The organism is Azospirillum rugosum, from assembly GCF_017876155.1.
GTDB classification, from domain to species: domain Bacteria; phylum Pseudomonadota; class Alphaproteobacteria; order Azospirillales; family Azospirillaceae; genus Azospirillum; species Azospirillum rugosum.
Window position 1 is genome coordinate 1 of sequence record NZ_JAGINP010000024.1, and the last position, 115,343, is coordinate 115,343.

General features: G+C 69.7%; 89 protein-coding genes and 1 pseudogene (1 of these 90 running past the window's edge). 49 read left to right on the forward strand and 41 right to left on the reverse strand.

Going from position 1 to position 115,343, the window contains the following annotated elements; all coding sequences use genetic code 11:
* The first annotated feature begins 172 nt into the window (after window positions 1-172).
* The 7 genes from J2851_RS27380 (at window position 173) to J2851_RS35470 (ending at window position 6,704) form a co-directional block, all read left to right on the forward strand.
* A complete protein-coding gene (locus tag J2851_RS27380) occupies window positions 173-610 on the forward strand; it encodes an RbsD/FucU family protein (protein ID WP_246500970.1) in 438 nt (145 codons plus the stop codon).
* A 140-nt stretch (window positions 611-750) separates the two neighbouring features.
* Window positions 751-1,380, forward strand: a complete 630-nt coding sequence (locus J2851_RS27385; protein ID WP_209770324.1) for an MEDS domain-containing protein — start codon at window positions 751-753, stop codon at window positions 1,378-1,380.
* 55 nt (window positions 1,381-1,435) lie between these two features.
* Window positions 1,436-3,205 (forward strand): PAS domain-containing sensor histidine kinase, encoded by a 1,770-nt coding sequence (locus J2851_RS27390; protein ID WP_209770325.1) that lies wholly within the window; start codon window positions 1,436-1,438, stop codon window positions 3,203-3,205.
* Window positions 3,205-3,615, forward strand: a complete 411-nt coding sequence (locus J2851_RS27395) for a response regulator transcription factor (RefSeq protein ID WP_209770326.1) — start codon at window positions 3,205-3,207, stop codon at window positions 3,613-3,615. The genes J2851_RS27390 and J2851_RS27395 overlap by 1 nt, the downstream gene beginning before the upstream one ends.
* Window positions 3,616-3,617: 2 nt before the next feature.
* Window positions 3,618-4,310 carry a response regulator transcription factor gene (locus tag J2851_RS27400; protein WP_246500971.1) on the forward strand — a complete coding sequence of 231 codons (693 nt, stop codon included), beginning with the start codon at window positions 3,618-3,620 and terminating at the stop codon, window positions 4,308-4,310.
* 133 nt (window positions 4,311-4,443) lie between these two features.
* Window positions 4,444-5,283 carry an enoyl-CoA hydratase/isomerase family protein gene (locus J2851_RS27405; protein ID WP_209770327.1) on the forward strand — a complete coding sequence of 280 codons (840 nt, stop codon included), beginning with the start codon at window positions 4,444-4,446 and terminating at the stop codon, window positions 5,281-5,283.
* A gap of 35 nt (window positions 5,284-5,318) precedes the next feature.
* Complete coding sequence (locus J2851_RS35470) at window positions 5,319-6,704, forward strand: alpha/beta fold hydrolase (protein WP_211114459.1); 1,386 nt, start codon at window positions 5,319-5,321, stop codon at window positions 6,702-6,704.
* Window positions 6,705-6,800: 96 nt separating this feature from the next.
* Here J2851_RS35470 and J2851_RS36415 read toward each other — a convergent pair whose 3' ends face one another.
* From J2851_RS36415 to J2851_RS27430, 3 genes are all read right to left on the reverse strand, one after another.
* Entirely contained in the window at window positions 6,801-9,293 is a 2,493-nt protein-coding gene (locus J2851_RS36415; RefSeq protein ID WP_281416091.1) for a hypothetical protein, read from the reverse strand.
* 455 nt (window positions 9,294-9,748) lie between these two features.
* The gene (locus tag J2851_RS27425; protein WP_209770328.1) at window positions 9,749-17,641 is read right to left on the reverse strand and encodes a beta strand repeat-containing protein; all 7,893 of its coding nucleotides are present in this window, start codon (window positions 17,639-17,641) and stop codon (window positions 9,749-9,751) included.
* Window positions 17,638-18,705 (reverse strand): TIGR03032 family protein, encoded by a 1,068-nt coding sequence (locus J2851_RS27430; RefSeq protein ID WP_209770329.1) that lies wholly within the window; start codon window positions 18,703-18,705, stop codon window positions 17,638-17,640. The genes J2851_RS27425 and J2851_RS27430 overlap by 4 nt, the downstream gene beginning before the upstream one ends.
* Before the next feature lie 409 nt (window positions 18,706-19,114).
* On the opposite strand from J2851_RS27430, the gene J2851_RS27435 reads away from it, so the two are divergent.
* Window positions 19,115-20,998 carry a tetratricopeptide repeat protein gene (locus J2851_RS27435; protein WP_209770331.1) on the forward strand — a complete coding sequence of 628 codons (1,884 nt, stop codon included), beginning with the start codon at window positions 19,115-19,117 and terminating at the stop codon, window positions 20,996-20,998.
* Window positions 20,999-21,212: 214 nt separating this feature from the next.
* Here J2851_RS27435 and J2851_RS27440 read toward each other — a convergent pair whose 3' ends face one another.
* The 3 genes from J2851_RS27440 to J2851_RS27450 all read right to left on the reverse strand — a co-directional run bounded on the left by J2851_RS27440 (window position 21,213) and on the right by J2851_RS27450 (window position 23,098).
* Window positions 21,213-21,395 carry a hypothetical protein gene (locus J2851_RS27440; RefSeq protein ID WP_209770333.1) on the reverse strand — a complete coding sequence of 61 codons (183 nt, stop codon included), beginning with the start codon at window positions 21,393-21,395 and terminating at the stop codon, window positions 21,213-21,215.
* Window positions 21,396-21,491: 96 nt separating this feature from the next.
* Window positions 21,492-21,914, reverse strand: a complete 423-nt coding sequence (locus tag J2851_RS27445) for a hypothetical protein (protein WP_209770335.1) — start codon at window positions 21,912-21,914, stop codon at window positions 21,492-21,494.
* Window positions 21,915-21,964: 50 nt separating this feature from the next.
* On the reverse strand, window positions 21,965-23,098 hold the full coding sequence (locus tag J2851_RS27450; protein WP_246500972.1) for a CaiB/BaiF CoA transferase family protein: 1,134 nt from the start codon (window positions 23,096-23,098) through the stop codon (window positions 21,965-21,967).
* Window positions 23,099-23,486: 388 nt separating this feature from the next.
* Between J2851_RS27450 and J2851_RS27455 the strand changes: the two genes are divergently transcribed.
* The 3 genes from J2851_RS27455 to J2851_RS27465 all read left to right on the forward strand — a co-directional run bounded on the left by J2851_RS27455 (window position 23,487) and on the right by J2851_RS27465 (window position 29,292).
* On the forward strand, window positions 23,487-26,837 hold the full coding sequence (locus J2851_RS27455) for an adenylate/guanylate cyclase domain-containing protein (protein WP_209770337.1): 3,351 nt from the start codon (window positions 23,487-23,489) through the stop codon (window positions 26,835-26,837).
* A 101-nt stretch (window positions 26,838-26,938) separates the two neighbouring features.
* On the forward strand, window positions 26,939-28,798 hold the full coding sequence (locus J2851_RS27460) for an extracellular solute-binding protein (RefSeq protein WP_209770338.1): 1,860 nt from the start codon (window positions 26,939-26,941) through the stop codon (window positions 28,796-28,798).
* Window positions 28,799-28,875: 77 nt separating this feature from the next.
* Entirely contained in the window at window positions 28,876-29,292 is a 417-nt protein-coding gene (locus tag J2851_RS27465) for a response regulator (RefSeq protein ID WP_209770339.1), read from the forward strand.
* A gap of 9 nt (window positions 29,293-29,301) precedes the next feature.
* Here J2851_RS27465 and J2851_RS27470 read toward each other — a convergent pair whose 3' ends face one another.
* Window positions 29,302-29,721: a hypothetical protein gene (locus J2851_RS27470; RefSeq protein WP_209770346.1), complete on the reverse strand. Its 420-nt coding sequence runs from the start codon at window positions 29,719-29,721 to the stop codon at window positions 29,302-29,304.
* Window positions 29,722-29,876: 155 nt separating this feature from the next.
* Here J2851_RS27470 and J2851_RS27475 point away from each other — a divergent pair, with 155 nt between their 5' ends.
* The 9 genes from J2851_RS27475 (at window position 29,877) to J2851_RS27515 (ending at window position 38,785) form a co-directional block, all read left to right on the forward strand.
* Window positions 29,877-30,791, forward strand: a complete 915-nt coding sequence (locus J2851_RS27475; RefSeq protein ID WP_209770347.1) for a LysR family transcriptional regulator — start codon at window positions 29,877-29,879, stop codon at window positions 30,789-30,791.
* A gap of 96 nt (window positions 30,792-30,887) precedes the next feature.
* Window positions 30,888-32,252: an amidase gene (locus tag J2851_RS27480; RefSeq protein ID WP_246500973.1), complete on the forward strand. Its 1,365-nt coding sequence runs from the start codon at window positions 30,888-30,890 to the stop codon at window positions 32,250-32,252.
* Window positions 32,249-33,442, forward strand: a complete 1,194-nt coding sequence (locus tag J2851_RS27485) for a CaiB/BaiF CoA transferase family protein (RefSeq protein ID WP_209770352.1) — start codon at window positions 32,249-32,251, stop codon at window positions 33,440-33,442. Before J2851_RS27480 ends, J2851_RS27485 begins: the two co-directional genes overlap by 4 nt.
* Window positions 33,442-34,239 carry an enoyl-CoA hydratase gene (locus tag J2851_RS27490; protein WP_209770354.1) on the forward strand — a complete coding sequence of 266 codons (798 nt, stop codon included), beginning with the start codon at window positions 33,442-33,444 and terminating at the stop codon, window positions 34,237-34,239. Before J2851_RS27485 ends, J2851_RS27490 begins: the two co-directional genes overlap by 1 nt.
* A 51-nt stretch (window positions 34,240-34,290) precedes the next feature.
* Window positions 34,291-35,283, forward strand: coding sequence for an ABC transporter substrate-binding protein (locus tag J2851_RS27495; RefSeq protein WP_209770356.1), 993 nt, complete (start codon window positions 34,291-34,293; stop codon window positions 35,281-35,283).
* Between the two features lie 73 nt (window positions 35,284-35,356).
* The gene (locus J2851_RS27500) at window positions 35,357-36,241 is read left to right on the forward strand and encodes an ABC transporter permease (RefSeq protein WP_246500974.1); all 885 of its coding nucleotides are present in this window, start codon (window positions 35,357-35,359) and stop codon (window positions 36,239-36,241) included.
* A 127-nt stretch (window positions 36,242-36,368) separates the two neighbouring features.
* Entirely contained in the window at window positions 36,369-37,136 is a 768-nt protein-coding gene (locus J2851_RS27505; protein ID WP_209770357.1) for an ABC transporter ATP-binding protein, read from the forward strand.
* The gene (locus tag J2851_RS27510) at window positions 37,133-38,011 is read left to right on the forward strand and encodes a polysaccharide deacetylase family protein (RefSeq protein ID WP_209770359.1); all 879 of its coding nucleotides are present in this window, start codon (window positions 37,133-37,135) and stop codon (window positions 38,009-38,011) included. The genes J2851_RS27505 and J2851_RS27510 overlap by 4 nt, the downstream gene beginning before the upstream one ends.
* 3 nt (window positions 38,012-38,014) lie before the next feature.
* Complete coding sequence (locus J2851_RS27515) at window positions 38,015-38,785, forward strand: short-chain dehydrogenase/reductase (RefSeq protein ID WP_209770362.1); 771 nt, start codon at window positions 38,015-38,017, stop codon at window positions 38,783-38,785.
* A gap of 23 nt (window positions 38,786-38,808) precedes the next feature.
* On the opposite strand, the gene J2851_RS27520 is transcribed toward J2851_RS27515, so the two are convergent.
* From J2851_RS27520 to J2851_RS27535, 4 genes are all read right to left on the reverse strand, one after another.
* On the reverse strand, window positions 38,809-39,570 hold the full coding sequence (locus tag J2851_RS27520; RefSeq protein ID WP_209770364.1) for a DeoR/GlpR family DNA-binding transcription regulator: 762 nt from the start codon (window positions 39,568-39,570) through the stop codon (window positions 38,809-38,811).
* Window positions 39,571-39,573: 3 nt separating this feature from the next.
* On the reverse strand, window positions 39,574-41,274 hold the full coding sequence (locus J2851_RS27525) for an ABC transporter permease subunit (RefSeq protein WP_209770366.1): 1,701 nt from the start codon (window positions 41,272-41,274) through the stop codon (window positions 39,574-39,576).
* Entirely contained in the window at window positions 41,271-42,278 is a 1,008-nt protein-coding gene (locus tag J2851_RS27530) for an ABC transporter ATP-binding protein (RefSeq protein WP_209770368.1), read from the reverse strand. Before J2851_RS27530 ends, J2851_RS27525 begins: the two co-directional genes overlap by 4 nt.
* 185 nt (window positions 42,279-42,463) lie before the next feature.
* Complete coding sequence (locus J2851_RS27535; RefSeq protein WP_209770370.1) at window positions 42,464-43,483, reverse strand: ABC transporter substrate-binding protein; 1,020 nt, start codon at window positions 43,481-43,483, stop codon at window positions 42,464-42,466.
* Window positions 43,484-43,646: 163 nt separating this feature from the next.
* On the opposite strand from J2851_RS27535, the gene hisN reads away from it, so the two are divergent.
* The 4 genes from hisN (at window position 43,647) to J2851_RS27555 (ending at window position 47,792) form a co-directional block, all read left to right on the forward strand.
* On the forward strand, window positions 43,647-44,468 hold the full coding sequence (gene hisN, locus J2851_RS27540) for a histidinol-phosphatase (RefSeq protein ID WP_246500975.1): 822 nt from the start codon (window positions 43,647-43,649) through the stop codon (window positions 44,466-44,468).
* Window positions 44,469-44,498: 30 nt separating this feature from the next.
* Window positions 44,499-45,893 (forward strand): ethanolamine ammonia-lyase subunit EutB, encoded by a 1,395-nt coding sequence (locus J2851_RS27545; RefSeq protein ID WP_209770372.1) that lies wholly within the window; start codon window positions 44,499-44,501, stop codon window positions 45,891-45,893.
* Window positions 45,890-46,669, forward strand: a complete 780-nt coding sequence (eutC, locus tag J2851_RS27550) for an ethanolamine ammonia-lyase subunit EutC (RefSeq protein WP_209770374.1) — start codon at window positions 45,890-45,892, stop codon at window positions 46,667-46,669. Before J2851_RS27545 ends, eutC begins: the two co-directional genes overlap by 4 nt.
* A gap of 82 nt (window positions 46,670-46,751) precedes the next feature.
* Window positions 46,752-47,792 carry a 2,5-dihydroxypyridine 5,6-dioxygenase NicX family protein gene (locus J2851_RS27555; protein WP_209770376.1) on the forward strand — a complete coding sequence of 347 codons (1,041 nt, stop codon included), beginning with the start codon at window positions 46,752-46,754 and terminating at the stop codon, window positions 47,790-47,792.
* A gap of 7 nt (window positions 47,793-47,799) precedes the next feature.
* On the opposite strand, the gene J2851_RS27560 is transcribed toward J2851_RS27555, so the two are convergent.
* The gene (locus tag J2851_RS27560) at window positions 47,800-48,435 is read right to left on the reverse strand and encodes a TetR/AcrR family transcriptional regulator (protein WP_209770378.1); all 636 of its coding nucleotides are present in this window, start codon (window positions 48,433-48,435) and stop codon (window positions 47,800-47,802) included.
* A 130-nt stretch (window positions 48,436-48,565) separates the two neighbouring features.
* Between J2851_RS27560 and J2851_RS27565 the strand changes: the two genes are divergently transcribed.
* The 3 genes from J2851_RS27565 to J2851_RS27575 are packed head-to-tail and all read left to right on the forward strand — an operon-like array spanning window position 48,566 to window position 51,900.
* Entirely contained in the window at window positions 48,566-49,798 is a 1,233-nt protein-coding gene (locus J2851_RS27565; protein ID WP_209770380.1) for an NAD(P)/FAD-dependent oxidoreductase, read from the forward strand.
* Window positions 49,799-49,831: 33 nt separating this feature from the next.
* Complete coding sequence (locus J2851_RS27570; RefSeq protein ID WP_209770382.1) at window positions 49,832-50,446, forward strand: flavin reductase family protein; 615 nt, start codon at window positions 49,832-49,834, stop codon at window positions 50,444-50,446.
* 23 nt (window positions 50,447-50,469) lie between these two features.
* A complete protein-coding gene (locus tag J2851_RS27575) occupies window positions 50,470-51,900 on the forward strand; it encodes an aldehyde dehydrogenase family protein (RefSeq protein ID WP_209770384.1) in 1,431 nt (476 codons plus the stop codon).
* Between the two features lie 149 nt (window positions 51,901-52,049).
* Here the strand turns inward: J2851_RS27575 and J2851_RS27580 are convergent, their stop codons facing one another.
* From J2851_RS27580 to J2851_RS27610, 7 genes are all read right to left on the reverse strand, one after another.
* Complete coding sequence (locus J2851_RS27580) at window positions 52,050-53,771, reverse strand: ABC transporter ATP-binding protein (protein WP_246500976.1); 1,722 nt, start codon at window positions 53,769-53,771, stop codon at window positions 52,050-52,052.
* Between the two features lie 5 nt (window positions 53,772-53,776).
* Complete coding sequence (locus tag J2851_RS27585; RefSeq protein WP_209770388.1) at window positions 53,777-54,610, reverse strand: ABC transporter permease; 834 nt, start codon at window positions 54,608-54,610, stop codon at window positions 53,777-53,779.
* Window positions 54,607-55,560: an ABC transporter permease gene (locus J2851_RS27590; protein WP_209770390.1), complete on the reverse strand. Its 954-nt coding sequence runs from the start codon at window positions 55,558-55,560 to the stop codon at window positions 54,607-54,609. The genes J2851_RS27585 and J2851_RS27590 overlap by 4 nt, the downstream gene beginning before the upstream one ends.
* A 78-nt stretch (window positions 55,561-55,638) precedes the next feature.
* Window positions 55,639-57,231 (reverse strand): ABC transporter substrate-binding protein, encoded by a 1,593-nt coding sequence (locus tag J2851_RS27595; protein WP_209770391.1) that lies wholly within the window; start codon window positions 57,229-57,231, stop codon window positions 55,639-55,641.
* 110 nt (window positions 57,232-57,341) lie between these two features.
* Window positions 57,342-58,229 carry an alpha/beta fold hydrolase gene (locus J2851_RS27600; protein ID WP_209770392.1) on the reverse strand — a complete coding sequence of 296 codons (888 nt, stop codon included), beginning with the start codon at window positions 58,227-58,229 and terminating at the stop codon, window positions 57,342-57,344.
* Entirely contained in the window at window positions 58,226-59,401 is a 1,176-nt protein-coding gene (locus J2851_RS27605) for an aromatic ring-hydroxylating oxygenase subunit alpha (protein WP_209770393.1), read from the reverse strand. The genes J2851_RS27600 and J2851_RS27605 overlap by 4 nt, the downstream gene beginning before the upstream one ends.
* Window positions 59,402-59,436: 35 nt before the next feature.
* Window positions 59,437-60,477, reverse strand: a complete 1,041-nt coding sequence (locus tag J2851_RS27610) for a histone deacetylase family protein (protein WP_209770394.1) — start codon at window positions 60,475-60,477, stop codon at window positions 59,437-59,439.
* A gap of 129 nt (window positions 60,478-60,606) precedes the next feature.
* Here J2851_RS27610 and J2851_RS27615 point away from each other — a divergent pair, with 129 nt between their 5' ends.
* From J2851_RS27615 to J2851_RS27625, 3 genes are all read left to right on the forward strand, one after another.
* Window positions 60,607-61,569, forward strand: a complete 963-nt coding sequence (locus J2851_RS27615) for a LysR family transcriptional regulator (RefSeq protein ID WP_209770395.1) — start codon at window positions 60,607-60,609, stop codon at window positions 61,567-61,569.
* A gap of 55 nt (window positions 61,570-61,624) precedes the next feature.
* Window positions 61,625-61,936 (forward strand): Rieske (2Fe-2S) protein, encoded by a 312-nt coding sequence (locus tag J2851_RS27620; protein ID WP_209770396.1) that lies wholly within the window; start codon window positions 61,625-61,627, stop codon window positions 61,934-61,936.
* Between the two features lie 192 nt (window positions 61,937-62,128).
* Entirely contained in the window at window positions 62,129-63,532 is a 1,404-nt protein-coding gene (locus tag J2851_RS27625; RefSeq protein ID WP_209770397.1) for an FAD-binding oxidoreductase, read from the forward strand.
* A 332-nt stretch (window positions 63,533-63,864) separates the two neighbouring features.
* Here J2851_RS27625 and J2851_RS27630 read toward each other — a convergent pair whose 3' ends face one another.
* From J2851_RS27630 to aepX, 10 genes are all read right to left on the reverse strand, one after another.
* Window positions 63,865-65,349: an aldehyde dehydrogenase family protein gene (locus tag J2851_RS27630; RefSeq protein WP_307420418.1), complete on the reverse strand. Its 1,485-nt coding sequence runs from the start codon at window positions 65,347-65,349 to the stop codon at window positions 63,865-63,867.
* Window positions 65,349-66,422, reverse strand: a complete 1,074-nt coding sequence (locus J2851_RS27635; protein WP_209770398.1) for an ABC transporter substrate-binding protein — start codon at window positions 66,420-66,422, stop codon at window positions 65,349-65,351. Before J2851_RS27635 ends, J2851_RS27630 begins: the two co-directional genes overlap by 1 nt.
* Before the next feature lie 52 nt (window positions 66,423-66,474).
* Window positions 66,475-68,151 carry a GMC family oxidoreductase gene (locus J2851_RS27640; protein WP_211114460.1) on the reverse strand — a complete coding sequence of 559 codons (1,677 nt, stop codon included), beginning with the start codon at window positions 68,149-68,151 and terminating at the stop codon, window positions 66,475-66,477.
* Between the two features lie 387 nt (window positions 68,152-68,538).
* Window positions 68,539-71,007: a methyl-accepting chemotaxis protein gene (locus tag J2851_RS27645; RefSeq protein ID WP_209770399.1), complete on the reverse strand. Its 2,469-nt coding sequence runs from the start codon at window positions 71,005-71,007 to the stop codon at window positions 68,539-68,541.
* A gap of 235 nt (window positions 71,008-71,242) precedes the next feature.
* Complete coding sequence (locus tag J2851_RS27650) at window positions 71,243-72,514, reverse strand: CDP-glycerol glycerophosphotransferase family protein (protein ID WP_209770400.1); 1,272 nt, start codon at window positions 72,512-72,514, stop codon at window positions 71,243-71,245.
* Window positions 72,515-72,554: 40 nt separating this feature from the next.
* Window positions 72,555-74,411: a hypothetical protein gene (locus J2851_RS27655; protein ID WP_209770401.1), complete on the reverse strand. Its 1,857-nt coding sequence runs from the start codon at window positions 74,409-74,411 to the stop codon at window positions 72,555-72,557.
* The gene (locus J2851_RS27660) at window positions 74,408-75,094 is read right to left on the reverse strand and encodes a YidC/Oxa1 family membrane protein insertase (protein ID WP_209770402.1); all 687 of its coding nucleotides are present in this window, start codon (window positions 75,092-75,094) and stop codon (window positions 74,408-74,410) included. The genes J2851_RS27655 and J2851_RS27660 overlap by 4 nt, the downstream gene beginning before the upstream one ends.
* 12 nt (window positions 75,095-75,106) lie before the next feature.
* Complete coding sequence (locus J2851_RS27665; RefSeq protein WP_209770403.1) at window positions 75,107-75,916, reverse strand: phosphocholine cytidylyltransferase family protein; 810 nt, start codon at window positions 75,914-75,916, stop codon at window positions 75,107-75,109.
* A gap of 29 nt (window positions 75,917-75,945) precedes the next feature.
* Window positions 75,946-77,190 (reverse strand): pyridoxal phosphate-dependent aminotransferase, encoded by a 1,245-nt coding sequence (locus J2851_RS27670; RefSeq protein WP_209770404.1) that lies wholly within the window; start codon window positions 77,188-77,190, stop codon window positions 75,946-75,948.
* The gene (aepX, locus tag J2851_RS27675) at window positions 77,190-78,107 is read right to left on the reverse strand and encodes a phosphoenolpyruvate mutase (RefSeq protein WP_209770405.1); all 918 of its coding nucleotides are present in this window, start codon (window positions 78,105-78,107) and stop codon (window positions 77,190-77,192) included. The genes J2851_RS27670 and aepX overlap by 1 nt, the downstream gene beginning before the upstream one ends.
* A gap of 436 nt (window positions 78,108-78,543) precedes the next feature.
* Between aepX and J2851_RS27680 the strand changes: the two genes are divergently transcribed.
* The 4 genes from J2851_RS27680 (at window position 78,544) to J2851_RS27695 (ending at window position 85,090) form a co-directional block, all read left to right on the forward strand.
* On the forward strand, window positions 78,544-79,197 hold the full coding sequence (locus J2851_RS27680; protein ID WP_209770406.1) for a YcbK family protein: 654 nt from the start codon (window positions 78,544-78,546) through the stop codon (window positions 79,195-79,197).
* A 211-nt stretch (window positions 79,198-79,408) separates the two neighbouring features.
* Complete coding sequence (locus J2851_RS27685) at window positions 79,409-81,721, forward strand: hybrid sensor histidine kinase/response regulator (RefSeq protein ID WP_246500977.1); 2,313 nt, start codon at window positions 79,409-79,411, stop codon at window positions 81,719-81,721.
* A gap of 197 nt (window positions 81,722-81,918) precedes the next feature.
* Window positions 81,919-83,412 carry an ATPase domain-containing protein gene (locus J2851_RS27690; RefSeq protein WP_209770407.1) on the forward strand — a complete coding sequence of 498 codons (1,494 nt, stop codon included), beginning with the start codon at window positions 81,919-81,921 and terminating at the stop codon, window positions 83,410-83,412.
* Between the two features lie 10 nt (window positions 83,413-83,422).
* Window positions 83,423-85,090: a response regulator gene (locus J2851_RS27695; RefSeq protein WP_209770408.1), complete on the forward strand. Its 1,668-nt coding sequence runs from the start codon at window positions 83,423-83,425 to the stop codon at window positions 85,088-85,090.
* 25 nt (window positions 85,091-85,115) lie between these two features.
* Here the strand turns inward: J2851_RS27695 and J2851_RS27700 are convergent, their stop codons facing one another.
* The gene (locus J2851_RS27700; RefSeq protein WP_246500978.1) at window positions 85,116-85,640 is read right to left on the reverse strand and encodes a hypothetical protein; all 525 of its coding nucleotides are present in this window, start codon (window positions 85,638-85,640) and stop codon (window positions 85,116-85,118) included.
* Window positions 85,641-85,899: 259 nt separating this feature from the next.
* On the opposite strand from J2851_RS27700, the gene J2851_RS27705 reads away from it, so the two are divergent.
* Both J2851_RS27705 and J2851_RS27710 read left to right on the forward strand, forming a co-directional pair.
* Complete coding sequence (locus tag J2851_RS27705; RefSeq protein ID WP_209770409.1) at window positions 85,900-86,094, forward strand: hypothetical protein; 195 nt, start codon at window positions 85,900-85,902, stop codon at window positions 86,092-86,094.
* A gap of 338 nt (window positions 86,095-86,432) precedes the next feature.
* A complete protein-coding gene (locus tag J2851_RS27710; protein WP_209770410.1) occupies window positions 86,433-86,855 on the forward strand; it encodes a cupin domain-containing protein in 423 nt (140 codons plus the stop codon).
* 48 nt (window positions 86,856-86,903) lie between these two features.
* Here the strand turns inward: J2851_RS27710 and J2851_RS27715 are convergent, their stop codons facing one another.
* Window positions 86,904-88,214 (reverse strand): App1 family protein phosphatidate phosphatase, encoded by a 1,311-nt coding sequence (locus J2851_RS27715; RefSeq protein WP_246500979.1) that lies wholly within the window; start codon window positions 88,212-88,214, stop codon window positions 86,904-86,906.
* A gap of 177 nt (window positions 88,215-88,391) precedes the next feature.
* On the opposite strand from J2851_RS27715, the gene J2851_RS27720 reads away from it, so the two are divergent.
* The gene (locus tag J2851_RS27720) at window positions 88,392-88,889 is read left to right on the forward strand and encodes a YciE/YciF ferroxidase family protein (protein WP_209770411.1); all 498 of its coding nucleotides are present in this window, start codon (window positions 88,392-88,394) and stop codon (window positions 88,887-88,889) included.
* Window positions 88,890-88,941: 52 nt separating this feature from the next.
* Here the strand turns inward: J2851_RS27720 and J2851_RS27725 are convergent, their stop codons facing one another.
* Complete coding sequence (locus J2851_RS27725; RefSeq protein WP_246500980.1) at window positions 88,942-89,643, reverse strand: HAD family hydrolase; 702 nt, start codon at window positions 89,641-89,643, stop codon at window positions 88,942-88,944.
* Between the two features lie 17 nt (window positions 89,644-89,660).
* Window positions 89,661-91,223, reverse strand: coding sequence for a mannitol dehydrogenase family protein (locus J2851_RS27730; RefSeq protein WP_343206624.1), 1,563 nt, complete (start codon window positions 91,221-91,223; stop codon window positions 89,661-89,663).
* A gap of 325 nt (window positions 91,224-91,548) precedes the next feature.
* Here J2851_RS27730 and J2851_RS27735 point away from each other — a divergent pair, with 325 nt between their 5' ends.
* Together J2851_RS27735 and J2851_RS27740 are read left to right on the forward strand one after the other, a co-directional pair.
* Window positions 91,549-92,406 (forward strand): hypothetical protein, encoded by an 858-nt coding sequence (locus tag J2851_RS27735; protein WP_209770413.1) that lies wholly within the window; start codon window positions 91,549-91,551, stop codon window positions 92,404-92,406.
* Window positions 92,407-92,622: 216 nt separating this feature from the next.
* Entirely contained in the window at window positions 92,623-93,798 is a 1,176-nt protein-coding gene (locus tag J2851_RS27740) for an MFS transporter (protein WP_209770414.1), read from the forward strand.
* Here the strand turns inward: J2851_RS27740 and J2851_RS27745 are convergent, their stop codons facing one another.
* A complete protein-coding gene (locus J2851_RS27745) occupies window positions 93,799-94,362 on the reverse strand; it encodes a tautomerase family protein (protein WP_209770415.1) in 564 nt (187 codons plus the stop codon).
* Window positions 94,362-94,553 (reverse strand): hypothetical protein, encoded by a 192-nt coding sequence (locus J2851_RS27750; protein ID WP_209770416.1) that lies wholly within the window; start codon window positions 94,551-94,553, stop codon window positions 94,362-94,364. Before J2851_RS27750 ends, J2851_RS27745 begins: the two co-directional genes overlap by 1 nt.
* Window positions 94,554-94,911: 358 nt before the next feature.
* On the opposite strand from J2851_RS27750, the gene J2851_RS27755 reads away from it, so the two are divergent.
* From J2851_RS27755 to J2851_RS27770, 4 genes are all read left to right on the forward strand, one after another.
* Window positions 94,912-96,498, forward strand: coding sequence for an ABC transporter substrate-binding protein (locus J2851_RS27755; RefSeq protein WP_209770417.1), 1,587 nt, complete (start codon window positions 94,912-94,914; stop codon window positions 96,496-96,498).
* A gap of 11 nt (window positions 96,499-96,509) precedes the next feature.
* Complete coding sequence (locus tag J2851_RS27760; RefSeq protein WP_209770418.1) at window positions 96,510-97,457, forward strand: ABC transporter permease; 948 nt, start codon at window positions 96,510-96,512, stop codon at window positions 97,455-97,457.
* A complete protein-coding gene (locus J2851_RS27765) occupies window positions 97,454-99,991 on the forward strand; it encodes an ABC transporter ATP-binding protein/permease (RefSeq protein ID WP_209770419.1) in 2,538 nt (845 codons plus the stop codon). The genes J2851_RS27760 and J2851_RS27765 overlap by 4 nt, the downstream gene beginning before the upstream one ends.
* An 83-nt stretch (window positions 99,992-100,074) precedes the next feature.
* Window positions 100,075-100,668 carry a histidine phosphatase family protein gene (locus tag J2851_RS27770; protein WP_209770420.1) on the forward strand — a complete coding sequence of 198 codons (594 nt, stop codon included), beginning with the start codon at window positions 100,075-100,077 and terminating at the stop codon, window positions 100,666-100,668.
* Between the two features lie 33 nt (window positions 100,669-100,701).
* On the opposite strand, the gene J2851_RS27775 is transcribed toward J2851_RS27770, so the two are convergent.
* The 3 genes from J2851_RS27775 to J2851_RS27785 form a co-directional block, all read right to left on the reverse strand.
* A complete protein-coding gene (locus J2851_RS27775; protein WP_209770421.1) occupies window positions 100,702-101,424 on the reverse strand; it encodes a 2OG-Fe dioxygenase family protein in 723 nt (240 codons plus the stop codon).
* 112 nt (window positions 101,425-101,536) lie between these two features.
* A complete protein-coding gene (locus J2851_RS27780; RefSeq protein ID WP_209770422.1) occupies window positions 101,537-102,589 on the reverse strand; it encodes an NAD-dependent epimerase/dehydratase family protein in 1,053 nt (350 codons plus the stop codon).
* 99 nt (window positions 102,590-102,688) lie between these two features.
* Window positions 102,689-103,384 carry an ABC transporter substrate-binding protein gene (locus J2851_RS27785; protein WP_246500982.1) on the reverse strand — a complete coding sequence of 232 codons (696 nt, stop codon included), beginning with the start codon at window positions 103,382-103,384 and terminating at the stop codon, window positions 102,689-102,691.
* 131 nt (window positions 103,385-103,515) lie between these two features.
* On the opposite strand from J2851_RS27785, the gene J2851_RS27790 reads away from it, so the two are divergent.
* Window positions 103,516-104,628, forward strand: coding sequence for a sulfotransferase family protein (locus J2851_RS27790; protein WP_209770423.1), 1,113 nt, complete (start codon window positions 103,516-103,518; stop codon window positions 104,626-104,628).
* Window positions 104,625-105,737, forward strand: a complete 1,113-nt coding sequence (locus J2851_RS27795; RefSeq protein WP_246500983.1) for an SMP-30/gluconolactonase/LRE family protein — start codon at window positions 104,625-104,627, stop codon at window positions 105,735-105,737. The genes J2851_RS27790 and J2851_RS27795 overlap by 4 nt, the downstream gene beginning before the upstream one ends.
* Here the strand turns inward: J2851_RS27795 and J2851_RS27800 are convergent.
* Genes J2851_RS27800 through J2851_RS27810 form a run of 3 tightly spaced genes read right to left on the reverse strand, consistent with a single transcriptional unit; the run spans window position 105,628 to window position 110,015 of the window.
* Window positions 105,628-108,330, reverse strand: a complete 2,703-nt coding sequence (locus J2851_RS27800; RefSeq protein ID WP_209770424.1) for an MMPL family transporter — start codon at window positions 108,328-108,330, stop codon at window positions 105,628-105,630. The two genes, J2851_RS27795 and J2851_RS27800, sit on opposite strands and share 110 nt — an antisense overlap.
* 12 nt (window positions 108,331-108,342) lie before the next feature.
* Entirely contained in the window at window positions 108,343-109,155 is an 813-nt protein-coding gene (locus tag J2851_RS27805; protein WP_209770425.1) for a hypothetical protein, read from the reverse strand.
* The gene (locus J2851_RS27810) at window positions 109,152-110,015 is read right to left on the reverse strand and encodes a DUF2092 domain-containing protein (protein WP_246500984.1); all 864 of its coding nucleotides are present in this window, start codon (window positions 110,013-110,015) and stop codon (window positions 109,152-109,154) included. The genes J2851_RS27805 and J2851_RS27810 overlap by 4 nt, the downstream gene beginning before the upstream one ends.
* Before the next feature lie 631 nt (window positions 110,016-110,646).
* Here J2851_RS27810 and J2851_RS27815 point away from each other — a divergent pair.
* The 4 genes and pseudogenes from J2851_RS27815 to J2851_RS27830 all read left to right on the forward strand — a co-directional run.
* Entirely contained in the window at window positions 110,647-113,100 is a 2,454-nt protein-coding gene (locus J2851_RS27815; protein ID WP_246500985.1) for a DUF3141 domain-containing protein, read from the forward strand.
* Window positions 113,101-113,143: 43 nt separating this feature from the next.
* Window positions 113,144-113,605 carry a hypothetical protein gene (locus tag J2851_RS27820; protein WP_209770427.1) on the forward strand — a complete coding sequence of 154 codons (462 nt, stop codon included), beginning with the start codon at window positions 113,144-113,146 and terminating at the stop codon, window positions 113,603-113,605.
* A gap of 68 nt (window positions 113,606-113,673) precedes the next feature.
* Window positions 113,674-114,606 (forward strand): annotated as a pseudogene (locus J2851_RS27825) (bifunctional enoyl-CoA hydratase/phosphate acetyltransferase); the annotation flags it as partial.
* 5 nt (window positions 114,607-114,611) lie between these two features.
* A protein-coding gene (locus J2851_RS27830) for an acetate/propionate family kinase (protein ID WP_209770429.1) crosses the window boundary here: on the forward strand, window positions 114,612-115,343 show its 5' portion. It continues 468 nt past the right edge of the window; the window shows 732 of its 1,200 coding nt (coding positions 1-732); its start codon is at window positions 114,612-114,614; its stop codon lies off the right edge, out of view.

Below are 115,343 nucleotides of genomic sequence, written 5' to 3' on the forward strand. Positions count from 1 at the left end.
CCTCACCCCAAACCCCTCTCCCCTCAAGGGAGAGGGGCTTTTCCTCCACTGTATCAGCCACTTACCGCAATGGCGAAATGTGTGCATACCGTAGCGTCGCCCCAGGGGTGCCCAAGGGGACACCCGCGGGCCGGCGGGGAGCAATCCGTCCCCCCTTTCCACGAGTCCTCCGATGCTCAAGACCAAGCTCCTCCACCCGGAGATCCTGCGCGCGCTCGCCAGTTCGGGTCACTTCTCGCAGGTGCTGATCGCCGATGGGAATTACCCCGTCGCGACGCACGCCGGGCCGAACGCCGCGAAGGTGTACCTCAACCTGGCGCCGGGCCTTCTAAAGACCACCGACGTGCTGCGCATCCTCGTCGACACCATTCCGATCCAGGCGGCCGCGCTCATGCAGGTCCCGACCGGCGAGACGCCGGCCATCCACGGCGAGTACGCCGGGATGCTGCCGGACGGCGCCGAGGTGACCCGCCTGGAGCGCGCCGCCTTCTACGAGGCCGTCCGCTCCCCGCTGACGTCGCTCGTCATCGCGACGGGCGAGACCCGCCGCTTCGCGAACCTGCTGCTCACCGTCGGGGTGGTGAAGCTGGAGCAGAGCGAAGACTATTGAGCGCCACACCGCGGCGAACCGACACCAAGGTATAATGGGTCAGGGGTGCCGCGGGGCGTATCCTCCCTCCGCCACACAGCAATCGGCCCGCGGATCGGCCGGCAGTGCCGCGGGCGCGCTCCGCACAGGAGGTGTCCTGGATGAGGAAGCCCCCGGCGCCCATTCCCTTCGCGGGATCGACGCTCGACCGGACGCGGCACGTCTGCGCGTTCTTCAACAGCGAGGACGAGGAGTACCGCGTGCTGCTGCCGTTCATCAAGGACGGCTTCGCGTGCGGCGACAAGGCGGTGCACATCGTCAATCCCGGCCGGCACCACGGCCACCTCCGGCGCCTGGCCTCCGTCGGGATCGACGTGGCCGACGCGCAGCGGCGCGACCAGCTGGAGCTGCGCACGACCGACGAGACCTACCTCCGCGACGGCCGCTTCGACCAGGACCGCATGCTCGCCGCCTTCGAACGGATGGCCAGCGGCAACGCCGGGGGCACCTACGGTCCCAGCCGCATCATCTGCCAGATGGAGTGGGCGTGCGAGGACCGATCCCACCTCGATGACCTGGTCGAGTTCGAAGCCCGCGTGAACGACGTGTGGAGCCGGCACGACGACGCGGTGATCTGCGTCTATGATCTGGCGAAGTTCGGCGGTGCGACGGTGATCGACATCATGCGGACCCATCCGATGATCATCATCGGAGGCATACTCCAGGAAAATCCCTTCTTCGTGCCCCCGCAGGATTTCCTGCGCGAGATCAGGGAGCGGCGCGCCAGGTAGGCACCACCACCCGGGACCGCCGCAAGGGCTCGCCGCCCGGGACCGCCGTGTGACCATGGAAGCAGAACAGCCTGGGGCGGAGATCCAGCGGCTCCAGCTCTGCATCAACGATCTGGTCGGCATCCTCGCCCTGCCGGCGACCTGGGTCCGCGGCGAACCGCCGGCGATCGTCGAGAGCCTGCTGGACTCGCTGATGCGCATGGTGCACCTCGACCTCGTCTATCTGCGGCTGAGGGATCCCGTCGGCGACGCGCCGCGCGAGCTGGTCCGGTTCGACCGATGGCGACAGGACGCGCCCCGGCCGCAGGAGGTCGGGCAGCTGCTCTCCCCCTGGCTGGACGCCGACCCGCAGGCGTGGCCGGCGCGGCTTGCCATCGGGGGTACCGTCGGGGGCGCGGACCTCGCGATCCTGCCGCAGCGCCTTGGGCTGCACGGCGAGATCGGCCTGCTGGTCGCCGGCGCGGCGCGCGCAGGATTCCCGCGGGAGACGGAACGGCTGCTGATCAGCGTCATGGCGAACCAGGCGACGGTCGGCTTGCAAGGCGCCCGGCATCTGAGCGAGCAGAAGCGGGTCGCCGAGGAACTCGACCGGCGCGTCGCGCGGCGCACCGCCGAGCTTGCGGCGGCCAACGCCGAACTCCGGCGGCAGATGGCCGAGCGCCGGCAGGCCGAGGAGGCGCTGGCGGCGAACGAACGGAACCTGGACCAGATCATCAATTCGATCCCCGGGCTGGTGTGGTCGACGCGCACGGACGGAACCGCGGAATTCTTCAACCAGCGCTACCTCGACTATGTGGGCCGGCTGTCGGGCGCCATGCAGGGCTGGGGCTGGGCCGCCGCCGTCCATCCGAACGACCTGCCCGGCCTGATCGACGCCTGGCGATCGATCAGGGCGCAGGGGCGCAGCGGGGAGGCCGAGGCCCGGCTGCGCCGTTTCGACGGGGCGTATCGCCGGTTCTTGCTTCGCGTCAACCCGCTCCACGACGAAGAGGGGGCCGTCGTCCGGTGGTTCGGCATCAACACCGACATCGAGGACTGGAAGGAAGCGCAGGACGAGCTGCGCGACACGCAGGCGGAACTGGCACGCGTCACGCGCGTGATGACCATGGGGCAGCTCACCGCCTCCATCGCGCACGAGATCAACCAGCCCCTGTCCGGCATCATGACCAACGCCAGCACCTGCCTGCGCATGCTCGGCGCCGACCCGCCGAACGTGGCGGGCGCGCTGGAGACCGCGCGACGGACGATCCGCGACGGCAAGCGCGCGTCGGACGTGATCGCGCGGCTGCGGGATCTCTTCGGCAAGCGGGGCACGGCGGCCGAGGCCGTGGACCTGAACCGGGCGACGGAGGAGGTGATCGCCCTGACGTCGACCGAACTGCAGCGGTGCGGCGTCAGCCTGCGGATGGAGCTGGCGGACGATCTCCCGCCGGTGACCGGCGACCGCGTCCAGCTTCAGCAGGTCATTCTGAACCTGGTGCTCAACGCCGCGGAGGCGATGCGCGACGTGGACGAGCGGCAGCGGGAGCTTCGGATCGCGACGGGCCGACTGGAGGCGGGCGGCGTCTGCCTGGCGGTGACGGACAGCGGGGTGGGGTTCGACCCGGCCGCCGTGGAGACGCTCTTCAACCCGTTCTACACGACCAAGAGCGACGGCATGGGGATCGGGCTTTCGGTCAGCCGGTCGATCGTGCAGAACCACCAGGGACGCCTCTGGGCGGAGCCCAACGAGGGCGCGGGGGCGACCTTCCGGCTGTCGCTGCCGTGCCGGGACGGGAGTCCCGGGGGCATGGCCGCCGCGGCCGGACAAGCGGGGCATCCGTGATGCAGGATCGCGCGTTCGTAGCCGTCGTCGACGACGACGAGTCCGTCCGGGAGGCGCTGCCCGACCTGGTGCGCGAGTTCGGCTACGAGGCCGGCGCCTTCGCGTCGGCGGAGGAGTTCCTGGCGTCGGGCTGCCTTGCGCAGACCCGCTGCCTGCTGCTCGACATCGCAATGCTCGGCATGTCGGGGCTGGACCTGCAACGCGAGCTGGCCCGCCGCGGGCAGGCGGTCCCGATCGTGTTCATCACCGCCCATGGGGATGAGAGCGTGCGCGTGCGACTGCGCGAGGGCGGCGCCGTCGAATGCCTGTTGAAGCCGTTCAGCGACACGGCCCTGCTGGAAGCGCTGGACGCGGCGGTCGGATCGGGCGCCCGGGCGTCGGCCCTGCGCCCCAAAATGGGAGGGACCTGACAATGAACACCCTGGGACAGGAAGAGGCGGGAATGGATCAGCCGGGCTTGGCGGACGGCGGCCCGCGGTCGTCGGCCGTGCCGGAGGCCAGCGCGATCGTCTACGTCGTCGACGACGACGTCTCGGTGCGGGAGTCGCTGGAAGCGCTGATCCGGCACGCGGGCTGGCATCCGGAGGTGTTCGCGTCGGCGCAGGATTTCCTGTCGCAATCTCCGGCACCGTGCCCCAGCTGCCTGGTGCTCGACGTTACCCTGCCGGACCTCAACGGGCTCGACCTTCAGGAGCGCGTCGCCGCCGAGCGGGCCGACATGCCCATCATCTTCATCACGGGCTACGGCGACGTGCCGATGACGGTGCGGGCGATGAAGGCCGGCGCCATGGAGTTCCTGACCAAGCCGTTCGGCGACGACGTGCTGCTGGAGGCCATCCGCAGCGCGCTCATGCACAGCGAGGCCGCCTTCGGGCAGGCGAGCGAGCTGCGCCGGCTGCAGAACCGCTACGCCACGCTCAGCGCGCGCGAGCGCGAGGTGATGGCGCTGGTCGTCTCGGGCCTGATGAACAAGCAGGTCGGCGGCGAGCTGGGCATCAGCGAGATCACCGTGAAGGCCCACCGCGGCCGCGTCATGCGCAAGATGCAGGCCGCCTCCTTCGCCGACCTCGTCAACATCGCCGCGAAGCTGCGCATTCCGAATTAGGGAATTGGGGAGCCATCGCAGCGGGCGACACCATGGTATCGGCGATACCTTCGTCCGATTTATGCGCGGCCGCGCCGCGCGCCAAGCTGTGCCGGCCAAACCGTTGGAAAAGGTCCACAGTCCGGAGGCAAAGATGCACGACCCGCAAGCCGCACGGCAAATCCGCCTCGACCGCCGCTCGCCGCAATATTGGCGCGTTACCTTCGATCATCCGCCCCTGAACATCTTCGGGCCGGAGACCATTCCGCAGCTGGACGAGATCGTCAGCGCGCTGGAGACGGATACCGAAGTGAAGGTGGTGGTCTTCGACAGCGCCGTCGAAGGATTCTTCCTGACGCACTACGACTTCCTCGCCGATCCGGAGGACACGACCAGCCTGCCGCCGGGGACGACGGGCCTGCCGCCGGTGCCCGACATGCTGGTGCGCCTCAGCCGCGCGCCGGTGGTGTCGATCGCCTCCATCCGCGGGCGGGCCACGGGCGTGGGAAGCGAGCTGGCGCTCGCCAGCGACATGCGCTTCGCCAGCCGCGAGAAGGCGATCCTGTCGCAGTGGGAGGTCGGCGCGGGCCTGGTCCCGGGCGGCGGGCCGATGGCCCGGCTGCCCCGCCTGATGGGCCGCGGCCGTGCGCTGGAGGTGCTGCTCAGCGCCGACGACATCGGCGGCGAACTGGCCGAGCGTTACGGCTACGTCAACCGCGCGCTTCCGGACGCCGAGCTGGACGGGTTCGTCGACGCGCTGGCGCGGCGGATCGCGTCCTTCGACAAGCAGGCCATCGCGGACACCAAGCGTCTGGTCGACGTGGCGAGCCTGCCGTCCGATTCCGAAATCGCGCCGGAGTGGGACGCCTTCATCACGTCCGTCGGCCGGCCCGCGGCGAAGGCGCGGATCAAGGCGCTGATGGACCGCGGCTTCCACAGGGCGGGCGACGTCGAGCGGCGGCTCGGCCATTACGTGGGCCAAATCGGTCACTGACGGTATGGCGCAACCCGAAGATTGAGGAACTCGCCATGAGCATCACGGAATCCGCAAGGCCGCCGGCATCTCCCCTGAAGCTTGAGGTCGTCGTGATCCCGGTGTCCGACGTCGATCGCGCCAAGCAATTCTACGTCGGCCTGGGCTGGAGGCTCGACGCGGATTTCCCGACGGGCGACGGGTTCCGGGTCATCCAGGTCACGCCGCCCGGTTCGCCCTGCTCGGTGATCTTCGGCCGGGGAGTCTCCTCGGCCGAGCCGGGCTCGGTCCAGGGGCTTCACCTCGTCGTGTCCGACATCGAGGCGGCGTGCGCCGATCTTGTCCGCCGCGGGGCCGAGGTGAGCGCGCCGTTCCACGACGCCGGCGGGGTGTTCCACCGCGCCGGGACGGAGGGCCGCGTCGACGGCCCGGACCCGGAACGGCGCAGCTACGCCTCCTTCGCCTCCTTCAGCGACCCGGACGGCAACGGCTGGGTGTTGCAGGAGGTGACCGAACGGCTGCCCGGACGGGTGGACACGGATGACGCGCCGGGAACACCCTCCACGCGCCGCACGACGGCCTACCGCAGCGCCGTGGTCGAGGGCGTCCGCGTCTTCTACCGCGAGGCCGGACCGCCGGACGCGCCGACCATCCTGATGCTGCACGGCTTTCCGTCCTCGTCGCGCATGTTCGAGCCGCTGATCCCGCTGCTGGCCGACCGCTACCGGATCATCGCGCCGGACTATCCCGGCTTCGGCCACAGCGACGCGCCGCCGCCGGGGGCGTTCGCCTACAGCTTCGACCACATCGCGCGGGTGATGGAAGGGCTCGTCGATGCGCTGGGCCTGACCAGCTACACGCTGCTGGTGCAGGACTACGGAGGGCCCGTGGGCTTCCGGCTGGCGCTGCGCCGTCCGGAGCGGGTCGACGCCATCATCGTCCAGAACGCCGTGGCGCACGAGGAGGGCCTCGGCCCGCTGTGGGAGACGCGCAAGGCCTATTGGGCGGACCGCGCCGCCAACGAGGAGCGGCTGCGCGCCAACCTGATGTCCTTCGAGGCGACCCGGCTGCGCCACGTCGGCACCAGTCCCCACCCGGAGCGGTACGACCCGGACAGCTGGACGGACGAGCACGCCTTTCTCTCGCGCCCCGGGCAGATCGACATCCAAAGCGAGCTGTTCTACGACTACCGGACCAACCTGGCGGCCTACCCGGACTGGCAGGCCTGGATGCGGGAACGGCAGCCGCCGCTGCTCGTCCTGTGGGGGCGTTACGACCCGTCCTTCACGGTCGCCGGAGCCGAGGCCTACCGGCGCGACGTCCCCGATGCGGAGGTCCACATCCTCGACGCGGGGCATTTCGCGCTGGACGAGGCGTGCGACGAGGTCGCCGCGCGCATCCGCACCTTCCTCGCCAAGCGGGAGGCGACCAGGACGGACTGACAGTGCGGCGGGCAACTCCCCCAACGTGAGTTGAGCGATCGTCCGGCAACGCGCCGCCCTCCCTCTCCCACCGGAGGCGGGCGAGGGGGATTCACGTCAGCGCCGGTGGAAGCCGCCTCCCATGCCGCCGCCGAAGCGCTCGCCGAAGCCACCGCCGCCCAAGCCGCCCCCGGCAAAGGCGCGCTGGCGCATCTCGCCCAGTTGGCGGGCTTGGTGGTCCTGTTCAAGCTGGCCGAGGCCCTGGCCGCCGAACCGCTGGCCGAATCCTTCCCCGGCGCCGCCCTGGCCGAAGCGCTCGCCGAAGCCGCCCCCACCGCCGCCAGCGCCGGACGAGGGCTGGGCGCCGCCACGGGCCGCCGGCTGCGGCGCGCTGGCGCCCGTGCCGGCACTGGTCCCCGCGGTCGAGCCCGCGCTGCCGCGGGTTTCATGCGTCGGAGTCTGCACCGGCTGCCAGGAATTGTCGTTCCACTTCGACCAGCCGTCGTCGGTGCGCCGGTACACGTTGCCGTCGGCGCCGGCGTAGACGTTGCCGCTCTGCGTCTTCACGGCACCACCCTGGTTGCCGGCGGCCCCGCGCGCCACCGCCCCCTCCGCGCCCGTCGAGGAGCTGAAGGCGCCGGCCGAGCCCCGCGCGTTGCTGCCGCTTTCCGTGTTCACGGTCTGGTTCGGGCCGCTGACCGTGCTCGATCCCCAGCGGCTGTACGGGTTCCAGTTCTGGTTGGTGCTGCCGGAGCGGCCGGTGGTCGGGTTGGCGAAGCTGGCGTTCGCCCAGCCGTCGCCGGAGTTCCAGGCGCCGCTGCCGTGCGCGTAGGCGCCCGTCTGCGGGTTGTAGGCCGACCAGGCCCCGGCGCCGCCGTAGGGGCCGTAGATGGCGCCGCCCTGCGCCCAGGCCCCCGTCGCGGGGTTGTAGGCGGTGCCCCCCTGCGCAATGCCTCCATAGGGGCCTCCATAGGGGCCTCCATAGGGGCCTCCATAGGGGCCGTACACCGCGCCCCCGCGCGCCCAGGCGCCGGTCGCGGCGTTGTAGGTGACGTTGCCGGCGTAGGTGTAGGGGTAGGGCAGGTAGACCGGCACCGGCCCGGGCAGCACGACCGGCGGGTACCAGTAGCCGGTGCCGTAGACCAGCACGCCGGAGCTGACCTGCGCGCTGAGATAGCCGGCGGTGAAGCCGAAGGTCACCGCCTCCGGCGTCGCGGCGTAGACGTTCACGTAGGTGACGTTGTGCAGCGGGTGGCTCGGCGGGATGCGGTGGATCTCCGATGGCACGCTGTCGGCCAGCGCCCAGGGGCCGGTCGGCGCTGGCGCCACGAACCAAGTGCCCTGGTGGCAGCAGTAGTATGTGCCGCCGACGTCCAGCACCTCGAAGCTGGTGTTGACCGCGTAGGTGATGCTGGTCCCCGGGATCGGCTTGAACTCCGGCTTGCCGACGTAGGTGACCTGAAGCGTCGCCGCGTCGCGGCGCAGCGTCGCCTGCTGCGGAATCTGCGCTTGCAGCACCGCCTCCTGCGCCTGCGCGGTGCCGGGTACGGAAGACAGCACATGCCCGGCCGGGCCGTCGGGCGGAATACGGGCGAAATCGGGCGGCAGGTCCGGCGTGGCGAAGCTCCACGGGCCGTCGAGCGACGCGGCGCTGAACCAGCGGCCCGAGACGAGGTAGTAGAAGCGCCCGCTGTCCGCGTGGCGGAACAGGGAGCTGTTGCTGTTGGTGACGACCTGGATGCGCGTTCCGGGAATGGCGGTGTAGGCAGGCAGGCCGTCGGTGACGATGATCTCCGCGGGCCTCAAACTGACGACGATGGTCGGGGCGGCGTCCGGGGGGAGGGGCCGGCCGGGGATGGCTTTGCGCGCCTCCGCCAGGTTCGGCTCGTCCGGCAGGGAGCGCAGCGCCTGCGGCAGGGACTCCGTCGGATGCCAGGGGCCGGTGGCTTTGGGGGCGGTGAACCAGCTGCCGTTGTTCAGCAGGTGCCAGGCGCCCGCGCCGGCGGGGTCGAAGAACACATCCCAGTTGGTGTTGACCGCGAGCGAGAGGGGGGAGTTGGGAATGGGTGCCAGCACCGGCTCCCCGTCGAACACGACCAGGCTGGCCGGGCGGGCGCTGTAGAAAATAGCCGGCGGGTCGTTGTTCACCGCCGGGGCGTCGTCGGGCGCCTTGGACTGGTCCCTCAGGCTCAGCAGGATGGTGTCGAGCGGCACGCTGTGGCGCGCGACCTCCGGCAGCACCGCGCGGATGTGGGCGTCCAGCTGCGCGGCCTGCGCGGTGTCGAGCGAGGGGAAGTGGGACGCGACCAGGCGCGGCTCCGTCAGGGTCACCGTCCGCGTCGCGAGGTCCGTGCTGGTCTGCGCGGTGAATTCAAGGGTGCCGAGCACCGGGTTCCCGCCGCCCGGCCGCGTGATGGCCACCGCGGCGCGGGCGTTCAGCGTGGTCTGGCCGGGCCAGGAGATGACCTGCGGCTGGTAGACCGTGGCGCTGCCGCCGTCCGCGGTCACCGGATGCGGCCACCCGTCGGAGGCCTCGTTCGGTGCGGAGGCGGGCGGCGCCTGTCCGAGGACCGGAAGCGGGAGGCACAGCAGCGCCAGACTGCCGCCCATCTGAAGCATCCTCCGGCGCGGGACCGGACCGTGTGTCGCATCCATGGTCACCCACTTTCGAAGGAGGAGCTTTTCGTAGCGCCGTCGGTCGAACGAACATGTCCGCGTAAGGCTGTCCTGGGAAACTATGTTACGGTCCCGCTTGCCCGTAAAGGCGCCGGAAGGACGGGGCCGGGTGCGAAAAGATCGCTCCTCCCACACCGAATTGCGCCATCGGTGCGCGGTTTCCAACCGCCGTCGCGGCAAGGCCGCAGGACCGTCGCTTCACATGGCCTGCGGCGGACACGGCTTTCACGCAGGCTGTCAGTGGCTGATGCCGCAGAAAAAAGCCCCCCAAAACTTTGAGAGGCATTTCTTCACCCTATCGGCGGCTTGCCGTCCGTGCGACATGTGCGCATGCGACAGTGAGCGGGAGGGGAGCCGGTTGGGCTCCCCCGAAACGCCCCTGGCCGGCATCAGCCGAACCAGCCGGCCACCACCCCGGTCTGGCCGACGATGGTGATGCGGCCGCCGTTCCCGATGTCGAGGGTCGTGTTGCCGCCCTCCACCCGGGCGGAGCGGATCACCGCGCCGAGGTCGATGCCCGGGTCGGTGAAGGCCAGACGGTCCTCGCCCGCCCGGAAGTCGGCCACCACCGTTCCGCCCGACGACCGGCCAAGCGCGAAGACGTCGCGGCCCGCGCCGCCCCACAGCGTGTCGGCCCCGCCGTCGGCGAACAGCAGGTCGTCGCCCGCCCCGCCGCTCAGCAGGTCGTCGCCCAACCCGCCGAACAGCGTGTCGTTGCCGGCCTCGCCCAGCACCGTGTCGTTGCCCGCCTCGCCGGACGCCAGATCGTACCCGTCGCCCAGCCCGATCAGGTCGCTGCCGTCGCCGCCCAGCGCGGTGTCGTTCCCCGCCCCGGCGTTCAGCGTGTCGTTGCCGGCCTCCCCGACCAGGAAGTCGGCCCCCTCCTCGCCGAACAGCAGGTCGTTGCCGGCCCCGCCGACCACCGTGTCGTTGCCGGCTTCGCCGGTCAGCGTGTCGTCGCCGGCCTCGCCGAACAGGATGTCGTTGCCCGTCCCGCCGAAGCCGCGGTCGTTGCCGGTGCCGCCGCCGATCAGGTCGTCGCCGGCGCCGCCCAGCGCCCAGTCGTCGCCCTCACCGCCCATGACCACGTCGTTGCCGTCGTCGCCGAACAGCGTGTCGTTGCCCCCGGCGCTCGCCACGGTGTCGTCGCCAGCCCCGCCGTGCAGCGCGTCGTCGCCGGCCCCCAGGTACAGCCACTGCCGGCCGGCGTCGCCATAGACCACCTGCTCGCCCTCGCCGCCGACCAGCGTGGCGTCGCCGATCACCGCCGCGAACTGGACGTCGTCCAGCTGGATGGTCATTGGCGCGGCCACGCCGCTGGTGTTCAGCACCACCGCGGTCGGCGTCGCGCTGGCCTGTCCGGTGCCGCCGAGCCCCGCGCCGGTGACCCGCGTCTGCACGGCCGGACCGGCCGCGCCGTTGGGCGTGCTGAAGTCGATGGCGCGGACCAGCAGCTGGGCTTGGCCCGACAGCGCCGCCAGGAAGCCGGTGCCGCCGCTGGTCAGCCCCGTGCGGGAGGCGGAGCCAGCGCCGGTGCGCGCCTCGATGGCGCCGATCAGGCCGGCCGCGGAATCGGCGGCGGTGTGCCGCTCCGCGCTGCCCGCGGCGGTGGCCGCGACGCCGGTGGAGACGCTGACCGTCAGCGTGGTGACGGTGGAGACCGTCCCGGTCTGCGCGTCGACCACCTGCTCGCGCACCACCGGCACGTCGGCAAGGTCGGCGTTGGGCGTACTGGCGTCCTCCTGCCGGCCGGCGGCGGGGGCGGCGATGCTGACCGTGGTGGTGCGCCCGCCGTCCGCGCCGACGGTGACCGCGCCGTTGACCGTGGCGCCGTCGACGGTCTGTGCGGCCAGCGGCGCGATCGGCGCCGGCTTGTCGACCGTCGCGGTCAGCTTGCGCGTCGTCGCGCTGAGCGGTGCCGCGCTGTTGCCCGCGGGGTCGGTCAGGCTGAGCGTGACGGTGAGGGTGCCGTCGCCCAGCCCGGACAGGTCCAGGCCGCCGACGCGGGTGGTGCCGGCGCCGAGCTGGCCGCTCCCGGTCACCTGGCCGCCGCCGGAGGACGTAAGGGTCCAGGCGTAGGTGACCCCGGCCTCCCCGTCGGTGATGACGAAGGAGCCGTTGCGCTGCTCCAGCGCGTCGATGCTGTCGTCCTCGAAGCGCACCGTGGCCGTGGGCGCGGTGGTGTCGAGGACCAGCGTCTGCGTGGCCGGCGCGGAGCTGTTGCCGGCCGCGTCGCGCGCCGTGACCGAGACGGCGTTGGCGCCGTTGCGGTTCAGGCCCAAGGATCCCGCCGTCGGCGTCGCCGTGGCGAGATCGACCGACCAGCCGCCGTTGCCGTCGGCGCCGGTGGCGTAGGTGGCGCCGGCGACGATCACGGTCACCGCGCTGTTCGCCTTCGCCGTGCCGGCCAGGACGGGGGCCGCGCGGTTGCTCAGCGCCGCCGAGGTGATCGCCACCTCCGGCGTGACCTTGTCGACGGTCAGCGTGCGCGTCGCCTGGGTCGCGGCGTTGCCCGCCGCGTCGGCCAGGTCGGCCGTGACGGTGTAGGGCTGGTTGCCGAGACCGCCCAGCGCCGCGGCGTCCACCGTCACCGACCAGCCGCCGCCGGTCACGACGGTGCCGGTGTAGGTCTGGCCGTTCAGCCCGACGGTGACCGTCTGCCCGACCTCCGCGGTCGAGGTTCCGGTGATCAGCAGCGCGCTCCCCGCCTCCGTCCCGTTCAGCCGGTCGTCGCCGGAGAGGGTGGTGATGGACAGCGTCGGCCGGTCGCGGTCGAAGGTGATGGTCACCGGCGCGGAGTCCGCGCTTTCGATCCCCGCCGCCACTTGGCGCACGGTGAAGCTGGTCGCCCCGGTCAGCCCCGACACGTCGGCGTCGGTGAACTGGTAGGTGCCGGTGCCGTCGGCCGCGGCGGTGGCCACCAGCGTGGTGCCGGTGTAGAGCCGCACCGTGCTGTTGGCCGCGACACCGCTGCCAGTCAGCGTGATGGCGGTGGCGTTGGTCAGCCGGTCGGACGCGGAGACTCCGCTGTCCGACGCGGCGGCGAGGGTGGGCACGCCCACCGGGGCGCCCGGCGTGATGCTGATGCTGGCCGTGTCGGTGGCCGCGGAGAAGGCGGTGGTGCCGCCGTTGGTGGCGGTGTTCACCTTGTTGCCGGCGGTGCCGCTGGTCTGGTCCCAGGCGCGGAAGGTGAGCGCCGACGCGATGGTGCCGGTGAAGGTGCTGTCGGGCAACTGGAGGTAGAGCCGCGTGTTGGCGTCGGCCTTCAGCAGCAGGGCGCTGCCGTCGCTGACGGCGCCCACGGCGGCCCAGTTGGCGCCGCCGTCGGTGCTGTACCACCAGGTGCCGTGCGCGGTGTCGGTGGCGGTGATGGCGATGCCGGTCACGGCGCCGCCGTCGATGTCCGTGACGTTGCCGATGCCGCCCCCCAGGCCCACGAGGTCGGACACCAGCGTGCCCACGGCGCCGCCGGGGACGCCGGTGCTGGTCGACAGCCCCGGCGCGAGCGTCGGCGACTTGCCGGCGTCCAGCACCGGTGCTGTGTTGGCGATGGTCAGGTTGGAGGTGTCGGCGGTGGTCCGGCTGTTGCCGGCGTCGTCGGTGGCGGTCACCGAGACGTTCCTGTTGCTGCCGAGCGCGGTGCCGGCGGCGATGGTGTAGGTGGCGGTCCAGACTCCGCCGGCGTTGGTCGCCGCCACCGCCGTGCCGCCGCCGAACTGGCTGAAGTCGACGGTGACGGCGCTGATGGCGTCGCTGTTGTTGTCGCCGCCCACACCGCTGTTCCAGGTAACCGTGACCGTGTCGCCCGCCTTGACCGCGCCTCCGGCACCACCGCTGGCGGCGATGCTGGCGTCGGTGAGGGTGGGGGCGACGTTGTCCACCGCGGCGTTGCCGGTTCCGGCGGTGGTGGTGGCGTTGCCGGCGTTGTCGGTCGCCTTGACCGACACGTTGCGGTTGGCCGCGTCGATGCCGCCGGCCGCCACGACGTATTTGGCCGTCCAGACGCCGCTGCCGTTGCTGGTGGCCGCGACCGCGGTGCCGCCGCCGAACTGGCTGAAGTCGACCGTCACGCCGCCGATGCTGTCGGTGTTGTTGTCGCCGCCCACGCTGTTGTCCCAGGTGGCGGTGACCGTGTCGCCGGTCTTGTAGACCCCGCCCGGGCCCGTGCCGCCGCTGATGCCGATCGCCCCGGCCGTGACGGTGGGCGCGACGTTGTCCACCTTGTGGTTGGCGGTGTCGGTGATGGTGGCGCTGTTGCCGGCGTCGTCGGTGACGGTGATCGCGACGTTGCGGTTGGCCGCGTCGATGCTGCCCGCCGTGATGACGTAGGTCTGGCGCCACACGCCGCCGGAGTTGGTCATCGCCACCGCGGTGCCGCCGCCGAACTGGCTGAAGTCGGCGGTCACGCCGCTGATCGTGTCGGGGTTGTTGTCGCCGCTGGCTGAGTTGTCCCACACCGCGGTCACCGTGTCACCGATGCGCAGCGTGTTGCCGGTCCCGGTCGCCGTGCCCTGGCCCGCCACGTTGCCCAGCGTCAGCAGGGGCGCCACGTTGTCCACCGTGGCGTTGGTGCTGTCGGCGGTGGTCGTGCTGTTGCCCGCGTTGTCGGTCGCCTTGATCGAGACGTTGCGGTTGGTCGCGTCGATGCTGCCCGCCGTGATGACGTAGGTGGCGGTCCAGGTGCCGGAGTTGTTGGTCGCCGTCACCGCGGTGCCGCCACCGAACTGGCTGAAGTTCACCGTCACCGAGGCGATGCTGTCGGCGTTGTTGTCGCCGGACCCGGTGTTGTTCCAGGTCGCGGTGACGGTATCGCCGATCTTGTAGGCCCCACCCGTGCCGGTGGCGCCGCTGATCGACACGTTCGCGTCGGTCACCGTCGGCGCGACATTGTCCACCTTGTGGTTGGCGGTGTCGGTGAGGGTGGCGCTGTTGCCGGCGTTGTCGGTGACGGTGATCGCGACGTTGCGGTTGGCCGCATCGATGCTGCCCGCCGTGATGACGTAGGTCTGGCGCCACACGCCGCCGGCGTTGGTCATCGCCACCGCGGTGCCGCCGCCGAACTGGCTGAAGTCGGCGGTCACGCCGCTGATCGTGTCGCTGTTGTTGTCGCCGCTGAGGCTGTTGTCCCACACCGCGGTCACCGTGTCGCCGATGCGCAGCGTGCTGCCCGTCCCGGTCGCGGTGCCCTGGCCCGCCATGTTGCCCAGCGTCAGCCGGGGCGCGATGGTGTCCACCGTGGCGTTGCTGCTGTCGGCCGTCGTGGTCGTGCTGCCGCTGGTGGCGCTGACCGAGACGTTGCGGTTGGTCGCGTCGATGCCGCCGGCGGCGACCACGTGTTTGGCCGTCCAGACGCCGTTGGCGTCGCTGCTCGCCGTCACGGCGGTGCCGCCGCCGAACTGGCTGAAGTCGATGGTGACGCCGCTGATCGGGTCGGTGTTGTTGTCGCCGTCGTAGCTGTTGTCCCAGGTCGCGGTGACCGTGTCGCCGATCTTGTAGGCGCCGCCGATGCCGGTGCCGCCGCTGATGCTGATCCGCGCGTCGGTGACCCTCGGGCCGACCGGGGTGACGGTGATGCTGGCCGTGTCGGTGGCCGCGGAGAAGGCGGTGGTGCCGCCGTTGGTGGTGTTCACCTTGCTGCCGGCGGTGCCGCTGGTCTGGTCCCAGGCGCGGAAGGTGAAGGCCGACGCGATGGTGCCGGCGAAGGCGCTGTCCGTCACCTGGAAGTAGAGGCGGGTGTTGGCGTCCGCCTTCAGCAGCAGCGACGTCATGCCGGTCACGGTCGTGCCGCCGTTCACGGTGCCCCAGGTGGTGCCGCCGTTGGTGGTGTACCACAGGATGCCGTGGCTGCTGTCGGTGCCGGTGATGGCGATGCCGGTCACAGCGCCCCCGTCGGGGTCGGTCACGTTGGCGATGCCGCTGCCCAGGCCCACCAGATCGGAGACCAGCGTGCCCACGGCGCCGATGGGGTTGTTCGTGTTCGTCGCCGGCTCCGACGCCAGCGCCGGCGCCTTGCCGGCGTCCAGCACCGGCGCCGTGTTCGGCGGGGCATTGCGGTACAGGACCGTGTTGCCGGCCTGGAAGCCGGCCAGCAGGTCGAGGTCGCCGTCCCCGTCGATGTCCACCAGGGAGGGGGCCACGAACGTCGGCGCCCCGGTCAAGCCGAAGGGGTTGGTGCCGACCAGCGTGAAGCTCGGCGCCGCGGTCGTTCCCACGTTCCGGTAGACGGCGAAGCTGTTGAATTTCCCGCCGATCACCACGTCGAGGTCGCCGTCACCGTCGATGTCGACGAAGGTCGGCGCCGCGTAGGTCATGGGAAGGGTAAGGCCGAAGACGTTGGTGCCGCCCGCCGTGAAGCTGGGCGCCGTCGCCGTGCCGACGTTGCGGTAGAACACCGTGTTGCCGACGAGGTTGCCGATCAGCGCGTCGAGATCGCCGTCGCCATCAAGGTCGGCGAAGGCCGGCGACACGAAGCTCCCAGCGTTGCCGAGGCCGAAGGGGTTGGTGCCGGCCAGCGTGAAGCTGGGCTGCGTCGCCGTGCCGACGTTGCGGTAGAAGACCGTGTTGCCGGCGCTGTTGCCGATCAGCGCGTCGAGATCGCCGTCGCCGTCGATGTCCTCGAAGGTCGGCTTGGTGTAGCCGCCGGCGTTTCCGAGGCCGAAGGGGTTGGTGCCGGCCAACGTGAAGCTGGGCGCCGTCGCCGTGCCGACGTTGCGGTAGAAGACCGAGCTGCCGCCGCTGTTGCCGGCGATCATGTCGAGGTCGCCGTCGCCGTCGATGTCGACGAAGGTCGGCGCCTCGAACCCCCCGGCGTTGCCCAGCCCAAAGGGGTTGGTCGCCTCCAGGACGAAGTTCGGATCGCCCGCCACCTTGGCCCGCTGACCATTCAGCGCCCCCGCGGCGTTGCCCGCCACGTCGGCCGTCCGCGCGCCCGATCCCGGCGGCGTGTAGCCGACCAGTACGGTGTTGTAGATGCTGGATGCCCCGCCATCGAGAGCCAGCGTCACGGTCTTGCCGCCGACGGCGACCGTGCCGACGGTCCGTGCCGCGCCGTCCACCGTCACCGCGAAGGCCGAGGCCGCCGGCGCCGCCCCGTCCAGCGTTTCGGAATAGGTGAGGGTCAGCAGCGTGCCGTTCAGCACCGCCGACACCAGCGTCGGCGCGGCCTTGTCGATGGAAACCATCAGCGCCGTCGACGCGGTCGAGGTGCCGTTGGCGTCGCTCGCCTTGGCGGTCAGCGCGTGCGAGCCGTCGCTGAGCGACGCCGCGGTGATCGTCCACTTGCCCGAGCCGTCGGCCGTGGCCGTGCCGACCGCCGTCGCGCCGTCGTACAGCACCACCGTCGCCAGGGCCGCCGCCGTACCGGTGATCGTCGGCGTCGCCACGTTGGTCAGCGTGTCAGCCGTCGAACCGCTGTTGGAACCGTCCGTCAGCGCCAGCCCCGTGGGCACCGTCGGCGTTGGCAGCGCGTTGCTGTAAACGAGCGTCCTGCCGTCCTTGCCGCCGATCAGCGCCTCGAGCTTGCCATCACCGTCGATGTCCGCAAAACGCGGCACCGCGAAAGCCGAGGCGGAGCCCAGCCCGAAGGGGTTGGTGCCGGCCAGCGTGAAGCTGGGCGAGGTTGCGCTCCCCACGTTGCGGTAGAAGAGCGTGTTGCCATCCCTGTTCCCGATCAGCGCATCGCGGTCACCATCGCCGTCGATGTCCACGAAGGTCGGATTCGAGTTGCTGCCGACGTTGCCGAGGCCGTAGGGGTTGGTGCCGACCAGCGTGAAGCTCGGCGCCGTCGTCGTGCCGACGTTGCGGTAGATGAGGATGTCGCCGGCCGAGTTGCCGGATGCCACGTCGAAGTCGCCGTCGCCGTCGATGTCCACGAAGGTCGGCGCGACATAGGTCCCGGCATTGGCGAAGCCGAATGGGTAGCTGCTGACCTCCGTGAAGCTCGGCGAGGTCGCGGTCCCGTCGTTGCGGTAGAAGCGCGGGCTGCCGTGGCTGTTGCCGATCACCAGATCGAGATCGCCGTCGCCGTCGATGTCCACGACCGCCGGCGATGCGTTCCATCCGACGTCGCCGAGGCCGAAGGAATTGGTGCCGATCATCGAGAAGCTGGGCGACGTCGTGGTCCCCACGTTCCGGTACAGGATCGTGTTGCCGACACCGATGCCGATCAGGGCGTCGAGGTCGCCGTCGCCGTCGATGTCCACGAGAACCGGGGCCGCGTAGTTCGGAACGCCGCCCAAGCCGAAGGGGTTGGTTCCCGCAAGGGTGTAGTTCGGATCGGTCATGATTGGTCGGCTCCCGCTCGATCGGCGTTCTTGAGGGCGTCGTCGTTGGTGGTCGGTTCGGGCTTGGCGGCCCCGGCAATCGGCTTCAGCGCTTCAGGCCGGCGGACGCCGGGAAGCACGGCCACGTCGTAGAGTTCGTCGATGGTGTGATGGATGGTCAGCGCGTGGGCCAGCGTGCCGGTGGTGGTGTCCACCACGACGAAGCCGCAGCGCGGGCCGACGCCCTTGGCCGCCAGACGGTCGTCGAGCGGCAGGCCGGCGAAGGTGCTGTTGCCCCGGCGTGGCCGCGACAACCCGATCACCGCCCATTTGCCGAGGAAGGCCAAGCCGCGCGCGTAGCCCGGACAGAAGCAGACCGGCTCGAACCGGCCGCTGCCGCGGTCGACCGTCCCCAGCTCGCCCGTTCCGGAATTCAGCAGCCACAGCCGCCCGTCGTGCAGGCGCGGCGAATGGGGCATCGACAGCCCGGCGCAGACCGTCTCGCCGGACGCCACGTCGATCACCAGCCCGCCGGACAGCCGGTGTTCGCGCCAGCCTTCCATCACGTCGGCGCGGCCGAAGGCCGTGACGTAGGCCGGGCGCCCGTCGGTTCCCATGGCGAGGCCGTTCAGGTGGCAGCGGTCCTCCGCCTTCAGCTCCGAGATGAAGGGAGGGCGCCAGACCGGGTCGAAGCCGCCGTCGGGGCGGGGCAGGGCGAGGCAGCTGTGGGCCGTGTTGACGAACAGCGGCCGGCCGTCGCCGTCGACGGCGATGTCGTGGATGTCCACGTCGCCGGTGGCGAAGCATTGGCGCGGTTCATAGACGCGGTCGGATCCGTTGGGCGCGCAGGTTCCCGCGGGCAGGGCGTTGTCGAAGCGCCACAGATGCGCCTCTCCGCCGACCCACAGCGTCTGGCCGTCGCTCCACAACCCTTGGCAGCGGGGGATTTGCCGCACCTGGGCGCGCAGGCGGTTGCCGGCCCCCAGCCCCAGAAGGAACAGGCGCCCGGACTGGTAGGTCGTGAAGGCGACCGCGCCGCCTTCGCCGGCAAACCAGTCCAGCAGCCGCGGGCTGCCATCGATCATGGGCTGTATTTGTAGATGCGAGTTCGCCGAATGGTCCGCAAAACCGCGCCCTTGCCGCTCAGCACGTCGAAAACTGTCCGAATCATTCTCGTCCATAACCAAATTCGACACACCAGCCGACCCATTTCGTCATATAATCTGTGGTAGTCCGAATGGGGAAAATTGGACAGCGATCATTTTCGACAATTTGCAACAGCGGATTTTGTCTTGTGTTGATTGACAGTATTGCGTGCTGGTGGTGGCCAAGTCGGGCTGTAATGATGATTAATTGGTAGTATTACTGAGGTGATTTATCTCGTTTCTGGAAATTTCCGTGGGTGAGGTTGGCGTGGTGCGACCTAACGTTGCCGGCGGATCGGCGCGGGCATATCTTGGAACCACTTCCACGGAAGAGGATGACGCTTTGCGGATGGCACAGCACGGCGGGACAGGTCTCGGTCCCGATGGCCGCGACGGTCGGGCATCGGAGGCGGAACGGCTGCTCCGCGCCGTTCTGGCCGCCGACGCCGGCAACGAGGACGCCTGGCTGCGCCTCGGCGGCCTCGCGCTGAGCGACGGGCGCTGCCGCATGGCGGCGCGCTGCTTCGCCCGCGTCATGCTGTTGGCTCCCCATCGGGCGCAGGCGATGCACAATCTGGCCGAGGCGTTGCGCGTGGCCGGGCGGAAGCGGCAGGCGGCTATCGCCTACACGCGCGCGTTGCGGTTGCGCCCGGACTATCCCAAGGCCCTGGCCGCCTTCGGCCTGATGCTGAAGGAGGGCGGCTCGGGCCGCGACGCGCGGCGCCTCGTCGCGCGGTCCCTGGTGGCCGACCCCGCCTATTCCGCCGGCTGGCGCAATCTCGGGGCGTTGGTGCAGGAGCGCAACCAGCCGGATGTGGTGGCGCGGCTGCTGCGCCGCGCCGCGCTGTCCGCCCCCGATGATGCCGCCACGCTGGCCGCCTACGGCGTCGCCCTGTGCGAGGTCAAGGACACCGGCCTCGCCCTGGCCGCGCTGCGCCGGGCCGCGGCCTTGGCACCCGACGCGACCAGCGTCCAGGGGAACCTCGCGTTCGGCCTGATGCACGCCGGGGACACCGAGGGATCGCTGAGGGCGACGCGGCGGCTCCGTCGCCTTGACCCGATGGCGCCGGAGGCCGACGCCCAGGAGTCCCTGACCTGGATGATGAAGGGCGATTTCGAGCGCGCCGCCGGCTTCGTCAAGCGCGCGCTCGCCCTCGCGCCCGGCCATGCCGGCACCCTGGTCAACGCGGCGCTGGCCTTCCACAGCCTCGGCGGTGCCCAGGGCAGCGTCCGATGGAACAAGCGGGCCCTGCGCCTGGACGCCGCGAGTCCCGTTGCCCGCTTCAACCTGTCGCTGGCGCTGCTGCAGAAGGGGGACTTCGCCCGCGGCTGGGCGCTGTACGAGGCCCGCTGGGCGATGTGGGGCTCAGCCTTTCCCCGGCACGCCCCGGCCTGGGACGGCAGCCCCCTGAACGGGCGCAGCATCCTGCTGGTGGCGGAGCAGGGGCACGGCGACACGCTGCATTTCGTGCGCTACGCCGAGCTGCTCGCCGCGCAGGGTGGGCGCGTCGTGCTGCTCGTCCAGCCGCTGCTGAAGCGCCTGCTTCGCAACACGCCCGGGGTGACCGCCGTCTACGGCTTCGGCGAGGAGCCGCCGGCCTGCGACGTCTGCGCGCCGATGCTGAGCGTCCCCCGTCTGGTCGGCACCCGCTTGGAGACCATTCCGGCCAACATTCCTTACCTGCGCGCGGAGGAGGGGGACGGCCGCGCGTGGCGGGACCGGCTGGCCGGCGAACGGCGGCTGAAGGTCGGGCTGGTGTGGGCGGGGGAACCGCGCAAGGACGACGTCAAGGCCAACTCCGTCGACCGGCGGCGCAGCCTGACCCTGTCGGCCCTGGCCCCCTTGGCCGCCATTCCCGGCGTCGCCTTCTACAGCCTCCAGATCGGGGAGGCGGGCGCGCAGGCCGGGGCACCGCCGCCCGGCATGGCGCTGACCGACTGGACCGGCGACATCCGCGATTTCGCCGACACCGCGGCGTTCATCGAACAGCTCGACCTCGTCGTCACCGTGGACACCTCGGTCTGCCATCTGGCGGGGGGCCTGGGGAAGCCGGTCTGGGTGCTGTCGCGGTTCGACGCCTGCTGGCGCTGGCTGGGCCACCGGGAGGACAGCCCCTGGTACCCGACCATGCGCCTGTTCCACCAGGACGAACCCGGCGCCTGGGACGCGCCGATCGCCCGCCTGACGTCGCAGCTGAAGGAGTACGCCGCCGTCCGCGACAGCCAACCGTGAGCGGGGCGTTGACGATGGCGCGGTGACAGGGCAGGGCAAGGCGCGGTCCCGACCCCCGAAGCCGGTAAGCCATTGCACGTTTGCAACGCTTGTACGTTGGGGGCGGGTCTACCTCGGAATCGGCTATAATTCCCATAAGGTTTGTTATGGAAAATATGCCAGAAGAAAAAACCGCGGAAGGTTGTTGCCCTTCCGCGGGTCGCATGGGTCCCGATCAGTGGTCGAGCGCGGTGCCGACCGCCGCACCGCCGAGGCCGCCAATCACGGCGCCCCGTTTCCCACCGAGCGCATAACCGCCGGCCGCTCCGCCGGCACCGCCGAGGACCGTACCAGTGTTGCAAGCGGCCAACGTCGTAACGACGATAAGCGCGGTCGCGATCAGACGCAGACGCTTCATGATCTGATCTCTCTCCGTGGTTGACTGTTGGCCTATCAACAGGCTGGTTGGGCGAGGGTTCCTCGCCCTTCTCTTTCCAGCTCCGGCGGATGGACTTCAGACACCGGGATGCCGCGACGACGCCCCTTCGGTTTCCCGGCTGCACAACAACCGGATCTCGGCCTCGATCCGCTGAACGTCGAGCGGCGTGAGCGGCCCGACCGTCGTGGCGAAGGTGCCATGCGGCGCGGTCGGCTGGCGCCAGCGGCCGAACCAGCGTCCGTCCTCCGTGCGCCACGCCGTGTCGAGCCCTTGGCAGAAGCCATCGCCATCCGCGGTGAAGCGGACGAACCGGCCGCCGCCGTCCCGCCCGACGGTGAAGTGATAGGGGGTGACGTGATCGGCCGGAAGCGGGTCAGCCACGATCGGGTCCGCCACGATCGGAACGAGGTACTGGTCGTACGACAGCGGCTCGATGGAACTCTGGAACACCTCCGTGATGGCGCTGAGCGCCGTGTCGTTGGCCAAGGTCGTCGTCACAATCGTTCCCGTCCGTTGACACAGCGATGGCCATCACGGCCGCCCCGTGGTCATCCTCTCGCCTCCGGGTTTGTCTGGTCAAGAAGGCCGTTTGCTTCGCCCAACGCCGGGTACCCGACATCGGCCTTGTCCCCCCGCAGGCCGGCCGCTATGGGCGTGGGAACCGCCGGCACGGTTCGCCCGTCCACGACGAGGCCGCGCGCGAAGAGGTCGCGCGCCGCGACGTGGTCGTCCGCCATGGCTTCCTGCATGGTGCTGACGATGGAACAGCACACGTCCTTCCCGGCGAAGGCGGCGCGCCAATGGTCGGCGTCGCGGCTTGCCATGGCCGCGGCCACCGCCTGGATCGTGGCGGCCGGGTCTCTCGCATCGTCCCGAAGATCGTCCGGCAGGCCGATGATGGTGCAGAAGTTTTCCCAGAACTTGTCTTCCAGCGGGGCCGCGGCGACGAAGCGCCCATCGGCCGTCCGGTAGAGCTGGTAACGCGGCGACCCGCCCGTCAGCAGTTCGCCGCCGGGGCGAGGCCCCTGCCCGCCGGCGACCGCGATGCCCAAGGCCCAATACTGGAAGGCGAACAGGTTCTCGGCCATCGCGATGTCGAGGTGGCAGCCCCTTCCGGTGCGGTTGCGCTGGAGAAGGGCGAGGAGAATGTTGACCACCGCCGGATAGGCACCGCCGCCGATGTCCCCGACCTGCACGGCCGGCAGCACCGGCGCCCCATCGGCGCCGGCGGCGAGCGACAGCATACCGGAATCAGCGACGAAATTGAGGTCGTGCCCCGCGGCGGCCGCCTTGGGTCCCGTTTGCCCGTAGCCGGTGATCGAGCAGTAGATCAGGCCCGGGTTGATGGCGGACAGCGCCTGGTAACCCAGCCCGAACCGGTCCATGACCCCCGGCCGATACTGCTCGACCAGCACGTCGGCGGTGCGCAGCAGGGGCATGAGGCGGTCCACGGCGTCGGGCGCCTTCAGATCCAGGGTGATGCTGCGCTTGCCGCGGTTGAGGAGAGCGAAGCCGATGCCGTCCGGGCCGGCCTTCGGCTCGTAGCCGCGCATCTCGTCACCACGGCCGGGGCGCTCGACCTTGATCACGTCAGCGCCGGCGTCGACCAGCAGCAAAGTCGCCAGCGGACCCGGCACCAATGTGCTGAAATCAAGCACGCGCACTCCTTCAAGCGGGCGCATCCTTCACCTCCCCCATGTGGCATGGCCCCGGACCGGAACCGGCGGAGCCCTTGGTCATGACAACATGGCGCGCGTGCATCGGTTCGGAACGCTGGCCCCGGGGGCCGCCTTCCAGCCCTTTCCCTGCCTTCCGTAGACATCCGATGGTGGAAGGGCGCCGCCCATTCCGTTGTGCCGTGCAACATCCCCTCCGGAAGGCTGTTTGAAAGAGCGGCGGCCGCGCCGCAAACGCACGCACTCGGCTGCCGAAGGAGGCGTCATGACTGCCCGCACGTTCGCAATCAGACCCTAACCCGATCCGCCGCCGACAAGCCTAAAGGTCGATGGGGCCGCCGGGCGCGACCCGGATGGTCCTTTCACCATGCGACGAATGGCCTGAGGTGGGGCGATGGACATCGCGGCGTGGCTGCGGAGCCTCGGGCTCGACCAGTATGAGCCCGCGTTCCGCGAGAACGAGATCGACGGGGATGTGCTGCCGAAACTCACGAGCGAGGATCTGAAGGACCTCGGCGTCCTTGCCGTCGGCCATCGCCGGAAGATTCTGGCGGCCATCGCCGCGTTAGGCGTTCCCGAACCCGCGGCTTCGGGACGCGGCGGCTCCCCCGTGGCAAACGCCATCGGTGCGGAGCGGCGCCAGCTCACCGTCATGTTCTGCGACCTGGTCGGATCCACGGCCCTGGCCGCGGCCATCGATCCCGAGGAGATGGGCGACGTGATCCGCGCCTACCAGGTCGCGGCGACCGGCGCGATCACGCGCTTCGGCGGGCACGTCGCGAAATTCATGGGAGACGGCATCCTCTGCTACTTCGGCTGGCCCGTGGCGCACGAGGACGAGGCCGAGCGGGCGGTTCGCGCCGGGCTGGCGGTCGTCGCGGCGGTGGGTGCGTTGCGATCCCCGCAGGGCACGACGCTGGCCGCCCGCATCGGCATCGCCACCGGGCTGGTGGTGGTCGGCGATCTCGTCGGCAGCGGCGAGGCGCAGGAACGCGCGGTGGTCGGCGAAACGCCCAATCTGGCGGCTCGCCTGCAGGCGGCCGCCGAACCGGGAAGCGTGCTGGTGAGCGAGGCCACGCGCCGTCTGCTCGGCACCGACGTCGACCTGGCGCCCGCCGGCCTCCTGAGCCTGAAGGGGATCGCCGCGCCGGTGGCGGTCCATCGGGTGCGCGGCCTGCGCGAATCCGTCAGCCGCTTCGACGCCCACCAGTCCAAAACGTCGCTGCCGATGATCGGGCGCGACCGCGAACTGGCGGCGCTGCGGAAGCAGTGGGAGAAGGCCCGCGGCGGAGAGGGGCAATGCCTCGTGCTGATCGGCGAGCCCGGCATCGGCAAATCGCGCCTGACCCGCGCGCTGCGCGACATCGCCGAACAGGACGGCTGCGTCACCATCCGCTACCAGTGCTCCCCCTACCATCAGGACAGCCCGCTCTGGCCGGCCATACAGCAGCTTTCCTTCGCGGCGGGGTTCACCGCGGGCGAAGCGGAGGACAGCAAGCGCGCGAAGCTCCGCACGCTGCTTCGGCGCGCGTTTCCGGATGAGGGGGAGGCGCTGTCCCTGATCGGCGCGCTGCTCGGCCTGGAACCGCCCGAGGAGGATCCGCAACGGGACCTGTCCCCCCAGGAGCGGCGCACACGGACCCTCCACGCCCTGGTGGACCAGCTGATCGGGCTGGCCGGGGGCGGCCCGGTGCTTGTCGTGGTCGAGGATGCCCATTGGATCGACCCGTCGACGCTGGAACTGCTTGAACGCGCGTTGGAGCGGACGCCGTACTGTCCCGTGCTGATGCTGCTGACCGCGCGGCCACCGTTCGAGGTTGGGCTGTGCCGCCATGCGGAGGTCGTCCGGCTGACGCTCACCCGGCTGGACCGGAACGCCATCGGGACGATCATCGACAACGTGGCCGGCGGCAAGGCCCTTCCCGCCGAGATCGTCGACGCGATCCTGGCGCGGACGGACGGCGTGCCCTTGTTCGTCGAGGAGGTGACGCGGGCCGTTCTGGAATCGGGGCTGCTCGACGAGGAGGAGGATACGTTCAGACTCAAGGGACCGTTGCCGCCCCTGGCGATCCCGTCGTCGCTGTACGACTCCCTGATGTCGCGGCTCGACCGTCTCCAGCCGGTGAAGCAGGTGGCGCAGACCGCGGCCTGCATCGGCCGGGACTTCTCCTACCGCGTGCTCGCGGCCGTCGCGACCATGCCCGAAGACCGGCTGGCCGAGGCGCTGATGCAATTGCAGGAGGCGGAACTCATCTTCGCCCACGGCGCCCCGCCGGAGGCGGAGTACAGCTTCAAGCACGCGCTGGTGCGCGACACCGCCTACCAGTCGCTGCTGAAGAGCCGGCGGGAGAAGATGCATCGACGCATCGCGGAACAGCTGGTCGTCCTGGAGCCGGGCATCGCCGACAGCCAGCCGGAGTTGCTGGCGCAGCATTACACCGAAGCGGGCCTCGTCGAGGCGGCGGTGGAGCATTGGTGGCGCGCCGGCGCCAGGAGCGCCGCGCGCTTCGCGCACCGCGAGGCCGCCAGCCACTACGCCCGCGCCCTGGAGCTCCTGAGCCGTCTGCCGCCCGGCCGCGAGCGGGACGAGCGGGAGATCGCGCTGCGGCTGGCCTATGTCGTGCCGCTCATCGCCACGCACGGCTTCGGCTCCTCCGCGGTCTGGAGTTGCGCCGGGCGCGCCAAGGAACTGTGCGACGGCGCCACCCAGGGGCGCACCCTGTTCGCCGTCCACCGTGCGGTGTGGAATTCCAGCCTGATGCGCGAACCGGTGCCGCAGACCGTGACCCTGGCCCATGAGCTGATGCGGCTCGCCCTCCGCGGAGGCGATCCGGCGCAGCTTGCGGCGGCCCACCGCGCCGTCGGCTATTCCCTCCAGATCGCCGGACGCCTCCACGAGGCGGACGGTCATCTCGCAGAGGGCATCGCTCTGGCCGACCGGCTTCCGGACGAGGACTTCACCATCTACGGCGAGCATCCGGGGATGGTGTGCCGGGTGTACCAGGGGTGGGGCCGATGCATCATGGGATCGCCCCAGGACGCCGGGCGCCTCGCCGACGCCGCCATCGCGCACGCCCGCGAGCGGGGCAACCCGCACGCCCTGGCCTGGGCCCTGGTCTGCACCGGCTTCATCGCGATGTTCGCGCGGGATGCCCCGCTGGCCGCCACGGTGGGCGCGGAGGCGCTGGCGATCGCGCGGGAGCATCGCCTGCCGCAATGGCTGGCCTTCGCCCAGGAAGTCGTCGGCTGGGCGGCGTGCGCGCAGGGCGACGGCGGCGGGCTGGACGTGCAGGAGGAGGCGTTGCGGACGCTGCTCGCGACCGGGGCCGTGCTGCACACGACGCGGATGCGCCACTGCCTGGCGGAAGGCTGCCTGGCCTTCGGCCGTCTGGCGGCAGCGCGCGCCCACCTCTCCGCGGGCTACGCCCACCGCGATCGCTATGGCGAGGACTATCTGGCCGCGGAGCTTCACCGGCTGGACGCCTTGCTGCTGCAGGCGGAAGGCGCGCCGGCGGACGAGGCCGACCGGCTGTTCGACACGGCGCGGCGCATCGCGCGCGAACAGGGCGCCAGCCTTCTGGAACTGCGCGCGGCCGTCGACCAGGCGCGCGGGTGGCTGGCGCGTGGCGACCGCCAGCGGCCCCAAAGAGTCCTCGCGCCGCTCCTGGCGCGGTTCGACGGGCTGGGCGACGGGCCGGACGTGCGGGAGGCGCGAGCCCTGCTGGCATCCTGCCGGCGTTCGTAGCGGCTGCGCAAAGAGTTGCAACAAAAGCGCGCCCGCCCTGTTCAAAAGATAAGCACCCACCGGAACGACGAGCCGCGTGGCGGCCGGAAGACCGACGGTGGTTGGACAAGGGCGGCGGTGCAAAAATGTTCGATGGCTGCTCCGGTTTCCTTCTCTCACTCGCCCTGGCCAGTTCATCCTTTTCGCCGTCCCTGGACCTGAGCGCGTCGGGTCGTAACGACGTGCGGAATTCGGCCACGGTGCAGGTCTCATATCTCACCTTGGATCACGCGCCGAAATATCCGTGCGACTTTTCCCATGTCGATTACGCCCGGCCTGACGCTCCCAAGGGTGGTGTGTTTCACGATTCGACCATCGGCAGCTTTCACAACCTGGCTCCCTTCCTCATTTACGAGTCCGGAACCAACGTGAATTTCGTCTACGACCAGCTTTTTGCCAGCCCGCGCAACGATCCCCTGTCCGCCTACCCGCTGATCGCCGAAAGCGTGGAGTTGGCCAAGGACCGGTCCTCCATCGTCTTTCACCTAAACCCGAAAGCGCGGTGGCACGACGGGGTGCCGATCACGGCGGACGATGTCGCCTTCACGTTCCACGCGCTGACGGACAACCCAAAATCCTTACCCTTGTTCAGGTCCTGGTACAGAAGCGTGAGTGGGGTCGAGATTCTGGATCCTCTCCGGGTACGATTCACCTTCGATCATCCCTACGCCCGGAATCTGCCGTATCTTCTGTCGGCGATGCACATTCTGCCGCATCATTACTACAAGAAGCACGAGTTCGGAAAATCATCCCCGGACCCTCCCTTGGGAAGCGGCCCCTACCGGATCGCCCAGGTCGTGCCGGGCCGCCGCATCGTCTACGAGAGGGTTCCGGACTATTGGGCGAAGGATTTGCCGACACGGCGCGGTCTTTTCAACTTCGACCGTTGGATCGTCGACTATTACCGCGACGCCGATGTCAAAGCCCAGGCGTTCGAAGCCGGGCTCATCGATTTCAACGTGGAATACAACCCGGCCCGCTGGGACAGCTATTACGATTCCCCGGCCGCTGCGCCGCTGACCATCGTCAAGGCGGAATCCCGGCTGCGCGGTGCCGTGGGAAGCATGAATTTCGTCTTCAACCTGCGCCGGGCGCCGTTCGGCAACCGGACCCTGCGCAAAGCCATCACGCAGTTGTTTGATTTCGAATGGGCGAACCGGGTTCTGCTTCGGGGATGGGCGGAGCGCAGCCAGAGCCACTTCCCCAATTCCGAACTGGCCTTCCGCGGGACGCCGTCGCCCAGGGAAGCCGAATTGCTGCGCCCCTGGCAGGACCGGACCACGCCGTATTCCAACGATGACGTGGCGGCCCCGGTCAGCGACGGCAGCGGGTACCAGCGCGCGCAGCGCAGACAGGCGTTCCGATTGTTCGCGCAGGCCGGCTACACCGTCCGAAACGGACGGCTGGTCAACGGCCGGGATGAACCGCTCTCCCTTGAAATCCTCGCGAACGGGCCGGATTTCCGGAACGTCGTCTCATCCTTCGTCGCGAGTCTGGAACGGGCCGGCATCACCGTATCGGTGCAGGAAGCGATTTCCTCCGAATTCGAGCGGCGCACGCGGGTCGATTTCGATTTCGACATGGCCTTCCTCTACGACAAGGCCACGGAACTCCCCGGCGCGGAACAGCGGCTGAAGTGGGGCTCGTCCCACGCGTTCGAGCGCTACACGACGAACATCTCCGGGCTCCAGGATCCGGCGGTCGATCGGATCACGACAGGCATCGAGCAGTCGGTGTCCCGGTCGGACCTGGTCGCGGCCTGCCGGGCCCTGGATCGGGTTCTCGCCTGGAACCAGGACCGCGTGCCCGGCTGGTACATCGGCTCGGTCCATTACGCCTACTGGAACAAGTTCGGCACGGTGGACAAGGGGCAGGATCTGGCGCTGGGCTGGCCCGCCGTCGAAGCGTGGTGGGCGAAATAGCGGCTGCAAGCGCCTTGCCAACGCCGGGGTAAATTCGTACTCAAATGGTCTGATTGCGCCCTCAGGACACGGTGCGCATGCTGCCGCTGTCGCGCAATCCAGCGATCGGGGCAGCCATGATCACGGTCCTGCTGATCGATGACGATCCTCTGATCCGTATGGCCATGGAATGGCTTATGGCCGACTGGGGCTTTCACGTCGTTGCGGCGGGGTCGGAAGAGGAGGCAACGACGAAGCTTGCGGAAAGCGTCGTACCGGCACTCATGGTCGTCGACTGGCGGCTGCCGGGCGGTCGCACCGGCGCCGACGCGGTCGGCCGCATCCGCAGCCTGTTCCGGCGGCACATCCCGGCCATCGTCGTCACCGGCGAAGTGCCGTCGCGACCGATGCGGGCCATCGAGGACGCGGGCTGCCCGGTGCTGCAAAAGCCGGTGTCGCCCGCGACGCTGAAGGCGGCCGTCACGGATGCCCTCGCCGGCCCGCGGGACAGCTGATCGCCACCCTCACCCGCCGCGGAAGCCTTTCAGCTTTTCGGCAGGCACGGCGGGAGCGAACCGGGCGGTGCGGGCGGCCTGCAGCACGTCGTCCAGGAAGGCCCGGTACGGGTCCGTCCGTTCCCGAGGGGGATCGCGCTGCTCGACGGGGCCGCCATAGTCGGTGTCGTTCTGCACGAACGCGTCGGACTCAGCACCACTCAGCCTGGGGCTGACGAAGATGGAATGGGAGGTGTCCTCGACCTCGCCGACCTGCCGGTTGGCGCGCGTGATCGAGAAGCTGCCGTCATCACCGGGCATGGACAGGATCATGAGCCCGTGCAGCACCGTCGTCTTGTCCTGCGCGTTGAGCCGCGCGTCCTTCTCGAAGTCGGCTTTCGAATAAAGCGTCTCCAGGCTTGTGGGATCGTTGACGTTTGCCGTTTCCATGGCCCCGACCTTCGTTTCTCGTGATTCCGTGTTGTGTGGTCCTGCAACATTCCCGCGCAGTCCTGGGTTCCGCCCGGCTTGTCGCGCTCGCCCTGCCCTGCCCATGATGGCATTCTGGGGTATGCGTTGGGCTGACGGGACGGGCGGCGGGGACCATGCTTCACCACAATCTGGCAACGCTTCGGCTGTTCGTAAAAGCGTGCGAGCTGAAAAGCCTGAGCCGCGCCAGCGAGGTCCTGAACCTCGCCGTCTCAGCCGCCAGCCGGCGCATCCGGCTGCTGGAGCACGAGGCCGGCACGCCGCTGCTGATCCGGCGGCCGCACGGCATCGAGCCGACGCCGGCCGGGCTGCTCGTGCTGCGCTACGCCCACGACATGGTGTATCTGGGCGCGCAGCTGGAGGCGTCGCTGGCGGAATACCGGTCGGGCGTGCGCGGCCATGTGCGCGTCTACGCCTCGTCCTCCGCGCTGGTCGAATGCCTGGCCGCCGACCTGTCGCGCTTCGCCGCCGACAATCCGGGGATCAAGCTGGAGCTTGAGGAGCGGCCCAGCGCCGACACGCTGGACGCGCTCTACCACAAGAAGGCGGACATCGGCGTCATCGTCGGCGGACAGGGGACGGAGGGGCTGGTGCGCTATCCCTACGCCAAGGACCATCTGGCCGTGGCGCTGCCGCGCGGCCACCGGCTGGCCGACCGGGCGAGCCTGCGCTTCGCCGAGCTTCTGGACGAGGAGCATGTGGCGCTGGAAGGCGGCACCGCCGTGCACGGCCTGTTGGCGGAGCGGGCGCGGGCCGAAGGGCGCTTCATCAAGGCGCGGGTGCAGGTCCGCAGCTTCGAGGTGATGTGCCAGATGATCAGCCTGGGGCTGGGCATCGGCATTCTTCCGAAGCGGGCCGTGCAGCCCCTGTCGGACGCGCTCGGCGTCGCGCTGGTCCCCCTGGACGAGGAGTGGGCCGAGCGCAGCTTCGAGATCTGCATCCGCTCCCCGGGCGAGCTGGACGCGCCCAGCCGCCGCCTGCTGGATTTCCTGCGGGAACAGGTCCAGGCCCAAGCGCCGGCAAAGGCGTGATTTCGAATTTTGCGAAATCAGCTGTAGCGCAATTGTCATTCTGCGCGGCCGTTCGTACCCGCATCATCATCCGCAGAAACGATGCGGGTGGGCAACATGTCCGGCACCGGTCACGACTCCGACGATCACGATCCTCCGGCCCTCACGGACTGGAGCGCCCTGCCCCCGGCGGCACGCGCGGAGGCCGCGGCGGTCTGCGCGGGGTGGGCGGCGGAGGTGCAGGCTCGCTTCGGCGCTTTCTCGGAATTGCAAGCCATTGGCGCGCCTGACAATCCTGGCCCCCTGGCCGGCCTGCCCTACGCCGCCAAGGACATGTTCGACACGCCCGGCCGGCCGCCCGGCTGCGGCCTTCCCACCGCCCTGCGCCCGGCACCCACCGGAACGGCCACGGTGCTGGACCGGCTGGACGGCGCCGGAGCGCGGCGGATCGGCTTCACGACCATGACCGCGCTGGCCTACGAGCCCTCCGGCGTCGGCACGGCGCGAAACCCGTGGAACCGGGATTTCGTGACGGGAGGATCCTCCTCCGGATCGGCCGTCGCGGTGGCGGCGGGCGCCGTCTTCGTGGCGCTGGGGTCGGACACGGCGGGGTCATTGCGCATCCCGGCGCAGGCCTGCGGAGTCACCGCCTGGAAGCCCACGCACGGCGCCGTCCCGACCGCAGGCGCCATGCCGCTGGCCCCCAGCCTCGACAGCGTCGGCCTGCTGGCCCGCAGCGCCCGCGACATCCGGCTGGTCGAGCCCCTGCTGCGGGGGACCGCGCCCGCGCCGTCGCCCTCCCCGTCCCGGCTGGCCGTGCTGTCCGATGCGCTGGCGGAGGCGGAAGCGCCGGTCCGCGCGGCCTGCGCCGAGGGGGTCGAGGCCGTCGCGGCCTGCGGACCTTCCATCGACAAGCGGGCGGGCCTTGCGGCAATCGAGGCACTGTCCGCGCCGCTGTTCCTGGTACTCCAGGCCGAGGCCGCCGCCGTGAACCGCGGCCTCGACCTCGCCGCGCAGGAACCGACGCTGGCCCGGCGACTGGCCAAGGGCGACGCCATCGGGCCGGAGCAACTGGCCGCGGCACGGGCAACGCTCGCCGACGCTCTCCCCTCCTTCCTGGACACCGTGTTTGGCGGCGCCGACGCCGTGCTGCTGCCGGTCATGCCGATCCGCACACCGCCGGTGGCGGAGGCCGATCCGACCTCCCCCGCCTTCCGCGCGGCGACGCTTTACCGGCTCAGCGCCTACACCCGCTTCGTCAACGCGCTCGGCCTGCCGGCGGTGGCCGTGCCGGTCGGCGCCGACGACCGCGGGATGCCGGTCGCCCTCCAGATCGTCGGCCGTCCGGGGACGGACGCCGGGCTGCTGGATCTCGCCGCGGCGATGCAGGCGCGCACCGGCTGGCACCGGCGCCGGCCGACCGACCTCACCGACCTTCCCAGCCCCCTATTCCCCAGCCCCCTTGTGGAGCGTGGCACATGACCCGACCCGAACCCGCCAAGGCCCTTTCGCACATCCGCGTCCTCGACCTGACGCGCGTGCGCGCCGGCCCCACCTGCTGCCGCGTGCTCGCCGACTTCGGGGCGGACGTGATCAAGGTGGAAGCACCGCCGGGCGTCGACCGGAACGAGGGCATGAGCGGCCCGCGCCACGGCTACGACATGCTGAACCTCCACCGCAACAAGCGCTCCCTGTCGCTGAACCTCCGCACCCCGCGCGGGCGGGAGCTGTTCCTGGAGCTGGTGCGCCAAGCCGACGTGGTGGTCGAGAATTTCCGCCCAGACGTCAAGGACCGGCTCGGCATCGCCTACGAGGCGTTGCAGGCGGTCAATCCGCGGATCATCCTGGCCTCCATCTCCGGCTACGGCCAGTCGGGGCCCTACCGCGACCGTGCCGGCTTCGACCAGATCGCCCAGGGCATGGGCGGGCTGATGAGCGTCACCGGGCTGCCCGGCCAGGGGCCGGTGCGGGCGGGCATCGCGGTCGCCGACAGCTCCGCGGGGCTGTACGCGGCGCTGGGCATTCTCGTAGCCTTGTCGGAACGGGACCGGTCGGGGCAGGGACAGTGGGTGCAGACCTCTCTTCTGGAGGCGCAGATCGCGCTGATGGACTTCCAGGCGGCGCGCTATCTGGTGGACGGCGTGGTGCCGGAGCCCGCGGGCAACGACCATCCCTACTCCACACCTATGGGCGTGATGCCGACCGCTGACGGGCACCTGAACATCGGCGTCGGCGGCGACGGGCAGTGGCAGGCCTTCTGCCGCGCCGTCGGGCGCGACGACCTGGGCAGCGACCCGGATTTCGCCACCCAGGAGGACCGGTTCCGCAACCGCCCCCGGCTGAAGCCGTTGCTGGAAGAGCTGTTCCGCACCCGCAGCACCGCCGACTGGCTGGATCTCCTAGAGGCGGCGGGGGTCCCGGCCGGGCCGATCTACCGGGTGGACGAGGTCTTCGCCGACCCGCAGGTGGAGCATCTGGGCATCGCGGTCCCCTGCGACCACCCGGCCCGCGGCGCCATGCGGCTCGTCGGCCAGCCGATCGGCCTGTCGCGCACACCCGCCCGCATCGACCGCCCCGCACCCGACGCGGGCGAGCACACGGCGGACATCCTGGGCATGATCGGCCTGTCGGCCGCCGAGGTCGCGGCGCTGAAGGCGGAAGGGATCGTCTGATGCAGGAACATGCGGAGGGGGCCGTCAGCCTGGAGATATCCGGCGGGATCGCCCGCCTGACGCTCGACCAGCCGCGCCGGCTGAACGCCATGACGCTGGCCATGTGGCGGTCCATCCCCGCCCTGGTCGACCGCGCGGTGCAGGCGGCGGACGTCCGCGTCCTGCTGCTGCGCGGGGCGGGCGATCGGGCCTTCTCCGCCGGGGCCGACATTTCGGAATTCGCGACCGTCCGCGCCGACGCGGCCCAGGCCGCCGTTTATGAAGAGGCGGTGTCGGCGGCGACCGACGCGCTGGTCCAGGCGCCCGTGCCGACGGTCGCGGCCGTCCGCGGCGTCTGCTACGGCGGCGGTTTGGAGCTGGCGCTGTGCTGCGACCTGAGGCTCGGCGACGACACGGCGCGGTTCCGCATGCCAGGCGCCCGGCTGGGGCTCGGCTACGCCTTCCCGCTGGTCCAGCTGATCGTGCAGCGGGTGGGGGCGACCGCGGCGGCCGACCTGCTGTTCAGCGCCCGCGTGCTGTCGGCAGCCGACGCTATGGGCCTCGGCATCCTCCAGCGGGTCGAGCCCGCCGCCTCCTTCGACAATGCGATGGAGGCCTATCTGGGCGGCATCGCCGCCAACGCCCCGCTGACGCTGCGCGCGGCCAAGCGGGCGATGCTGGAGGCGGTGCGGACGGACGGTCAGCCGAACATTGCGGCGGTCGATGCGCTCGTCGCACGCTGCTTCGCCAGTAGGGATTACGCGGAGGGGCGTGCCGCCTTCGCGCAAAAACGAGAACCGGACTTCAGGGGAGAATAAGGACAAGAATCGTCCGGCAGGGGTGGCCAAACACGAACAGGGAGACAAGAGATGAGTTGGAAAAACCTGGGTCTCAGCGCCGTCGGCGTCTTCATCGCCGGGTGCCTTGCGTTCTCGCCGACCGCCCGCGCGGCCGATCCCGCCCCGCTGCCGAAGCCGGTGGAGCTGACGGTGGGCTACCAGAAGGTGGGCCATCTCGCCCCCGTCGTGATGATCGCCGACACGCTGAAGGCGCTGGGCGTGGAGCTGAAGACGGTGGAGTTCGCCCGCTACGCCGACGCGCGGACGGCGCTGCTGGCCGGGTCGCTCGACATGGCGACGGTGGGGCCGGCTGACCTCGCCATTTCACTGGCCCAGGGGGCCACGGACATGGTCGGCATCATGGGCGTCGGCAGCTCCCCCAAATACGTGATCGGGCGCAAGGGCGTGACGCTGGACAGCTGGAACGACCTGAAGGGCAAGAAGGTCGCCATCGCGCCGGGCTCCGCCGTGTGGTTCCAGTTCGCCGCGACGCTGACCGAGAAGGGCATCCCCTACAACAGCTTCCAGGCCGTCAACATCCAGGGCGGCGGCGCCAACTTCGACCAGGCGCTGCAGCGCGGCGAGGTGGACGCCATCGTGACGTGGGAGCCGTTCGAGTCCATCCCCGTGATGGAGGGCTACGGCTATTTCGCGAAGAACCTGGAATACAGCCAGTCCAAGTCGGTCGGCTCCGAACTCGGCATGCTGGTCGCCAACCGCAAGGCGATGGCGGAGAAGCGCCCGGCGATGGAACGCTTCGTCTGGTCCTACCTCCAGGTGCAGAAGTCGCTGGCGGACTCGCCGGAGGCCTTCGCCAAGGCCTACGCCTCGCTGACCGGCCTCGACCCGAAGCTGGCTGCGGAGGCGTCGAAGGTGATCGAGCTGGGCTCCGTCGTCACGCCCGACCAGATCAAGCGGCAGGCCAAGGCGTTCAACGAGCTGGGCGTCATCCCGAAGGACGTCTCGGGCGAGATCGACAAGTACTGGGACGCCTCGTTCGTCAAGCAGGCGCAGGCACAGTGACCGGGCGCAGCGCCACCCGTCGCGAAAGCGACGGGATCCGGCGGCCTTCCGGCAACCGCGGAGGACTGAGGACATGAACGACGCGCCCGCAAGAACGATGGCCGCGGCCCCGCGTCCGGCCCCGGCGAAGGCAATGGGCCGCGGCGCCGGGTTTGCCGCGGGCCGCTCCCGCGCCGCGCTCCGCGCCGTGCTGCTGCCGATCGCCATCATCGCGGCCTGGCAGCTGGCCGGCACGAACGGCTCGCTGGCCGGCGGGGTGCTGCCCACCCCCGACCGCGTCTGGGACGCCTGGGTGATGTGGGCCTTCGGGCCGAAGGGCATGGGGCTGAACCCCTACAGCGGCACCTGGCTCGACAACGTCCTGTTCTCCGCCGGGCGGGTCGCGCAGGGCTTTGTGCTGGCCATGATCGTCGGCATCCCGGCGGGGATCATGATCGGCTGGAGCCGGGCGGTGTCCGGGACGGTGGACCCGACCATCCAGCTTCTGCGCCCCATCCCGATCACGGCCTGGCTGCCCTTCTCCATCGCGGTGTTCGGCATCCAGGACATGGGGGCGGTGTTCCTGATCGCGCTGGGCGGCTTCTACCCGATCGTGGTGAACGCCACGCACGGCGCCCGCGACGTGGACCGCAACTGGATCCGCGCCGCCCGCATGATGGGGGCGAGCCGCTTCGAGGTGCTGCGCCGCGTCGTCCTACCGGCAGCATTGCCCGCCATCTTCACGGGCCTGCGCATCGGCCTTGGCATCGCCTGGACGGCGGTGATCGTGTCGGAGATGGTCGCGGTCAAGTCGGGCCTCGGCTACGTGCTGTGGGACGCCTACTACGTCGGCCGCATGGACGTGGTCATCGCCGACATGCTGTCGATCGGGGCCATGGGCCTGCTGAGCGATTGGCTGATCGTCACCGTCGAACACTGGGTCCTGCGCTGGCGCCGGCTCCAGACCGCAACGCGCTGAAGCGGATTGTTATCCGCTTGGGAACGCGACTGCGGTCCCGGCCGCCCGTGCGGCCGAAGCCCGGCCGGCAAATGAGGCCATATGAATCTAAAGCGAATGGTAATTCGCTTTAAGAACGGGGAGCATCATGGGAACCATACGCTTCCGCGAGGTCGGGAAGATCTACCCCGGAAAGGAACCGGTCGTGGCGCTGGACCGGGTGAACCTGGAGATCGGCGAGGGCGAGTTCGTAGCATTGCTCGGGCCGTCGGGCTGCGGGAAATCGACCCTGCTGAACCTCGTCGCCGGGTTCGAGGACATGACGTCGGGCACGCTGTCCTTCAACGGCGGCCCGGTCTCCAGCCCCGGGCCGGAGCGCGCCGTCGTCTTCCAGGAGGCCGCACTCCTGCCCTGGCTGACGGTCGCGCAGAACATCGCCTTCGGGCCGACCGTCCAGCGCCGGGGCCGCGCCGAGTATGAGCCGAAGATCCGCGAACTTCTGCGGCTGGTCGGGCTGGAGCGGTTCGCCGACGCCCTGCCCTCGCAACTGTCGGGCGGCATGCGCCAGCGGGTGGGCATCGCCCGCGCGCTGGTCATGGACCCGAAAGCGCTTCTGATGGACGAGCCCTTCGGCGCGCTCGACGCCCAGACGCGCATGAGCATGCACCAGCTGCTGCTGGACGTCTGGCAGTCGCTGGGCACCACCGTGCTGTTCGTCACGCACGACATCGACGAGGCGATCCTGCTCGCCGACCGGATCTGCATCATGTCGGCCCGGCCGGGGCGGATCACGCGGGAGATCGCCGTGGAGTTGCGGCGGCCCCGTTCCGTCGAGCAGCTGACCGACCCGGCCTTCATCCGCCACAAGGCGGAGATCATGGCCGAAATACGCGCGGCGCAAAAGGAACACGCATGAGCAACCCCCGGATCCCCTACCGCCTGTCCGACGCGCGGCCGCCGCTGCCCGACTTCCAGGGCCGGCGGATCATCGTCCACCTCGTCGTCAACGTCGAGAACTGGCGCTTCGACGAGGCGATGCCGCGCACCATCATCACGCCCCCGCACGGGCGGGAGACGGTGCCCGACGTGCCCAACTTCAGCTGGGCCGACTACGGTATGCGCGCCGGGCTGCCGCGCATCCTGCGCCTGTTCCGCGACCGCGGTCTGCCCGCCTCCACCAGCATCAACGCGGGCGTCATCGACGCCTACCCCCAGGCCGCGGAGGCCATGCTGGCCGCCGGCTGGGAGTTCATCGGCCATGGCATGCACCAGAAGGCGATCAACCACGCCGGCGAAGGGGAGGAGGCGCTGATCGAGGCGGCGCTGGACCGCATCGCACGCTTCACCGGCACGCGCCCGCGCGGCTGGCTGAGCCCCGGCCTGCGGGAGACGGAGCGGACGCCCGACCTGCTGCGCCGCCAGGGCGTGGACCATGTGTTCGACTGGGTGGTGGACGACCTGCCGAGCTGGATGCGCACAGCGCACGGCCCGCTGCTCGCCCTGCCCTACAACCTGGAGATCAACGACAGCATCGTCTACGCCATCGAGAAGCACGCGACGGGGGAGATGCTGAGCCGCCTGTCCCACACCCTGCGCCTGTTCGAGCGCGAGTGCACGGCCAACCCACGGGTGCTCGCCATCGGCCTGCACCCGCACCTGATCGGCGTGCCGCACCGCGCGCACGAGCTGGAGGCCATGCTGGACCTGCTGCAAGCCTCCCCCCATGTCACCTTCGCGACCGGGCCCGCGATCGCGGACTGGTTTGCTGCGGCGGAACCTGCGGAGGGCTGAAACATGGATCTGGAACTGTCCGGCAAACGGGTCCTGGTGACCGGGGGATCCAAGGGAATCGGGCTCGCCTGCGCGGAGGCCTTCGCCGCGGAAGGCGCCGTGCCCATCCTCGTCGCCCGCGACGCGGCGGCGCTGGAGGCGGCGGCCGAGAGCATCCGCGCGCGGCACGGCGTGGCGGCCGAGGCGGTGCCCGCCGACCTGTCCGACGGTGCCGCGCGGGAACGGCTCGCCGCCACCGTCGGCGACATCGACGTGCTGATCAACAACGCCGGCGCCATTCCCGGCGGCAGCATCCTCGACATGGACATGGCCGCCTGGGAATCCTCCTGGCAGTTGAAGGTCTTCGGCTACATCCACATGACGAAGCTGTTCGTGGAGGCCATGCGCGGGCGCGGCGGCGGCACGATCGTCAACGTCATCGGCACGGCCGGGATGGCGCCGCGCTGGGACTATGTCTGCGGATCCACCGGCAACGCGGCGCTGATCGCCTTCACCCAGGCGGTGGGGGCGCGGTCGGTCGACTGGAACGTGCGCGTGTTCGGGGTCAACCCGTCGGCGACGCGGACCGATCGCGCCACGACGCTCTACCGCAAGCGGGCCGAGACGCGTTTCGGCGATCCGGAGCGCTGGGCGGAGGCGCTGGGCGACCTTCCCTTCGGCCGCCTCGCCGAACCGTCGGAGATCGCGGCGCTGGTCGCCCTGCTCAGCGCGCCGCGGGTCGCCTACCTGTCGGGCACCGTCGTCGACATGGACGGCGGCGGCCGGTTCCGATAGGCCGTCCGGGCCGGCTGGGGCGATTACCCGAACAGCACCTCCGGCACCGTGGCCGCCAGGGCCGCCAGTTCCGGCAGATCGCGGGATCGGCCGTCGGTGACCAGCGTGTCGATCCCGTCGGTCGGGCAGAAGCTGATGCGGCTGGTCTGGCCGATCTTGCTGTGGTCGGCCAGGATCACCGCGCGGTCGGCGTTGCCGACCATGGCGCGGGCCACCTCCGCCTCGCGCGGGTCGAAGCTGGTGGCGCCATAGCGGGGGTGCAGGGCGACCGGCGACAGCAGCGCCATGTCGGCGCGGTAGCGGTGGATCTCCGCCACCGTGCCCTCGCCGAAGGTGGCGGGCAGCCCTTCGTCCACCCGGCCGCCCAGCAGCATCACCCGGCTGCGGTTCTGGTTGGCGATGGTCTGCGCCACGTCGAAGGAGTTGGTGACGATGGTCAGGCCGGGCAGGCTCGCCAGTTCCTCCGCCAGGGCCGACACCGTGCTGCCGAAATCGAGGAACAGGGTCTGGCCGGGGGACACCAGCCGCGCCGCCGCCTTGGCGATGGCGCGCTTCTCCTTCTGGCGCACTTGGTTGCGCACGGCGATGGGGGGTTCCGGCTCCGGCCCCACCGCGACCACGCCGCCGTGGACCCGGCGCAGCTCGCCGCGCGCTTCCAACTCCACAATGTCGCGCCGCACCGTCTCCCGCGAGACGCCCAGGTCGCCGGCGATGCGGTCGGTGGAGACCCGGTGCACCGCCGCCAGGAGGGCTCGGATGCGCTGGTGGCGTTCCTCCTGAAGCATCGCTCAGGCCGCCTTCTTCCGGATGACCAGGGCCAGCGCGCCGCGCATGGCGAGCGCCGCCGCCGCGACCACCGCCATGATGCAGGTGGAGAAGGCCGCCGCCTGCGACACGAATCCGGCCTCGTCCAGCCGCATCACCGTCACCGCGGCGAGGTTGGTGGAGGGCGTCACCAGGAAGATGATCGCCGACAGCGTGACCATGGAGCGCATGAACAGGAAGAAGAAGACCGACAGCAGGGTCGGCACCATCACCGGCACCACCACGTCGCCCAGCACCCGCAGGACCCCGCCGCCGAGGCAGCTCGCCGCTTCCTCCAGCGCCGGCGGCACGGCGCGCATCCCGGTGACCATCGTGAGGAAGCCCTGCGTGTGGTAGTGGTAGAAGTTGCACAGCGCCAGCAGAAGCGCCGTCCCATACAGCATGTGCAGCGGCGTTCCCGCAAGGTTGAAGGCGAAGATGTAGGACAGGCCGAGCACCAGCCCCGGCACGCCCACCGGCAGCACGGCCAGCAGATAGACCGCCTTCGCCACCCCCGGCGGCATCCGCCGCAGCCCCAGGACCAGGGCGAACAGCAGCGCCGTGCCGATCCCCGCCGCCCCCGCCGACACCGCCAGCGAGGTCCACAGCGGGTCGTAGCCGCCGCTGAGCGTGATCGAATAGTGCTTCAGCGTGAAGTCCAGGCGGTAGGGCCACAGCCGGACGACGCTGGCGAAGAGCACCGTCGCCACCACCGCCACGATGGACAGGGCCAGCGTCATGGTGGCGAGGAACAGCGGGACGTCGCGCATCGGAACGTAATCGGGGACCGGCGGCAGGGCGCTTTCCGACGCGGTGCCGAACTGGCGCTGGGCAGCCACCCGCTCGATGTAGACGGCGACGCCCGTGGGCAGGAGCAGCAGGATGCCCACCGCCGCGCCGATGCCGAACTTCATCTGGCCGGTGACCTGGTTGTAGATCTCGGTCGCCAGGACGGAGAAGTCACCGCCGATGGTCACCGCGTTGCCGAAATCGGTGATCGTCACGGTGAAGACCACGAAGCCAGCGCTGAGCAGGCCGAACTTCACGTTGGGCAGGGTGATGCCGACGAACTGCTGCCAGCGCGTCGCCCCCATCACCTCCGCCGCGTCGTAATAGCGGGCGTCGGACTGGCGCAGCGCCGCCTGGATGATCAGCACCGCCTGCGGCAGCGCGTAGAGCACGTTGGCGATCAGCAGCCCCGGAAAGCCGTAGATGTTCAGCCGCGTGCCGAGCAGGTTGCTGACCAGCCCGTTGCGCCCCAGGAGGAAGATCAGGCCGAGGCCGAGCACCAGCGAGGGCGCCAGCAGCGGCAACGCCAGGGCCGCCGAGACGAAGCGCTTGCCCGGGATGCGCGTGCGCTGCACGGCGTAGGCGACCATGAAGCCCAGCACGAGGCAGACCGCCGTGGTGGCCGTGCCGACCGCCAGGCTGTTGCCGACCGCGCGCAGGGTGCCCGGCGCGCGGAACAGGGCCAGGTAGTTGCCGAGGCCGACGCCGCCGGCCTCCTCCATGAAGCTGCGCCAGACGATGGTGCCGAGCGGCAGCAGGAAGAACAGGACCAGCGCCACCACCGGCACCAGCACGCAGGCGCCGTAGAGCAGCCGCTCGTCCATCGGGCGACGCAGGCGGCGGGGCTGGGTCTTGTTCGGCGTCTTGTCGGGTACGGTCAGGGCGGGCATGGTCATGCGCGCACCCACGCGCAGGCGTCAGCATCCACCGAAACGTCCACCGCGGCCCCCGGCGCGACGCCGGGATCCTGGTGGGTCTCGGCCAGCAGCTCCCGCCCCCGCCAGGACAGGCGCAGCCGGCGGATGTTGCCGAGGAAGGTCAGGTCGATCACCCTGCCCTCCCCGCCCGCCACCGGGGCGACGGCGATCCGCTCCGGCCGCACGCAGGCCTCATAGGCGGTCTCCGCCCCGTCCGGGCGGCTGGGCAGGAGGTGGGGCATCGCCTCGCGCACCCAGGCGGTCGGCAGAAGGTTGCTGCTGCCCATGAAGTCGGCCACGAAGCGGGTGCGCGGGCGCAGGTAGAGGTCCTGCGGCGTGCCGACCTGCTCGATCAGGCCGTGGTTCATGCAGACCACCTTGTCGGCGAGCGTCAGCGCCTCCTCCTGGTCGTGGGTGACCATGATGGTGGGGATGCCCAGCCGGCGCTGCACGTCGCGGATTTCCGCCCGCAGGTCGGCGCGCACGCGGGCGTCCAGCGCCGACAGCGGTTCGTCCAGCAGGATCAGCGACGGATCGACGGCCAGCGCGCGGGCCAGCGCCACGCGCTGCTGCTGCCCGCCGGACAGCTGCCAGGGGTAGCGGTCGGCCACATTCGGCAGCTTGATGAGGTCAAGCAGCTCCGTCACCCGGGCCGCGATGCGGTCGCGCGGGCCTTTTCGGATCTTCAGGCCGTATCCGATGTTCTCCGCCACCGTCATGTTCGGGAACAGCGAGTAGGACTGGAACACGATGCCGAAGCCGCGGTCGCGCGCCGGCACGGCGCCCAAGTCCCGCCCGCCCATCAGCAGCTCGCCCGCGTCGTAGGGCATCAGCCCGGCGATGATGCGCAGCAGCGTGGTCTTGCCGCAGCCGCTCGGCCCCAGCAGGCAGACGAATTCCCGCTCCTCCACGGTCAGGTTGATGCGGTCCAGCGCGACGAAGCCGTCGAAGGTCTTCAGGAGGTTCTTGATCTGCAAATCCATGGCACGGCCATTCGGAGCGGGAGGACGATAATCCCTCTCCCGCCCCGGGAGAGGGAAGGGACCCGCGCGAAAGCGCGGGAAGGGTGAGGGTGCGGCCAAGAATGCGTGCGTTGATCCTTGCACGACCCTCACCCGCCCGCTTTCGCGGGCACCCTCTCCCGGGGCGGGAGAGGGGAGCTTTGCCCTCAGCGGCCGATGCTGCCCTGCCAGGTCTGGAGGATGGCGTCGCGCTCCGTCGCGGACTTGGCGAAGTCCATGGGGTAGAGCACCTTCTGCAGGTCGGCCGGCAGACCGGCGTCCACCGCCGCCTTGGCGACCGGCGCGCCGGGGATCGTCACGATCTCCTTGTACTTGGTGTAGAGCGCGGCGGCCTTCGGCGACAGCGTCCAGTCGAGGAAGCGCTTGGCGTCCGCCTTGTTCTTGGAGGACGTCATCAGGGCCGACGCCTCAAGCTCGTAGCCGGCGCCGTCGGTCGGGATGACCATCTTGACCGGGAAGCCTTCCTCGACCGACTTGATGGCGGCGAAGGCCAGCGAGGCGCCGATGGCGAATTCGCCCGAACGGGCCGACTTGCAGGGCTTGGAGCCGGACTTGATGTACTGGGCGACGTTGCCGTCCAACGTCTTCAAGAACTGCCAACCCTTCTCGTTGCCCTGGCTTTGCAGGATGGCGGCGATCTGGAGGTAGCCGGTGCCCGACGACACCGGGTTCGGCATCACCACCTCGCCCTTGTAGACGGGGTTGGTCAGGTCCTTCCAGGAGGTCGGGACCGGCAGGTTCTTCGATTTCAGCAGTTCGGTGTTCACGCAGAAGGCGGCCATGTAGCCGGTGGCGGCGAACCAGCGGGCGTCGGCACCCTTGTAGGCGGCCGGCAGCACGTCGGAGCCCTTGGCGGCGTAGGGTTCGACCAGCGCCATGACGCGCGGGTCCAGCATGTTGGTGACCGCCCAGCCCCAGATCACGTCGTGCTGCGGGTTGGACGCCTCCGCCAGCATGCGGGCGCCGAGGTCGCCGGTGGACAGGCGCAGCACCTTCAGGTCGATGTCCGGCAGGTCTTTCTTCGCCGCCGCCACATAGTCGGCGATCTCGTCCTCCTCCAGCGCCGTGTAGACGGTCAGCGTCCCGGCCTGGGCCACGGTCGGCAGCACCGCCGCCGCCATCAGAATCGCACCGGCCACCAGCGACTTTCCACCAAGCTCCACCATCACCAACCCCCTCAGTTCCCGATGCCGTTCCCCGGCCAGCGACCGGTGGCGAACCCCTGTCCGCCGTGGATTTAAGTGGAGGTTTGCACTTTTGTGTTTTTGTGTCTACCATGATTGCACAACTGGCGTGCATTTGCGCAGCAGCACAAAAACAAGGCAGATCATGAGCCCCATCACCACGGACATGACCCCCGGCACCCTGGAACTGGCCGGCTTCGCCGCTGCCTTGGCGGACGAGGCGCGGGGCCTATCCCGCCGCTGGTTCCGCACCCCGGTCGCCGTTGACAGCAAGGCGGACGACAGCCCGGTGACCATCGCCGACCGCGAGGTGGAGGCCGCCTTGCGCCGCCGCATCGCCGACCGCTATCCCGGCCACGGCATCTTCGGGGAGGAGCACGGGCGCGACCGGCTCGATTCGGACATCGTCTGGGTGATCGATCCCATCGACGGCACCCGCAGCTTCATCAGCGGCTGGCCGATCTACGGCACGCTTCTGGCGGTGCTGGAGCGCGGGATTCCGGTCGTCGGGGTCATCGACATGCCGGTGCTGGGGGAGCGCTGGACGGGACGCGCCGGCGCCCCTACCCTCTATGGCGACGGCAGTGGGGCGGAGCGGGCCTGCCGCACGCGCGACTGCCGCCGGCTGGCCGACGCGACGGTCTACACCACCTCGCCCGACGCCTTCGACGCGGCGGGGCTGCGGGTGTTCGAGACGGTCAGCCGGCAGGCGCGGACGCGGCGTTTCGGCGGCGATTGCTACATCTACGGGCTGGTCGCCTCCGGCCATGTGGATCTGGTGATCGAGGCCGGGCTGCAACCTTATGACTACTTGGCCATGCAGCCGGTGATCGAAGGGGCCGGCGGGGTCATCACGGACTGGGAGGGCAAGCCGCTGACCATGGATTCGGACGGGCGCGTGGTTGCCGCCGCGACGGCCGACCTCCACGCCGAGGTCGTCGCCGCCATCGCGCGGGCGGCGGTCTGACCCCGATCAACGGAAGGGACAAGGGACGCCATGGCATTCGCCCAAACGCTGGCCGGAACGCGGTACGGGTTCCCCGATCTGAGGACGCTGCTGGCGCGCGCGTCGCCGCCGCGGTCGGGGGACGCGCTGGCCGGACTGATCGCCGCCAGCGCGGCCGAAAGGGTGGCGGCGCAGATGGCGCTGGCCGACCTGCCGCTGCGCCACTTCCTGACCGAGGCCATCGTCCCCTATGAGAGCGACGAGGTCACCCGGCTGATCGTCGACAGCCACGACGGCGCCGCCTTCGCCCGCGTCGCCCACCTGACGGTCGGCGGCTTCCGAGACTGGCTGCTGTCGGAGGAGGCGGACGCGGAGGCGCTGGCGGCGCTCGCCCCCGGCCTGACGCCGGAGATGGCGGCGGCGGTGTCCAAGATCATGCGCGTGCAGGACCTGATCGCCGTGGCCGCCAAATGCCGCGTCGTCACGCGCTTCCGCAACACCATCGGGCTTCCGGGCCGGCTGTCCACCCGGCTGCAGCCCAACCACCCCGTGGACGACCCGCGCGGCATCGCGGCCAGCATCCTGGACGGGCTGATGTACGGCAGCGGCGACGCCGTCATCGGCATCAACCCGGCGACCGACAGCGCGGAGTCCATGACCACGCTGCTGTCCATGCTGGAGGAACTGCGGCTGCGCACCGGTGCGCCGATCCAGTCCTGCGTGCTGGCCCATGTGACCACCGCGCTGAAGGCCATGGAGCGCGGCGCGCCGGTGGACCTCGTCTTCCAGTCCATCGCCGGGACGGAGGCCGCCAACCGGGCCTTCGGCGTGTCGCTGTCCGTGCTGGACGAGGCGTGGGAAGCGGGCAAGGCGCTGAAGCGCGGCACGGTCGGCGACAACCTGATGTATTTCGAAACCGGCCAGGGCAGCGAGCTGTCGTCCGGCGCGCATGAGGGGGTGGACCAGCAGACGGTCGAGGCGCGCTGCTACGCGGTGGCCCGCCGCTACCGTCCGCTGCTGGTCAACACGGTGGTCGGCTTCATCGGGCCGGAATACCTGTTCGACGGCAAGCAGATCATCCGCGCCGGGCTGGAGGATCATTTCTGCGCCAAGCTGCTCGGCCTGCCGATGGGCTGCGACGTCTGCTACACCAACCACGCCGACGCCGACCAGGACGACATGGACACGCTGCTGACCCTGCTGGGCGTGGCCGGCTGCACCTTCATCATGGGCGTGCCGGGGGCGGACGACATCATGCTGAACTACCAGAGCACGTCCTTCCACGACGCCTTGTACGTCCGGCAAGTGCTGGGCCGCCGCCCGGCGCCGGAGTTCGAGGCGTGGCTGGGCGCCGCGGGCATCGCCGACGCTGGGGGGCGGCTGCGCTTCGACCCCGCTGCCACCGCCCTTCCGCCCGCCTTGCCCCTGCCACAGGAGCAATCATGACCGAGTCCGAGCGCTTTCCCTCCCCGGCCCGGCCCGACCGCTGGGGGCATCTGCGCCGTTTCACCGATGCGCGGATCGCGCTGGGCCACGCCGGCTCCGGCCTGCCGACCGCCGCGCATCTCGCCTTCCAGGCGGCGCACGCCCAGGCGCGCGACGCGGTGCACGCGCCGCTGGACGTCGGCGCGCTGATGGCGGCGCTGATTGAGCGCGGCTGGCCGGCCGTGGCGGTCGCCAGCGCGGCGCCGGACCGCACCACCTACCTGACGCGCCCGGACCTCGGCCGCCTGCTGTCGGATGAGTCGCAGCGCCGCCTGTCGGAACCGATGACGGCGCCCGATGTGGTGCTGGTGGTCGGCGACGGGCTGAGCGGCACCGCGGTGCAGACCAACGCCCTGCCCGTCCTCGACGCTCTGGTTCCGCGCCTGCAAGCGGCTGGGCTGCGGGTCGGACCCATTGTGGTGGCGGAACAGGCGCGGGTGGCGCTGGGCGATCCGGTCGGCGCCCTGTTCCAGGCAAAGGCCGCCGTCGTGCTGATCGGCGAGCGCCCGGGCTTGAGCGCCGCGGACTCGCTGGGCCTCTACCTGACCTGGGAGCCTCGGCCCGGCCGGGTGGACAGCGAGCGCAACTGCATCTCCAACGTCCGCGCGGGCGGCCTTGCCCCAGCCGCGGCGGCGGAGCAGGCGGCGGCGCTGCTCACGGCGATGTTCGCTCGGCGCCGGTCGGGCATCCTGCTGAACACGACGGCCGCCGCTCCGCCACCGGAGCTGCCGGACTGAACCACGAAAGCGGCGACCGAAGCCGCTTGCCGATCTTTATACGGTCGTATTATATTGTGGCCTCCGAGTGCAGGGAGGTCCAATGCTGATTCGCAACGATCACCGGCTGGTGCAGGCGGCCAACACGCTCGTCCGCGACCATTTCGCGGTGCAGGCCGGGGAGAGCGTCCTGCTGACCGTCGATCCGGGAACGGACACGGCGCTCGTCGACGCGGTGTTCGCGGCGGTGGCGCAGGCCGGCGGGCGCCCGCTGGTCGGCATGATTCCGCAGCTGCCCTTCCAGGGCGCCCTGGCGGACGCCTACGTGCCCGACGCGCTGGTCGCGGCGGCGGCGGCCACCGACGTCTGGCTGGATTTCTGCTTTCCGTACATGGCCGGATCGCGGATGCATGACGGGGCGATGAAGGCCGGACGCGCGCGCTACGCCCTGCTCGCCACCGCCGGCGCGGACAGCCTGGCGCGCCTCTACGGAGGCGTCGACTTCGCGGCCCTGATGGACTTCCAGGTGGCGGTCGCCGAATACGTCGACAGCCAGGCCGGGAAGGAGGCGCGCTTCACCTGCCCGCTCGGCACCGACGTCACCTTCACGCTGGACAAGGTCAAGCTGAAGCGGCAGCGCGTCGCGACCTCGCCCGGCATGCACACGGCACCGGGCGCGCAGAGCCTGTACCCGGTGATGGATTCGGTGCGCGGGCGCATCGTCCTCCAGGCCCTGTTCGACGAGATCTACCGGCCGCTCCGCCGCCCGATCACCATCGAGGTCGACGGCCGCATCCAGGGCTTCTCCGGCGCCGGGGCGGAGGACCAGCCGCGGTTCGAGCGCGCCCTGCGGCGCGCCAGCAACGGCGTCTACGGCTATTTCATCCACTTCACCCTGGGTTTCCACCCCGCGACGCGAATGACCGGCCGGCACTTCATCGAAGACATCCGCGTTCCCGGCACCAACGCCATCGGCATGGGCCTGCCCTGGTGGGAAGCGGGCGGCGGGGAGAACCACCCGGACGGCGTCGTCTTCGACCAGTCGCTGTGGATCGATGGCGAACTGATCGTCGACCAAGGCCGGCTGGTCGGCCCGACGGAGCTGCTGGGCCTCTACGAGACGCTGACGCCGCGCTTCTACTGACGGTCGTTCAGGAGAGCGATTCCCGCAGGACCGGCAGGATCTGGGCGACCAGCGCCTGGGGATCGACGGCGTCCGGCGCCAAACTCCATTCCAGCCAGGCGCCCTTCAGCAGGGCCATGACCGCCAGGGTCACCGTGGCGGCGTCGACCGTCGCGCCGTTGGCCCTGGCGGTCTGCTCGATCAGGTCGTGCAGCTGCTGCTGGAACCGCCCGTAGATCTCCTCGTGGACGCGGCGCACCGCCTCGTTCGTGTGCGTCAGCCCCCAGAACAGGAAACGCACCCGGATGTAGTCGCGGTCGAGGATCGGCGGGCGGAGACCGGCCATGACCAGGGCGTGCAGCTGCTCGCCGGGCGACGGCCCGGCTTCGGCGAGCGCCCTGGCCGTCTGCTCCTGCAACTGCGCCGACAGGTGCCGGTAGGTTTCCGCCAGCAGCTCGTCCTTGCTGCGGAAATGATGGCGCACCATGCCGAGCGACAGGCCGGCCTCGTCCGCGATGGTCCGCACGCTGGTTTCCGCCTCGCCGAGGCGCACCAGGCAGCGGAAGGTGGCGTCGATCAGCTCCTGCCGGCGGACGTCGGGCGCCTTCTTGGAAAAGCTGCGGCGCGGAGCCCGCGCGAGCGGCTGTGAGTCGTCTGTTTCCACCGCGAGTCCTGGTCCGCTGTTCGGTGCCGGCCTTGGAGGATAGGGCCATCGCCGCGGCCGGCAAAGTGCGTCGTTGCCATCACTTTATACTATCGTATAATATCGCGGCAACGGAGACGGAGGGCGGCGTATGCACCGGACCATTGCCATTGCGGGTGGGGGACACGCGGCGGGGCGCGCCGTGCGCGTGCTGCGGGATGAAGGCTTCGACGGACGGATCCTCGTCGTCGGGGAGGAGCGGGACCCGCCCTACGAACGGCCTGCCCTGTCGAAGGAATTCCTGCGCGGCGATCACGGGCTGGACAAGTGCCTGATCAACGCGGCGGACGTCTACGGAGATGGGCGGACGGAGCTGCTGCTGGGCTCCCGCGTGTCGGCCATCGACGCCCGCGACCGCCGCCTCATCACGGATGGCGGGAAGGCGGTCGCCTTCGACGCGCTGCTGATCGCCACCGGCACCCGCGCCCGCACCCTCGACGGCGTGCCGGTGGACGGAGAGGTCGTCCACACGCTGCGCAGCGCCGCCGACGCGCTCCGGCTGAGACCGTTCCTGCGGCCGGGGGCCCGCGTCGTCCTGATCGGCGGCGGCTTCATCGGGCTGGAGGTGGCGGCGAGCGCCCGGACGCTCGGCTGCGAGGTCACGGTGCTGGAGGCCGCCCCGGCCCTTCTGGCGCGGGTCGTCGGCGGCGCGGCCATCGGGCGCCATGTCGAGGCGCTGCACCGCGCCCAGGGCGTCACGGTGAAGACCGGCGTGCGGATCGACCGGCTGGAGGTGCGGTGCGACGGGGCGACGGTCCACGGCGCGGACGGGACGCGGATCGAGGCCGATGTGCTGGTCGTCGGCGTCGGCGCCGTGCCGAACGCGGAGGTCGCCGCCGCCGCCGGGCTGGAGTGCAACGACGGAATCGTCGTCGACGGGCGGGGACGCACCTCGGTGGAGGGGATCTACGCCGTCGGCGACGTCGCGCGCCACCCCAGCGCCTTCCACGGCCGCTCCATCCGCCTGGAAACCTGGGACAACGCGGAGCGCCAGACGGCGGTCGCCTGCCGCGCGATGCTGGGGCGGGAGGAGCGGTACGACGCCGTTCCCTGGATGTGGACCGACCAGTTCGGCATGAACCTCCAGATGCTCGGCCTTCCCGGCCCCTGCGAGGCGGAGGTCGTGCGCGGCGATCCGGCGAGCGGCCGATTCATCACCCTGGCGCTGAACAGCGGCCGGGTCACGTCCGCCGTCCTGGTCAACATGGGGCGCGAACGCCGCCCGCTCACCGGCCTCATGGAGCGCGGTGTGCCGGTCACCCCCGCCGAACTGGCCGACGAGTCCATCCCCTTGCGCAATTTGGTACAACGGGCAGCCGGCTGACGCCGCCCCCTTCCCCGCTTCGGAGGTTCGACTGTGTTCTACCGCTGCGACGTCAACGACCACGGCCTGCCCTACAACCCCTTCAAGGCCTGCGTCATCCCGCGGCCGATCGGCTGGATCTCCACGGTCAGCGCGGACGGCGTCCCCAACCTCAGCCCGTTCAGCTTCTTCAACGCCATCAACGAACGCCCGCCGATGGTGATGTATTGTCCCAACGGCGAGCACCGCGACGGCGGTGAGAAGGACTCCGTCAAGAATGCCCGCGAGACCGGGGAATTCGTCGTCAACCTCGCCAGCTACGACCAGCGCGACGCGATGAACGCCTCCGCGGCCTCGGTCCCGCGGGGCGTGGACGAGTTCGAGCTTGCCGGGCTGACCAAGGAGCCGTCGACGCTGGTCCGCGCGCCGCGGCTGAAGGAATCGCCGGTGAACCTGGAATGCGCGGTGCTGGATATCCTGGAGCTGCCCACCAGCGACGACAAAAAGTCCGGCCGCATGGTGCTCGGCCGCGTTCTGGGCATCCACATCCGCGACGAGGTCATCGTCGACGGCATGGTCCGCGCCGAACTGCTTCGCCCCCTGTCGCGCCTCGGCTACATGGATTACGCCGTGACCGATTCCGTTTTCCAGCTCGAGCGGCCGAAATGACCGGCCAACAACCAAGGACCAGCATGCGCAGCTTCGACCGGATCTACATCGGCGGAAACTGGACTTCCCCCGCCGCCGACCACCCGATGATCGACGTGGTGAACCCCACGACGGAGGAGGTGATCGCGCGCATTCCCCAGTGCGACGCGCGCGACGCCGCCGCGGCCGTGGACGCCGCCGCCGACGCCTTCGAGGGTTGGGCCGCCACCCCGCCGGCCGAGCGCGCGGCGTACCTGCGCAAGATCGCCGCCGGGCTGAAGGCCCGCCTGGAGGAGATGGCGCAGACCATCACGGCCGAGATGGGATGCCCCATCGGCCTCAGCCGCGCCTTCCAGGCCGGCGCGCAGGTCGCCGCTTTCGAGAACTACGCCGACCTGGCCGAGCGCTTCGAGTATGAGGGGCGCATCGGCCACTCCCTGGTGGTGCGGGAACCGGTGGGGGTGGTCGTCGCCATCACGCCGTGGAACTACCCGCTCTATCAGATCGCCGGGAAGATCGGCCCGGCGCTCGCGGCCGGCTGCACCGTCGTGCTGAAGCCGTCGGAGGTGGCGCCGCTGAACGCCTTCCTGCTGGCGGAGATCATCCACGAGGCCGGCCTGCCGCCGGGCGTCTTCAACCTGGTCACCGGCACCGGCCCGACGGTGGGCGAGGCGCTGGTCGGCCACCCGCGCGTGGACATGGTGTCGCTGACCGGCTCCACCCTGTCCGGCCGGCGCGTCTCGGCCATCGCCGCGCAGTCGGTGAAGAAGGTGACGCTGGAGCTGGGCGGCAAGTCGGCCTCCGTCATCCTCGACGACGCCGACCTCGCGAAGGCGGTCAAGGGGACACTGGCGAATTGCGTCTCCAACGCCGGACAGACCTGCACCGCCCACACCCGCATGCTGGTCCCGGCTGCCTGCTACGAGGAGGTCAAGGCCATGATCCCGGCGCTGGTGGAGGGCTTCACCGTCGGCGATCCGATGGACGCCGCGACCCGCATCGGCCCGCTGGTCTCCGCCACCCAGCGCGACCGGGTGCGCGGCTACATTCGCAAGGGACTGGACAGCGACGCCGAGTTGATCGTCGGCGGCGATGAGGCTCCGGCCGGCCTCGACCGCGGTTATTACGTCCGGCCCACGGTGTTCGGCCGCGTCGCCCCGGACGCGGTGATCGCGCAGGAGGAGATCTTCGGCCCCGTGCTGTCGATCATCCCCTACGACGGCGAGGACGAGGCCGTGCGCATCGCCAACGGCACCATCTATGGGCTGGGCGGCGGCGTGTGGTCCGGCGACCGCGGCCACGCGCTGCGCATCGCCCGCCGGCTTCGCACCGGCCAAGTCGACATCAACGGCGCGCCGTTCAACCTGTTCGCCCCCTTCGGCGGCTTCCACCAGTCCGGCAACGGCCGCGAGAACGGCGCCATCGGGCTGGAGGAGTTCCTGGAGTACAAGGCCATCCAGCTGGATGGTGAGTGAGTAAATCGCACCTGGCCGTTCGACCCTCTCCCCTCTGGGGAGAGGGCAGGGTGAGGGGGTCCCGCCACCTCGGTACGTCCGGCAAAAGCGCAACCCCCTCACCCTAACCCTCTCCCCGGAGGGGAGAGGGGATTCCAAGCTGCCCAGCCTCAGCCTCCCATGCCCGAGGCAACCGGCCGGTCCGCGCCGCGCCGATGGCCTGTCCGGGCGTTCGCCTGGCCGGCCTCCTGGCTTGCGCCCGGGGCCGTCCCGTCCAATGCGTCCGGATCCGGCCGCTTGGCCAGCGCCTCCTCCAGCCAGCCCTCGCGGGTGGTGGGGAGGGAGGTGAACAGCAGTTCCGTGTAGGGGTGGAAGGGCGGCGACAGCACCGCGTCGCGGGCGCCGCAATCCACGACACGGCCGCGCCGCATCACCGCGATGTCGTGGGCGATGGCCTTCACCGTGCCGAGGTCGTGGGTGATGAAGATGTAGGAGACGCCCTTCTCCTCCTGGAGGCGGCGCAGCAGCTTGATGATGCCCTCCGCCACCAGCGGGTCGAGCGCGGAGGTCACCTCGTCGCAGATGATCAGGTCCGGGTCGGCGGCCAGCGCGCGGGCGATGCACACGCGCTGCTTCTGGCCGCCCGACAGCTCCGACGGGTAGCGCCGGGCGAACTCCGGCCCCAGCTCGATGTCGCGCAGCAGGTCGGCGACGCGCCGTTCCACCTCGGCGCGCGGCAGCCCGAAGTAGAAGGACAGCGGGCGGCCGATGATCTCTCCCACGGTCTGGCGCGGGTTGAGCGCCGTGTCCGGAATCTGGAAGATCATCTGCATGCGCCGCAGCGTGTCCTTGTCGCGCGCCTTCAGCGTGGGGCGCAGCGCCTTCCCGGCGAAGGTCAGCGTCCCCCCGGCGGCCGGGACCAGCCCGGTGACGACCTTGGCGAGCGTCGACTTGCCGCTGCCGGACTCGCCGACCACGGCGAGCGTCGTGCCCCGCCGCACGCCCAGCGTCACGTCGTCCAGCACGGGCACGGAGCCGTAGCGGGCCGACAGGCCGCGGATGGACAGAACCTCGTCCCGGGCATCCTCCCGCACTTCGGCGGGCACCACCGCGTGGCTGACGTTGAGCAGCCGGCGCGTGTAATCCTGCTTCGGCGTGTCGATCAGTTCCCGCGTCGTGCCCTCCTCCACCATCTGGCCGTGGCGCAGCACCATGATGCGGTCGGAGATCTGCGACACCACCGCCAGGTCGTGGCTGATGTAGAGGGCCGCACTGCCCTCCTCCCGGATGGCCTGCTTGATGGCGGCGAGCACTTCGAGCTGCGTCGTGACGTCGAGCGCGGTGGTCGGCTCGTCGAAGACGACGATGTCCGGCTCCGGCGCCAGGGCCATGGCGGTCATCGCGCGCTGCAACTGCCCGCCGGAGACCTGGTGCGGGTAGCGGGCGCCGAAGATGTCCGGCTGCGGCAGCCCGAGGCGGCGGAACAGGTTGCGGATCGTCCGCGCGATGGGGCCGGAGGACCCGCCGCCGCGCCGCAACGGCTCCGCGATCTGGCTTTCCAGCGTGTAGGCCGGGTTGAAGGAGGCCGCGGCCGACTGGGCGACGTAGGTGATGCGGCGCCCGCGCAGCATCCCGGCCTGGCGCGGCGGCAGGCTGAACACGTCCTGGCCGCGGAACAGCACCTCTCCGCCCACACAGGCGCAGCCGCCGCGCATGTGGCCGAGCGCCGCGAGGCCGAGCGTCGATTTCCCGGCCCCGGACTCCCCGATCAGGCCCAGCACCTCCCCCGGGTACAGGTCGAAGCTGACGCCCTTCAGAATCGGTTGGGAACCGGCCTGGACCCGCAGGTCGCGGACTTGAAGGATGGGCTGCGCGGCGTTGATCGTTTCCATGAGTGTCATCCTTCCGCGCTGCGGGACCGGCCCCGCGTATGAAGCAGGCTGTCGGCCACCAGGTTCACGCAGACCGCGACGATGGCGATCATGGCGGCGGGGACCAGCGGCGCCGACAGGCCGAAGCTGACGGCGGGGGCGTTGTCGCGCACCATGCCGCCCCAGTCCGGCGCGGGTGGCGGGACTCCCAGCCCGAGGAAGCTGAGCGAGCTGAGGAACAGCAGCCCGAAGACGAAGCGGATGGCCAGCTCCGCCATCAGCGGCACCATCCCGTTGGGCAGGATCTCGCGGAACAGGATCCAGCCGATCCCCTCCCCGCGCAGCCGGGCCACGGCCACGAACTCCTGCACCGCGATCTCCATGGCGAGCGAGCGCGTCAGGCGGAAGATGCGCAGCGCCTCGAACAGGGTCAGCACGGTGACCAGAACGGGGATGGAGTTGCCCAGCACCGCGATGGTCAGCAGCGCGAAGATCAGCGGCGGGAAGGCCATCAGCAGGTCGACCGCCCGCGACAGGGCGGTGTCCACCCAGCCGCCGAGGAAGGCCGCCGTCAGGCCGGCGCCGCTGCCGAACAGGAAGGCCAGCCCGGCGATCACCGCGGCGAGCGACAGGCTGGTGCGCCCGCCTTCCAGCACGCGGGCCAGCATGTCGCGGCCGAGCTGGTCGGTGCCCAGCGGGTGCGCCCAGCTCATCGGCTCCCACAGGTCGCCGACGATCTCCTCCGCGCGGTAGGGCAGGAAGGCGGGGCCGACGGCGACGGCCAGCGTGATGACGACCAGCACGCCCAGCGGCAGCCAAGTGGACAGCGGAAAGCCCCGCAGACGGGTGAACCGGGTCATCGCGGATGCCTCAGCTTCGGGTTGAAGAGCACGGCGACGATGTCGGCCGTCAGGTTCAGGCCGATGTAGGTCGCGCCGAAGATGAGGCCGCAGATCTGCACGACCAGGATGTCCTGCTTGCTGACCGAATCCACCATCCACTGGCCGAGGCCCGGGTAGGTGAACACCACCTCCACCACCACCACGCCGACCACGAGGTAGGCGAGGCTGAGCGCCACCACGTTGGCGACCGGCCCGACGGCGTTGACGAAGGCGTGGCGGACGATGATCTCCCGCCGCGAGCAGCCCTTCAGTTCCGCCATCTCGATGTAGGGGTTGGACAGCACGTTGATGACCGCCGCCCGCGTCATGCGCATCATGTAGGCCAGCACCAGGCAGACCAGCGTCAGCGCCGGCAGCACGATCCGGTGCAGCTGCTCGCCCAGCCCCATGTCCGGGTTGATGCCGGACAGCACCGGGAACCAGCCGAGGTTCAGGGCGAACACGACCAGCAGGATGTAGCCGACGAAGAATTCCGGGAAGGAGATGGAGGCCAGCGACAGGACGGAGATGACCCGGTCCAGCCGCGTCCCGCGGTAGAGCGCCGACACCAGCCCCAGGATGATCGCCAGCGGCACGGCGATGGCCGCCGCCGTCGCGGCGAGGAACAGCGTGTTGGACAGCCGCGTCGCCAGCATCGGCGCGATCGGCCGGTTGGTCGTCAGCGACTTGCCGAGATCGCCGACGGCGACCCGGCCCAGCCAGCCGACGTAGCGCTCCACCGGGGGATCGTTCAGATGCAGCTCCGCCCGCAGGTTCTCCACCGCCACCGGCGTGGCGTCCTTGCCGAGCAGGGCCTCCGCGGCGTCGCCGGGCAGGCATTCGACGGCCAGGAAAATGAGCACCGTGACGAACCACAGCGTGACCAGGGCCCCGAAGAGCCGTTTCGCGATCAATCGGGTCAAGACCATGCGGACCACCGCCTTTGACTAAAGAAACAGGCTGCACGGCCGGGGAACGGGAAAGCCCGCCCCCGGCCGGTCCGCGCGTCAGGCGAGCCAGCAGCGCTCGGCGATCCGGCAGCCGGCCAGTTCCATGTTCGACGCGGTCAGGTCGCCCTTCACCGCGTCGCGCATGCCGTCCAGGAAGTTGTTGAACATCGGCACGATGGCGCCGCTGTCATCCTGCATGATGGCCTGCATCTCGGCGTACATGCCGGCGCGCTTGGCGTTGTCCAGCTCCGTCCGGGCGGCCAGAAGCAGGGAGTCGAAGCTGTCGTTGCGCCAGTGGGTGTCGTTCCAGGCCGCCTTGGAATAGTAGGCGGTCGTGAAGATCTGGTCGGGCACGGCGCGGCCGGTCCAGTAGGAGATCATGAACTCCTTGGACCGCCAGACATTCTCCCAATAGCCGTCCTGCGGCTCGCGCACGACGTTGATGTCGATGCCGGCCTCGGCCGCCTGCATCTTCAGCAGCACCGCCATGTCGATGGCGCTGGAGAAGGCCGCGGTGGAGGTGCGCAGATCGAGCGCCCCGCTGTGCCCGGACTTCTTGAAGTGGAACTTCGCCTTGTCCAGGTCCTGCGTGCGCTGCGGCAGCTTGGCGTCGAAGAAGGGCATGCTCTTGGCGATGGGGTGGTCGTTGCCGACCGTGCCGTAGCCGCGCAGCAGGCGGTCCAGCATCTGCTCGCGGTTGATCGCGTATTTCAGCGCCAGCCGCAGATCCTTGTTGTCGAACGGCGCCCGGTCGGCGCGCATGTTGATGACGTAGTAGGCCGTGCCGGCGGAGTTGATGATGCGCAGGCCCGGCGCCCGGCCGAGCAGCGCGACCGTCTTCGGGTCCAGGCGGTTGATGCCGTGCACCTCGCCGGACTGGAGCGCGCTGAGGCGTGCCGCGTCGTCGTTGACCACGACGAACTCCACCTCGTCGACGTGGGCGCGGCCCTCCTTCCAGTAGTTCGGGTTGCGCTTGGCGACGAAGCGGACGCCCGGCTCGTAGGTTTGCAGGACGTAGCCGCCGGTGCCGACGCCGTCCACGGTCGTGGTCTCCGCCGGGACGATGGCGAGGTGGTAGTCGGACAGAATATAGTGCAGGTCGGCATTGCCGGTGGCGTGCTGGACGCGCACCTGATGCTTGTCCACCTTCTCGATGGACTCGATCTCCTTCAGCAGGCCGGCGGCGCCCGACTTGGTGTCGGCGCCCATGTGGCGGCGCAGCGAGTGGACGACGTCGTCCGCGGTCATCTCCTTCCCGTTGTGGAAGGTCACGCCCTTGCGGATGTTGAAGACCCAGGACTTGGCACCGGGCCCGATGTCCCAGCTCTCCGCGATCTCCGGAACGGCCTGCCCGTTCGGCGCGATCTCGACCAGAGTGTTGTAGAGCGTGTAGTTGATGGTGCGCTCCACCGGCGAGCCGAAGCCGCCGCGCGCCTGGTCCAGCGTGTTGGTCGTCTGGCCGCCCGCCAGGCCGAGCTTGAGCCGCCCACCCTTCTTCGGCACCTCCGCCGCGAACGCCGAAGCGCCGGGCAGCAGGGCCGACGCCCCGATGCCGAGCCCGACCGCAGCACCCGCCTTAAGAAGCTGCCGGCGCCCGATGTCGCCGGTCAAGCCCAGCCCCTCAAAACCCTTCCCAAATCCGCTCGTCATCAGTCCCTCCTCAGATCCCTGAAAGCTCCCGAAAAACCATCACCCGTCGTTCCGCCGGCGGTTTTGCCGCCCTGTTGTTGTTTGCGGAGGACGGGGGCACGCACACCAACTCACTGTTGCGCGGTCACCTCAACGCCCGGGCCGCGCAGGATCCCGACATCCCCACCGTCCAGATGCAGCGCGATGGCCGTCCCCACGACCTCCGGCCGCTCCACATGCGGGATGTGCCGGGTGTCGTCGAGCGCCAGCAGCGTGGCGCGGGCCAAGCGCGGCAGAGCCTCCACCGCGCCCTGGTAGGCGACGGTGACGTCCTGCTTGCCCCAGACCAGAAGCAGCGGGACGCGCCCGTCGAGCGCCGCGAGGCGTTCGACCTGCATGTCGTCGTTGATGCCCTCGGCGTAGTAGCGGCCGATGGCGGCGAAGGACTCCGCGGCACCCCGCGAGTTGTTCATCCGCCAAGCCTCCTCGACGAAGGAGTCGCTGATCGCCGCCGGGTCGAACACGCCGTTGCGCAGGCGCGTCGCGACGCTGTCGCGGTCCATCTTCGCCAGATACTCCGACGTCCAGCGCCGGCGCTCCGGCGCCAACGGCTGCAAGCCGACGCTGCCGATGAGGGTCAGCGTGCGGACCAACTCCGGCGTCCGGGTCGCGAAGGCCGCCGCGAACAGGCCGCCCAGGGACGACCCGACCACGTCGATCCGCTCCTCCCCCAGTTCGGCCAGCAGGGCGGCGAACAGCTCGGAATGGCCGGCCGCCGTGTAGGAGAATCCGCCCCCCTTCTGCGACAGGCCGTGCCCCGGCAGGTCGATGGCGAAGCAGCGGCGACCCTGCGCGGCCAGCGCCGAGGCGACCGGCGCCCAGATCTCCGCGTGGGAGCCCAGGCCGTGCACGAACAGGACCGCCGGGCCCTCGCCGCCCCACTGCATCACCCGGACGCCGAAGCCCAGGGGGTGCAGCAGGTACTGGATCGGGGATGCGGCCATCGCGCCGTCGCTCACTTCACCGGGTCCGCAACGCGGTCTGCCGATTCAGCCTCCGCCGCCTGGGGACCATAGAGGCGTTCGACGCTGTGCTTGATGAAGTGCTGGACACCCTTTTCCAGGCGCGACATCCGGCCCGGCACGAAGCGCGAGGCGCGCGTGACGTTCTGCAGCGATTCCACCATGGCGAAGTCTTCGCCCAGCACCTTGTCCAGCATGACCTTGAATTCGGACACCACGGGCTCGCGCGCCGGGCCGTCGATGGTCTCCGCCGACCACAGGATGGTGCCGGTCATCCGCATGCGGTCCACGCCGAGCGGCCAGCTGGTGTAGACGGACACGTAATCCGGCCGCACGAAGAAGTTCAGGTTCGGCGTCAGCAGCCCGGCCGAGGAAAAGCGCGGCGACTTGCCTTCCAGGGCGGCGATGCGCTTGGCGGTCAGGTCGCCCGTCTTGGACAGCGTGCCGGCGTCGTATTCATCGACGAACACCTGCCCGTTCGGCCGCAGGTCGTAGGTCAGGTCCACGGACTTCATGAAGCGCCCGATGGAGTCCTTGTGCAGGACGCCGACGTGGTAGAAGTCCACGAAGTTCTCGACCATGAGCTTCCAGTTGCACTGAAGCTCGGAATCGACGCGCAGGCCGATCTTCAGCGTTTCCAGGTTCAGGTAGCCGAACTTCTCGTCGAAATCCTTGATGAAGGTCGCGAAGGGAACCGGGTCCTTGGCGAGCGTCACGAAGATGAAGCCGCCCCACTGGCCGACGTGCAGTTCGGGAAGGCGGCAGGCCTTGCGGTCGAAGCCTTCGGAATCGCGCATGTAGCTGGCGCCCATCAGCTGGCCGTCGAGGTTGTAGAGCCAGCCGTGATAGGGGCAGGTGAACTCCGTCGCGTTGCCCTCGCCCGTGGCGATCTCAACGCCGCGGTGCAGGCACATGTTGGCGTAGGCGCGGATGGCGCCCGCCTCGTCCCGGCACAGGATGATGGGCTCGTTGGCGATCCGGAAGGTCTTGTAGTCGCCGGGGTTCGGCAGCTCCTCGGCGCGGGCCAGGTACAGCCAGTCGCGCTTGAAGATCTGCTCGATCTCCTGCTGGAGAACCTCCGGGTCGTTGTACAGGAGACCCGGAGCATGGCTGGCCTGCTTCACGTCCAGGAAGGTCTTCCGGAACATGGTGTCGGATGTGTCGGACATGCTCACTCCACGATCTGGGCTTTGGGATCAGGGCGTTAGGCTTGTTGCAGCTGCTCGGCTTCGAACCCGGTCAGGAAGGACGCGAGGTTCATGCCGAGGTCTTCGCAGAGGTATCCCCCTTCCTGGACCAGCACGGTCGGCAGGCGCAGCGACGACAGGACGCGCGCGATCCGTTCGAACCCGGTGGTGGTGATCTGAAGGAAGGCGAGAGGATCGTTCTTGTAGGAGTCGAGGCCGAGCGCCACGACCAGCGCCTGCGGGCGGAAGTCCCGCAGATGGCTGAGGCCGATGTGCAGCGCGTCCAGATACTGGTTGTCGCCGGCGTTCCGGGGCAGCGCCAGGTTGACGTTGGCGCCCAGCCCGTCGCCCTCGCCGCGCTCGGTCTCGTAGCCCCAGAAGAACGGGTAGAATTCCGCGGGGTCGCCGTGCAGCGAGATCGTCATGACGTCGCCGCGGTCATAGAAGATGTCCTGCGTGCCGTTGCCGTGGTGGACGTCGATGTCCACGATGGCGACGCGCTGGTACTTGTCGCGCAGCACAGCCGCGGCGACCGCGGCGTTGTTCAGGTAGCAGAAGCCCCCGGCGAAATCGCGGCCGGCGTGGTGGCCGGGCGGGCGGCAGATGGCGTAGGCGCTGCGCTCCCCGCCGTCGCGGACCTGCAACGCCGCGGATGTTGCCGAATGGGCGCCCCACAGGGCCGACGTCCAGGTGTCCGGCGTGATCGGGCAGGCCAGATCATACAGGTGATAGCCGGCGCGCCCGACGATCGACCGCGGATAGCCGCGGCCGGGACGGCGCGGATGGACGTTCGGCACGACCTCCGAAGACGCGTCGGCAAGCGCGCTCCACCGGTCATAAGCCGTTTCCAGAAAGGCTATATATTCGGCAGTGTGCACTTTTGCGATGCAAGAGACGCCGAAGTCCTCCGGCTCATGGATCGAATGGCCACAAGACGTTGCCCCCATGAGAAGGCTTTCGACACGCTCCGGCACATCCGGAATTTGGCGTAATTGGCCGGAGACCAGGAAATTTCCCGGCCTATGCCCCCTTTGCCTGGGGGAAAAGAAGATTTTCATTTCTTCTCACAGACCCCTCGCTCTCTGACGACCTGGACAAGCTTGATGTGGTGTGACACTATAAATCAAATAGATTGTTGTTATTACCCCATAAACGGGGTTTATACAGGGTGGGGGTGAGTCATGCTGATGAGCAATCCTCTGGTCCGCTCGCTCGACTGGAATCTATTGCGGGTTTTTCTCGTCATTGCGGAAGAGCGCAGCATTTCCAAGGCCGCGGACGCGCTCAACCGGACCCAACCGGCCGTCAGCACGGCTCTGAAGCGCCTTGAGGAGCAGCTGAACACGCAGCTCGTGCTGCGGAACGCCACGATGTTCCAGCTGACCGACAACGGGAAGTTGCTGCATCGCGAGTGCAAGGAGGTGTTCAACACCATCGGCCACATCCCCAGCCTGATCGCGGAGACCACCGAATCCCTGGCCGGAACGCTGTCGCTGACCATGGCGAGCCACATGGTGAGCGACCTGATCGACGAAACGCTGGCGCAGTTCCACGAACGACACCCCAACGTGACCGTCGACGTCTCGCTCGTCACCAGCGCCGTGGTGATCGAGCAGGTGATGAACCGCTCCATCAACGTCGGGATCTGCCTGGCCTGCAGCCACGTGCCGGGCATCGAGTACCTGCACCTCTATAAGGAGCATTTCGGCTTCTTCTGCGGGCCGCGCCACCGCTATTTCGGCCGCCGCGACCTGACGCTGGCCGATTTGCAGGGGGAGCGCGCCGTCACCTTCAAGGTGTTCGCGTCGTCGGAGGTGATCCAGACGATCACCGCCATGTACCGGCAGGCCAACATGGCCATGCCCTTCGCCGGCCTGTCGGACAACCTGGAAGAACTGCGGCGCATGATCATCGCCGGCGTCGGGATCGGCGCGATGCCCATCCACGTGATGCAGCGCGACGTGCGCGACGGGCTGCTGTGGCAGCTGCCGCCCTACCACCGTCCCACCCCCATCGACGTCTATCTGGTGACCAACCAGAAGGCCCAGCTGACCCGCATCGAGAACGCCTTCATCGCGCAGATGCGGGAGGTCGTGGCGGCCAAGACGATCGAGGAACGCACCTACCCCCCGGTTTTCACGGAGCCGTGACGAACGGCCCCATCCACACCCGCAACAGCCACAACGTTTAGGAATGGAGACCAGAATGGCTTGGCACAAGGCCGCATCCACCGATGCCCTTCAGGACGGCAGCGTGATCGGCGTCGAGATCAACGGCCTGGACATCGCGCTCTACAAGCTCGACGGCGCCTTCTACGCCACCGGCAACATCTGCACGCACCAGCACGCCTACATGTCCGACGGCTATGTGGACAACGGTTGTATCGAATGCCCGCTCCATCAGGCCCTGTTCGACATCCGGACCGGCGCCGTCGTCGACGGGCCGACCAAGAGCCCCCTGCCCGTCTACCCGACCATGATCGAGGGCGACGCTATCCTGGTCGAGCTGCCGGATTGATCCGGCGTTCTCCCGGTCTTAGGGCGATCGCGTGAAGGACGTTTGGTCATAGGTTAAGATTTCCGTCATCCCCGCGAAGGCGGGGATCCAGCCCACACAAGCACCGTTGTGCGGAGTTTTCTGGATCCCCGCCTTCGCGGGGATGACGGTCGTTCCAGAAGTTGATGGACGAGAAACGAAACGAGACACGGAATGGCGATTTCGAACTTTGCGGAGGAGCTGCTGGCGCGGATCGGTCCGGGCGGCGTCCGGGTCGGGGCCGATGTCGATCCCCGGCACCGCCATGACTGGACGGTCGAGATGCCGCCGGACGGTGCCCCGCTCGCCGTGGTCTACCCCCGCAACGCCGAGGAGGTCTCGGCGGTGCTGCGCCTCTGCCAGGCGCACCGGCGGCCGGTCGTCGTGCAGGGCGGGCTGACCGGGCTTGCCGGCGGCGCCACCCCGGTGGACGGCTGCGTCGTGCTCTCCATGGAGCGCATGCGCGCGATCGAGGAGGTGGACACCGACGCCGGCACCATGACGGTCCAGGCCGGCGTCACCCTGCAAACCGTGCAGGAGGCGGCGGACGCCGCGGGGCTCCTGTTCCCGCTCGACCTCGGCGCGCGCGGTTCCTGCCTGATCGGCGGCAACCTGTCGACCAACGCGGGCGGCAACCGCGTCCTGCGCTACGGCATGATGCGCGACCTCGTGCTGGGGCTGGAGGTGGTTCTGGCCGACGGCACGGTGGTGACGTCGCTCAACAAGATGCTGAAGAACAACGCCGGCTACGACCTGAAGCACCTGTTCATCGGCACGGAGGGAACGCTGGGCGTGGTCACCCGCGCGGTCCTGCGCCTGCACCCGAAGCCGCGCAGCGTCTGCACCGCGCTGTGCGCGGTGGCGGATTACGACGCCGTCCTCCGCCTGCTGCGGCTGGCGCGCGAACGGCTCGGCGGCACGCTGTCGGCCTTCGAGGTGATGTGGCCGGAGGTCTACCGCAGGGCGGAGGCGGCCTTGGGCCGCCCGGCACCCCTGCCGCACGGGCACGGCGCCTATGTGCTGGTGGAGGCGATGGGCAGCGACCAGGCGCCGGACCAGGAGCGCTTCGAGGCGATCCTGCAGCGGAGCTTCGAGGACGGGATCGTCGCCGACGCCGTCCTCGCGCAATCCGGGGAGCAGACCGCGGCCTTCTGGACCATCCGCGACACCTGCGGCGAGTTCGGCAGGATCATCGCGCCCGCCGTCGGCTTCGACGTCAGCATCCCGGTCGGCCGCATCGGGGAGTTCGTCACGCTCTGCCAGGACCGGCTGGCGGCGCGCTGGCCGGACGCGGAATCGGTGTATTTCGGGCATGTGGCCGACGGCAACATCCACATCGGCGTGAAGGTGGCGGAGGATCCGCTGCCGGTCCACGCCATCGACGTGGTCGTCTACGAGGCCGTGCAGGAGTTCCACGGCTCCGTCTCGGCGGAGCATGGCATCGGCGTGCTGAAGAAGGAGTTCCTTCCCTATTCGGTGAGCCCGGAGGCGATCGCGCTGATGCGGACCGTCAAGGCCGCCCTCGATCCGAACGGAATCCTCAACCCCGGCAAGGTCGTCGACCCGGTCACCGCGTGACCGGCATGACCGCGGGGCGCGCGCTGCGCCCCGCGGTCGCCCCTCTCCGGATGCTACGGTATGCACGCATCGCGCGTAGCCGGCAAGTGGCTGATACGGTGAGGAAAAAAGCCCCTCTCCCTTGAGGGGAGAGGGGTTGGGGTGAGGGTGGCGCCGGCCTCTGGCCGGCCGGGAACAACAGCAGGCGACCGAAAACGAGCTTTTCTCCGGGCTGCCGCCCGTAACGACCCCTCACCCCACCCTCTCCCCCAAGGGGAGAGGGGAATTTTGCTGCATTTTCAAATACTTACCGTATACAAACATGTGTGCATACCGTAGTCTCCGGGTGGGGATCAGCCCGGTGCCGCGCCGACGACCGTCTTCAGTTCCAGGAAGGCGTCCAGGCCCCATTCGCCGTATTCCCGCCCGTTGCCGGACTGCTTCCACCCGCCGAAGGGCGCCGAATAATCCGGTCCGGCGCCGTTCAGGTAGACGTAGCCGCAGCGCAGGCGCGCGGCGACCGCCTCCGCGCGCGACGGGTCGCGGGACTGCACATAGGCCGCCAGACCGTAGGGCGTGTCGTTGGCGATGGCGATCGCCTGCTCCACGCTGTCATAGGCGATGATGGTGACCACGGGACCGAAGATCTCCTCGCGCTCGATCAGCATGCCCGGGACCACATCGGCGAACACGGTCGGGCGCGCGAAGTAACCGCGGGTCAGCCCGTCGGGGCGGCCGAGCCCGCCGGCGACCAGCGTGGCGCCTTCGGCGATGCCGGCCGCGATCAGCTCCTGCACGCGGTCGAACTGCGCCCGGCTCACCAGGGGACCGAGGTCGGTCGCCGGATCCATGGGATCGCCGACGCGCAACGTCTCCGCAGCGGCCGCCGCGATGGCGGCGGCGCGGTTGGCCTGGTCCTTTGGAACCAGGAGCCGGGCCGGCGCAATGCAGGACTGGCCGCTGTTGCCGAAGCAGGACTGCACGCCCCGGACGACGGCCTCCTCCAGGTCGGAGTCGGGCAGCAGGATGTTCGCCGCCTTGCCGCCAAGCTCCTGGTGGACGCGCTTCACGGTCGGGGCGGCGGCCTCGGCGACGCGGACGCCGGCGCGGGTCGATCCGGTGAAGGAAATCATGTCCACGTCCGGATGGCGCGCCAGCGCCTCCCCGACCGTCGGCCCGTCGCCGTTGACCAGGTTGAACACGCCCTTCGGAACCCCGGCCTCGTGCAGGATTTCCGTGAACAGCATCGCGCTGAACGGGGCGAGCTCGCTCGGCTTCAGGACCATCGTGCAGCCGGCCGCCAGCGCCGGGGCGACCTTGGTCAGGATCTGCATCACCGGCGCGTTCCACGGCGTGATCAGGCCGCACACGCCGATGGGTTCGCGCCGGATCACCGTGCGGCCGCGCCGTTCCTCGAACCGGTAGGTCTCCAGCACCCGGACGATCTCGTCCAGGTGGGTTTGCCCGGCCGCGGTCTGGTAACCGAGCGTCCGCTTCAGCGGGCCGCCCATCTCCATCGTCAGGATGCGGGCCATCTCCTCGCGGCGTGTCGCGAAGACGTCGGCGACGCGGCGCAGCAGGGCGATCCGGTCGGCCCGGCTGGATCCGGCAAAGGCGGGGAACGCCCGCCGGGCCGCCGCGACCGCGAGGTCGACGTCGGCCGCCGTGCCGAGCGCGATCCGGGCCACCGGCTCCTCGGTCGCCGGGTTGATCACGGCGTGGGACGTCCCGCCCTGCGGCGCCACCCAGGCGCCGTCGATGTAGACCATGGCCAAACGCTCCGCCTTCAAGGTGTCGAAGGGCGTGGATGGCGATCCCGTCCGCTGGGCTTGGGTCATCAGCTGGCGATCCACTGCTCGAACCGGCGCGTCTGGTCCTGCAGGTCGCCGCCGAAGTTCAGGATGTCCTGCTCGAAGGCCTGCGGGTAGTTGGCGGGCGCGGTGGCCATGCGCTCGGCGTCCTTGCCGCCGATGAACGCGAAGGCTTTCGGGTTGACCGGGCTGGTGAGCGCGTCGCGGGCGAAGTTCGCCTGACGCTCGGGATCGCAGGCGCTCTCGATGAACCTCCAGGCGATGTCCCGGCGCGGCGTTCCCTTCGCCACCACCCAGTAACCCTTGTCGATCTCCGCCTGGTTCCAGGTCATGCGGATCGGATGACCCTGGTCGATCAGCTCGAACACGCGCCCCTGCCAGATCCCGATCATGTCCACCTCGCCATCGCGAAGCAGCTGCTGGGATTGCTGGCCCTGCGTCCACCAGACGCGGACGTGCGGCTTGATGCGGTTCAACGAGGCGAAGGCCCGCGGCAGGTCGAGCGGGTAGAGCTTGTCGACCGGCACCCCGTCCGCCAGCAGGGCGAGCGGCAGGATGCGCCCGGCGTAGCGTTGCAGGCTGCGGGTGCCCGGAAAGCGCTCGACGTTCCAGAAATCCGCCCAGCTCTGCGGCCCGCCGTTGGGAAAGCGGTCGGCGCGGTAGGCGATCACCGTGGCGAAGCAGTCGAACCCGACGCCGTTCAGGAAAACGGCCCCCTTCCACAGCTTGGAGGCGTCGATCGGCGCACCCTCGATGGGCTCGATGAGCTTGGCGTCGTTCGCGCGCATAATCTCCGCGGCACCGAGCGTCGTCACGTCGAACTCGTACACGCCCGAGCGGGTCTGCGCGGCGAGCTTGGCGAAGGAGACCGGCGACACCGTGCGGATCTCGACCCCGGTGTCGCGGGTGAACGGATCGAAGATGTGCTTCTTGGCCGACTGTTCCCACACGCCGCCCCAGGTGTTGACGTAGAGGGTCTTCTCCTGCGCCGACGCCGTCCGGACGAACGGGGCGGCGACCAGGGCGCCGGCGGCGGCGCCGGCCTTCAGGATGGTCCGGCGTGGAATGCCGGCGGTGCCGGACGCGTGGTGCCGTAGCATGGGACACACCTCCCGTTGATTATTGGGCCGTTCGTTCTTGAGGATTCGTCGTTCAGGGGGAAACCGCGAATGCCATCGCCGGGCGGGAGGCGGACTGGCCGTCCTCCAGGACGAGGTCGGCTCCCTTCTCGCCGATCATCATCGCCGCGGCGTTCGTGTTGCCGGACACCACGGTCGGCATGATGGACGCGTCGATCACCCGCAGCCCGTCGATGCCGTGGACCCGCAGCCGGTTGTCCACGACGCTCATGGGATCCGGCCCCATCCGGCAGGTGCCGCTGGCGTGCGCGCCGGTCCCGGCGACCGAGCGGACATGGTGCAGCCATTCCTCGTCGGACTGCGTCGCCGGGCCGGGCAGCAGCTCCTCGGTCACGCATCCGCTAAGCGGCTCCGTCTGGAAGAGGGAGCGCGCGATGCGCAACCCCTCGACCATGGTCCGGCGGTCGGCCTCCTCGTGCAGGTAGTTGGGCTGGATGCGCGGTGCTGCCTCGGGATCGGGCGACGCCAGCTCCAGCCAGCCGCGGCTGAGCGGACGGCAGGGCACGCAGCTGATGGTGCAGCCGGGGAAGCGGTGCATCGGCCCGCCCGGCCGGTCGAGGCTCCAGGCCAGGAAATGGAACTGCACGTCCGGGGAGGCGAGGTGCGGGCCGGTGCGCGCGAACAGGCCGACGGGCCCGCCGGCCATCATCAGCAATCCGCGCCGCTGCGTCAGGTACTTGATCCCCTCGGCCAGGCGCCGCGGCCAGCTGTGGAAGATCTCGTTGACGGTGTTGGGCTGGGCGCAGCGGTACATGACGCGGGCGCTCAGATGGTCCTGAAGGTTCCGCCCCACCCCCGGCAGGTCGTGCACGACGGGCACGCCGTGCGCCGCCAGCACATCGGCCGGACCGATCCCGGACAATTGCAGCAGGTGCGGGGAATTGATGGCGCCGCCGGCCAGGATCACCTCGCGGTTGGCGCGGGCGCGCCGGACGGTCCCGTCCTGCCGGTACTCGATGCCCACCGCGCGGCGCCCGTCCAGCAGGACGCGCAGGGCGAGGGCGCGGGTCTCGACGCGGAGGTTCGGCCGCTTCATGGCCGGACGGAGGTAGGCGACCGAGGTGCTCGACCGGCGCCACTTCCCGACGGTCATCTGGTAGGCGCCGGCCCCTTCCTGTTCGGCGCCGTTGAAGTCGTCGTTGCGCGGGTAGCCCAGCGCGACCGCGGCGTCGAGGAAGGCGTCGTACAGGTCGTGGCGCATGCGGATGTCGGACACGTCCACCGGCCCGCCCACGCCATGGAAGACGTCGGCGCCACGCTCCTGGTTCTCCGCCTTCCGGAAATAGGGCAGCACGTCGTCGTAGGACCAGCCGCTGTTGCCGCGCTGCGCCCAGCCATCATAGTCCTGCCGCTGTCCGCGGATGTAGATCAGGCCGTTGATGGCGCTCGACCCGCCCAGGACCTTGCCGCGCGGCCACGCCACGCTGCGGCCGCCGAGGCCCGGCACCGGCTCGGTCTGATAGCTCCAGTTGTAGCGCGGGTTGTAGGCGTTGCGGTAATAGCCGGCCGGGATGTGCAGCCAGGGATCCCGATCCCGCCCGCCCGCTTCGAGCAGGAGAACCCGCGTGCCCGGATCGGCGGACAACCGGTTGGCCAGGATGCAGCCCGCCGAACCGGCGCCGACGATGATGAAGTCAAAGTCCGGCGCGCGCGTCCCCCCCACGCCGGATGTCTCGACGTCGTTGTCCAAAACCCCTCCTGTCCGGCGGACGCGCCGGGTCCACGGCGCAGCCGCACGCGGCGGCGCGCCCGAACGCGTCCCTGCCCATTCGCAAACCCATGGTGGAGAAACCACCGTCCTCTTCGGCTTTTTGCTCTCTGCCGAGCAGAGCCGCCGTTGTTGTTTTCTTGGTTGGCGCCTTGTATTCTATGCGAATACGCTGTCTGCTTACAGATATGCTGCGCGTCGTTTGTTGACGTGTCAAATTGACGCGGCGTCACTCTGACGCATGGCTGCCATGCGGAAACCTTTGGAAGCCGGACCCCGAAACGGGCACCGCCCTGCCGGCGGGTTGTTTCCCGTCGGCAGGGCGGTGGGGTGCGACCGCGCCTGTGTGGGTGGATCGGTGTGGACGGTTCAGGCAGCCTTGTCGATCGGGCGGCATCCCTGGGTGAGCCGGTCGACGACGGTGCGGAAGGACCCCAGCATCGGGTCGGCCTCGGCGAACGCGACGCAGGCCGCCCCGGAGTCCAGGTCCCGGATGTCGAACGAGACCTGGGCGCCGTAGCGGTCCAGGCGCAGCGTGCCGCGACCGGCCGCCGCCATGCCCTCCAGCCCGGCGATCTTCGCGCCGCTTGCCGAGAGGTCCAGCACCCGCGCGGCCTGGGAACGGCCGCCGATGGTCACCACGCAGGGCTCGTCCACGCGGTAGCGCGGCTGGCGCCGGCGGTCGGCGTCGCCGGTGGAGGTACGCACCACGCGGACCAGAACGCGCCGGAGCTCCGCGATGCTGACCGCCACCGCGGCCGAGCCCTGGCGCATATGGGCTGCCTGGGACCCGGTCTGGTCGGCATCCTGGGACACCAGGGCGATGCGCGCCGACACCTCCCGCGCGGCGCTGGATGTTTCCGCCACGTTGCGGCTGATCTCCTGCGTGGCCGCGGACTGTTCCTCCATCGCGGCGGCGATGGCGGCCGAGATCTCGTCCATCTCTCCGATGGTCCCGCCGATCTCGGCCACGGCGGCGACGGCGGTGCGGGTCACGTCCTGGATTTCCGCGATCTGGCGGGTGATCTCGTCGGTGGAGCGGGCGGTCTGGTTCGCCAGGTTCTTCACCTCCTGGGCGACGACGGCGAAGCCCTTCCCGGCCTCGCCGGCGCGCGCCGCCTCGATGGTCGCGTTCAGGGCCAGCAGGTTGGTCTGGTTCGCGATGTTCTGGATCAGCTGCGCCACGTCGCCGATGCGCCCGACCGCGTTCGCCAGCGATTGGATGGTGTCCTGGGTGCGCCGCGCGGTGTCCACCGCGCGGCGCGCCACCCTGTTGGAATGGGCGATCTGCGACGCGATCTCGCTGATGGAAGCCGCCAGCTCCTCCGCGGCGGCGGCCACGGTCTGGGCGTTGGACAGGGCCTGTTCGGCCGCCGCGGCCACGTTCTGCGCGTTGACGCTGACGCGCTCCGCCGACCCGGCCATGCCGTTGGCGTCCTGCGCCATGGTACCGGTGCGCAGCACCACCTGCTCCACGGCGCTGCCGGCTTCACGCTCCACCGTGTCCGCCATGCCTTGCAGGGCGTGGATCCGCTCCTCCTCGGCCTGGCGCTGGCGTTCCTCGCGCTCCTGGACGGCGTAGCCGATCTTCGCCTTCACCATCCGGATCTGCGCGCCGATGCGGGTGAATTCCGCCACGTCCGAGAAGGGCAGCCGCGACGTCAGGTCGCCGTTCGCGATGGCGTCCAGATGCCGCTCCACCATCCGCTGCGGCCGGCGGATCGACGCCAGGATGCCGAAGCAGGAGGCGACCGCCAGGCCGATGCAGACGAGGAGGAAGGCCGAGGCCCAGAACACCCGGCTGTGGAAGCTGTCCTCCGCCGCCTCGAACGTCTGCTTCGCCGTGTCCAGCTGCATGGCGAGGAACTCGGCGTTGGCCTCCTGCGCGGCCTGGAGCAGCGGAAGGGCCGTGTCGTGCAGGTGCCGTTCCAGCCCCTCGACATTGCCTTCCCGCGCCAGGGCGAGGGACGGTTCCACCCCCTTCTCGTCGAAGGCGGCGCGCCGGTCCGCGACACGGGTCGCCACCGCCATCTCCTCGCCGGGCTCCGTCGCCGCCAGGATCGTCCGCCATTGCTCGGCGATCGACGCCTGATTGGCACGAACGGCCGCGATGCGCGGCTCCACGGCCGCCTTGTCTCCGCTGCGCAGATCGAAGGCCAGGAAGGCGATCTGCTGAAGGTTGTCGCGCATGGAGCCGAGGAGGTCGGAAATCCGGTTCGCGTGGATCGTGTCGTCCTCGTAGACCGACATCAGCGCCTGGTTGGAGGCGTTCATGCCGAACAGGCCGATCCCCCCGATCAGGACCATGCCGGCGATCGCCGCCGCGGACACCGCGGCAAGGCGTCCGGTGATGCTGTTGGCGAGCGTCTTCAGCCGGCTGCCGAGTGTGCGGCGCACGATGCGCCCGTCGGCCAGCGCGTATTCCTTGCCGCCGGACCGGATCGCGGCGTAGACGCGCTCGGCCTCCGCCACCTCCTCGCGGGACGGCTTGGAACGGACGGAAATGAATTCGGTGACGCTGCCGTCCTCCGCCATCGGCGTGACGTTGGCCTTGACCCAGTAATGGTCGCCGGTCTTGGTCCGGTTCTTGACCAGCCCTTCCCAGGAATGGCCGGACTTGATCGTCTCCCACAGGTTGGCGAAGGCCTCCCGCGGCATGTCCGGATGGCGCACCACGTTGTGCGGTGCGCCGATAAGCTCTGTGGTGGAAAAGCCGCTGATGTCCACAAAGGCTTTGTTCACAAAGGTAATACGCCCCTTGGCATCCGTTCGCGAGACAAGCAGAACACCGTCCGGGAATTCGACTTCTCTGTTGGTGATATGACCATTGTCGCGCATACCGCGCCACCCTCGTTATTGTTTTGAATGACTGGTGTTTTCCCTCCCATGTCTAGGCAATCCCTGTGCCAAACCGGTCACAGGCAGAAGTCGGCAGGTTTTGCCGGACTTTCACAACGTGCGAACGTCCCGACGCTCCGTTTTTTCAAACGAACGGGACGACAAGAGACGCGCCTTGAAAGGACGATCCCACACTTCGCGGAGCAATCTGCGAGTCACCCAACAGACCGGGCATTCACGCGCGCTCCGCCTTGACCCGGTCGAGCATGGTCTCGATGGCGTCCACCACCCGCGGCGTGGCGCTGCCGAAATGCGACACGCTGCGCGCCCGCAGATCGCGGATGGCCGCCCGGGACTCGTCGCTGGCCGCCATGGACGCGACGATGTCCGGCAGGCGGTCGAAATCCTCCTCATTCAGCTGGCGCCCGATGCTGTCCAGCACCGTCAGCTCCCAGGGCTCGTAGGGCAGGTCGCTGGCCTCCATGCCGCGCTTGTCGGGCGTGAAGGCGACGGTCAGCACGGGCTTCTCGAAGAGGAAGGCATAGTCGAAGATCACGCCGGAGATGTCGGACAGCATGACGTCGGACGCCGCCATCGCCTGGATCGGATCGCTGCTCAGGTCCCAGCGGAGGTTGGGGTACGCGGCCAGCTGCCCGCGCAGGTCGGCGATCACCTCCGGCTCGGAGATGGGGCTCTGTGGGTGCGGGCGGACGGTCACCGTCAGGCCCGCGTCGAGCAGCGGGCGCAGGATGCGGGCGCCGTACCGGCGCAGCAGGCCGTTGCGCCCCCAGGTCGGGGCGACGAGGACGGAGGCCGGCCCGCCCCCCTGCCCTTGCCGCACCGGCAGCCCGGCCAGCCTCTCCTTCATGAAGTCGTAATAGACGCAGCCGCAATCGATGAGGTCCTTGGCTTTCGTCCCGCGCCGCTGTTCGAGGACGCGGAGCGTCCTCACCTGGTGGTCGCCGCAGACGAGCACGGAGTCGAAATAGTCGAAGGAGAAGGCCCGGTTGAAGGCCTTGTCCGTCGGCGCGTGGATCAGGTGTGCGTAATGGGCGACGCCCTTCGACCGCTTGATCTGGAGCACGTCGAGACCGGGGGTGGTCATCAGGCAGAGGTCGGCCTTCAGCGTGTTGAGCCGCCGCCAGGCCGCGTGGCCGGCCCCGATGCACGCCGTCCGGATCGTGCCGCTGGCGAGCTGGAGGCCGGGATCCTCCGGATCGGAGGTCAGGAACAGGCACGGGCGCCCGCGCCGTTCCAGTTCCGCCAGCAAGGGCTGGAAGCTGCTGAAATACTGCCGCCCTTCCGAATAGAGGACGAGGGGATGCTCCTCCTCATGGACCGGGCTCTTCCACCCCAGCGCGCCGAAGACGACGCCCAGCACCTTGTAGTACAGCCCCTTCAGCAGGAAATAGGCGGTGGTGACGACCCCCATGATCACGGAAAACAGCAGGCTGCCGGTCCCCGGATCCAGGTAGCCGACGACGAGGGGCAGCGAGTGCTTGAACATGGCAAACGGTCTCCGGGCGAAGGTATGACGGGCAGGATCTTTACTTCGACGCAGCCTTGGGCAGCGTCCAGTTCGCGGGGTTGTGCATGTCGTCGTGGACTTCGTAGGTCCGCTCGGTCACGAAGCTGTCGGCCTTCTGGCCGGTGGGCTGCCACGGCGTCTCGTGCATCGTGACCACGCCCTCCAGCTTGCGGTCGGTGATGGTCTTGCCCGACGCCCGGTCGACGCAGCCGCCGATGGTCTGGCAGAGCATTCCCGTGACGTTGGCGTTGGAGATGAACTCCTTCGATTCCTGCAACGGCCCGCTCGACCCGAAGGGCTTCACCATCAGGAAGGCCTGGAACATCGAATAGACCGACTGGTTCTCAAGCCCGTCGAACATGGGCCCGGTGAACATGGGGTTGTGCGACTTCCAGCCATGGTCGGACACCAGCACGATCATCGTGTTGTCGTAGATCCCGCGCTCGCGGAACCAGTCCATGTATTTGGCGAGTTCCTGCATCTCGCATTTGTGGGTGTGATAGAAGGCGGTGGTCTCGGGCGTGCGGAACCGCTTCAGGTCGGCCTCCGCCGGTTCCAGCCTGCGGTCCGGGATGCAGGTGTCGCGCACCAGCAGCGGCGCACGCGTCATCTCGTTGCCGATGAAGGTGAAGGTCTTGCGCGGGGCGTCCGTCGCCGACACGTCGCCGAGCACCGCGAGGCTGAAATAGCTGCGCAGGTACTTGTCTTCCTTCTTCTTCCAGGCGTAGGACCAGCCCAGCCACTGCCCGTTGCCGTAGATCGCGTCCTTCAGCGACAGCGGGGCCGCCTTGAACAGCGACAGGACGGCGTACTGCTTCAGCAGGCCGGAGAAGAACTGGTCGGGATCCTCGAAGACCTTGCGCCGGTCGGCGATGTTCTTGCCCAGCGTGTGGATGCAGCGCGCCTTGTTGTCCTTCCCGATGGTCTCGTTGAAGCGCTCGCAATTGCCCTTCCGCTCGAACCCGTACCAGGACGGGTCGGAGTAGAGGACGTCGTAGCCCTTCTCGTGGAAGTTATCGACGTAGACCGCGTAGGCCGGGGAGAGCTTGTCCTGCAAGGACGGTCCCGGCTTCGCGTTGATGGCGGAGACGGTGTAGTCGAAGCCGCCGAACAGCGGGGCGATGCCGCTGATGGTCCGGTTCGCGGTGGCGACGACGTTCGAATACCAGGTGAAGCCGGGGAAGGACTTGGCGAGGTCCGGCCGGTCGCGCAGGATCTCCGGGATGTAGCCGCTCATCGAGCCGTCCACGAAGATCAGCACGATGTTCCGGTCGTTCTTCGAATAATGGAAGAAGGTCGTGCCGGGCTTGGTCACCTGGTCGGACGGCTTGCTCGTCCGCTCGACGATGGTGCCCAGGCTCATCCCCGCGTAGGCCAGGTTCGAGAGGATGAAGATGACCAGCAGGTTGGACAGCGCCCCGGGAAAGCGCGCCAGCGCGACCGCCGCGACGGCCAGCGACGCGGCGAGGATGCCCAGGTCCAGCGCCGCCTCCGCCCCGGAGACGGCCAGCGCGTCGGGCTTGGCGAACACGAAGTTGTCCAGAACCCCGTAGTCCTTCGTGAACAGGAAGGTGTAGAGGGCCGCTTGGCACAGCAGCGCCAGGAACAGCAGGATCAGGCCCGTCCGGACCGCCGGTGGCGCCAGGGTGTAGAGCGCCGTCGCAGCGCCCATGAGCACAAGCAGGATCACCACCGCCGCGGCCAGGAAATAGGCGACGTAGCCCGCCATGCCGTCCACATTGTCCTCCAGCCCGGTGAGGACGATGGGCGTGCTGACGAACAGGAAGACGGCGAGCGCCAGGAACACCAGCAGATAGACGGCATAGCCCCGGGCCTGCGCCTGCGCGTGCGCCTGGGAGAGCAAGTCCTTGATCATTGTGCGAACTCCATGCGCGGCCGGCGGCCGAGCTGTGCGTAGACGCAATTCTTGGCGAGGGAGAAGAGGTTGCTGACGGTCCAGTACAGCACCAGCCCGACCGGGGAGCCGTAGAGCAGGACCAGGAAAATCCCCGCGACGATCCAGGTCTGCGTCCGGTCGCGGCGGGTCAGGCTTCGCGTGTAGACGAGGCCGGACGCGAGGTTGGCCGCCGTCATGACGAAGGGCATCAGGTTGACGCCGCCCAGCAGCCCGTCCGGCCGGCCGAGATCGGCGAACAGCAGGAAGGGCTGGCCGTTCAGCGGCGCGAAGCTGGAGAGAAGCCCGAAGGTGGCGATGAAGAACGGCACCTGCATAGCCAACGGCAGCAGGCTGCGCAGCGCGTAGACCGGGTGATAGCCGTTCTGCCGGTACAGCGTGCGGAGCATCATGTACCGCTCCTGCCCGGTGAAGACGGCGCGGAACTCCTCCACCTTCGGCGCCAGCCGCTTCTGGACCGCGCGCTCGCGGTTCTGCACCGTCTCGGCGTAATAGTAGAAGGGAAGCAGCAGGATGTTGAAGGCGAGGCTCAGCAGGATGATGGCGGCGCCGTAACTGCCGGTGAGCGCATAGGCGCTCCGCAGAACCCACAGCAGCGCGGTTTCCAGCGGAGCGATGAAGATCAGGTGCAGCAACTCGACCATGGTGGTGCGGGCTCAGCGGGTTGCGGCGAACAGGCCGTTGGCGATGGCCAGCTCGTCGGGCGTGTCGACCTCGTACCAGCGGGCGCCGTCCACGGGGACCGCGGCGATGCGCAGCCCGTCCACCACCAGCGCCTGCATGGCGTATTCCAGCGGGGCGGTCGCGCCGCAGGCGGCGATGGTGGCCAGAACGGCGTCGCGCAGGCGCCTTGCGGGCAGCCCCTGCTTCACCAGGGTGATGTTCACGGTCTTGTAGGATTGGGTGAGCGGGAAGCCGGGGCCGCGGCGCGACTCATGCGTCCAGGCGACGACGCGGCCGTCCTCCACCAGCGCGAAGGTCCCCGACAGGGCCGGCTCGTAGGGCGCCAGCAGGGTCGCTGCGTCGAAAGCGGTGTCGATGTGGCGCAGGACGGGGCCGCACAGCCCCGGCTCCAGAACGACGTCGCCCTCCACGATCAGCAGGTGGCGGTCGGTCGCGTCGTCGTCGAGTGCAAGCGCCAGCGAACAGACGGACCCGGTCTGGAGATACCGCTCGTTCTCCACGAAGCGGACGCTCGCCGCCGGGTGGTGCTCGGCGACGTGCCGGCGGATGTCGTCGGCGCGGTAGCCCACCGCGATCACGATGTCGGTGATCCCCTGCCCGCCCAGCTCGTCGAGCATCCGCGACAGGATGGGGCGGCCGGCGACCGCGACCAGGCATTTCGGCCGATCGTCGGTGTTCTCCTTCAGCCGCGTGCCGCGCCCGGCGGCGAGGATGATGGCGCGGGTCTGTCCCGCCCCGGCGCCTAAGCGGGCCGGGGAGTCGTCTTTGGAAATCGCAGTCATGGTCGGTGTCCTCGAACGGCGGAACGGCGTTATTCGACGGCGGCGAAGAAGCGGCGCAGGCGTTCCAGCCCTTCGGTCACGTCCTCGTCGGCGATGGCGTAGGACAGCCGGATGCCGGTCGGGTCGCCGAAGGCGGAGCCCGGCACGACGGCCACCTTGGCCTCGCTCAGGATCCGTTCGCACAAGGCGCCGACGTTGGGGATGATATGCCCGCCGTGCCGCTTGCCGATCGTCGAGCGGATGTCGAGGAAGAGGTAGAAGGCCCCCTCGGCCGGGGCGCAGCCAATGCCGTCCCCCATAACGTTCATGCTGTGGACGATGGCCAGCGCGCGGTCCAGCCGCTCGTCCAGCCGCCGGTTGACGTCGTCGATGAAATCACGGCCGCCGCTGCGCAGCGCCTCGATCACCGCGTATTGGGCGATGCTGCAGGGGTTGGACGTCGTGTGGCCCTGCAAATTCTCCATGGCCTTGATGACGCGGCTCGGGCCCGCGGCGTAGCCGATCCGCCAGCCGGTCAGCGCGTGGCTTTTGGAAAAGGAATTGACGACGACCGTGCGATCCTTCGCGACCGGACAGGCGGCGACGATGTTGGTGTGCGCGTGCCCGGGACGAACCAGTTCCGAATAGCACTCGTCGAAGATGATCCAGAGATCGTTGCGGACGGCCAGCTCGGCGACGCCGACGATGGCGTCGCGGTCGTAGATCACGCCGGTCGGGTTGTTCGGGCTGTTGATGACGATGGCCTTGGTCCGCGGCGTCACCGCGCGCTCAATGGACGCCACGTCCAACCGGTAGCCGGTCTCCCGCGTGTCGACGAAGACCGGCCGGGCGCCGGCGATTTCCACCTGCGTCGGGAAGGTCACCCAGTAGGGCTGCGGGATGATCACCTCGTCGCCGGGGTCGAGCAGCACCATGGCCGCGTTGAACAGCGCCTGCTTGGCGCCGGCCGTCACCCCGACCTCCGCGGCGGTGTAGGGCGTGCCGCACCGCTCCGACAGCTGGGCGGCGATGCGCTCGCGCAACGGCATCAGGCCAAGCGTCGGCGTGTAGACGTTCCGCTTGCCGTCGATGGCCGCCTTGGCGGCCTCCTTGATGACGTCGCTGGTGTCGACGTCCAGCTCGCCGGCGGCGAAGTTGACGACGTGGACGCCGGCCTCCTTCAGCTCGTTGGCGATGACGCGCATGCGCGAGGTGCCCGGCGGCGTGATGAGCGCGGTGCGCCCGGCGAGCGGCCGCGGCGCGGTTGCACCGCTGGATTCGATGTTGCCGGCCATCACCGCGTCCCCGGGATCAGGGCCAGGATGTCGTTCATGGAGAGGCACTTGTCCTCCGCCTCCAGCGACCGGCCGTTCTTCAGGATCTCCGTCGCCACGTCGCGCATCGCCAGATAGGAGGAGCGCAGCATGTGGTTGGCGTAGATGACGATGTTGAAGCCGGCCCGCTCCAGCTCCTCGAAGGGCGTCTGGCAATAGCTGGTCGGCACGCAGACGAGCGGCACGTCGCGATGGTGCGACCGGAAGCGCTGGGCGAACTCGAACACCTCGTCCGACTGCTTTTTCCGGCTGTGGATCATGATTCCGTCGGCGCCCGCGTCGACGTAGGCGAGCGAGCGCGCCAGCGCGTCCTCGATCCCGGCGTCGAGGATCAGGCTCTCCACGCGCGCGATGATCATGAAGTCGTCGGTCATCTGCGCCGCCTTGCCGGTGGCGATCTTGTGGCGGAAGGCCGGGATGCTTTCCTGCTGCTGCGCGACCTCGTTCCCGAGCAGGGAGTTCTTCTTGAGCCCCGTCTTGTCCTCGATGATCACCGCGGAAACGCCCGTCCGTTCCAAGGTGCGGACGTTCATGGCGAAATGTTCGGGCTGGCCGCCGGTGTCGCCGTCCATGATCAGCGGCTTGGTGGTCACCTCGAAGATTTCGTTGATGTTCAGGACGCGGCTCGGGATGCCGAGCGCCTCGGTGTCCGGCTTGCCGCGTTCGGTGGAATCGGTCAGCGAGCTGGACCAGAATCCGTCATATTCGACCGGGGGTGCCGCCGTTCCGTCATCGAGGGCCAGCGTTTCGGCCAGCAGGGCCGAGATCGGGCTGTGCGTCTCCATGATCCGCAGGCATGTCTTGCGCTGCAACAGGCGTCGCAGCGACGCGCGGCGGTTGTCGGCGGTGATTCCGCGTTTGGGAAGGACTGTCAGCATCGTAATCCTCGTGCTGGAGGCAACGGCGGCCCCGCCCGGGAATTCAGGGAATTCCCGGCTGCGCCGCGTCGTATCGCGAGAAGACCTGCCAGCAAGCAACGGCCCGGCGGGCGGTGGCCCGAGCGGGTTCAACGATGCGCGACGTGCAGGACGCGTCAAGAATGGAGAATGAAGACGCGCCTATGCAACAATAATTTGATATTTTTTCTTTTCACGAAGCCGAGTGCTCAAGCGTCTTCCATGGCCACTCCAAACAACAATCCAGCTATGAAGGGGCCTATACTTGCGCGCCGGCGTTCCCATGCCGGCGGCAACCGCGGCCTGACACCCGCCGACGGCGATGGTCAGCGACGCGTGGGTCGGCCCGTGGAAATCGTTTGATTACGCCCAATTTGGTTGACACCGCCCCCGGCCCGCCGCATGGAATGTCGCCACCATGTCCTCAATGTCCTTGAAACGTCGCGAGCTTCTGGCCGGGTGCGGGGTGCTTCTGCTGATGCCCACTGGGGCACTGGCGCAGGCGACGACGACCGCGCGCCAGCTGAACCTGCGCAACGAGCACACGGGCGAGACCTTCAACGGCCCCTACCGCGACGCCGACGGCCCGCTGCCCGACGCGATGGCCGACCTGGCGAAGCTTCTGCGCGACCACCACGCCAACAAGGTCGGCCCGGTGGACATCGGCACGCTCGACCTGCTGGCCGACCTCATGGAGGCGGCGGGACAGAGCCGGGCGACCCTTCTCTCCGCCTTCCGCACGCCCGAGACCAACGCCAAGCTGGCGCGCGCGGGCCTGGGTGTGGCGGAGCACAGCCAGCATCTTCTGGGCAAGGCGCTGGACGTCACCTTCCCGTCGCGGCTGCCCGACGCGCACCGCAAGGCGCTGGAGATGAAGCGCGGCGGCGTGGGCTGGTATCCGCGCTCATTCTTCCTGCACATCGACACCGGGCCGGTGCGCAGCTGGGAGCTGTTCGGCCGGGACCTGAGCCACCTCTTCGCCCCGGGCGTGCGGGGCCGCCTCCGCACGGTCGCCGACCGCATGAGGCTCCACCGCGCCATCGCCCGCAAGCGCCTGACGGGCGCGCCCTGACGGCGGCGCTGCGGTGGTTGCCCGATCATGTCACCGTGATTTTGTTCAAGATCGGCCGGAAATCCTGACGCTCCATGGCCCGGCGTCGACAATTGGTCGGAATGGACTGTTGCGTGCTGCCCTGCAAAACTGCCCAGCAACCAAGATTGGCCTGCCGGGCATCGCAAGACTGCCAACGGCATGGCCGAAAAGCCGCCGCTGAGGGACAGGGATGAGCAGCACCGAACATGGCCGCAGGACCGTTCCGACGGCGTCCCCGTCGTCCACGCCGGCCATCGACTCCGCGTCCTCCCCAGGCAAACCCATCCCGGCCATGCCCTGGACCCGGCTCCTGCGCAGCAGCCGGCCGCTGCGGCGGCTTCTGGCCGGCGGTGTCCTCGCCGTCCTGGCCGTCGCGGGCGCCACGGCGCTGATCGTCGTGCAAGCGCACGATTCCACGATCCGGCGCGTGATGAGCGAGCTGGAAACGCTGGATCTCCTGCTCGCCGAAACGACGTCGCGCTCCTTCCAGACCGTCGACCTGATCCTCGCCAGCCTCGTCGACCAGCTGGAGTCCGAGGGCGTGACCACCTCCGCCGCGTACGAGAGGTCGAAATCCGGCTACGACACCTACGAGATGCTGAAGGCCAAGGCGACCGGCGTCCCGCAGCTCGACGCCATCACCATGATTGCGGCCGACGGCCGGCTGATCAACTTCTCCCGCTATTTCCCGATTCCGCCGGTCAACGTCGCCGACCGGGACTATTACGGCATCCTGAAGAACGACCCCGACGGGCGGTCCTATCTCAGCACCCCCGTGCAGAACCGCGGAAACGGGGAATGGACGGTCTATCTGGCCCATCGCGTCAGCGGCCCGTCCGGCGAGTTCGTCGGCCTCGTGCTGGGGGCGATCAGCCTCAACTACTTCCAGAACCTCTACCAGTCCCTGCAAATCGGCGGGGGCAGCGCCATCAGCCTCTGGCGCCGCGACGGGACGCTGCTGGCCCGCTACCCGACGCTGCCGCTGATCGGCGAAAGGCCGCCGATCAAGAGCTTCACGGAGATCCTGCGCCAATCCGACTCCGGCGTGTACGAAACCCCCGCGGCCATCGATGGCCCCGCCCGGATCGTCGCCACCCGGCTGTTGCGCGACTATCCCGTCGTCGTCAACGTGACCCGGACCAAGGAGCAGGCTCTCGCCGACTGGCGCCGCCAAGCCTGGATCACCGTCGCGGCCGGCATCCTGTGCGAGCTGGCCTTCATCGCCTTTCTGTGGGGCCTTGCGCGCCAGTTCGGCGCCTACGAGGCCTTCACCACCGCCCTTGCCGAGCGCAACCAGGCCATCGAGGCCCGGCGGGAGGCCGAGGCGCGGCTGAACCAGGCGCAGAAGATGGAGACGCTGGGCCAGCTGACCGGCGGCATCGCCCATGATTTCAACAACCTGCTCCAGGCCATCGGCTCGGCCCTGTACCTGATCGAGCAGAAGGTCCCGAAGGACGGCGCGCGGTCCGTGCTGGCGACGTCCGTGCGCCTGGCGGCGGAAGCGGTGGAGCGCGGCGCGGCGCTGACCCAGCATCTCCTCGCCTTTTCCCGCCGCCAGCATCTCGAACCCCGGCCCGTCGACGTGAACGCCCTGATCACCGGCATGAGCGGGCTGCTGGGGCGCACCCTCGGGGGCACGGTCGCGATCGGCACTGCCCTTCAGGACGACCTCTGGCCGGCCCTGGTCGACCCGACCCAGCTGGAAATGGCGCTGCTCAACCTGTCGGTGAACGCGCGCGACGCGATGCCCGGCGGCGGCACCCTGTGCATCGCGACCGCCAACCTGCGCGCGCCCGCGACCACGAAGGACGAGTCGACGGCGACGGGCGTGCCTGCTCCGCCCGGGGATCTCCCGCCGGGGGACTATGTCGGGGTGTCGGTCCGCGACAGCGGGACGGGTATGGACGAGGACGTGGCGGCGCGCGCCTTCGAGCCGTTCTTCACGACCAAGGAGATCGGCCGCGGCACGGGCCTGGGGCTGAGCATGGTGCACGGGCTTTCCGTGCAGTCGGGCGGCGGTGTGCGCCTGGACAGCCGGCCCGGGCTCGGCACGACCGTCACCATCTATCTGCCGCGCGCCCAGGCCCCGTCCGGCGCTCCCCGCGCCACGGACGCCGCGAACGACGCGACGGCCGGGACGCCGGACGTGCACGTGCTGCTGGTGGACGACGACACCCTGGTCCGGCAGGCGGTTTCGGCGTTGCTCCGCCAAGCCGGCCTGCGCGTCGCCGAAGCGTCCGATACGGTGGAGGCCCTGGCCGTGCTGGCGGGCGGCGAGGCCATCGACCTGATGATCTCCGACATCGCGATGCCTGGGATGAACGGCTTCCAACTGGCCACTGCCGCACGGGCCCGGCGCCCGAACCTGCCGGTCCTGCTGATTTCGGGCTACGCGGAACCGCTGCTGGACGGCGGCGCGCGGCTGGAGGCCGGCGCGTGCGTGCTGAACAAACCCTTCAAGCCCGAACAGCTTCTCGCCGAAATCCGCGCATTGCTGCCCTGACGGCCTGCGGGAGATCCGATCGGCCATCGGACTCCGTAACCCAGGTCGCGCCGGCGTCCTGAAGTCGCGGAACAGGGCCCCCGGCGCGGGGTTGTTGATAGCGGTGTCGCGAGCACTTTGGCGGGTGTTTCGCGGCGATCAAGACCGCCCCGGCCCGCGCGGATGGTGCGAACGGGCCGGCCCGAGAGGAGAAGTGTGTGTCTGAGTTGAGGAAGACAGAGAAGATCCAGACCGGAATTCCGGAGTTCGACCTCATTCTGAGGGGCGGCCTGCCATTCGAGCGGCTCCATCTTCTGGAAGGCGCGCCGGGAACCGGCAAGACGACGATTGCCTTGCAGTTCCTTCTGAAAGGGCGCGAAGACGGCAAGCGCGGCCTGTATGTGTCGCTTTCGGAAACCGAGACGGAGCTGCGCGCCTCGGCGGCCAGCCACGGCTGGTCGCTGGACAACATCGGCATCTTCGAACTGGTGCCCCTGGAGGCTCAGCTCGACCGGCAGCAGAGCGTTCTTTACCCGTCCGAGGTCGAACTCGGCGAGACGATGCGGCTGATCACCGACCGTATCGAAGCCGACAACCCCGACCTGGTCGTGATCGATTCCCTGTCGGAGCTGCGGCTGCTGGCCCATGACCAGCTCCGCTACCGGCGGCAGATCCTGGCGCTGAAGCAATTCCTGCAAGGGCGCCGCTGCACCACGCTGGTGCTCGACGACCTGACCAGCCAGTCCGGCGCGAAGGAGCTGCACAGCCTGATGCACAGCGTGATCTCGCTGGAGCAGATCGAGCGCACCTATGGCGCCGCGCGCCGGCGCCTGCGCATCGCCAAGATGCGCGGCACGGAATACCAGAGCGGCTGGCACGACTTCGCCATCACGCCCGGAAACGTGCTGATCTTCCCGAGCCTGATCGCCGAGGAACACAAGACCGATTTCGAGCCGGCGACGGTGTCGAGCGGCCTTGCGGGACTGGACGAGCTGATGGGCGGCGGGCTGACCCGCGGCACGACGACCATGCTGGTCGGCCCCTCGGGCGCGGGCAAGTCGTCGCTCGCCCTGCAATATGTCATGGCGGCGGTGAACCGCGGCGATCACGCCGCCTACTTCTCCTTCGACGAGACGTTCGAGACCCTGAAGCTGCGCAGCGCCGCGCTCGGCATCGACATCGAGGATGCGGTGCGCCAGGGCCAGATGGGTTGGGAACGGGCGAACCCGTCGCGCCTGTCGCCGGGGGAGTTCGTCTGGCAGGTCCGCCGTCAGGTCGAAGACCAGAAGGCCCGCGTCGTGGTGATCGACAGCCTGAACTCCTACCTCAGCACGATGCCGGAGGAGAAGGCGCTCACCCTGCAAATGCACGAGCTGCTGACCTACCTGAACAACCAGGGCGTCGTGACCATCCTGATCCTCGCCCAGCAGGGCATCATCGCCGATGTGCAGAACCCGGTGGACCTGTCCTTCATGAGCGACGCGGTCGTCCTGCTGCGCTTCTTCGAAGCCGGCGGGGAGGTGCGCAAGGCGATTTCGGTGGTCAAGAAGCGCACCGGCGTCCATGAGTTGGCGATCCGGGAATTCCGCCTGTTCCCCGACGGCATGCAGGTCGGCCCGAAGCTGCTGGATTTCCACGGCGTCCTGACCGGCGTGCCGACCTACGGCGGATCGCCCGATCCGTTGTTGCGCGACCGGGACGAGACCGGCTGACCGGTGTCCCATGGCCGACCCGATCCTCGTGCTTGCCCCGGACGGCCGGGACGCGGAAGTGATCCGCCTCGTGCTGGACGAGGTCGGCCTGGCGACGCGCGTCTGCGCGGACCTGCGGATGCTCTGCCACGGCTTGGCGGGGGACGTCACGGCCGTGATCCTCTCCGAAAGCGCGCTGGCGTCGGGAATGGACGAGCTGGTCGCCTGCCTGGAGGCGCAGCCGCCCTGGTCGGATCTGCCGATCCTGGTCCTCACGGCCCGCGGCCAGCGCTCCTCGGCCGCCAGGGGGCGCTGGGCGCTGTTCCAGCGGCTCGGGAACGTGACGCTGCTGGACCGGCCCCTGCACGCCGAGACCTTGCAGAGTGCCGCGCAATCCGCCGCGCGGACCCGCCTGCGCCAGTACCGCACCCGGACGCACCTGGCGCACATCGAGCAGGCCAACGACCAGCTGGAGCGCCGGGTCGAGGAGCGGACCCGCGCCCTGCAAAGTGAGATGCAGGAGCGCCGGAAGGCCGAGGAGGCGCTGCACCAGGCGCAGAAGATGGAGGCCGTGGGCCAGCTGACCGGCGGGATCGCCCACGACTTCAACAACCTGCTCCAGGTCATGCTCGGCAACCTCCACATGGTGCAGGGCAAGCTGTCCGGGGACGACACGCTGCAACGGCACGTCGCCATGGCCATCGCGGCCGGCGACCGCGCCGCCGCGCTCACCCGGCACCTGCTGGCCTTTGCGCGCCGCCAGCCGCTGGCCCCCCGGAACCTGGACCTGAACGCGCTGGTCACCGCCATGACCGGGCTGCTGCAACGCTCCGTCGGCGAGTCCATTCGCGTGGAGCCGGTGCTGGCCGCCGGCCTTTGGCGGACCTGGGCGGACGCCAACCAGGTGGAAAGCGCGCTGCTCAACCTGGCCATCAACGCCCGCGACGCCATGCCGAACGGCGGCCTTCTCCGCGTGGAGACCGGCAACGCCGTCCTGGACGAGACCTTCTCCGAACGGGAAGCGGACGTCCTCCCCGGCCAATACGTCATGATCCGCGTCACCGACACCGGATTCGGGATGCCCCCGGACGTGCTGGAGCGGGCGTTCGAGCCCTTCTTCACGACCAAGCCGATCGGCCAGGGCACCGGCCTCGGCCTGAGCCAACTCTACGGGTTCGCGCGCCAATCGGGCGGGCACGCGGTCATCCAGTCGGAACCGGGACGCGGCACGGCCGTCAGCCTGTACCTGCCGCGGTACGACGGTGCCGCCGGCGGGGGCGAGCCCGCCGCCATCCCGCAGCCGGCGCCACCGGCCCACCGCCGCAACCATGAAACCATCCTCGTGGTCGAGGACGAGGCCCTTGTGCTGATGCTGTGGACGGAGGCGCTGGAAAGCCAGGGATACCACGTCCTGCAAGCCGCGGAGCCCGAGGCGGCGATCACGATCCTGGAGTCGGACACGCCGATCGACCTGCTGGTGACCGACGTGGGGCTTCCGGGAATGACCGGCCGCGACTTGGCAAGCCTTGCCCGGCGGCTCCGGCCCGACCTGAAGGTGCTGTTCGTGACCGGCTACGCCCATTACGCCGCGCTCGAACCGGAAAGCCTTCAACTCGGCACGCGGATGCTCAGCAAGCCGGTCGGCGTGGATTCCCTGCAAAGCACGGTTCGCACGATGCTGGACGGAACCGCCCCGTGACGAGCGGCGAACCGTGACCGGCAATCTATTGCAGGCTGCCCCAGCGGCGGGTGGCCGGCTCCGCGAGCGCCCATTGCCATCGGCCGTCCTTGCCGCGGCAGACCGTGGTCACGGTGAGGTCGGGGGTGTCGTCCAGCGTGAACACGACGTCCTTGCAGGGGATCGCAGCGCCGAAGGACCGCGCCACCTGGACGGTTCCGGATTTCCCGCTCAGCGGCAACGTCTCCTCCACACGCCACGTCGTCGCCTGACCGACGTCCAGCGGGCCGGCCGCCGCGGCGACCGCGTGGTGGACGTTGTCCGTGATGCGCCGTTCCGCATACTTCACGCCCTGGTCGATGCCGTAGCTGGCGCCCGCGCCGGCCAGCAGGCCCAGGAAGGGATTGCCCGTGGCCGAACCGACCGTGGCGGCAACGCCCGCGGTGGTCACGCCGGTCACGGCGGACCCGACGCCGGAACAGCCGGCAAGGCCAAGGACGCCGACGGCCGCGAGGCAGAACCGCAGCGTCACGGGCAGGAATAGCGTAGGGGCGGAGGACCGGGACGTCATGGCAGGGGGCGTGTCGTTTTTCGTGCGCGGGATCGTAGCCCGGCGCCGGCGTGCCGCCCCGTGGTCGAAGCGTGACCTTCGCCGGTTGCCCGCACAGCGGGCCGATCCCGCGGTCCTGGCTCGAACGCCATATCCCGCGTGCCATAACCCATCTGTTCCGGCACGTCTCAGCCGCGTCGCCGCCGTTGTTTCACGCAGGAAACGCACGCCGACGCCCGCCGGCACGGCGTGGTGGATTGAACGGAAAGGACTTCCCCGGATGCGCCGCGACGCTCGCCAAGACCTCGACCGGCTGACAGCCGCGCTGATCGTCGGCTTATTGCAGGATGTGCCGCCCGAGCGGCGCGAGCGATGGGAAGGATCACAGATCTTCGGGCGGATCATCGCCCGCGCCCGCTGCCTTTCCAAACCGGAGGGAGCCGGCGAATCGGCGGGACCGTCTGCGCCGGCGTAAAAGACCGGCAGCTTCGGCATGGCTACGGTTGCCGTCCGCGGGCGGCGCCCCATGGTCATTCCATGACCATGAAACACGCGATCGCCCTCACCGCCCTTCTGCTCGCCACGGCGTGCGCCGGCTTCCCGCCGAAGGCTGACGCGCCCTCCAACCGGAGCATCAGCAGCACGTCTTACGAAAGCGGGTACGGCATCCGTCCCAATGGCCCGCAGAGCGTTGGCGACAGCCAAATGGATTGGGGCCTGTAGCGGCACGGCGAAAAGACCAAAGATCGCAACAATATTGCGATTTATCGCTCGTTATGGCAATATAACGCCTCTGCAAGAAGGGAGGGTGCCATGCGCGCAAACGCCGTGTATGCCTTGACCGCCTTCGCCTGCGTCGCTTCCCTGGCCGCCGCCGCCCAGCAGGGCGGCTTCACACTGAACGAGGTGTTCCGATCCGGCAAGACGGTGACCGGGCAGGATCTTCAATTCCCGACCGGCAAGGTCGAAATGGTGGCGGGAGTCGGCGAGTTCGCGCCCGGGTCTGAAACGCCGATGCACAAGCATCCTTATCCCCGCAGCCTTTACATCGTCGAGGGGACGTTCACGGTCACCGAAGAGGGCAAGCAGCCGCGGACCTATCCCACGGGCAGCTTCGTCATCGAATCCGTCGACGTCTGGCACACCGGCGGCAACACCAGTTCCGCTCCGGCGAAAATCCTGGTGATCGACGAGGTGCCCGCCGGCGAGAACAACCTGGTGTTGAAGCCCAAGTAAACGGTCCAGGCGAGGCGGGCGCTCGAAAAGGTCGGCGCCGGCTGTGGATCAAGGTGCCGCGCGGCCGCCCTTCCGCGCATCGGGAAGGGGCGCGTCGCTGGGCTGGATGACGACGTTCGGGGGTGCCGATTCCGGTTCGCCCCCGATCGCGTCCCGCAGCGCGCCCTCCGCGATCGCCTCGGCGGTTCCGGCGGCGGTGGGGCGTTCGAGGCGCAGCGTGCCCGATCTGGACGTCCGTGCGCCCGCCGCGGCCATGTCGGCTTCCACCGCCGCGACGCTGGACGGGGAAACGAGGCCAAGCCTGGAGGCGTGCTCCGCCATGGCCACGCTGTCGGCGGCGAGCACCAGCGTGCTGCCCGCTCTCGCCACCGCCGCGGCAAGCCCTTCGATTTCGCGGACCCGGTCTTCCCCGAGGGACACGTTGCGGATCAGCACGGCGAGAACCCGGCCCGGATGCTCGTCGACGATCTGCCGGTAGATTTCCGGGTCATGCTGCCCGCTGTCGCCGATCAGGACGAAGGGAAGGTCGTGGTACAGGTCCAGCATGTTGCGGATCAGGATTTGCTTGTGGTCCTCGGCCCGCCGCGGCAGCGGGCTCGTCCAGCGCATTCCCCATTCGCGCAGGAACAGGATCGGGCCGACGGGTATGTCGTGGAGCCGGAAGAACTCGTCGAGCACGTCGTATATGCCCCAGGGCGCGCGCGAGACGTAGAGCATCGGGTTGCATTCACGCTCCGACGCGCCGTCGTGCAGCGCCCGGTAGAGCGTCGCCACGCCGGGAAAGGGGCTTCGGCTTTCGGCGTCCTCGACGAACAGCCGCCAGAGCATCGCGAGCCTGTTGGCGACGCCCGTGCGCATGATGGTGTCGTCGATGTCGCTGATGACCACGAACCGGCTGCACTCCGGCGCGATGAAGACGTCCGCCTCGGCCTCGACGGGATGCTCTCCTTCCAACCGAAGCTCCACGGACAGCCAGGGCCGGGCGGCGGGCGGCGGTTCCGGGAATTGCAGGTGAATGCGGAAATAGCCGTCGCGGTCGGTCGCGACGCGCTGCTCCGCCCCATGGCACCGGGCCGTGACCATGGCGCCACGCACGGACCGACGGGCGATGCGCCGGGCGATGTCCCGCAGGTGGGCGGCGAGGTCCTCCCGACTGGCCGCGCCTTGCGACGCCGACTGGCGGAACACCCGCCCGATCAGGAACGCCTCCCTCCGCGAGCCATAGCCGCGGTAGGGCTGGAGCACGATGCCTTCCGCGCCGTGGGCGCTGCGCACCGGCCGGGCGAACAGGTCCAGGATCCGCGCCGCCGCCCGCTTCCGCCGCGCCGCCCACCATGACATTGCTCCGTCAGGGCCCATGCCCGCCGCTCCGAACCCGTTTCCGTTGACAATCCTTATCAATGGGCCGGCCCGGCAAAAGATCCTCCGGCGGGCTAAGAAATCCGTGCGAGGAACGGGACGGGGTCCTGTTGACGATGGGGTGCCCGCGGCGTTACCGCCCCGGCCGCCCCTTTTCCACCCGCAAGGACGTCCATCATGTCGGAACAGGCACTGAAAGATCTCTTCATCAAGGAATTGCAGGACACCTACAGCTCCGAAACGCAGATTCTGGAAGCCCTGCCCGCGATGGCGGAGGCGGCCTCCTCGCCCAAGCTCAAGCAGGCCTTCCAGACCCATCTCAAGGAGACCGACGGCCAGATCAAGCGCCTGGACCGCATCTTCCAGATTCTTCAGGCCGATCCGGGCGGCAACACCTGCGAGGCGACGCAAGGATTGGTCGAGGAAGCCGAGGAGATCATGGAGGAGGGCCTCCCCGCCGAGGTGCTGGACGTCGCCCTCATCATGGCGGCCCAGAAGGTGGAGCATTACGAGATCGCCAGCTACGGGTCGTTGCGGACCCTGGCCGAAACCTGCGGCATGACGGACGTTGCCAAGCTGCTGGAGGAGACGCTGGAGGAGGAAAAGGCGACCGACCAGAAGCTCAACCAGCTTGCCGAAGGCGAGGTCAACCAGCGCGCCTTCAAGGCCGCGTAGCCGGGCGCGGGCGGGCCCCATGAGCGGGACGCCGTGAGCGGATGGCCTCCGCTCACGGCCCTGCGGACATCAGGCGCCGAACGGCGTGGAGGTCCGGGGCGATCACGGCGCAGCCCGCCCGCATCTCGTCGGTCGGCGGCAGAAGGTCCGGCACCATGACCACGGCGGCCCCGGCGGCACGGGCCGCCCGCACGCCGTTGTAGGAATCCTCCAGCACCAGGCAGCGATCCGGCGCAACCCCGACCGCCTGCGCGGCGCGCAGGAACAGGTCGGGGTGCGGCTTGCCGCGCGCGACGTCGTCGCGCGTCACGACGGCGTCGAAGCGCTCGCGGATGCCGGCGCTGCCCAGATGGCGGTCGGCCTTGATGCGGCTGGAGGAGGTCGCCACCGCTTTCGGCATGCCGACCGATTCCAGATGCGACAGCAGTTCCAGCGCGCCCGGTTTCAGCTTCAGCAGTCCGGCCTCGATCATGGCCTCCATGCGCCGGCCGGCGTCGGCAAGATAGGCGTCGGCGGGGAACGCGGGGCCGAACCGCTCCTGCACCAGCAGGCGGCAGTGATCGGCCGGCACCCCGATCATCGCGTGGCAGAAGCTGTCCGGCGCATCGATGCCCATGGCCTCCGCGGCACTCACCAGCCCGCGCATCGCCAGGCTTTCGGTGTCGACCAGCAGGCCGTCCATGTCGAACAGAACCGCCTCGATGCGCCGGTCGCGGAGTGCTGGCATGCCCACCATCGTTTCATTCACCGTCATTGCGTCTTTCGCCATTATCATCTCATCCATCCCATGTCCGCCGCCAGCAGCGCCCGCGCGGCGTTTCGGGGTCCTTCGCGGTCCAGCAGGCTCAAGCCGTCCCGCACGCCCTTCCGGAACGGGGCGAGGCGCGGCAACGCGTCGCCGAAGATGTCGCTCCGCTCCAGGACCGCGGCGGTGAAACGGTCCACGTCGCCTCCCGCGGCCCGGTTCAGGGCGGTGATGCGCTCCTTCACCGGGTCCTGCAAGGCCACGGGGACGCGGCCGGACAGGCAGGCGATCCAGGCCGCCACCGCGAGCGTCGCGCAGGGCACCGGGCGTCCGGCCCGAAGGTTCTCCAAGGCCGGGGCCAGCAGGCGCCCATGGATCTTGCCCGACCCGTCGCGGCCGATCCGGGACAGGCTGTGCGCGATGCCGGGGTTGCGCCAGCGCAGCAGCAGCTGGCGCGCGTAGCTGTCGATGTCGTGCCCGCTGGGCGGCAGGGTGGGTTTCTGCTCATCCAGCATCAAGCGCAGGGCATAGCCGGCGAAGACCGGGTCCTCCGCCACCTCGGCCACGGTCTCGAACCCCGCCAGCAGGCCGAGGCAGGCCAGGGCCAGATGCGTGCCGTTGAGCAGGCGCAGCTTGGAGCTTTCCCAGGGCGCCACGTCCGGCACGAACTCCGCGCCGGCGGCTTCCCAGCGGGGACGGGGGCCGTCGAACGCCTCGACCACCCACTGCCGGAACGGTTCGGTGGAGACCGGGGCCGCGTCCGCCAGCCCGAGCGTCGCGGCGGCGTCGAAGGCGTCGGTGTCCGTCGTCGCCGGCACGATCCGGTCCACCATCGAGCTGGGGAACTGCACCGACCGGCCGATCCATTGCGCCAGCCCGTCGTCCCGCAGGGCGGCGTAGTCCAGCACCGCCTGGCGCAGCGTCCGCCCATTCGCCGTCAGGTTGTCGCAGGACATGACCACGGGCGGCCGTCGGCCCGCCTTGCGGACGAGATCCAAGCCAGCGACGAGCACGCCGAGCGCGCTTCGCGGAGCGGCGGCCCTCAGGTCCCGGCCGATGTCCGGGTGGTCGGCGCGCAGGCGCCCGGTGCCGGGGTCCAGGCAGTAGGCCGAGGCGGTCACCGTCAGGGTCACGATGCGGATCGCGGGGTCGAGAAAGCGGGCGGCCAGGGCGGCGGGGTGATCGGGGCCGTACAGCACGCCGCGCAAGCTCCCGACGACCTCCGCGCGCAGGTCGTCGTTCGAGCCGCGCTGCAGCACGGTGTAGAGCCAATCCTGAGGGCGCAGGGCATCCCGCACCACCGGGCGGACCAGACTCACCCCCAGGATTCCCCAGGGCGCCGGCGCTCCCGGCCCCTCCGCTTCGATCGCGTGCTGGGTGAAGACGGCCTGGTGCGCGCGGTGAAAGGCGCCGCATCCCAGGTGCAGGATTCCCGGCCGGAGGGCGGCCACATCGAAAGCGGGGCGGCGAACGGTTCGGGGAAGATGGCCGAGCGTGGCAAGCGACAACCGGAGCGGGACGACGACCGGCAGATGGGGAAAAGAAGGACGACTGGTACAGGCGGTGTTCAGTGCAGGCTCATTCGGCACTTTGGCAAATCCTCCTCACCCTCCACAGGGCAAAACCGGAAGCCCGCATCAACTCGGAAAACCCTGGAGGGTTCCTGATCCCTAAGACAAAGAGGAAATCATCGGTGATATTGCTTGCGACGCGCGACAATCCCGGGCGCTCGGAATTTACAGCACGCAAGTATAGGATTTTCACTATTGTTATACTTTTTCCTGTCGGAAGCGGTATACAGGACGACATGCGCACGACCACACGTGCGTTACGGTGCCCGACCATCCAGGAAACGTTCCGGCCGATGCCGGGGTTTGTGTTGCCGCCCTACCTGCGCAAACCGAAAGGAACGTGATGGGAAAGAGTCTCGTGGTGGCCCGTGTCGGGCGAAACTCGCTGCACCGCTTCTGGGTCGATCCCGGAAAGCCGCGGAACTGGGACCTCTGCCTCTGCCCGTTTCAGGAGATCGCGCCGCAGACCGACCTGGACTGCACCGTGACCAAGGTCATTCCCGGCCCGAAATGGACCGGCCTGCGGCAGCTTCTCAACGAATGGCAGGGCTGGCGCGACTATGATTACGTCTGGCTGCCGGACGACGACATCCTGGCCAGCCAGGACAGCATCGGCGCCATGTTCGACGCGGCCCGCGCGCTGGACTTCCAGCTGTTCGCGCCGGCCCTGCACGAGGCGTCGCATTACGCCCACTACGTCGCCATGCGGAACCAGCGCTTCTTCGCACGGCGGGTCGGCTTCGTGGAAATCATGATTCCGGCCTTCAGCCGCGCCGCGCTCGACCGGCTTCTGCCGACCCTGGACCAGTCCACCACCGGCTGGGGCTGGGGCCTCGATTCCCTGTGGCCGAAGCTGCTGGACCACCGGGGGCTGGGCATCATCGACGCCGTTCCGGTCGTCCACACGCGCGCGGTGGGCCAGTTCCGCGACGCCGACCTCGGCCGGCGGGTGCTGGAGGAGTCCGACCGCATCCTGGAGACCAACGGATGCGGCCAGCGCATGGTCACCTTCGCCGGCATCGGCCCCGACCTGCGGGAGTTGCCGCTCGACCCCGACCGGCTGCTGGTGGAGCTGGTCCAGGGTTGGCAGTATCTGTTCGACCGGAACCCGCAGGCGCTGCGCTGGATCGTCGAGCAGCAGGCCCCCGTCTTCACGGAATCCTCCTACCCCGTGGCCGGCTGCCCGACCAGCCCTTGCTGAGCCGTCATCCCGCGTGACGAGGCCGGTTCGCCTGCGGGCGGGAGCCAGCCTTGTCACAGGCCCGGGTCCCGGGCATCAATGTCTCATTAACCATAAAATCCGACACTCGCGTCAGTCCTGACGGCGTCGTGACGTCCCCACGACCGCCGGGCGAAGCCGCGGTTTTCCGCGCCCTCTCCGACCCGCAAAGACGGGTCCTTCAAAGGATTCGCGATCGTGTCTGGCCTCAGCCAATTCCGGCTGCTCACGCTGCATTACGGCTTTTACCAGCTTGCCGCCGCGCTGGCGGGCGGCTTCGTGGGCGCCTATCTGCTGAAGCTCGGCTTCAGCCTGCCCACGGCGCTGCTGGCCTACGCGGCCTTGCTCACCTGCCGCTTCGGCCTGCGCCTCGTGGCGCTGTCCGCGGCGCGGCGCCTGGGGTTCCGGACCACGATCATGCTGGGGGCCGGTCTCGCGGCCGCGCAGTTCCTGCCCTTGATGAAGGCGGGCGAGCCGCTCTGGTTCGCGGTCTGGCTGCTGATCGTCTCGCTGGCGGAGTCCCTTTACTGGCCGGTGTACCACGCGGCGGCCGCGGTCACCGGTGGCGAGGGGTCGCGCGGGCGGGAGCTTGGGATCCGCACGGCCGTCGGCGCTCTGGTCGGCGTGCTCGGGCCCCTGGCCGGCGGCTTCCTGCTGGAACGCTTCGGCCCGACGGTGGATTTCGGGATCGCGGCGGCCTTGGCGCTGGCGTCGGTCCTGCCGCTGACGGCCTTGCGCGCCATCCCCGCCGGCCCGGTTCCCAGCCTGCGGGAGTCCGTGCGGGCCATCGACCGGGCCGGGATCCTGACCTTCGCCGCCGACGGCTGGATGGCCTCCGGCCTGGCGATGGCCTGGCCGATGGTCCTGTTCGGGTCGCTGGGTTCCCATTACGAGTCCTTCGGCATCGCCAACGCCGCCGCCGGCGTGGCCGGCGCCGCGGCCGGGCTGGTCTGCGGTCACGCCATCGACCGGGGCGAGCGCGACCGCTGCCTCGCCCTGGTGTGCCTCGCACTGGCCCTGGGCTTCGCCCTGCGGGCCTGCGCCAGCTGGTCGCCCCTGGCTGCCACCATCGCCAACGCCACCGGCGCCGCCATCGCCGGCTTCTACACGCCCGTGGTGATGAGCACGGTCTACGACCAGGCCAAGCGCTCCGGCGCCGCCTACCGGTTCCACTTCGCGGCGGAAGCCGGATGGGACGCCGGAGCGGTCGCCGGCTGCCTCGCCGCGGCGGCCGTGGCCGCGGTGACCGTGGCGCCGTCCCTGTCGCTGCTGCCCGCGGCGCTGGGCGTGGCGGCGGTCTATTGGTGCGTGCGCGGCCAGGCCGCCCCGGCGCCGCGGTCCCTCCCCGTGGCCGACGCCGTCACGGCGGGATAGTCAGCCGGAATTCTGCCGGCGCCTGTAGAACTTGTTGAAGGGGGGCGCGTCAAGAGGCGAGATGGTCTTGAGTGGTGGGCTATGCGTGGCGATCACGTCGAACGTCACGCCAAGCATTTCCTGATTGATGTGCCGCCGGGAAAGAATATAGAGAAGTTCAGGGTGCCAGTTTTGCGGATGCACCTTGAGTATGGCTTCGGATGCGAACCTCAGCGCCGCCAACTCCTGAAGCTTGCTGGCAATCTTGATCGTCCTTTGGTCGCAATCGCGAAGACCATCCTCGCTTATCTGAACAATACGGTAGCGAGAGAGTCGGAAAACCAAAATGCCGGCCAATTTACCGACGGAAAGCCCATGGAAATCCTGCTCGACCTTCATTCGGCGGGTGACCATAATGATCAGGTCTTTTCTGGCCTCACTCAGTGCCAGCGCAAGTTCATTTGCCGTGATGTCGATTGCTGCATCCGGTATGCCGGTCTCTTCGGCGATCTCCGCAACCGCATCAGCAAATATGTTCGCAAGCTCGTCCTGAATGCGCCCAGGCAATAAGTCGGCGTCGCTCATCAGTCAAACTCAGCCGCATACTGATAAATCGGCTGCCAGTCCGCCTTCTCGGTCACGCGGTTCTGGATGATCGCCGACACGTCTTCAGGAGTGCACACGCCCGAGTTTACGCGCACTTCGGAGCTGGCGCTTGACCGAGCGGCCCGCACCTTCTCGACGAAAAGACCCCTGTTGGCCTTGATCTCAGCCAAGTTCATTGTTTCCCCCGCCGGCCCCATCCAGACAGGAACCATCGCATTGACCGCGGGCTATATCAATGTGACATGTGGCGAGTCAAGCGCCGAAAGTCATAGGCTTCCAACTCCTTGCCAACATTCATTCAATCGCATTCACAACAAGAATAGAAGTCGGGAAGGGAAAGACGATTACTGCATCTCGTGCCACCGCCGCTGATCCATTGCCTCCATCGGAAAGGCGGTTCAGGCAAGCGATACGATCGTAGTCCAAGGGGCAGATTCTCGGACGTGCGATGCGTGGCCGGGCCCAGGGAAATCTTTGGCCGTCCCGAGCATTGAAAGCCTCGTAGCCAATTGCTGGCCGGGGATGCTGATGACCGGATTTCGACACGCGCTTGCGGGCTGTCTCTTAGCGGTGACGCTCGCCATGGCGGGCGCGCCGCTCAGGGCGGACCCGGTGCCGAAGGACGTGCTCGTGGTCGGGCAGATCGCGGAGCCGGCGTCGCTCGACCCCGCGGTCAGCACCGCGACCAACGACTTCCGCATCCTGGTCAACCTCTATGAAGGGCTGGTCCGCTACAAGCCCGGAACGCTGGAGGTCGAGCCTGCGCTGGCCGAGCGCTGGACGGTGTCCGACGACGGGCTGACCTACCTGTTCACGCTGCGCGACGGCGTCACCTTCCACGACGGCACGCCCTTCGACGCGCAGGCGGTGAAGTTCAATTTCGACCGCCTGCTGGACAAGACCCACCCGGCGGCGGACACCGGGCCTTTCCCGCTCGCCTTCTTCTTCTCCGCGATCGACCGCGTCGAGGCGCCGGACCCGCGCACCGTCCGCATCACGCTGAAGGAGCCTTTCGCGCCCTTCCTGTCCAACCTCGCCTACCCCACGGGCCTGATGGTCTCCCCCAACGCGGTGATGAGTCGGCGCAAGGGGTTCGGCCGACAGCCGGTCGGCACGGGCCCGTTCCGCTTCGTGGAGTGGCAGGGCAGCCGGCGCGTGGTCATCGAGCGGAACCCAAACTATTGGGGTCCGCCCGCCAAGCTGCGCTCGGTGATCTTCCGCCCGGTCACCGACCCGAACACCCGCGCGATGGAGATGCTGGCCGGTGGCCTCGACGTGATGGTGGAGGTGCCGGCCGACGCCCTGTCGCAGTTCCGCGACGAGGACGGGTTCCGCATCCACGAGCAGGCCGGCCCGCATCTCTGGTTCCTGATCCTGAACACCCGGCACGGGCCGCTGAAGGACCGGCGCGTCCGTCAGGCGGTCAATTACGCCATCGACAAGCGGGCCATCGCCGACAGCATCCTGCAAGGCACGGCGATCCCGGCCCGCGGACCCGTCGCCCCGGCCTTCGACTGGGCCACGGACCCGGCCATCACCGGCTACCCCTACGACCCCAACCGGGCGCGGGCGCTGCTGAAGGAGGCGGGGGCGGAGGGCGCGTCGCTGACCTTCCTGGTGGCGGAGGGCGGGTCCGGAATGCTCGACCCCATCGCCATGGGCACGGCGATCCAGGCGAACCTCGCCGCAGTCGGGCTGAAGGTCACCATCCGGACCTACGAGTGGAACAGCTACCTCGCGCGGGTGAACGGCGGGCTCGGCGATAAATCGGATGTTGGCACGGCCGACATGGCGGAGATGGCCTGGATGACCAATGACCCGGACACCCTGCCCTACCTGACCCTGCGGTCCGACGCGCTGCCGGAAAAGGGCGGCTTCAACTCCGGCTACTACGCGAACCCGACGCTCGACCGCCTCCTGGAGCAGGCGCGGCGCAGCGGCAACCAGGCCGAACGCGGGGACCTGTACCGGCGCGCGGAGCGGATCGTCGTGGAGGACGCCCCTCTCGCCTTCGTCGCGCACTGGAAGCAGAACGCGGTCACCACCGCGGCCGTGCGGGGCTTCGCCTTGCAGCCGTCCTTCTTCCTGCTGCTCGACCGCGTGTCGAAGGACTGAGGGGCGCGCCCGTGGCTTCCTACATCCTCGGCCGGATTCTGGCGCTGGTGCCCGTGCTGTTCGGGCTCAGCGTCATCGTTTTCCTGATCATGGCGCTGATCCCCGGCGACCCGGCGACCGCGATCCTCGGCCCCTACGCGACGCCGGAGAACGTCGCCCGGATCAACCACGACCTGGGCCTCGACCGCAGCCTGCCGGTGCGTTACGCGACGTGGCTCGGCCATGTGCTGGCGGGTGACCTCGGCCGCTCGTCCAGCCTCAACCGACCGGTGCTGGACGAGGTGGCGGAGCGGTTTTCGGCCACCCTGGTGCTGGCCGGCGCGGCGCTCGTGCTGGCCTCCATCCTCGGGCTGCTGGCGGGCATCGTCTCCGCGGTGCGGCAGTTCGGGCTGGCGGACAAGCTGGTGACGTTGGCGGTCCTGATCGGCATCTCCATGCCGACCTTCTGGCTGGGCCTGCTGCTGATCCTGGCCTTCGCCGTCCGCCTGCGCCTGCTGCCGGTGAGCGGCATGTTTTCGATCTACGGCGGCGGCGACCTGCCCGACCTGCTGCGGCATCTGGCGCTGCCCGCCGCGACGCTGGCCGTTGTGGCCGCCGGGGTGATCGCGCGGCTGACCCGGTCGGCCATGCTGGACGTGCTGCGCCAGGATTTCGTGCGCACCGCCCGCGCCAAGGGCCTGACGGAGCGCCGCGTGGTGTTCGGCCACGCGCTGCGGGCGGCCCTGGTCACGGTGATCCCGGTGATCGGCATCCAGGCCGGCTTCGTGCTGGGCGGTGCGGTCTACATCGAGACGGTGTTCCAGTGGCCCGGCATCGGCCGCATGCTGGTCAACGCCATCGCCACGCGCGACGTCCTGCTGGTGCAGGGCGGGGTTTTGGTGGTCGCGACCAGCTATGTGCTGTTCAACCTGCTGGCCGACGTCCTGCAACGCCTGCTGGACCCAAGGATCGCGCCATGAGCAGTGTCCTGGCGCTGCTGCGCCGCGTGACGCGCAACCGGCTCGCGGCGCTGGGCCTCGTGCTGCTGGCGCTGATCGTGATGGTCGCTGCGGCGGCACCCCTGCTGCCGTTGGCCGATCCCAACGCGACCGCGCCGGCCCGGCGCCTGCTGCCGCCCTTCAGCGCGGGCGCGTGGCTCGGCACCGACACGCTGGGGCGCGACCTGCTGGCGCGGCTGGTCTGGGGAACGCGGCTGAGTTTGGCGGTGGGCATCGCCGCCTCGGCCCTGGCGGCGCTGGTCGGGTCGGCGATCGGGCTGGTCGCCGGCTACGCGGGTGGACGGGCGGACAGCCTGCTGATGCGCGGCGTCGACGTGCTGATGGCCTTTCCATACCTGCTGCTGGCGCTCGCCATCGTTGCGGCGCTGGGGCCGGGGCTGCTGAACGCGCTCTACGCCGTCGTCGTCGCCAACATCCCCTTCTTCGCCCGCAACGTCCGCGGCGTCACCGCCGGCCTGCGCCACCGGGAGTTCGTGGACGCGGCGCGCCTGTCCGGCATGGGCGGCCCGCGCATCCTGCTGACGGAGGTGCTGCCGAACGTCCTGCCGGTGATCGTCATCACCGCCTCCACCACGGTCGGCTGGATGATCCTGGAAACGGCCGGCCTGTCCTTCCTCGGGCTGGGGTCACAGCCGCCACAGGCCGACCTCGGCTCCATGCTGGGGGAGGGACGCAAGGCGCTGATCACCGCGCCGCACGTCGCCGCCTTGCCCGGCCTCGTCGTCTTCCTGATCGTCATGAGCATGAACCTGATCGGCGACGGGCTGCGCGACGCGCTGGACCCCCGCCTGCGCTCCGGCCTGCCGGCCCGGCCGAGCGCCGCCACGCGCGTGGAGCGGCACGTCGGCGACGCGCATCCGGCGGATGGCGCCCTCCTGGCCGTCTCCAACCTCCGCACCGCCTTCGAGACGGAGACCGGAGTCGTGGACGCGGTGAAAGGCGTCAGCCTGCGGGTGGCGCCCGGCGAATGCCTGGGCATCATCGGGGAGTCGGGGTCCGGCAAGTCGGTCACGGCGCTGTCCATCGCGCGGCTGGTCGCCTCGCCGCCGGGCGTCGTGCGCGACGGCGCGGTCCGCTTCGGCAGCGACGACCTGCTGGCCCTGCCGGTCGGCGCCCTGCGCCGGCTGCGCGGCGGGCGGATCGCCTACGTCTTCCAGGACCCGCTGACCACGCTGCACCCGCTGATGCGCGTCGGCACGCAGGTGATGGAGGCGATCCGCGCCCACCAGCCCGTGTCGGCGGCCGAGGCATGGCGCCGCACCGTGGACCTGTTCGCCGCGGTGAGGCTGCCCGACCCCGCCGGCATCGCCCAGGCTTACCCGCATGAACTGTCGGGCGGGCAGCGCCAGCGGGTGTCCATCGCCATGGCGCTCGCCAACGATCCGGAGCTGATCGTCGCGGACGAGCCGACCACCGCGCTGGACGTCACCGTGCAGGCGGAGGTGCTGGACCTGCTGATTGAGCTACGGCGGCAGCGCAACCTCGCCATCCTCTTCATCAGCCACGATTTCGGCGTGATCGCCCGGATGTGCGACCGGGTCGCCGTGATGCACCGGGGTGCGGTCGTCGAGGAGGGCGATGCCCGCGCCGTCCTGGCCAACCCGCGGCACGACTACACCCGGCGCCTGCTCGCCGCCGTGCCGGTCCTCGGGCAGCCCCGGCGCCTGATCCCGGCCGCGGCGACGGTTCCGGCGACCACGGGGCCGGGGCTCGCGGTCGAGGTTCGGGACCTGTCCAAGACCTACCCCGCCCGCCGCTCCCTGTTCGGGCGGTCGCGCCCGGCGGTGCGGGCGCTGGCGTCCGTGTCGCTGCGGGTGGCGTCCGGGGAGACGCTGGGGATCGTCGGGGAGTCCGGCTGCGGGAAGTCTACGCTCGCCCGCTGCCTCGTCGGGCTGACGCGCCCTACGTCGGGAACGATCCAACTGGAAGGACAGCCCATCGCCGAGCTTGCCGCCGCCGGGCCGAAGGCGCTGGGCCGCACGGTGCAGTACGTCTTCCAGGATCCGCTGTCCTCCCTCAACCCGCGCAAGACCATTCGAAACGCCCTGGCGGCGCCCCTGCGTTTCCTGGCCGGCCTCGACGCCGGTGCGCGGGAGACGCGCATGGTCGAGCTGATGCGCTCGGTCGATCTCGACCCCGCCGTCCTGGACCGCTACCCGCACGAGTTCTCCGGCGGGCAGGCCCAGCGGATCGCCATCGCGCGGGCGCTCGCCGCCGGGGCCCGGATCATCGTGCTGGACGAGGCCGTGTCCGCGCTGGACGTGTCGGTGCAGGCGCAGGTGCTCCGCCTGCTCGCCGAGCTGAAGGCGCGGCATGGCCTGACCTACCTGTTCATCAGCCACGACCTCGCCGTGGTGCAGGCCATCGCCGACCGCATCGTCGTGATGGCCGCCGGCGCGATCGTCGAGGAAGGTCTGTCCGAGCGGTTGTTCGCCGCCCCGCGGCACCCCTACACGCGCGGCCTGATCGACGCGGTTCCCACGCTGCCGCCCTGACGATCATGACGGGTTGCGGCTGGTCGTACGCACATCCGGACCGATATGAGAGCGATCCACCGTCCACAGACCGCGATGGGCCAATGCTCCAGCTCTGCCGACATGTGCTGCTGTCCGTGATGCTCGGCGTGTGGTCGTGCGTCGCGTCCGGGTCGGAAAGCCTGGCAGCGGACCCGGACCGGATCGACCCCAAGGGCCTGATCGTCCTCATGCGGCATGCGGAGGCTCCGGGCGTCGGCGATCCGCCGAATTTCCAGCTCCGCGACTGCTCAACCCAGCGAAACCTTGATACCGCCGGCCGGGAACAGGCCCGCCGCATCGGCGAGCGCCTGCGCCTCATCGGCATCCGGGACGCCGCCGTCTATTCCAGCCAATGGTGCCGGTGCCTGGAAACGGCCCGGCTGCTTGATGTCGGGTCGGTGCAGGAACTGCCGGTGCTCAACTCCTTCTTCGACCGGCGGGAGGAACGGGATGCGCAGATCGCCGCCCTGCGGCTGTTCCTGGCCGGGTTGCCGCGCGACAGCGCGCCCGTCGTGCTGGTGACGCACCAGGTGGTCGTGACGGCGTTGACCGGAGTCTATCCGGCGTCGGGCGAGTCGGTCCTGCTGCGGGCCAACGGGACCGGAGAGCCGGCCCAGCTGGGACGCGTGCCGGCCCGGCCGGAGGCCGCCCCATGAGCATGAGGACGCGGGTCCCCGGGACGCGCCCCGTCAGGGGCGCCGCATCGTCACGACCAGCACGTCCCGAAAGGCCGGGCGCGCCGGATCGATGGGTTCGACGGGAGTCACGCCGTGGAACACCCGGGCGTCGTCCACCACCGCGGATTCCAGCGGGTGGCGCAGGGTGAAGCTGCCCAGCGGCCGGCCGGCGAGATCGTGGATGTTCGTCGTGCCGCTGGAGACGTTCTCGCGCCGGACCAGCATCACCAGGACCCAGTCCACGCCGTCGCGGTGCATCCCTTCCGGGGTGGGCCGCCCGGCCTCGCCCGCGCGGGCCTCGATCCGGAACTGGTGGACTTCCGTGTGCCAGACCTCCGGCTTGGTCCCGGCGGGCGTGAGCGGGTCGAACAGTTTGAGGCAGGTCTTAAGCACCGCCTCCAGCGCGGGGTGGGTCCCGGTCGCCTCCGTGATCGGCTCGAACCAGCGCTCCAAGCCGCCGTTCAGGGGGTTGTAGTCCCGGCTCTGGTAATGGGGCTGGTGCGGCTTGCGCCGGATGGCTTGCGCGGACAGGGCGAAGGCGGCATGGCGCCGGCGCCGGTAGCGCCCGCCGTCCGCCATGTAGGCGTCCAGGCCCAGATCATCCCAGCTGGCGCTGAAACCCTTCCAATCGCGCAGGCCCGCCGCGTCGAGCAGGCCCTGCATGTCACCGGCCGCAACGAAGGAGAAGCCCTCCGCCGCCACCGCGTCGCCAATCCTGCGCAGTTCTTTGGTCATATCGGCTGTCCGGTCCAGAAGGCGAACCCGTTCGCCACGGACCATGACAGTACGAAAGCCTCGGCGCGCCCGCCACGCCCGCAAGCGCATGGCTCACCCGACCAATGTGAAATCACAGCGCCTTTTGCGCGCTTGCCCCGATCGCCACCGGAGGCGCCACTGGGGAACGCCGCGTCGGCCGGTCCTGCCGGTGGCTCTCCTCGACAAGCCACGCGACGGCGTCGGCCAGCGTCTCGGCGAACGGCCTCGTCTGGAAATGCAGCTGCGCCACGGCCTTGCTCGTGTCGAACCAGCCGGACGCGATGGCCAGGCGCACGCCCGTGACCGGCGCGGTGGGCGGCTTGCCGGAGACGTGGTCGCTGATCCATTCGTCGAGCTGGGCGAAGCCCAGCGCCAGCCAGCCGGGGATGCCCCACCGACGGCGGGGCTTGCGGCCCATCAGAAGGTCGAGCAGCCGCACCAGGGCCGACAGGCGGATGTTGGTCCCGCCGATCAGGTAGCGCTCGCCGATGGCGCCATGCCGGGCGGCGAGCGCCAAGCCGGCGGCCACGTCGCGAACATCGACCAGGTTCAGCGTGCAGTCGAGGATGAAGCGCGGCCCCCCGCGCAGGAACAGGGCCAGCATGGCCATCGGCGGCGTCGGGCCGCCGCCGGGGCCGATGACGGCCGTGGGGTTGGCGATCACCACGGGCTGCCCGGCCGCCGCCGCCGCCAGCGCGGCTTGTTCGGCCCGGTATTTCGACCGGCAGTAGGAGCCGGCCATCTCCGCCAGAGCCCGGTCGGCGGATTCGGCGATCCGTTCGGCCGGGCGGCGGCCGAGCAGGACGGCTTCCGTCGAACAATGGACGATCCGCTGCAGTCGATGCCCCTTGGCGCGTTCCAGGACGCATTCCGTCCCGTGCCAGTTGATGCGGTCGAACGCCTCTTTGTCCGGAAGCCACAGCTGCGGCAGGCCGGCGACATGGTACAGGGTCTGGACCCCGTCCAAGGCCGCGTCCACCGCCGCCGGGTCGAGGATTGAGCCCGGCGTCATTTCCACACCCCGCGGCAACGTGTCGGAGGCGCAGGTGTCGAGGACGCGCACCCGCTCGCCGCTGGCGAGCAAATGCGCGACGAGGTGGCTTCCAATGAAGCCGCACCCTCCCGTGACGAGCGACAGCGCCATGGCGTTCGGGTCCCGTCTCTTTGTAAGGACGGGAATCTTGCGGTGGGCCTTCGCCGGCCTCCAATGGCGCAACCGTTGCCATGATACGGTGATACGGTATCAGGCCCCGCCGAGCAGCCGGTCGGCGTTGGCGTTGAGGTCGCGCGTCAGGCCGGCGAGCCCCTCGTTGCGCAAGGGGGCCTGGAACTCCGACCGCTGGGCGGCGAGCTGGCTGACCATCCCCTTGGCGAGCACGTCGAGGATCCTCCAATCCTTACCCGCCCCATCCTTTCCCGCCCAATCCTTACCCGCCGGGCGCAGCACATAGGTCAGGCGCACCGGCGGCTTGCGCGGCCTGGACAGGGTGGTGTCCACCAGCGTCGTGCCGCGCGGCCCCGCCCGTTCCCCGTCGATCGTGAAGCTCTCGCCGTTGTAGGAATCGAAGCGGTCCAGGTACTGCGCGGCGCTGCGTCGGGTGAAGGCGTCGAGCGCTTGGCGCCGTTCGGCCTCGCCGGCCTGCTCGAAATAAGGCGCGGCGGCGATCTGCAAGGCGGCGTCCAGGTCGAAGACGTCCCGCATCACGGGCAGAAAGCGTTGCAGGCGGGCGCCGTTGGGCTCCTGCCCGCCCCGGCGCATCAGGTCCAGCAACGCGTCGTTCAGCCGGGCCACCGGCGCGGTTGCGCCCGTGGTGGCCTCGGACGGGCTCCGGGATGGGGTCTGCGCCTGGGCAACCGGTGCCGTGCCGAGGGCAAGCGCCGCCAGGATGGGAAGCAGCAAAGCCAGCCGATGGCGCATCCGAGGGGAGGAACCAGCCATGACGGTCTCCGTCGATGATCCGCCCACAGGGTGCCGCCCGGTGTAGGAGGGGTCAACCATCCGTGTGGGATGCAGCCGGGGGCACCGGTGGGCTATGCTCCTGGGCGCCTGCAGCACAGAGGAGGCTCCCCATGGGACGCTGGCTTCCCGCGGCCGACCACCCGCTTTACGGCTGCGACGCGCTGACCCTGCTGACGGTGATGCGGCGGAACGGGCCGCCGGACGCGGCCCACGCGGCGACCCTGGCCGCGGCAATCGCGTCGGCCCTGCTGCGCGCCCCCTTCTCCCTGGCGGAGCGGGCGTGGGTGGCGTGGAAACGGCGGGACGGCGCGCCGCTTCCGGCGCCGGTCTTCATCGTCGGCCACTGGCGCAGCGGAACCACGCACCTCTACAACCTGCTCAGCCGCGATCCGCAGTTCGGCTTCATCGCGCCCGTCGCGGTGGGCCTGCCGTGGGACATGCTTGGGCTCGGCGCGGTTCTGCGCCCGCTGCTGGAACGGGCCTTGCCGGAGCGCCGCTACATCGACAACGTGGCGGTCCGCCCGGACTCGCCCCAGGAGGATGAGATCGCGCTGGCCAACATGTCGCCGCTGTCCTTCTACCACGGGCTCTACTTCCCCCGGCACCTGGACGAGAACCTGCGCCGGGGCCTCTATTTCGAGGGCTGCGGCCCGGACGAGGTCCTGCGCTGGCGTGGCCGCCTCGTCCATTTCCTGGAGAAGGTCGCCCTGTCGCAGGGCGGGCGGCGCCTGCTGATCAAGAACCCGGTCTACAGCGCCCGCATCGCCATGCTGAGGGAGATGTGGCCGGACGCGCGCTTCATCCACATCCACCGCGACCCGATGGCGGTGTACGTCTCCACCGTCGGCTTCTACCGCACGCTGCTGAACCAGCTGGCCTTGCAGCCGCACGGCTCCATCGACGTGGAGCAGGTCGTGCTCGACCACTACCCGCGGATCATGCAGGCGCTCGTGGACGACGCGGCCGCCCTGCCGCCCAACCGCTTCGTCGAGCTGGCCTTCGAGGATTTCGAGCGGGCCCCGCTGGCCGAGGCCGAACGCGTCTACCGGACCATCGAGCTTCCGGGGTTCGAGGCCGCGAAGCCGGGGTTCGAGGCCTATCTGGCCGAGGTGCGCAACTATTCCAAGAACCGGCACCAGCTGTCCGAGGCCGGGCGCCGGCGGGTGGAGCGGCACTGGGCGCCCTTCCTCGCCCGCTGGGGGCAGCCGGCCGCCGCCCCATGATCCGCGCGGCGCTGTCCGCCGGCGTTCTGCTGTTGGGATGGATGGGGTCCGCGCTTGCCCAGTGCCGGACGGTGGAGATCACGGCCAACGGGCGCCCGGTGGTCGGGATCGAGGATCTGGCCGTGGACGGCGCGTTCCGGCGCGTGCTGCTCTCCGCCTACGACCGGCGGGCGGAGCCCGACGCCTCCCGGGGCGGGCTGTTCGCCGTGCCGCTCGACGCGCTGGACGCTGACCGGGCGGAGGCGGTCGAGCTGACCGCCGCCTTCCGCCCGGTCGGCGTCTTCCGGCCGCACGGCATCGACCTGCGCACGGAAGCGGACGGCAGGCGGTCGGTCCTGGCGGTCAACCGCCGCCGCGACGGGACCACGACCGTCGAACGCTTCACGCTGGACGGGGCGGCGCTGCGGCACCAGGGGACGGTCGAGAGCCCCCTGCTCTGCCGCGCCAACGATGTGGCCTTCCTGGATGGCGAGCGCTTCCTGTTCACCGGCGACCATGGCGGCTGCGGCCGGGCCGCGGCGGCGCTGGAGGACGCGCTGGACCTCCGCCGCGGCGTCGTGGGCTTGGTCGAGAACAGTGCTGCGCGCGTGCTGGCCGGCGGCCTCGGCTATCCCAACGGCCTGCTGCCCGACTTTGAGGCCGACCGCCTGTACGTCGCCGCGACGCGGGAGGGGGCGGTGCTGGTCTACCGCCTGTCGGCCCTGCTCGGCGGCGGCGAGACGGCCCCCATGGCCCGCATCCCCGTGCCGGGCGGCCCCGACAACCTCAGCCGGGGAACAGGCGGCGGCCCGCTGGAAGGGCGTGCGCTGGCGGCGGTGCACCCGTCGCTGCCGGCGCTGGCGCTGCACCGCCATGGCCTTCCGGGCGGAGCCACCGCGCCGGCCCGCGTCGTCGCGCTTTTTTCGACGACGATGGGGCCGGCGGGCGTGGAGACGCTGTTCGACGACGACGGGGGGCTCTTCTCCGCCGCGACCGTGGCGGCGGCCTGGGACGGCCGGCTCATCGCCGGATCGGTGATGTCCGCACGCCTTCTGACGTGCGGCACCGCGACCAGCGGTGCCAGCCGATCATCAGGCTGGGCAGCACGATCAGCGCCGACACGACCGTGAAGGTGATGGCGATGGCCAGGAGCATCCCCATGCTGGCGAGCCCGCGGTGGGAGGAGATGGCCAGCGTCGCGAAGGCCGTGCTGGTGGTCAACGTGCTGACCAGCACGGCGAGCGGCGTGCTGGTGACCAGCAGGCCCATGCCGTAATCGGCACCGCCATAATCACCGCTGCGGCTGCCCGCGCGTTCCAGCTCCTGCCCGCGGGCGACCATGTGAATGCTGCTGGACACGCCCAGCGCGAACAGCAGCGGGATGACAATCACGTTGGCGAAGTTGAAGGGAATGTCCAGCAGGCCGGCCGCCGCCATGGTCCACAGCGCCGCCACCATCAGCGGCGCCAGGATCAGCACGATTCCCTTCAGGCTGCGCTGCACGACCAGAAGCAGCAGGACGATCAGCACCAGGGTCAGCGCCGTCGCCTCGGCGAAGGCGCGCAGCACGATCCGACCGGCCTGGGTCACGGTCACCGGCGCACCGGTCGCGTGCGGGGCCACGGCCAGCACCGCCTCGGCGAAGCGGGCCATGTCGCGGCTGTCGGAGATGTCGTGGGTCGGCAGCACCTCCACCCGCGCCTGCCCGTCCGGCGCGATCCAGCGTCGGCGGATGCTGTCCGGCACATCCGCCGCGGTCACCGGCCGCTCCACCTCCAGCCCCTCGCGCAGCCGCTCCAGCAGGGGCGGGACGCCGCCGGTCAACGCTTGGTCGAGCGCCGCCAGCGCCAGCGCGTCCTGCGGGGGGATGCGCCCCAGCGCCGCGCCGAAGCGCTGGGCGGCGGCGCGGGCCTCCGGCGTGCCGCCCTCGCCGGCCGCGAAACGGTCCAGCGCTGCGCGCAGCACCGCCACGGCCTCCGCCCGCTCCGCCGTGGTCAGGGGCACCACGTCGGCCGGGGCGGCGAGGCTCGGCCCCAGCAGCAGGGCCATGTCGGCGATGATCGGCAGCTTGGCTTCCTGGTCCTTGGGTATGAAGCCGGCGAAGGTCCGCACCCCGCCCACCTCCGCGTTCCCGCGCAGCCGGTCGGCCGTGGCCTGCGCCGCGGCGAGGTCCGGCTCCAGGATGTTGATCGCGTAGGGCGAGGTCCGTGGCGCCGTCGCCAGATCGCGGTAGGTGCGCACGGCCTCCGTCCGGCGGTCCTGGAGGTTCAGCGGGTTCACGTCCAGCCGAACCAGCGGCAGCGCCGCCAGCGAACCCAGCACCGTCAGCGCCGTCAGCGCCAGAAGCGCGCCGTTGTGGCGGGTCATCCAGGCGGCGAAGCGGCGGTCCTCGCGCTTGACCCGCACCACGCCGGGGCCGGGCGGCAGCAGGATGAACAGGGCGGGCAGCAGCGTGAGGCTGATGACCAGCGCCACCACCATGCCGAGGCCGGAGATCACGCCGAACTCCGCCAATCCCCGATAGTCGGTCGGCACGAAGGACAGGAAGCCGATGATCGCGCAGGCCGTGCTGAGCGCCAGCGGCGGCCCGACGTTGCGCGCAGCATTCAGCACGGCAGCGCGCACCGGGCGGCCCCGCTGCCGCTCCTCCTGGTAGCGCAGGCCGAGGTGGCTGCCGAAGTCGTCCCCCAGCCCGAAGAACATGACGGCGCAGGTGACGGAGATCAGGTTCAGCCGCCCCACGGTCAGCGCCGCCAGCCCGGCGTTGAGCGTCAGGCCGAGGACCAGCGTGACCATCATGCACAGGATCATCCGCCAGGACCGCATACCGACGGTCAGCACCGTCACGACCAGCACGAAGGACAGGACGGTGGCAAGGCCCGCCGTGTCCTGCACCGTGTCCAGCTCCGTCTGGCGCAGCGCGACGGCACCGGTGACGCGGGCCTCCACGCCGAGGCCCGCCGGTTCCCCCCGGATAGCGGTGACGGCGCTGCGCACCGCGTCCATCGCCGGGCGGCCGCGCCCGAAGGATGTTTCGCGGAGCACCGGCCGCGCGGTGACGAAGCGCCGGTTGCCGAAACGCTCGTCCTCGTTCAGCTTGACCAGACCGGTCCAGGACACCGGTTCCGGCTTGCCGTCGGCGACGCCCGCGGTTGCGGCGGCAAGGCGATCGATCAGGTCCGACAGGGCCGCCGGGGCGTTCTCGCCCGTATGCTCCCCTGTATGTTCAAGGACGAGGTCGACCATGCCGGCCAGCCCGCGCAGGTTCGGCGCCTCGTTCAGCGCGCCCAGCGCGGCCTGCGCCCCCGCCAGCCGCGTGGCGAGATCCTGAAGCGCGGGAGCATCCAGGAACAGCAGCCCGTTGCGCCGGAAGTAGGGATCGGCCGACGGGACCTCCACCTCGGCCAGGGCGTCCGGGCGGGCGCGCATCAGCTCGGCCAGGCGCAGCGCCGCCGCATCGGACCGGTCGGCGGAGTCGGAGTCGACCACCACGACGATCTGGTCGTCGGCAAAGGGGAAGGACTGCCGGTACCGCTCCGCATCGCGGCGGAACGGCACGTCGGGCGCGATCATGTCGGTGGTGCTGGTGTTGATGCGCAGCACCTCCGCCGAATACCAGCCGGCCAGCACCGACAGAAGCAGGAACATCAGGACGGTGACGACCGGCCGGCGGCACGCTGCCGCGCTCCAGCTCCGCAGAATGGAGCGCGCAAAATCCGTCATGGTCCCTTTGCTCTAATAGCCGGGCGGTGGAGCGACCGTGACGTAGGAGACGGCGCCGTTCACGTAGGTCTGGTTGTACCAGGTCCCGCCGCAGCCGTAATAGCTCACGCTGCCCGCGGTCACGACCGTCGGCGAGCAGGGGAGCACGGTCACATAGGTCGGCGACGCCGTCGCGGCCCCCGCGATGTAGCCGGCCGTCGCCCCGACCGCCGCGCCCGCCAGGGCCCAGCCCCAATCGTCGTCGTCGTCCCAGTCGTTGTGGGAATCCCAATTGTTCGACATGTTCTGCGCCGCGTAGGATCGGGCCTCGGTGCGTTCGGTCTGACCCTGCTGGCGGGCTTCGGTGCGCTCGGTCTGTCCCTGTTGCCGCTCGGCCTGCCGCTCGGTCCGTTCCGCCTGGCCGGAAGTCCGGGTGTCGGCCCGCTCCTGGGCCCGGACCTGCTGGGTCTCGTTGCGTTGCGCCGAGCGCTCGGTCGCTCCCGACTGGCGGGTGGCGGTTTGCGCGGCGGCGGTGCGTTGCCCGGACCGTTCGGTGGCCCCGGCCTGCCGGGCTCCGGTCGCGGCAGCGCCACCGGCCGGCCGCTGGGCGGAGAAGCCGCCGCCCGATGCCGCTCCGGCACGGGAATAGCCACCGCCCCCCGATGGCCTTGACGCGGAAAAGCTGCCGCCCGCCGCCGGGCCGGACCGGGAGTAGCCGCCTCCCCCACCCCCGCGACCTCCGCCGCGCGCGGCCTCCGCCGCGACGGATGCGACGACCAGGGTCAGGGCCGCGCCGATGGCGAGGCCAGACCGTGCGGAGCCCAACCGTATGAAGCCCAACGTCATTTCGGGGCCTCCTCTGCGCTGCCGGAACGTTCCGGATGGTCCTGGGACCCCGGCTGGTCGCCCACACTCTTGCGGACGCGCACCAGGAAGGGAATGCGCTGCGCCCCGTCCGGCGGGCGGAAGGCGAGCTGTGCCGCCGACAGGTCGGGGTTCAGGGTCCAATCCGTGAGGTCGGCGCGGTACTGCGGCTCGCCCTCGTCGTTCTTGTAGGTGATGGTGATCCGCTGCGGCAGGGGCGTGCCGTCGGCGGCGACCCAGACCTGGAAGTCCACGTCCTCGGTCCGGCCGGCCACATGGTCCGTCGGCACCGGCGTCAGGGTGTCGTGCTCCACATAATCCAGCGCCTGGATGCGCTGGTCCAGCTCCGCCGGCAGCGTCGTGACCAGCAGCAGCGCCAGCGGCAGCCTGATCTGGAGGTCCTGGACCAGGTAGCGCACCGCGTCGTCCACGCTGCCGGGCCGGTCCAGCTGGCCGTAGACGTTCTGTCCGGGGTCGAACACGGTCAGCGCCTTGCCGTCGAAGGTCACCTGGCGCCGCGTCCCGTCGCTCTGCCGGGACTCCACCCGCAGGGCGTCGGGACGGTTCAGCGTGACGGTGCGGCGCTCCCCGAACTCGATCTTCTCGCCCGTGTCCTGCACCACGTCGTAGTTGGAGCGGATGGTCACGCTGAAGCCCTTGGCCTGCGCCAGCGTGTCGGCCATCCGGTTCAGGACGTCCTTGGCGTGTTCGTCGATCACCTGTTCGTCGATGGCCGGCTCGTCATCCGTGTCCGCCCCCTCCACCTGGGAGACCGCCAGCGCGGGGCCGAACAGGAGAGGAAGGCAAAGCAGCGGACCGGACAGCCGCAAAAGCGTTCTCATGGGCGTTCTCATGGGCGTTCTCATGGGACACCGCCGATCAGTCGATACCGATCCGTTGATGATGCTTTCGTCACCGCTCTTGGCGTGGAACGGCGTGGAACGGCTTGGCCAGCGAAGGGCGACGGCGGTCGGCCGATCTCGTCCACGGCCGGGTGGTGATCGGTCACTTTGGCCCAAGCCGCCGGCAGCTTTGAACCATGCAACAGTTGGCGTCGATACGGTAACGCACTGGTTGCGAGACGTATCTTCCGGTAGCAATCCTTGAGCCGGAGCCGCGGCCACAGCCCGTTCAGCCCCCAATCCTCCCAATTTCATGGTTAGGCGCGAGCGTACGGCCGGTCCGTACGGCAGGGACAGGCCGGGCGTGCCGCAACGGACCCAGCCATCGGGTTTGTTACGGTATCAAAGCCAACTGTTGCGCCCTTACAGAAGCGCGCCCCGGCAGGGTAGCGTCGCCCTGATGCGGGCCCACCGGACCAAACAGACAGGCCCATTCACGTTCATTCGGGCCAAGGTCGTTAGGGCCAAGTCCATTCGGGCCGGACCAAAGCATTCACGCCGGACATCGCTGCATCCTGGCCCTGCCCGACCCGCCTTTCCTGACGCGCGTACAGCCAAGAGAGGAATCGTGATGCCTGACTGGTCGGAGCAGCCCCTGATGATGCAGCCCTTCACGACGTGGCTTTCGGCCTGGAGCGCTGTCAATCCGGTTGCCTTCGCCGCAGCCCGCGACGACGGTCCGGCGGCCAAGGGCTCCGGCGAGAGGACTCGCAGCGGAACGGCGGGCAGGGAGGGGCGGCAGGGCACGCCGGTTCCGGCCCTTCCCAATCCCGTCCAGGACGCCATCGACTACGGCGTGGACGCGATGCAGCGCTGGATCCTGTTCCTCGACGTGATGCGCCGCCGCGGCGACCAGTTCCTGGAGCACGCGCAGCACGGCAAGCCCCCGGTTCTCACCTTCCCGCACGAGGTGGTGATGGACGGGCGCAAGCTGAAGCGCCCCTGCAACTACATGCTGCTGCACATCCTGCCGGACCCCGCGGTCGGGACCGACCCGGCGAAGCGCCCCTTCATCATCGTGGATCCCCGCGCCGGCCACGGGCCGGGGATCGGCGGCTTCAAGCCGGACAGCCAGATCGGCGCCGCGCTGCGCGCCGGCCATCCCTGCTACTTCATCGGCTTCACCCCCGACCCCGTGCCCGGCCAGACCCTGTCCGACGTGGGTGCTGCCGAGGCCGCCTTCATCGAGCATGTCGGCAAGCAGCACGCCCGGGCCGACGGCAAGCCCTGCGTCATCGGCAATTGCCAGGCCGGCTGGGCGGTGATGGCGCTGAGCGCCGTCCACCCGGAGCTGATGGGGCCGCTGATCATCGCCGGCTCCCCGCTGTCCTACTGGGCCGGCGTCAAGGGCAAGAACCCGATGCGCTACCTCGGCGGGCTGTACGGCGGCGCGTGGCTGGCGGCGCTGGCCGGCGACCTCGGCAACGGCCGCTTCGACGGCGCGCATCTGGTCGGCAACTTCGAAAAGCTGGATCCCGCCAACACTTATTGGAAGAAGGCGTACAACCTGTACGCTTCCATCGACACGGAAGGCCCGCGCTACCTGGAGTTCGAGAAGTGGTGGAGCGGCTTCTTCCTGCTCAACACCGAAGAAATCGAGTCCATCACCGACGAGCTGTTCGTCGGCAACAAGCTCAGCAGCGGCGGGATCATCGGCAAGGACGGCCGCCGGCTCGACCTGCGCAACATCCGCTCGCCCATCCTGGTCTTCGCCTCCTTCGGCGACAACATCACGCCGCCGCAGCAGGCGCTGGGCTGGATCCTCGACCTGTACGACAGCGTGGAGGACATCCGGTCGCACGAGCAGACCATCGTCTACAACCTGCACCACGACATCGGCCATCTGGGCATCTTCGTGTCCGGCCGCGTCGCCCGGAAGGAAACGGCGGAGTTCGTGGAGAACATCGAACTGGTCGACCTGCTGCCGCCCGGCCTCTACGAGATGGTGATCGAGCCGAAGGACCCGAACGCGCCGGGCGCCGACCTCGTCGCCGGCGCCTACGTCACACGGTTCGAGGAGCGCACGCTGGACGACATCCGGGCGCTCGGCGGCAACACGCCGGAGGATGACCGGCGTTTCGCGACGGTCTCCCGCATCTCCGACGTGAACAAGGGCCTGTACGACAGCTTCGCCCGCCCCTGGATCCGCGCCATGGTGACGGAGCCCATGGCCGAATGGCTGCGGCTGAGCAACCCGGCGCGGGCGCAATACTACCTGTTCTCGCACCTGAATCCCTTCCTGGCGCCGGTGGAGACGCTGGCCCACTGGGCGCGCGAGCACCGCCGGCCGGTCGCCAGGGACAATCCCTTCCTGGAGGCGCAGACGCGCGTCTCCGACGCCATCGCCCAGGCGCTCGACAACTACCGCGACCGGCGCGACGCCGCCGTGGAGCAGCTGTTCCTGACCACCTACAACGCCCCGCTGCTGCAGGCGCTGGTCGGGCTGGCCGCGCCCGAGGCGGAGGTGCGGCCGCCGCGCGTCCGCGACGAGGCCTTCGAGGCCCTGGTCGAGAAGCGGATGGCCGAGATCGCGGCCCGCGTCGCCGACGGCGGCCTGCGCGAGGCGCTGTTCCGCATCCTGGTCTTCGTCGGCCGCGAGCGGGGTTCGGTGGACGAACGGGCCTTCCAAACGCTGCGGCAAATCCGGGAGGAGTATCCCGCGGCGAAGCAGCAGAGCCTGGATGAGGTGCGCGCGGTGTTCCGGGAGCAGGTCTTCCTGATCCTGATCGATGAGGAGGCGGCGATGGCCGCCCTGCCCGTCCTGCTGCCCGAAGAGAAGGACCGCAAGACCGTGCTGGAGCTTGCCGAGCGCATCCTGTCGGCCGCCGGTCCCTTGACCGCGGACCAGCGCGCCCGCATGCGCGAGGTTTCCTCCATCCTGGAACGCGACCGGGAGGAGGCCGGCGAGGAAACCGCGCTGCGCGTCGTGTCGCGGGGTGCCGGTTCCTCCGTGGCCGAGGCCGCCGCCGAGATCAGCCGGGCCGCCAAGCGGCGGCGCTCCAGCCGGACCGAACGCGCCAAGTGAGCCGCCGGACATCCACCGACAGGGCAACCAGGAGGACCGCACCATGACGGACGAAACGACCAAGACCTCCTCCATCGGCGACGACATCATCCGCCCCGACGACCTCCGCCGGATTGCCGAAGAAAGCGAAATGGCGAAGCTCAAGGAGGCGCTGGAGCATGAGAAGAAGCTCCAGGAAGAACAGGAAAGCGTCCGCGACGCCTTCATGCACCAGCACATCCGCCCCGACGCCAAGGAGCGCTTCACCCGCGCCGTGCGCGCGGCGGCGGAGCGGGGCGTGAACGAAATCCAGATCACCCGCTTCCCCAGCAGCTATTGCACCGACGGCGGCCGCGCCATCAACAACTTCGAGGCGGACTGGCCCGACTCCCTGACCGGCTACGCCCGCGAGGCCTACGAGGTCTTCGACAAGCACCTGCGGTCCAAGGGCTACAAGCTGCGCGCGCAGATCCTCGACTATCCCGGCGGGATGCCGGGGGACGTCGGCCTTTTCCTGCGCTGGTGAGACCGGGGGGATGCGGCATGACGGACGTCCAGGCCCACACCGATGCATCGCTGGGTGGCGCCCCCGCCCGGCGCCATGAGAAGTACGAACAGCTGGTCGCGGCCTGCCGTACGGTCGCCCCGGTGTCGACCGCAGTGGCGCACCCCTGCGACGTCACCTCGCTCAGCGGGGCGGTGGACGCGGCGGAACAGGGCTTCATCGCCCCCATCCTGGTCGGCCCCGCGGCGCGCATCCGCGCCGTCGCGGACGAGGCCGGGCTGAACCTCGCCCCTTACGAGATTGTGGACGTGCCGCACAGCCACGCCGCGGCGGCGGCGGCGGTGGACCTCGTCCGGCAGGGGCGCGCGCAACTGCTGATGAAAGGCAGCCTGCACACCGACGAGTTGCTGCACGAGGTGGCGAAGCGGGACTCCGGCCTGCGCACGGAGCGGCGGATCAGCCACGTCTTCATCATGGACGTGCCCACCTATCCGAAGGCGCTGTTCATCACCGACGCCGCGGTGAACATCGCGCCGACGCTGGAGGACAAGCGCGACATCATCCAGAACGCCATCGACCTGGCCAAGGCGCTCGGCAACGACCTGCCGAAGGTGGCGATCCTGTCGGCGGTGGAGACGGTCACGCCCAAGATCCCCTCCACGGTCGAGGCGGCCGCACTCTGCAAGATGGCCGACCGCGGCCAGATCACCGGCGGCGTGCTCGACGGACCGCTGGCGCTCGACAACGCCATCAGCCCGGAGGCCGCGCGCATCAAGGGCATCGCCTCCCCCGTCGCCGGCTACGCCGACATCCTCGTGGTGCCGGACCTGGAGGCGGGCAACATGCTCGCCAAGAACCTGACCTTCCTCGCCAACGCCGACGCCGCCGGCCTCGTGCTCGGCGCGCGGGTGCCCATCGTGCTGACCAGCCGGGCCGACAGCGTCATGACCCGCATGGCCTCCTGCGCGGTGGCGGCGCTCTACGCCGACCGCCTGCGGCGGGCGCAACCGGTGAAAGGGTGAGGCCCATGACGGATACCATCCTGGTCGTCAACGCCGGGTCGTCCAGCATCAAGTTCCAGCTGTTCGACCTCCAGCTGATCGACTGCGGCGACGACGCCCTGCCGGCGCGGCTGCGCGGCCAGATCGAGGGGATCGGCACCCACCCGCGGCTGGCCGTGAAGGGCGGCGAGACCCTCCCCCTTCCGGCCGAGGCGGAAGGCGTGCCCGGGGCGCTGGCCTTCCTCGGCGCCTGGCTGCGGGAACATGCCGGCGGCGGCGGGCTGCCGGTCGCCATCGGGCACCGCGTGGTGCATGGCGGGCCGGCCTTCGACACCCATGTGGTCGTGGACGAGGCGGTGATCGCGACGCTGGAGACCTACATCCCGCTCGCCCCGCTGCACCAGCCGAACAACCTGGCGCCGATCCGCGCGATCCGCCGGATCATGCCCGACGTGGTGCAGGTCGCCTGCTTCGACACGGCGTTCCACCGCCAGCATCCGGAACTGGCCGACCGCTACGCCCTTCCGGACCAGTTCTACCAGGACGGCGTGCGCCGCTACGGCTTCCACGGCCTGTCCTACGAGTACATCGCCCGCCGCCTGGCCGACGTCGCCCCGGAGGTCGCGCAGGGGCGCGTCGTCGTCGCGCACCTCGGCAGCGGGGCCAGCATGTGCGCCATCCAGGCGGGCCGCAGCGTGGACAGCACCATGGGCTTCACCGCCATGGACGGGCTTCCCATGGGCACCCGGCCGGGCCAG

Excerpts from the sequence above, each read along its gene's own strand:
- J2851_RS27380 (WP_246500970.1), top strand. The coding sequence starts at position 173 with ATGCTCAAGACCAAGCTCCTCCACCCGGAGATCCTGCGCGCGCTCGCC.
- J2851_RS27385 (WP_209770324.1), top strand. The coding sequence starts at position 751 with ATGAGGAAGCCCCCGGCGCCCATTCCCTTCGCGGGATCGACGCTCGAC.
- J2851_RS27390 (WP_209770325.1), top strand. The coding sequence starts at position 1,436 with ATGGAAGCAGAACAGCCTGGGGCGGAGATCCAGCGGCTCCAGCTCTGC.
- J2851_RS27395 (WP_209770326.1), top strand. The coding sequence starts at position 3,205 with ATGCAGGATCGCGCGTTCGTAGCCGTCGTCGACGACGACGAGTCCGTC.
- J2851_RS27400 (WP_246500971.1), top strand. The coding sequence starts at position 3,618 with ATGAACACCCTGGGACAGGAAGAGGCGGGAATGGATCAGCCGGGCTTG.
- J2851_RS27405 (WP_209770327.1), top strand. The coding sequence starts at position 4,444 with ATGCACGACCCGCAAGCCGCACGGCAAATCCGCCTCGACCGCCGCTCG.
- J2851_RS35470 (WP_211114459.1), top strand. The coding sequence starts at position 5,319 with ATGAGCATCACGGAATCCGCAAGGCCGCCGGCATCTCCCCTGAAGCTT.
- J2851_RS36415 (WP_281416091.1), bottom strand. The coding sequence starts at position 9,293 with ATGGGCGGCAGTCTGGCGCTGCTGTGCCTCCCGCTTCCGGTCCTCGGA.
- J2851_RS27425 (WP_209770328.1), bottom strand. The coding sequence starts at position 17,641 with ATGACCGATCCGAACTACACCCTTGCGGGAACCAACCCCTTCGGCTTG.
- J2851_RS27430 (WP_209770329.1), bottom strand. The coding sequence starts at position 18,705 with ATGATCGATGGCAGCCCGCGGCTGCTGGACTGGTTTGCCGGCGAAGGC.
- J2851_RS27435 (WP_209770331.1), top strand. The coding sequence starts at position 19,115 with ATGGCACAGCACGGCGGGACAGGTCTCGGTCCCGATGGCCGCGACGGT.
- J2851_RS27440 (WP_209770333.1), bottom strand. The coding sequence starts at position 21,395 with ATGAAGCGTCTGCGTCTGATCGCGACCGCGCTTATCGTCGTTACGACG.
- J2851_RS27450 (WP_246500972.1), bottom strand. The coding sequence starts at position 23,098 with ATGCGCCCGCTTGAAGGAGTGCGCGTGCTTGATTTCAGCACATTGGTG.
- J2851_RS27455 (WP_209770337.1), top strand. The coding sequence starts at position 23,487 with ATGGACATCGCGGCGTGGCTGCGGAGCCTCGGGCTCGACCAGTATGAG.
- J2851_RS27465 (WP_209770339.1), top strand. The coding sequence starts at position 28,876 with ATGCTGCCGCTGTCGCGCAATCCAGCGATCGGGGCAGCCATGATCACG.
- J2851_RS27470 (WP_209770346.1), bottom strand. The coding sequence starts at position 29,721 with ATGGAAACGGCAAACGTCAACGATCCCACAAGCCTGGAGACGCTTTAT.
- J2851_RS27475 (WP_209770347.1), top strand. The coding sequence starts at position 29,877 with ATGCTTCACCACAATCTGGCAACGCTTCGGCTGTTCGTAAAAGCGTGC.
- J2851_RS27480 (WP_246500973.1), top strand. The coding sequence starts at position 30,888 with ATGTCCGGCACCGGTCACGACTCCGACGATCACGATCCTCCGGCCCTC.
- J2851_RS27485 (WP_209770352.1), top strand. The coding sequence starts at position 32,249 with ATGACCCGACCCGAACCCGCCAAGGCCCTTTCGCACATCCGCGTCCTC.
- J2851_RS27490 (WP_209770354.1), top strand. The coding sequence starts at position 33,442 with ATGCAGGAACATGCGGAGGGGGCCGTCAGCCTGGAGATATCCGGCGGG.
- J2851_RS27495 (WP_209770356.1), top strand. The coding sequence starts at position 34,291 with ATGAGTTGGAAAAACCTGGGTCTCAGCGCCGTCGGCGTCTTCATCGCC.
- J2851_RS27500 (WP_246500974.1), top strand. The coding sequence starts at position 35,357 with ATGAACGACGCGCCCGCAAGAACGATGGCCGCGGCCCCGCGTCCGGCC.
- J2851_RS27505 (WP_209770357.1), top strand. The coding sequence starts at position 36,369 with ATGGGAACCATACGCTTCCGCGAGGTCGGGAAGATCTACCCCGGAAAG.
- J2851_RS27510 (WP_209770359.1), top strand. The coding sequence starts at position 37,133 with ATGAGCAACCCCCGGATCCCCTACCGCCTGTCCGACGCGCGGCCGCCG.
- J2851_RS27515 (WP_209770362.1), top strand. The coding sequence starts at position 38,015 with ATGGATCTGGAACTGTCCGGCAAACGGGTCCTGGTGACCGGGGGATCC.
- J2851_RS27520 (WP_209770364.1), bottom strand. The coding sequence starts at position 39,570 with ATGCTTCAGGAGGAACGCCACCAGCGCATCCGAGCCCTCCTGGCGGCG.
- J2851_RS27525 (WP_209770366.1), bottom strand. The coding sequence starts at position 41,274 with ATGACCATGCCCGCCCTGACCGTACCCGACAAGACGCCGAACAAGACC.
- J2851_RS27530 (WP_209770368.1), bottom strand. The coding sequence starts at position 42,278 with ATGGATTTGCAGATCAAGAACCTCCTGAAGACCTTCGACGGCTTCGTC.
- J2851_RS27535 (WP_209770370.1), bottom strand. The coding sequence starts at position 43,483 with ATGGTGGAGCTTGGTGGAAAGTCGCTGGTGGCCGGTGCGATTCTGATG.
- hisN (WP_246500975.1), top strand. The coding sequence starts at position 43,647 with ATGAGCCCCATCACCACGGACATGACCCCCGGCACCCTGGAACTGGCC.
- J2851_RS27545 (WP_209770372.1), top strand. The coding sequence starts at position 44,499 with ATGGCATTCGCCCAAACGCTGGCCGGAACGCGGTACGGGTTCCCCGAT.
- eutC (WP_209770374.1), top strand. The coding sequence starts at position 45,890 with ATGACCGAGTCCGAGCGCTTTCCCTCCCCGGCCCGGCCCGACCGCTGG.
- J2851_RS27555 (WP_209770376.1), top strand. The coding sequence starts at position 46,752 with ATGCTGATTCGCAACGATCACCGGCTGGTGCAGGCGGCCAACACGCTC.
- J2851_RS27565 (WP_209770380.1), top strand. The coding sequence starts at position 48,566 with ATGCACCGGACCATTGCCATTGCGGGTGGGGGACACGCGGCGGGGCGC.
- J2851_RS27575 (WP_209770384.1), top strand. The coding sequence starts at position 50,470 with ATGCGCAGCTTCGACCGGATCTACATCGGCGGAAACTGGACTTCCCCC.
- J2851_RS27580 (WP_246500976.1), bottom strand. The coding sequence starts at position 53,771 with ATGGAAACGATCAACGCCGCGCAGCCCATCCTTCAAGTCCGCGACCTG.
- J2851_RS27585 (WP_209770388.1), bottom strand. The coding sequence starts at position 54,610 with ATGACCCGGTTCACCCGTCTGCGGGGCTTTCCGCTGTCCACTTGGCTG.
- J2851_RS27590 (WP_209770390.1), bottom strand. The coding sequence starts at position 55,560 with ATGGTCTTGACCCGATTGATCGCGAAACGGCTCTTCGGGGCCCTGGTC.
- J2851_RS27595 (WP_209770391.1), bottom strand. The coding sequence starts at position 57,231 with ATGACGAGCGGATTTGGGAAGGGTTTTGAGGGGCTGGGCTTGACCGGC.
- J2851_RS27605 (WP_209770393.1), bottom strand. The coding sequence starts at position 59,401 with ATGTCCGACACATCCGACACCATGTTCCGGAAGACCTTCCTGGACGTG.
- J2851_RS27610 (WP_209770394.1), bottom strand. The coding sequence starts at position 60,477 with ATGAAAATCTTCTTTTCCCCCAGGCAAAGGGGGCATAGGCCGGGAAAT.
- J2851_RS27615 (WP_209770395.1), top strand. The coding sequence starts at position 60,607 with ATGAGCAATCCTCTGGTCCGCTCGCTCGACTGGAATCTATTGCGGGTT.
- J2851_RS27620 (WP_209770396.1), top strand. The coding sequence starts at position 61,625 with ATGGCTTGGCACAAGGCCGCATCCACCGATGCCCTTCAGGACGGCAGC.
- J2851_RS27625 (WP_209770397.1), top strand. The coding sequence starts at position 62,129 with ATGGCGATTTCGAACTTTGCGGAGGAGCTGCTGGCGCGGATCGGTCCG.
- J2851_RS27630 (WP_307420418.1), bottom strand. The coding sequence starts at position 65,349 with ATGACCCAAGCCCAGCGGACGGGATCGCCATCCACGCCCTTCGACACC.
- J2851_RS27635 (WP_209770398.1), bottom strand. The coding sequence starts at position 66,422 with ATGCTACGGCACCACGCGTCCGGCACCGCCGGCATTCCACGCCGGACC.
- J2851_RS27645 (WP_209770399.1), bottom strand. The coding sequence starts at position 71,007 with ATGCGCGACAATGGTCATATCACCAACAGAGAAGTCGAATTCCCGGAC.
- J2851_RS27650 (WP_209770400.1), bottom strand. The coding sequence starts at position 72,514 with ATGTTCAAGCACTCGCTGCCCCTCGTCGTCGGCTACCTGGATCCGGGG.
- J2851_RS27655 (WP_209770401.1), bottom strand. The coding sequence starts at position 74,411 with ATGATCAAGGACTTGCTCTCCCAGGCGCACGCGCAGGCGCAGGCCCGG.
- J2851_RS27660 (WP_209770402.1), bottom strand. The coding sequence starts at position 75,094 with ATGGTCGAGTTGCTGCACCTGATCTTCATCGCTCCGCTGGAAACCGCG.
- J2851_RS27665 (WP_209770403.1), bottom strand. The coding sequence starts at position 75,916 with ATGACTGCGATTTCCAAAGACGACTCCCCGGCCCGCTTAGGCGCCGGG.
- J2851_RS27670 (WP_209770404.1), bottom strand. The coding sequence starts at position 77,190 with ATGGCCGGCAACATCGAATCCAGCGGTGCAACCGCGCCGCGGCCGCTC.
- aepX (WP_209770405.1), bottom strand. The coding sequence starts at position 78,107 with ATGCTGACAGTCCTTCCCAAACGCGGAATCACCGCCGACAACCGCCGC.
- J2851_RS27680 (WP_209770406.1), top strand. The coding sequence starts at position 78,544 with ATGTCCTCAATGTCCTTGAAACGTCGCGAGCTTCTGGCCGGGTGCGGG.
- J2851_RS27685 (WP_246500977.1), top strand. The coding sequence starts at position 79,409 with ATGAGCAGCACCGAACATGGCCGCAGGACCGTTCCGACGGCGTCCCCG.
- J2851_RS27695 (WP_209770408.1), top strand. The coding sequence starts at position 83,423 with ATGGCCGACCCGATCCTCGTGCTTGCCCCGGACGGCCGGGACGCGGAA.
- J2851_RS27700 (WP_246500978.1), bottom strand. The coding sequence starts at position 85,640 with ATGACGTCCCGGTCCTCCGCCCCTACGCTATTCCTGCCCGTGACGCTG.
- J2851_RS27705 (WP_209770409.1), top strand. The coding sequence starts at position 85,900 with ATGCGCCGCGACGCTCGCCAAGACCTCGACCGGCTGACAGCCGCGCTG.
- J2851_RS27710 (WP_209770410.1), top strand. The coding sequence starts at position 86,433 with ATGCGCGCAAACGCCGTGTATGCCTTGACCGCCTTCGCCTGCGTCGCT.
- J2851_RS27715 (WP_246500979.1), bottom strand. The coding sequence starts at position 88,214 with ATGGGCCCTGACGGAGCAATGTCATGGTGGGCGGCGCGGCGGAAGCGG.
- J2851_RS27720 (WP_209770411.1), top strand. The coding sequence starts at position 88,392 with ATGTCGGAACAGGCACTGAAAGATCTCTTCATCAAGGAATTGCAGGAC.
- J2851_RS27725 (WP_246500980.1), bottom strand. The coding sequence starts at position 89,643 with ATGACGGTGAATGAAACGATGGTGGGCATGCCAGCACTCCGCGACCGG.
- J2851_RS27735 (WP_209770413.1), top strand. The coding sequence starts at position 91,549 with ATGGGAAAGAGTCTCGTGGTGGCCCGTGTCGGGCGAAACTCGCTGCAC.
- J2851_RS27745 (WP_209770415.1), bottom strand. The coding sequence starts at position 94,362 with ATGAGCGACGCCGACTTATTGCCTGGGCGCATTCAGGACGAGCTTGCG.
- J2851_RS27755 (WP_209770417.1), top strand. The coding sequence starts at position 94,912 with ATGACCGGATTTCGACACGCGCTTGCGGGCTGTCTCTTAGCGGTGACG.
- J2851_RS27765 (WP_209770419.1), top strand. The coding sequence starts at position 97,454 with ATGAGCAGTGTCCTGGCGCTGCTGCGCCGCGTGACGCGCAACCGGCTC.
- J2851_RS27770 (WP_209770420.1), top strand. The coding sequence starts at position 100,075 with ATGCTCCAGCTCTGCCGACATGTGCTGCTGTCCGTGATGCTCGGCGTG.
- J2851_RS27775 (WP_209770421.1), bottom strand. The coding sequence starts at position 101,424 with ATGACCAAAGAACTGCGCAGGATTGGCGACGCGGTGGCGGCGGAGGGC.
- J2851_RS27780 (WP_209770422.1), bottom strand. The coding sequence starts at position 102,589 with ATGGCGCTGTCGCTCGTCACGGGAGGGTGCGGCTTCATTGGAAGCCAC.
- J2851_RS27785 (WP_246500982.1), bottom strand. The coding sequence starts at position 103,384 with ATGGCTGGTTCCTCCCCTCGGATGCGCCATCGGCTGGCTTTGCTGCTT.
- J2851_RS27790 (WP_209770423.1), top strand. The coding sequence starts at position 103,516 with ATGGGACGCTGGCTTCCCGCGGCCGACCACCCGCTTTACGGCTGCGAC.
- J2851_RS27795 (WP_246500983.1), top strand. The coding sequence starts at position 104,625 with ATGATCCGCGCGGCGCTGTCCGCCGGCGTTCTGCTGTTGGGATGGATG.
- J2851_RS27800 (WP_209770424.1), bottom strand. The coding sequence starts at position 108,330 with ATGACGGATTTTGCGCGCTCCATTCTGCGGAGCTGGAGCGCGGCAGCG.
- J2851_RS27805 (WP_209770425.1), bottom strand. The coding sequence starts at position 109,155 with ATGACGTTGGGCTTCATACGGTTGGGCTCCGCACGGTCTGGCCTCGCC.
- J2851_RS27810 (WP_246500984.1), bottom strand. The coding sequence starts at position 110,015 with ATGAGAACGCTTTTGCGGCTGTCCGGTCCGCTGCTTTGCCTTCCTCTC.
- J2851_RS27815 (WP_246500985.1), top strand. The coding sequence starts at position 110,647 with ATGCCTGACTGGTCGGAGCAGCCCCTGATGATGCAGCCCTTCACGACG.
- J2851_RS27820 (WP_209770427.1), top strand. The coding sequence starts at position 113,144 with ATGACGGACGAAACGACCAAGACCTCCTCCATCGGCGACGACATCATC.